Source organism: Streptomyces durocortorensis (assembly GCF_031760065.1).
GTDB lineage: Bacteria > Actinomycetota > Actinomycetes > Streptomycetales > Streptomycetaceae > Streptomyces.
In genome coordinates, this window is record NZ_CP134500.1 from 5,672,182 (window position 1) to 5,787,524 (window position 115,343).

The 115,343-nt window shown below is 71.9% G+C and carries 100 protein-coding genes and 2 pseudogenes (2 of these 102 only partly in view); 74 read left to right on the forward strand and 28 right to left on the reverse strand.

Translation table 11 applies throughout. The features are described from left to right. On the forward strand, nucleotides 1-655 hold the 3' portion of the coding sequence (gene mutM / locus RI138_RS25175) for a bifunctional DNA-formamidopyrimidine glycosylase/DNA-(apurinic or apyrimidinic site) lyase (protein ID WP_311121722.1). Its footprint begins 206 nt before the window's first position; 655 of the gene's 861 nt are visible here — the last part of the coding sequence; its start codon lies off the left edge, out of view; it ends in the stop codon at nucleotides 653-655. Here mutM and RI138_RS25180 read toward each other — a convergent pair. Next, entirely contained in the window at nucleotides 628-1,014 is a 387-nt protein-coding gene (locus tag RI138_RS25180; protein ID WP_311121723.1) for a winged helix-turn-helix transcriptional regulator, read from the reverse strand. The genes mutM and RI138_RS25180 overlap by 28 nt on opposite strands. Before the next feature lie 28 nt (nucleotides 1,015-1,042). Then, entirely contained in the window at nucleotides 1,043-2,011 is a 969-nt protein-coding gene (locus RI138_RS25185; protein WP_311121724.1) for a CAP domain-containing protein, read from the reverse strand. Nucleotides 2,012-2,210: 199 nt separating this feature from the next. Here RI138_RS25185 and RI138_RS25190 point away from each other — a divergent pair, with 199 nt between their 5' ends. From RI138_RS25190 to RI138_RS25205, 4 genes are all read left to right on the forward strand, one after another. Beyond that, nucleotides 2,211-2,492, forward strand: a complete 282-nt coding sequence (locus RI138_RS25190; RefSeq protein ID WP_096626324.1) for an acylphosphatase — start codon at nucleotides 2,211-2,213, stop codon at nucleotides 2,490-2,492. A 438-nt stretch (nucleotides 2,493-2,930) separates the two neighbouring features. Further along, nucleotides 2,931-3,143, forward strand: coding sequence for a hypothetical protein (locus RI138_RS25195; protein ID WP_073213902.1), 213 nt, complete (start codon nucleotides 2,931-2,933; stop codon nucleotides 3,141-3,143). A 260-nt stretch (nucleotides 3,144-3,403) separates the two neighbouring features. Further along, entirely contained in the window at nucleotides 3,404-7,120 is a 3,717-nt protein-coding gene (locus RI138_RS25200; protein ID WP_311121725.1) for a chromosome segregation SMC family protein, read from the forward strand. 204 nt (nucleotides 7,121-7,324) lie between these two features. Continuing rightward, nucleotides 7,325-8,743 carry a sugar porter family MFS transporter gene (locus RI138_RS25205; protein WP_311121726.1) on the forward strand — a complete coding sequence of 473 codons (1,419 nt, stop codon included), beginning with the start codon at nucleotides 7,325-7,327 and terminating at the stop codon, nucleotides 8,741-8,743. A 40-nt stretch (nucleotides 8,744-8,783) separates the two neighbouring features. Here the strand turns inward: RI138_RS25205 and RI138_RS25210 are convergent, their stop codons facing one another. Further along, nucleotides 8,784-9,761, reverse strand: coding sequence for an LLM class flavin-dependent oxidoreductase (locus tag RI138_RS25210; protein WP_311121727.1), 978 nt, complete (start codon nucleotides 9,759-9,761; stop codon nucleotides 8,784-8,786). 267 nt (nucleotides 9,762-10,028) lie between these two features. Here RI138_RS25210 and RI138_RS25215 point away from each other — a divergent pair, with 267 nt between their 5' ends. Then, complete coding sequence (locus RI138_RS25215; protein WP_311121728.1) at nucleotides 10,029-11,051, forward strand: hypothetical protein; 1,023 nt, start codon at nucleotides 10,029-10,031, stop codon at nucleotides 11,049-11,051. A 181-nt stretch (nucleotides 11,052-11,232) separates the two neighbouring features. Next, nucleotides 11,233-12,444: a signal recognition particle-docking protein FtsY gene (gene ftsY, locus RI138_RS25220; protein ID WP_311121729.1), complete on the forward strand. Its 1,212-nt coding sequence runs from the start codon at nucleotides 11,233-11,235 to the stop codon at nucleotides 12,442-12,444. A gap of 84 nt (nucleotides 12,445-12,528) precedes the next feature. Here the strand turns inward: ftsY and RI138_RS25225 are convergent, their stop codons facing one another. After that, nucleotides 12,529-13,176, reverse strand: coding sequence for a bifunctional DNA primase/polymerase (locus RI138_RS25225; RefSeq protein ID WP_311121730.1), 648 nt, complete (start codon nucleotides 13,174-13,176; stop codon nucleotides 12,529-12,531). A gap of 431 nt (nucleotides 13,177-13,607) precedes the next feature. On the opposite strand from RI138_RS25225, the gene nsdA reads away from it, so the two are divergent. The 5 genes from nsdA (at nucleotide 13,608) to ffh (ending at nucleotide 21,308) form a co-directional block, all read left to right on the forward strand. After that, nucleotides 13,608-15,083, forward strand: a complete 1,476-nt coding sequence (gene nsdA, locus RI138_RS25230; protein WP_096626336.1) for a transcriptional repressor NsdA — start codon at nucleotides 13,608-13,610, stop codon at nucleotides 15,081-15,083. Nucleotides 15,084-15,462: 379 nt separating this feature from the next. Continuing rightward, nucleotides 15,463-16,815, forward strand: coding sequence for an ammonium transporter (locus tag RI138_RS25235; RefSeq protein WP_311121731.1), 1,353 nt, complete (start codon nucleotides 15,463-15,465; stop codon nucleotides 16,813-16,815). After that, nucleotides 16,812-17,150, forward strand: coding sequence for a P-II family nitrogen regulator (locus RI138_RS25240; RefSeq protein ID WP_003965965.1), 339 nt, complete (start codon nucleotides 16,812-16,814; stop codon nucleotides 17,148-17,150). Before RI138_RS25235 ends, RI138_RS25240 begins: the two co-directional genes overlap by 4 nt. 29 nt (nucleotides 17,151-17,179) lie before the next feature. Beyond that, nucleotides 17,180-19,639 carry a [protein-PII] uridylyltransferase gene (locus RI138_RS25245; protein ID WP_311121732.1) on the forward strand — a complete coding sequence of 820 codons (2,460 nt, stop codon included), beginning with the start codon at nucleotides 17,180-17,182 and terminating at the stop codon, nucleotides 19,637-19,639. A gap of 121 nt (nucleotides 19,640-19,760) precedes the next feature. Continuing rightward, nucleotides 19,761-21,308, forward strand: a complete 1,548-nt coding sequence (gene ffh / locus RI138_RS25250; protein WP_311121733.1) for a signal recognition particle protein — start codon at nucleotides 19,761-19,763, stop codon at nucleotides 21,306-21,308. 87 nt (nucleotides 21,309-21,395) lie between these two features. Here ffh and RI138_RS25255 read toward each other — a convergent pair whose 3' ends face one another. Then, nucleotides 21,396-22,280: a methyltransferase domain-containing protein gene (locus RI138_RS25255; protein ID WP_311121734.1), complete on the reverse strand. Its 885-nt coding sequence runs from the start codon at nucleotides 22,278-22,280 to the stop codon at nucleotides 21,396-21,398. Nucleotides 22,281-22,734: 454 nt separating this feature from the next. Between RI138_RS25255 and RI138_RS25260 the strand changes: the two genes are divergently transcribed. From RI138_RS25260 to RI138_RS25340, 17 genes and pseudogenes are all read left to right on the forward strand, one after another. Next, complete coding sequence (locus tag RI138_RS25260; RefSeq protein WP_096626346.1) at nucleotides 22,735-23,328, forward strand: hypothetical protein; 594 nt, start codon at nucleotides 22,735-22,737, stop codon at nucleotides 23,326-23,328. Between the two features lie 157 nt (nucleotides 23,329-23,485). Then, nucleotides 23,486-23,926: a 30S ribosomal protein S16 gene (gene rpsP / locus RI138_RS25265; protein WP_018488710.1), complete on the forward strand. Its 441-nt coding sequence runs from the start codon at nucleotides 23,486-23,488 to the stop codon at nucleotides 23,924-23,926. 2 nt (nucleotides 23,927-23,928) lie between these two features. After that, entirely contained in the window at nucleotides 23,929-24,168 is a 240-nt protein-coding gene (locus tag RI138_RS25270; protein ID WP_066978740.1) for an RNA-binding protein, read from the forward strand. Nucleotides 24,169-24,278: 110 nt separating this feature from the next. After that, nucleotides 24,279-24,866: a ribosome maturation factor RimM gene (rimM, locus tag RI138_RS25275; RefSeq protein ID WP_311121735.1), complete on the forward strand. Its 588-nt coding sequence runs from the start codon at nucleotides 24,279-24,281 to the stop codon at nucleotides 24,864-24,866. Next, the gene (trmD, locus tag RI138_RS25280; protein WP_311121736.1) at nucleotides 24,866-25,687 is read left to right on the forward strand and encodes a tRNA (guanosine(37)-N1)-methyltransferase TrmD; all 822 of its coding nucleotides are present in this window, start codon (nucleotides 24,866-24,868) and stop codon (nucleotides 25,685-25,687) included. Before rimM ends, trmD begins: the two co-directional genes overlap by 1 nt. A 131-nt stretch (nucleotides 25,688-25,818) precedes the next feature. Further along, the gene (gene rplS / locus RI138_RS25285) at nucleotides 25,819-26,169 is read left to right on the forward strand and encodes a 50S ribosomal protein L19 (RefSeq protein ID WP_096626352.1); all 351 of its coding nucleotides are present in this window, start codon (nucleotides 25,819-25,821) and stop codon (nucleotides 26,167-26,169) included. 45 nt (nucleotides 26,170-26,214) lie between these two features. Continuing rightward, nucleotides 26,215-26,984 (forward strand): annotated as a pseudogene (lepB, locus tag RI138_RS25290) (signal peptidase I). Then, nucleotides 26,977-28,053, forward strand: coding sequence for a signal peptidase I (gene lepB, locus RI138_RS25295; RefSeq protein ID WP_311121737.1), 1,077 nt, complete (start codon nucleotides 26,977-26,979; stop codon nucleotides 28,051-28,053). Before lepB (RI138_RS25290) ends, lepB (RI138_RS25295) begins: the two are co-directional and overlap by 8 nt. Beyond that, a complete protein-coding gene (lepB, locus tag RI138_RS25300) occupies nucleotides 27,956-28,849 on the forward strand; it encodes a signal peptidase I (protein WP_311123004.1) in 894 nt (297 codons plus the stop codon). The genes lepB (RI138_RS25295) and lepB (RI138_RS25300) overlap by 98 nt, the downstream gene beginning before the upstream one ends. Before the next feature lie 50 nt (nucleotides 28,850-28,899). After that, nucleotides 28,900-29,655 (forward strand): signal peptidase I, encoded by a 756-nt coding sequence (gene lepB, locus RI138_RS25305; protein WP_311121738.1) that lies wholly within the window; start codon nucleotides 28,900-28,902, stop codon nucleotides 29,653-29,655. Further along, complete coding sequence (locus RI138_RS25310; protein WP_311121739.1) at nucleotides 29,652-30,140, forward strand: NUDIX hydrolase; 489 nt, start codon at nucleotides 29,652-29,654, stop codon at nucleotides 30,138-30,140. The genes lepB (RI138_RS25305) and RI138_RS25310 overlap by 4 nt, the downstream gene beginning before the upstream one ends. Before the next feature lie 64 nt (nucleotides 30,141-30,204). After that, entirely contained in the window at nucleotides 30,205-30,513 is a 309-nt protein-coding gene (locus tag RI138_RS25315; protein ID WP_003965949.1) for a DUF2469 domain-containing protein, read from the forward strand. A 164-nt stretch (nucleotides 30,514-30,677) separates the two neighbouring features. Beyond that, complete coding sequence (locus RI138_RS25320; RefSeq protein WP_096626364.1) at nucleotides 30,678-31,037, forward strand: YraN family protein; 360 nt, start codon at nucleotides 30,678-30,680, stop codon at nucleotides 31,035-31,037. After that, on the forward strand, nucleotides 31,037-32,659 hold the full coding sequence (locus RI138_RS25325) for a YifB family Mg chelatase-like AAA ATPase (RefSeq protein WP_311121740.1): 1,623 nt from the start codon (nucleotides 31,037-31,039) through the stop codon (nucleotides 32,657-32,659). Before RI138_RS25320 ends, RI138_RS25325 begins: the two co-directional genes overlap by 1 nt. A gap of 353 nt (nucleotides 32,660-33,012) precedes the next feature. Continuing rightward, entirely contained in the window at nucleotides 33,013-34,125 is a 1,113-nt protein-coding gene (gene dprA / locus RI138_RS25330; RefSeq protein ID WP_398864351.1) for a DNA-processing protein DprA, read from the forward strand. A 254-nt stretch (nucleotides 34,126-34,379) separates the two neighbouring features. Next, complete coding sequence (gene whiG, locus RI138_RS25335) at nucleotides 34,380-35,216, forward strand: RNA polymerase sigma factor WhiG (RefSeq protein ID WP_015611763.1); 837 nt, start codon at nucleotides 34,380-34,382, stop codon at nucleotides 35,214-35,216. Between the two features lie 117 nt (nucleotides 35,217-35,333). Beyond that, entirely contained in the window at nucleotides 35,334-35,891 is a 558-nt protein-coding gene (locus tag RI138_RS25340; protein WP_311123005.1) for a TetR/AcrR family transcriptional regulator, read from the forward strand. Here the strand turns inward: RI138_RS25340 and RI138_RS25345 are convergent. Then, on the reverse strand, nucleotides 35,842-36,573 hold the full coding sequence (locus tag RI138_RS25345; protein ID WP_311121742.1) for a murein hydrolase activator EnvC family protein: 732 nt from the start codon (nucleotides 36,571-36,573) through the stop codon (nucleotides 35,842-35,844). The genes RI138_RS25340 and RI138_RS25345 overlap by 50 nt on opposite strands. Before the next feature lie 277 nt (nucleotides 36,574-36,850). Between RI138_RS25345 and rpsB the strand changes: the two genes are divergently transcribed. From rpsB to RI138_RS25390, 9 genes are all read left to right on the forward strand, one after another. Then, nucleotides 36,851-37,789, forward strand: a complete 939-nt coding sequence (gene rpsB, locus RI138_RS25350; protein WP_311121743.1) for a 30S ribosomal protein S2 — start codon at nucleotides 36,851-36,853, stop codon at nucleotides 37,787-37,789. 99 nt (nucleotides 37,790-37,888) lie between these two features. Next, a complete protein-coding gene (gene tsf / locus RI138_RS25355) occupies nucleotides 37,889-38,725 on the forward strand; it encodes a translation elongation factor Ts (protein WP_096626392.1) in 837 nt (278 codons plus the stop codon). A gap of 161 nt (nucleotides 38,726-38,886) precedes the next feature. Next, nucleotides 38,887-39,663 carry a UMP kinase gene (pyrH, locus tag RI138_RS25360; protein ID WP_311121744.1) on the forward strand — a complete coding sequence of 259 codons (777 nt, stop codon included), beginning with the start codon at nucleotides 38,887-38,889 and terminating at the stop codon, nucleotides 39,661-39,663. A 122-nt stretch (nucleotides 39,664-39,785) separates the two neighbouring features. Beyond that, entirely contained in the window at nucleotides 39,786-40,343 is a 558-nt protein-coding gene (gene frr / locus RI138_RS25365) for a ribosome recycling factor (RefSeq protein WP_073771532.1), read from the forward strand. After that, nucleotides 40,343-41,428: a phosphatidate cytidylyltransferase gene (locus RI138_RS25370; RefSeq protein ID WP_311121745.1), complete on the forward strand. Its 1,086-nt coding sequence runs from the start codon at nucleotides 40,343-40,345 to the stop codon at nucleotides 41,426-41,428. Before frr ends, RI138_RS25370 begins: the two co-directional genes overlap by 1 nt. A gap of 101 nt (nucleotides 41,429-41,529) precedes the next feature. Further along, nucleotides 41,530-42,636 (forward strand): 23S rRNA (adenine(2503)-C(2))-methyltransferase RlmN, encoded by a 1,107-nt coding sequence (gene rlmN, locus RI138_RS25375; protein WP_096626399.1) that lies wholly within the window; start codon nucleotides 41,530-41,532, stop codon nucleotides 42,634-42,636. Between the two features lie 263 nt (nucleotides 42,637-42,899). Next, nucleotides 42,900-43,997: a thiamine ABC transporter substrate-binding protein gene (locus RI138_RS25380; RefSeq protein WP_096626401.1), complete on the forward strand. Its 1,098-nt coding sequence runs from the start codon at nucleotides 42,900-42,902 to the stop codon at nucleotides 43,995-43,997. An 83-nt stretch (nucleotides 43,998-44,080) separates the two neighbouring features. Continuing rightward, nucleotides 44,081-45,715, forward strand: a complete 1,635-nt coding sequence (locus RI138_RS25385; protein ID WP_096626462.1) for an ABC transporter permease — start codon at nucleotides 44,081-44,083, stop codon at nucleotides 45,713-45,715. Between the two features lie 5 nt (nucleotides 45,716-45,720). Beyond that, nucleotides 45,721-46,761, forward strand: a complete 1,041-nt coding sequence (locus RI138_RS25390) for an ABC transporter ATP-binding protein (RefSeq protein WP_311121746.1) — start codon at nucleotides 45,721-45,723, stop codon at nucleotides 46,759-46,761. A 10-nt stretch (nucleotides 46,762-46,771) separates the two neighbouring features. Here RI138_RS25390 and RI138_RS25395 read toward each other — a convergent pair whose 3' ends face one another. Together RI138_RS25395 and RI138_RS25400 are read right to left on the reverse strand one after the other, a co-directional pair. Continuing rightward, on the reverse strand, nucleotides 46,772-47,440 hold the full coding sequence (locus tag RI138_RS25395) for a response regulator transcription factor (protein ID WP_311121747.1): 669 nt from the start codon (nucleotides 47,438-47,440) through the stop codon (nucleotides 46,772-46,774). Further along, nucleotides 47,434-48,705, reverse strand: coding sequence for a sensor histidine kinase (locus RI138_RS25400; RefSeq protein WP_311121748.1), 1,272 nt, complete (start codon nucleotides 48,703-48,705; stop codon nucleotides 47,434-47,436). Before RI138_RS25400 ends, RI138_RS25395 begins: the two co-directional genes overlap by 7 nt. A gap of 142 nt (nucleotides 48,706-48,847) precedes the next feature. Between RI138_RS25400 and RI138_RS25405 the strand changes: the two genes are divergently transcribed. From RI138_RS25405 to RI138_RS25415, 3 genes are all read left to right on the forward strand, one after another. After that, complete coding sequence (locus tag RI138_RS25405; protein ID WP_311121749.1) at nucleotides 48,848-50,047, forward strand: hypothetical protein; 1,200 nt, start codon at nucleotides 48,848-48,850, stop codon at nucleotides 50,045-50,047. Beyond that, on the forward strand, nucleotides 50,044-51,204 hold the full coding sequence (locus tag RI138_RS25410) for a glycosyltransferase family 4 protein (protein WP_311121750.1): 1,161 nt from the start codon (nucleotides 50,044-50,046) through the stop codon (nucleotides 51,202-51,204). Before RI138_RS25405 ends, RI138_RS25410 begins: the two co-directional genes overlap by 4 nt. Before the next feature lie 125 nt (nucleotides 51,205-51,329). Then, entirely contained in the window at nucleotides 51,330-51,785 is a 456-nt protein-coding gene (locus RI138_RS25415) for an SRPBCC family protein (protein WP_311121751.1), read from the forward strand. 21 nt (nucleotides 51,786-51,806) lie between these two features. Here the strand turns inward: RI138_RS25415 and RI138_RS25420 are convergent, their stop codons facing one another. The 4 genes from RI138_RS25420 to RI138_RS25435 all read right to left on the reverse strand — a co-directional run bounded on the left by RI138_RS25420 (nucleotide 51,807) and on the right by RI138_RS25435 (nucleotide 55,773). Beyond that, nucleotides 51,807-52,967: a hypothetical protein gene (locus RI138_RS25420; RefSeq protein ID WP_311121752.1), complete on the reverse strand. Its 1,161-nt coding sequence runs from the start codon at nucleotides 52,965-52,967 to the stop codon at nucleotides 51,807-51,809. After that, nucleotides 52,949-53,686 carry an ABC transporter ATP-binding protein gene (locus RI138_RS25425; protein WP_311121753.1) on the reverse strand — a complete coding sequence of 246 codons (738 nt, stop codon included), beginning with the start codon at nucleotides 53,684-53,686 and terminating at the stop codon, nucleotides 52,949-52,951. The genes RI138_RS25420 and RI138_RS25425 overlap by 19 nt, the downstream gene beginning before the upstream one ends. A gap of 216 nt (nucleotides 53,687-53,902) precedes the next feature. Next, nucleotides 53,903-55,282, reverse strand: coding sequence for an aspartate aminotransferase family protein (locus RI138_RS25430; protein ID WP_096626417.1), 1,380 nt, complete (start codon nucleotides 55,280-55,282; stop codon nucleotides 53,903-53,905). Continuing rightward, a complete protein-coding gene (locus RI138_RS25435) occupies nucleotides 55,267-55,773 on the reverse strand; it encodes an Lrp/AsnC family transcriptional regulator (RefSeq protein ID WP_311121754.1) in 507 nt (168 codons plus the stop codon). Before RI138_RS25435 ends, RI138_RS25430 begins: the two co-directional genes overlap by 16 nt. A gap of 162 nt (nucleotides 55,774-55,935) precedes the next feature. Between RI138_RS25435 and RI138_RS25440 the strand changes: the two genes are divergently transcribed. From RI138_RS25440 to RI138_RS25450, 3 genes are all read left to right on the forward strand, one after another. Beyond that, complete coding sequence (locus tag RI138_RS25440; RefSeq protein WP_311121755.1) at nucleotides 55,936-57,375, forward strand: gamma-aminobutyraldehyde dehydrogenase; 1,440 nt, start codon at nucleotides 55,936-55,938, stop codon at nucleotides 57,373-57,375. A gap of 183 nt (nucleotides 57,376-57,558) precedes the next feature. Beyond that, a complete protein-coding gene (locus tag RI138_RS25445; RefSeq protein WP_311121756.1) occupies nucleotides 57,559-58,722 on the forward strand; it encodes an ABC transporter substrate-binding protein in 1,164 nt (387 codons plus the stop codon). 54 nt (nucleotides 58,723-58,776) lie between these two features. Beyond that, a complete protein-coding gene (locus RI138_RS25450) occupies nucleotides 58,777-59,310 on the forward strand; it encodes a hypothetical protein (protein ID WP_311121757.1) in 534 nt (177 codons plus the stop codon). 249 nt (nucleotides 59,311-59,559) lie between these two features. Here RI138_RS25450 and RI138_RS25455 read toward each other — a convergent pair whose 3' ends face one another. Further along, complete coding sequence (locus tag RI138_RS25455; protein WP_311121758.1) at nucleotides 59,560-60,273, reverse strand: glycerophosphodiester phosphodiesterase; 714 nt, start codon at nucleotides 60,271-60,273, stop codon at nucleotides 59,560-59,562. 22 nt (nucleotides 60,274-60,295) lie between these two features. After that, complete coding sequence (locus RI138_RS25460) at nucleotides 60,296-61,330, reverse strand: adenosine deaminase (protein WP_311121759.1); 1,035 nt, start codon at nucleotides 61,328-61,330, stop codon at nucleotides 60,296-60,298. Nucleotides 61,331-61,451: 121 nt separating this feature from the next. On the opposite strand from RI138_RS25460, the gene RI138_RS25465 reads away from it, so the two are divergent. Continuing rightward, entirely contained in the window at nucleotides 61,452-62,168 is a 717-nt protein-coding gene (locus RI138_RS25465) for a DUF4190 domain-containing protein (RefSeq protein ID WP_311121760.1), read from the forward strand. 243 nt (nucleotides 62,169-62,411) lie between these two features. Here the strand turns inward: RI138_RS25465 and RI138_RS25470 are convergent, their stop codons facing one another. After that, on the reverse strand, nucleotides 62,412-62,969 hold the full coding sequence (locus RI138_RS25470; RefSeq protein ID WP_311121761.1) for an NADAR family protein: 558 nt from the start codon (nucleotides 62,967-62,969) through the stop codon (nucleotides 62,412-62,414). A 207-nt stretch (nucleotides 62,970-63,176) separates the two neighbouring features. Here RI138_RS25470 and RI138_RS25475 point away from each other — a divergent pair, with 207 nt between their 5' ends. The 8 genes from RI138_RS25475 to RI138_RS25510 all read left to right on the forward strand — a co-directional run bounded on the left by RI138_RS25475 (nucleotide 63,177) and on the right by RI138_RS25510 (nucleotide 72,941). Continuing rightward, nucleotides 63,177-64,691, forward strand: coding sequence for a gamma-aminobutyraldehyde dehydrogenase (locus RI138_RS25475; protein ID WP_311121762.1), 1,515 nt, complete (start codon nucleotides 63,177-63,179; stop codon nucleotides 64,689-64,691). A gap of 63 nt (nucleotides 64,692-64,754) precedes the next feature. Then, the gene (locus RI138_RS25480; protein WP_096626436.1) at nucleotides 64,755-66,002 is read left to right on the forward strand and encodes an ABC transporter substrate-binding protein; all 1,248 of its coding nucleotides are present in this window, start codon (nucleotides 64,755-64,757) and stop codon (nucleotides 66,000-66,002) included. A 94-nt stretch (nucleotides 66,003-66,096) separates the two neighbouring features. Further along, complete coding sequence (locus tag RI138_RS25485) at nucleotides 66,097-67,248, forward strand: ABC transporter ATP-binding protein (RefSeq protein ID WP_096626438.1); 1,152 nt, start codon at nucleotides 66,097-66,099, stop codon at nucleotides 67,246-67,248. Next, nucleotides 67,245-68,177 carry an ABC transporter permease gene (locus tag RI138_RS25490; protein ID WP_311121763.1) on the forward strand — a complete coding sequence of 311 codons (933 nt, stop codon included), beginning with the start codon at nucleotides 67,245-67,247 and terminating at the stop codon, nucleotides 68,175-68,177. The genes RI138_RS25485 and RI138_RS25490 overlap by 4 nt, the downstream gene beginning before the upstream one ends. Next, entirely contained in the window at nucleotides 68,177-68,980 is an 804-nt protein-coding gene (locus tag RI138_RS25495) for an ABC transporter permease (RefSeq protein ID WP_311121764.1), read from the forward strand. Before RI138_RS25490 ends, RI138_RS25495 begins: the two co-directional genes overlap by 1 nt. 23 nt (nucleotides 68,981-69,003) lie before the next feature. Next, nucleotides 69,004-70,419, forward strand: a complete 1,416-nt coding sequence (locus tag RI138_RS25500; protein ID WP_311121765.1) for an NAD(P)/FAD-dependent oxidoreductase — start codon at nucleotides 69,004-69,006, stop codon at nucleotides 70,417-70,419. Between the two features lie 133 nt (nucleotides 70,420-70,552). Then, nucleotides 70,553-71,029 (forward strand): hypothetical protein, encoded by a 477-nt coding sequence (locus RI138_RS25505; protein ID WP_311121766.1) that lies wholly within the window; start codon nucleotides 70,553-70,555, stop codon nucleotides 71,027-71,029. A gap of 91 nt (nucleotides 71,030-71,120) precedes the next feature. Beyond that, complete coding sequence (locus RI138_RS25510) at nucleotides 71,121-72,941, forward strand: chitinase (protein ID WP_311121767.1); 1,821 nt, start codon at nucleotides 71,121-71,123, stop codon at nucleotides 72,939-72,941. Between the two features lie 230 nt (nucleotides 72,942-73,171). On the opposite strand, the gene RI138_RS25515 is transcribed toward RI138_RS25510, so the two are convergent. Continuing rightward, complete coding sequence (locus RI138_RS25515; RefSeq protein ID WP_398864354.1) at nucleotides 73,172-73,708, reverse strand: phosphatase PAP2 family protein; 537 nt, start codon at nucleotides 73,706-73,708, stop codon at nucleotides 73,172-73,174. Between the two features lie 424 nt (nucleotides 73,709-74,132). Next, nucleotides 74,133-75,473 carry a 4-aminobutyrate--2-oxoglutarate transaminase gene (gene gabT / locus RI138_RS25520; RefSeq protein WP_311121769.1) on the reverse strand — a complete coding sequence of 447 codons (1,341 nt, stop codon included), beginning with the start codon at nucleotides 75,471-75,473 and terminating at the stop codon, nucleotides 74,133-74,135. Nucleotides 75,474-75,752: 279 nt separating this feature from the next. Here gabT and RI138_RS25525 point away from each other — a divergent pair, with 279 nt between their 5' ends. The 3 genes and pseudogenes from RI138_RS25525 to RI138_RS25535 all read left to right on the forward strand — a co-directional run bounded on the left by RI138_RS25525 (nucleotide 75,753) and on the right by RI138_RS25535 (nucleotide 81,779). After that, nucleotides 75,753-78,212 (forward strand): ATP/GTP-binding protein, encoded by a 2,460-nt coding sequence (locus tag RI138_RS25525; RefSeq protein ID WP_311121770.1) that lies wholly within the window; start codon nucleotides 75,753-75,755, stop codon nucleotides 78,210-78,212. A gap of 171 nt (nucleotides 78,213-78,383) precedes the next feature. Beyond that, nucleotides 78,384-79,943 (forward strand): annotated as a pseudogene (locus RI138_RS25530) (PucR family transcriptional regulator); the annotation flags it as partial. Nucleotides 79,944-80,333: 390 nt separating this feature from the next. Next, nucleotides 80,334-81,779 carry an aldehyde dehydrogenase family protein gene (locus RI138_RS25535; RefSeq protein ID WP_096632868.1) on the forward strand — a complete coding sequence of 482 codons (1,446 nt, stop codon included), beginning with the start codon at nucleotides 80,334-80,336 and terminating at the stop codon, nucleotides 81,777-81,779. A gap of 105 nt (nucleotides 81,780-81,884) precedes the next feature. On the opposite strand, the gene RI138_RS25540 is transcribed toward RI138_RS25535, so the two are convergent. Next, nucleotides 81,885-82,400, reverse strand: a complete 516-nt coding sequence (locus RI138_RS25540; protein ID WP_311121771.1) for a hypothetical protein — start codon at nucleotides 82,398-82,400, stop codon at nucleotides 81,885-81,887. Nucleotides 82,401-82,779: 379 nt separating this feature from the next. On the opposite strand from RI138_RS25540, the gene RI138_RS25545 reads away from it, so the two are divergent. The 8 genes from RI138_RS25545 to RI138_RS25580 all read left to right on the forward strand — a co-directional run bounded on the left by RI138_RS25545 (nucleotide 82,780) and on the right by RI138_RS25580 (nucleotide 93,427). Continuing rightward, nucleotides 82,780-84,735: an acyl-CoA dehydrogenase family protein gene (locus RI138_RS25545; RefSeq protein WP_311121772.1), complete on the forward strand. Its 1,956-nt coding sequence runs from the start codon at nucleotides 82,780-82,782 to the stop codon at nucleotides 84,733-84,735. Nucleotides 84,736-84,829: 94 nt separating this feature from the next. Further along, nucleotides 84,830-86,071 carry a 3-phosphoshikimate 1-carboxyvinyltransferase gene (gene aroA / locus RI138_RS25550; protein ID WP_311121773.1) on the forward strand — a complete coding sequence of 414 codons (1,242 nt, stop codon included), beginning with the start codon at nucleotides 84,830-84,832 and terminating at the stop codon, nucleotides 86,069-86,071. 71 nt (nucleotides 86,072-86,142) lie between these two features. Then, nucleotides 86,143-87,396 carry a 1-deoxy-D-xylulose-5-phosphate reductoisomerase gene (dxr, locus tag RI138_RS25555; RefSeq protein WP_096632878.1) on the forward strand — a complete coding sequence of 418 codons (1,254 nt, stop codon included), beginning with the start codon at nucleotides 86,143-86,145 and terminating at the stop codon, nucleotides 87,394-87,396. Continuing rightward, the gene (locus RI138_RS25560) at nucleotides 87,393-88,703 is read left to right on the forward strand and encodes a M50 family metallopeptidase (RefSeq protein ID WP_096632871.1); all 1,311 of its coding nucleotides are present in this window, start codon (nucleotides 87,393-87,395) and stop codon (nucleotides 88,701-88,703) included. The genes dxr and RI138_RS25560 overlap by 4 nt, the downstream gene beginning before the upstream one ends. Before the next feature lie 195 nt (nucleotides 88,704-88,898). Beyond that, nucleotides 88,899-90,053 carry a flavodoxin-dependent (E)-4-hydroxy-3-methylbut-2-enyl-diphosphate synthase gene (gene ispG / locus RI138_RS25565; RefSeq protein ID WP_096632872.1) on the forward strand — a complete coding sequence of 385 codons (1,155 nt, stop codon included), beginning with the start codon at nucleotides 88,899-88,901 and terminating at the stop codon, nucleotides 90,051-90,053. A 155-nt stretch (nucleotides 90,054-90,208) separates the two neighbouring features. Beyond that, nucleotides 90,209-91,051 carry a GNAT family N-acetyltransferase gene (locus RI138_RS25570; protein ID WP_311123006.1) on the forward strand — a complete coding sequence of 281 codons (843 nt, stop codon included), beginning with the start codon at nucleotides 90,209-90,211 and terminating at the stop codon, nucleotides 91,049-91,051. Nucleotides 91,052-91,087: 36 nt separating this feature from the next. Beyond that, nucleotides 91,088-91,648 (forward strand): GNAT family N-acetyltransferase, encoded by a 561-nt coding sequence (locus RI138_RS25575; protein ID WP_311121774.1) that lies wholly within the window; start codon nucleotides 91,088-91,090, stop codon nucleotides 91,646-91,648. Between the two features lie 75 nt (nucleotides 91,649-91,723). Continuing rightward, nucleotides 91,724-93,427, forward strand: a complete 1,704-nt coding sequence (locus tag RI138_RS25580) for a proline--tRNA ligase (protein ID WP_311121775.1) — start codon at nucleotides 91,724-91,726, stop codon at nucleotides 93,425-93,427. A gap of 60 nt (nucleotides 93,428-93,487) precedes the next feature. Here the strand turns inward: RI138_RS25580 and RI138_RS25585 are convergent, their stop codons facing one another. The 3 genes from RI138_RS25585 to RI138_RS25595 are packed head-to-tail and all read right to left on the reverse strand — an operon-like array spanning nucleotide 93,488 to nucleotide 95,494. Continuing rightward, the gene (locus tag RI138_RS25585) at nucleotides 93,488-94,411 is read right to left on the reverse strand and encodes an aminoglycoside phosphotransferase family protein (RefSeq protein ID WP_311121776.1); all 924 of its coding nucleotides are present in this window, start codon (nucleotides 94,409-94,411) and stop codon (nucleotides 93,488-93,490) included. 31 nt (nucleotides 94,412-94,442) lie between these two features. Further along, entirely contained in the window at nucleotides 94,443-94,961 is a 519-nt protein-coding gene (locus RI138_RS25590) for a ferritin-like domain-containing protein (RefSeq protein WP_311121777.1), read from the reverse strand. Further along, nucleotides 94,958-95,494: a hypothetical protein gene (locus RI138_RS25595; protein ID WP_311121778.1), complete on the reverse strand. Its 537-nt coding sequence runs from the start codon at nucleotides 95,492-95,494 to the stop codon at nucleotides 94,958-94,960. The genes RI138_RS25590 and RI138_RS25595 overlap by 4 nt, the downstream gene beginning before the upstream one ends. Nucleotides 95,495-95,670: 176 nt before the next feature. On the opposite strand from RI138_RS25595, the gene rimP reads away from it, so the two are divergent. From rimP to RI138_RS25645, 10 genes are all read left to right on the forward strand, one after another. Then, a complete protein-coding gene (rimP, locus tag RI138_RS25600; RefSeq protein WP_311121779.1) occupies nucleotides 95,671-96,174 on the forward strand; it encodes a ribosome maturation factor RimP in 504 nt (167 codons plus the stop codon). 2 nt (nucleotides 96,175-96,176) lie between these two features. Further along, a complete protein-coding gene (gene nusA / locus RI138_RS25605) occupies nucleotides 96,177-97,217 on the forward strand; it encodes a transcription termination factor NusA (protein ID WP_096633112.1) in 1,041 nt (346 codons plus the stop codon). A 113-nt stretch (nucleotides 97,218-97,330) separates the two neighbouring features. Further along, complete coding sequence (locus tag RI138_RS25610) at nucleotides 97,331-97,609, forward strand: YlxR family protein (protein WP_179115590.1); 279 nt, start codon at nucleotides 97,331-97,333, stop codon at nucleotides 97,607-97,609. A 147-nt stretch (nucleotides 97,610-97,756) separates the two neighbouring features. Then, nucleotides 97,757-100,888 (forward strand): translation initiation factor IF-2, encoded by a 3,132-nt coding sequence (gene infB / locus RI138_RS25615; protein ID WP_311121780.1) that lies wholly within the window; start codon nucleotides 97,757-97,759, stop codon nucleotides 100,886-100,888. Nucleotides 100,889-101,059: 171 nt separating this feature from the next. Next, a complete protein-coding gene (locus tag RI138_RS25620; RefSeq protein ID WP_073771471.1) occupies nucleotides 101,060-101,353 on the forward strand; it encodes a DUF503 domain-containing protein in 294 nt (97 codons plus the stop codon). A gap of 36 nt (nucleotides 101,354-101,389) precedes the next feature. Beyond that, nucleotides 101,390-101,872 (forward strand): 30S ribosome-binding factor RbfA, encoded by a 483-nt coding sequence (gene rbfA, locus RI138_RS25625; protein WP_311121781.1) that lies wholly within the window; start codon nucleotides 101,390-101,392, stop codon nucleotides 101,870-101,872. Beyond that, complete coding sequence (truB, locus tag RI138_RS25630) at nucleotides 101,869-102,771, forward strand: tRNA pseudouridine(55) synthase TruB (RefSeq protein WP_311121782.1); 903 nt, start codon at nucleotides 101,869-101,871, stop codon at nucleotides 102,769-102,771. Before rbfA ends, truB begins: the two co-directional genes overlap by 4 nt. Before the next feature lie 224 nt (nucleotides 102,772-102,995). Next, entirely contained in the window at nucleotides 102,996-106,610 is a 3,615-nt protein-coding gene (locus RI138_RS25635) for a serine protease (protein ID WP_311121783.1), read from the forward strand. Between the two features lie 43 nt (nucleotides 106,611-106,653). After that, the gene (locus RI138_RS25640) at nucleotides 106,654-107,610 is read left to right on the forward strand and encodes a bifunctional riboflavin kinase/FAD synthetase (RefSeq protein ID WP_311121784.1); all 957 of its coding nucleotides are present in this window, start codon (nucleotides 106,654-106,656) and stop codon (nucleotides 107,608-107,610) included. A 49-nt stretch (nucleotides 107,611-107,659) separates the two neighbouring features. After that, nucleotides 107,660-108,790 (forward strand): XdhC/CoxI family protein, encoded by a 1,131-nt coding sequence (locus RI138_RS25645; protein ID WP_311121785.1) that lies wholly within the window; start codon nucleotides 107,660-107,662, stop codon nucleotides 108,788-108,790. A gap of 26 nt (nucleotides 108,791-108,816) precedes the next feature. Here RI138_RS25645 and RI138_RS25650 read toward each other — a convergent pair whose 3' ends face one another. The 7 genes from RI138_RS25650 to RI138_RS25680 form a co-directional block, all read right to left on the reverse strand. Then, a complete protein-coding gene (locus RI138_RS25650; protein WP_311121786.1) occupies nucleotides 108,817-110,145 on the reverse strand; it encodes an MFS transporter in 1,329 nt (442 codons plus the stop codon). Then, on the reverse strand, nucleotides 110,142-110,765 hold the full coding sequence (locus tag RI138_RS25655; RefSeq protein WP_311121787.1) for an ArsR/SmtB family transcription factor: 624 nt from the start codon (nucleotides 110,763-110,765) through the stop codon (nucleotides 110,142-110,144). Before RI138_RS25655 ends, RI138_RS25650 begins: the two co-directional genes overlap by 4 nt. 99 nt (nucleotides 110,766-110,864) lie before the next feature. Next, the gene (locus RI138_RS25660) at nucleotides 110,865-111,872 is read right to left on the reverse strand and encodes an ABC transporter ATP-binding protein (protein ID WP_311121788.1); all 1,008 of its coding nucleotides are present in this window, start codon (nucleotides 111,870-111,872) and stop codon (nucleotides 110,865-110,867) included. Next, complete coding sequence (locus tag RI138_RS25665) at nucleotides 111,869-113,041, reverse strand: oligopeptide/dipeptide ABC transporter ATP-binding protein (protein ID WP_398863722.1); 1,173 nt, start codon at nucleotides 113,039-113,041, stop codon at nucleotides 111,869-111,871. The genes RI138_RS25660 and RI138_RS25665 overlap by 4 nt, the downstream gene beginning before the upstream one ends. After that, nucleotides 112,987-113,916 carry an ABC transporter permease gene (locus tag RI138_RS25670; RefSeq protein WP_311121790.1) on the reverse strand — a complete coding sequence of 310 codons (930 nt, stop codon included), beginning with the start codon at nucleotides 113,914-113,916 and terminating at the stop codon, nucleotides 112,987-112,989. Before RI138_RS25670 ends, RI138_RS25665 begins: the two co-directional genes overlap by 55 nt. Further along, nucleotides 113,913-115,004 (reverse strand): ABC transporter permease, encoded by a 1,092-nt coding sequence (locus RI138_RS25675; RefSeq protein ID WP_311121791.1) that lies wholly within the window; start codon nucleotides 115,002-115,004, stop codon nucleotides 113,913-113,915. Before RI138_RS25675 ends, RI138_RS25670 begins: the two co-directional genes overlap by 4 nt. Nucleotides 115,005-115,007: 3 nt before the next feature. Further along, on the reverse strand, nucleotides 115,008-115,343 hold the end of the coding sequence (locus RI138_RS25680; RefSeq protein ID WP_311121792.1) for an ABC transporter substrate-binding protein. 1,539 nt of this gene lie beyond the right edge of the window; only the last 336 of its 1,875 coding nucleotides appear in the window; the start codon falls outside the window, past its right edge; its stop codon occupies nucleotides 115,008-115,010.

Sequence of the window (115,343 nt, forward strand, 5' to 3'; positions counted from 1 at the left end):
GGCCGGCGCCTCGCTGCTGGGCCACCTCGGGATGAGCGGGCAGCTGCTGGTGCAGTCCACGGACGCGCCCGACGAGAAGCACCTTCGAATCCGGATGCGGTTCGACGACACCCTCGGCACCGAACTGCGCTTCGTCGACCAGCGCACCTTCGGCGGGCTCTCGCTCCACGCCACCACCCCCGACGGACTGCCCGACACCATCGCGCACATCGCCCGGGACCCGCTCGACCCGCTCTTCGACGACGCGGCCTTCCACAAGGCGCTGCGCCTGCGCCGTACGACCGTCAAGCGCGCGCTGCTCGACCAGTCACTCATCAGCGGTGTCGGCAACATCTACGCGGACGAGGCGCTCTGGCGCGCCAGGCTGCACTACGACCGGCCGACCGCGACCCTGACCCGCCCGAAGTCGGCCGAGCTGCTCGGCCACGCCCGGGACGTCATGAACGCGGCGCTCGCCCAGGGCGGCACCAGCTTCGACAGCCTGTACGTGAACGTGAACGGCGAGTCCGGCTACTTCGACCGGTCGCTCGACGCGTACGGCCGGGAGGGCGAGCCCTGCCACCGCTGCGGCACGCCGATGCGCCGCCGCGCCTGGATGAACCGGTCCAGCTACTACTGCCCGCGCTGTCAGCGGCCGCCGCGCGCCTCGTCGTAACGGGCCCGGGCGCTCAGCACCTCGTCCATCCGGTCCTCGACGACGCGGATGAGGGCGAGCAGCTGTCCGGCGACCTCGCGGCCGAGCGGGGTCAGTTCGTAGTCCACGCGGGGCGGGTTGACCGGCTGGGCTTCCCGCAGGACGAGACCGTCGCGCTCCAGCGCGTGCAGCGTCTGGGCGAGCATCTTCTCGCTCACCCCGTCCACCCGGCGGCGCAGCTCGTTGAACCGGAAGCCGCCCTCGTACAGCGCGCCGAGCGTCAGGGCGCCCCAGCGGCCGGTGACGTCCTCCAGCGTGGAGCGCGAAGGGCACTGCCGGGAGAAGACGTCGAAGGCGAGGCTGTCCGTATCGCTGGCCATATCACCAGCTTACGGGGGTGCCTGTGGGTCAGAAGCCGAAGTTCTGGGTCCACCAGGGGCCGCCGGAGCCCTCGTGCACACCGATGCCGATGGTCTTGTAGTCGCAGTTGAGAATGTTCGCGCGGTGGCCGTCGCTGTTCATCCAGGCATCCATCACGGCCTTCGCGTCCGCCTGGCCGCGGGCGATGTTCTCCGCTGCGAGCCCCTGCACGCCGGCCTGCGCGGCGCGGTCCCAGGGGGTGTCGCCGTCGGGGTCGGTGTGGTCGAAGAAGCCGCGCGCCGCCATGTCCTCGCTGAAGTTCTGGGCGAGTGAGGTCAACGGGGCCCTGGTGGCCAGCGGGGAGCAGCCGACCTTCGCGCGCTCCTGGTTCACCAGGGCCAGCACCTCGGAGCGGGCGGAGGCGTCGGTGGGCGAGGGGGAGGGCTGCCGGCTCGGCGGCGGGGCGGCGGAGGTCTTCGGGGGCGCCGGGGCCCTGCTCGCCGGGGGAGCGCTCTTCTTCGGGGCCGTGGTGGGCGCCTTCGTCTTCTCGGACGGGGCGGCGGACGGCTTCTCGGAGGGGGCCTTGGACGGCGACGCCGACTTCGAGGGCGTCTTCGACGGGCTCGTGGAGGGCGAGGCGGAAGCGCTCTTGGACGGCGTCTTCGACGGGGTCCTGGCGGACGGGGCCTCCGGGCGCTCGCTGCCCCGGCTGGTGGGGGCGGCGGACCGGTCGGCGGGCGCGGTGGAGCTGCCGCCCTGCGTCAGCAGGTCCGGTACGCCGGTGCGCACCTGGTCGGCGGCGGTGACCTCGCCGGAGGTGGTGGTTCCGCCGCCGGGCAGCAGACCCGAGGCGACGGCGACCGCGCCGGCGGCCACGGCGGCCGAGGCGCCGAGGAGGCCGGTGCGCACCGGGACGGAGGACTTCTTCCGGCGGCGCGCGCCCTTGTGCCGGGAAGCGTCCCGGGCCACGGGTTCTTCAGCGGCGGGGCCTGCGGCGGATCGTCGGTGGCGTCCCATGCGCTGTGCCTTCCTGATGCTCCGGACGTCCCTGCGACGCCGTTCGACTGCTCTGGTGATCGAATGCCGGATGATCGACTATTCGTCGACGTCCATCCGATACTCACCCGATCGAGTGAGGCTATTGCGACCGGACTGTAGCCCATGGGTGAAAGGGGGCGGCGTGCTTCGAGAGCAATTGGCCGGTTAGCGTTCGGGCATGGACAAAGATGCGCGCCTCGTCGTCTGGGTACGCGGCCGAGTACAGCAAGTAGGGTTCCGCTGGTTCACCAGGGCAAATGCTTTGGAGATCGGCGGCCTCGTGGGCTTCGCCCTCAATCTCGACGACGGCAGGGTGCAGATCGTGGCCGAGGGGCCACGTGAGAATTGCCACCGTCTGCTGGACTGGCTGCGCTCCGACGACACACCCGGGCGCGTGGACGGCGTCACTGAGATCTGGGACACGCCGCGCGGCGGATACGACGGGTTCGCCATCCGCTGATCCCGTCGCCGGGGGCCCGTCGATCCGCTCGGTGAACGGGGCGCGCCCAACGGTCACCCGCGGTGCCCACCCGGACCCCCGCACCCGAAATGACCTGCGAAGGGACCCGGCGGCGACCGATGGTTGCCAGATATCGAATGTCATGCAAGGCTGCGGCATTGACGAAGATCTGCACGCCCCTCGGGGTCCCGCAGGAGAGTCGCGCCGCATGATCGTCCAGCCGCGCGCCCCCGGGGCACCCGGGTACACAGGGTGTGATCGTGTTGACCGTCAAACTTTTTGGTGAGACGCTGAAAACCCCGCGCACCTGAGCTGTTCGGTAGAGCTGACAATCAGCAGAACCGCAGTAGTGACAGAGCCCTGCCGAGCACCGCGGGTGCGATCCCCTGACGACCCACACCGCATCGGTCGGTCACTCATTGTGGAGGACCATCCATCATGGCAAAGGCGCTTCTCGGTTACGTCGGCGGTTCCGACCCGCGACTCCTCGCCGAGATGCGACGGCTCCAGCAGCGCGTCCAGGACCTGGAATCCGAGCTCACCCGGATCCAGGGCGAGAACGACGCGCTGAACGCCGCCGCCCAGCACCAGGAGTCACTGCTCGACAGCATCGACATCGACGTACCCCAGGGCGAGCCGGCGCTGACCTGACCGCGGTGGCCCTCACGGGGGCCGGTCGGGTCGGCAACGGCTCAGTAGCCTCGGAACACCTCTGATTCGTCCTGCGTCACGGTAGAGCGATGTGCCGCGCAGGACCGTAGCAAGATCCACAGGGACGCTTCGGCGTCCCTTTTTCTTTGCCGGATCCCCTCCGCCCGACCCCGCCCCGGGCGTACCGGCCTTCGCTTACCGTCTGATGTGCCCTGCACCTTCATCAGTGAAACCGAGAGGGAAAGGTAGAGTCCGGCGGCGTGCACCTCAAGGCCCTGACCCTGCGTGGTTTCAAATCGTTCGCGTCCGCCACCACTCTGCGGTTCGAACCGGGGATCACCTGCGTCGTCGGTCCCAATGGATCGGGAAAGTCCAATGTGGTGGACGCGCTCTCCTGGGTCATGGGGGAACAGGGAGCCAAATCCCTGCGCGGCGGCAAGATGGAAGACGTGATCTTCGCCGGTACCACCGGGCGGCCCCCGCTCGGCCGCGCCGAGGTATCGCTGACCATCGACAATTCCGACGGCGCATTGCCCATCGAGTACGCCGAAGTGACGATCACTCGGATCATGTTCCGCAATGGCGGCAGCGAATACCAGATCAACGGCGACACCTGCCGACTGCTGGACATCCAGGAACTCCTCTCCGACTCCGGCATCGGCCGCGAGATGCACGTCATCGTCGGTCAGGGCCAGTTGGACTCCGTCCTGCACGCCGACCCGATGGGCCGCCGGGCCTTCATCGAGGAGGCCGCGGGCGTCCTCAAGCACCGCAAGCGGAAAGAGAAGGCACTGCGGAAGCTGGACGCGATGGGCGCCAACCTGGCCCGCGTCCAGGACCTCACCGACGAACTGCGCCGCCAGCTCAAGCCGCTCGGCCGCCAGGCCGCCGTCGCCCGCCGCGCCGCCGTCATCCAGGCCGACCTGCGCGACGCCCGGCTCCGGCTCCTCGCGGACGACCTGGTGACCCTGCGGGACGCGCTGCGCGACGAGATCGCCGACGAGGCCGAGCTGAAGAAGCGGAAGGACGCGGCGGAGGCCGAACTGAAAGCGGCGCTCGACCGCGAGGCGGAGCTGGAGGGCGAAGTGCGCCGGCTCGCCCCCCGGCTCCAGCGCGCCCAGCAGACCTGGTACGAGCTCTCGCAGCTGGCCGAGCGGGTACGCGGCACGATCTCGCTGGCCGACGCCCGGGTCCGCAGCGCCACCCAGGCCCCCACCGAGGAACGCCGGGGCCGTGACCCCGAGGACCTGGAGCGCGAGGCCGCCCGCATCCGCGAGCAGGAGGCGGAGCTGACGGCGGCCCTGGAGGCGGCCGAACACGCGCTGGAGGACACCGTCGGCCACCGCGCCGACCTGGAACGCGAACTGGCCGCCGAGGAGCGCCGCCTCAAGGACGCGGCCCGCGCCATCGCCGACCGCCGCGAGGGGCTCGCCCGGTTGAACGGCCAGGTCAACGCGGCCCGCAGCCGGGCCGGTTCGGCGCAGGCGGAGATCGACCGCCTGGCCGCATCCCGAGACGAGGCCCAGGAACGGGCACGAGCCGCCCAGCAGGAGTACGAACAGCTCAAGGCCGAGGTCGACGGCCTGGACGCGGACGACGAGGAGCTCGCCGCCCGCCACGAGGCCGCCAAGAAGGACCTGGCCGAGGCCCAGTCCGCCCACAGCACCGCCCGCGAGGAGGCCACCGCCGCCGAGCGCCGGCGGGCGGCGGTCGCGGCCCGGCACGAGGCACTGGCCCTGGGCCTGCGCCGCAAGGACGGTACGGGGGCGCTGCTCGGGGCCCGGGACCGGCTGACCGGCCTCCTCGGCCCGGCCGCCGAACTGCTGACCGTCTCGCCCGGCTACGAGATCCCGGTCGCCGCAGCCCTCGGCGCGGCGGCGGACGCGGTGGCGGTCACGGGCCCGGCCACGGCCGCCGAGGCGATCAGGCTCCTGCGCGAACGGGACGCGGGGCGCGCGGCGATGCTCCTGGGGGACGGGGCCGGGGGCGTCGCGGAAGCCGGGGCCGGGCACGTACCGGGGCAGTCCGGTCCCCCGGGCGCCGAGCCCTCGCACGTACCCGGTGCCGCCCACCCCGCCCCGCTGCCCGCGCAGAGCGGCGCGCCGGGTGGCGGGGGAGGCCGTACGGAGACCGGGGGCAGCGCTCCAAGCCCTACCGGAAGCGTCGCCGCCCCCACCGCCCCCGCCGTCGCCGACCTGGTCTCCGGCCCCGTCGCCCTGGTGAACGCCGTACGCCGCCTCGCACGGGACACCGTCGTCGTCGCCACCCTGGAGGACGCCGAAGCCCTCGTCGCCGCACACCCCGGGCTGACCGCGGTGACCGGTGAAGGGGACGTGCTCTCCGCCCACTTCGCGCACGGCGGTTCCGCCGGGGCGCCCAGCCTCCTGGAGGTGCAGGCCTCCGTGGACGAGGCCGCCGCCGAGCTGGCCGACCTCGCCGTGCGCTGCGAGGAACTGGCCGAGGCCCAGCGGCTGGCGGGGGAGCGGCGCAAGGAGTCGGCCGCGCTCGTCGAGGAGCTGGGGGAGCGCCGTCGGACGGCCGAGCGGGAGAAGTCCGGGGTCGCCCAGCAGCTCGGGCGGCTCGCCGGGCAGGCCCGGGGCGCGGCGGGCGAGGCCGAGCGGATGACCGCGTCCGCGGCCCGCGCCCAGGAGGCCCTGGAGCGGGCGACCGAGGAGGCCGAGGAGCTGGCCGAACGGCTGCTGGTCGCCGAGGAGGCCCCGGTCGAGGAGGAGCCCGACACCTCCGTACGGGACCGGCTCGCCGCCGACGGGGCCAACGCCCGCCAGACCGAGATGGAGGCCCGGCTCCAGGCCCGTACGCACGAGGAGCGGGTCAAGGCGCTGGCCGGGCGCGCCGACTCGCTGGACCGGGCCGCCCGCGCCGAGCGGCAGGCCCGCGCCCGCGCCGAGCAGCGCCGGGCACGCCTGAGGCACGAGGCGGCCGTGGCCTCCGCCGTGGCCTCGGGCGCCCGTCAGCTGCTGGCCCACGTCGAGGTGTCCCTCGTAAGGGCCGACCAGGAACGCACGTCGGCCGAGGCGGCGAAGGGCGAGCGGGAGCGCGAGCTGGCCGCCGAGCGCGACCGCGGCCGGGGGCTGAAGGGCGAGCTGGACAAGCTCACCGACTCGGTCCACCGGGGCGAGGTGCTGGGCGCGGAGAAACGGCTGCGCATCGAGCAGTTGGAGACGAAGGCCCTGGAGGAGCTGGGCGTCGAACCGGCGGGGCTGGTCACCGAGTACGGCCCGGACCAGCCCGTGCCGCCGTCGCCCGCGGCCGAGGGCGAGGAGCTGCCGGAGGACCCGGAGCACCCGCGCAACCTGCCGAAGCCGTATCTCCGGGTCGAGCAGGAGAAGCGGCTGCGGGCGGCCGAACGGGCGTACCAGCAACTCGGGAAGGTGAATCCGCTCGCCCTGGAGGAGTTCTCGGCACTGGAGGAACGGCACAAGTTCCTCTCCGAGCAGCTCGAAGACCTGAAGAAGACCCGGGCCGATCTGCTCCAGGTGATCAAGGAGGTCGACGAGCGGGTGGAGCAGGTGTTCACCGAGGCGTACCGGGACACGGCCCGTGAGTTCGAGGGGGTCTTCGCCAGGCTCTTCCCCGGCGGTGAGGGGCGGCTCGTCCTGACCGACCCGGACAACATGCTGGCCACCGGTGTGGACGTCGAGGCGCGCCCGCCGGGCAAGAAGGTGAAGCGGCTCTCGCTGCTGTCCGGCGGTGAGCGGTCCCTGACGGCCGTGGCGCTGCTGGTCTCGATCTTCAAGGCCCGGCCCAGCCCGTTCTATGTGATGGACGAGGTCGAGGCGGCGCTCGACGACACCAACCTCCAGCGGCTGATCCGGATCATGGAGGAGCTCCAGGAGAGCTCCCAGCTGATCGTGATCACGCACCAGAAGCGGACGATGGAGGTCGCCGACGCGCTCTACGGCGTGTCCATGCAGGGCGACGGGGTCTCGAAGGTCATCAGCCAGCGGCTGCGCTGACTCCCAACCGAATCATCAGAGGTCCAACGCACGTTTTGTGCACTCCTGGGTACACGGGACCAGACCCGCTGTTTGACTTCGCTTCTTGAACGCATAACCTCTCCAAAGTTGATTTCGCCTTCAAGTGGTGGCGGGCCGGATGTTGTGCCCCACTGGGAAGGCTCACCCCCACGTCTGACTTGCGGCCAGGCATCAGGAGTTCACGTGACCAGCACAGCGAACGGACCGGCGTCCGGAGCCCGAGCGGCCCATCCGGACCACCTCGGCCATGTCATCTTCATCACCGCGGCCGCGGCGATGGGCGGCTTCCTCTTCGGCTACGACAGCTCCGTCATCAACGGGGCGGTCGAGGCGGTCCGTGACCGGTACGACGTCGGCTCCGGGACGCTCGCCCAGGTCATCGCGATCGCGCTGATCGGCTGTGCGATCGGCGCCGCGACCGCCGGACGGATCGCGGACCGGATCGGGCGCATCCGCTGCATGCAGATCGCCTCGGTGCTCTTCACGGCCAGCGCGATCGGCTCCGCCCTGCCGTTCACGCTCTGGGACCTGGCGATGTGGCGCATCATCGGTGGCTTCGCCATCGGCATGGCCTCCGTCATCGGCCCGGCCTACATCGCGGAGGTCTCCCCGCCCGCCTACCGGGGCCGCCTCGGCTCCTTCCAGCAGGCCGCGATCGTCATCGGCATCGCCGTCTCCCAGCTGGTCAACTACACCATCCTCCAGGTCGCCGACGGCGACCAGCGCGGCGACATCCTGGGCCTGGAAGCCTGGCAGTGGATGCTCGGCGTAGAGGTGATCCCGGCCATCCTGTACGGGCTGCTCTCGTTCGCCATCCCCGAGTCCCCGCGCTTCCTCATCTCGGTCGGCAAGAAGGCCGAAGCGCGCAAGATCCTCGAAGACGTCGAGGGCAAGAGCATCGACCTCGACGCCCGGGTGGCCGAGATCGAGACGGCCATGCACAGCGAGCACAAGCCGGTCTTCAAGGACCTGCTCGGCAATCGCTTCTTCTTCCTGCCCATCGTCTGGGTCGGCATCGGCCTCTCGATGTTCCAGCAGTTCGTCGGCATCAACGTGGCCTTCTACTACTCGGCGACGCTGTGGCAGTCCGTGGGTGTCGACCCGACCGACTCGTTCTTCTACTCCTTCACCACCTCGATCATCAACATCATCGGCACGGTGATCGCGATGGTGCTGGTGGACCGGGTGGGGCGCAGGCCGCTCGCCCTCGTCGGCTCCATCGGCATGGCGATCGCGCTCGCCGTCGAGGCGTGGGCCTTCTCCGCCGACCTGGTCGACGGCAAGCTGCCCACCACCGAGGGCGCCGTCGCCCTGATCGCCGCCCACACGTTCGTGCTCTTCTTCGCCCTGTCGTGGGGTGTCGTCGTCTGGGTCTTCCTGGGCGAGATGTTCCCGAACCGCCTGCGCGCCGCGGCCCTCGGCGTGGCCGTCTTCGCGCAGTGGATCGCCAACTGGGCGATCACCGCGAGCTTCCCGAGCCTGGCCGACTGGAACCTGTCGGGCACGTACATCATCTACACCTGCTTCGCCGTGCTCTCGATCCCCTTCGTGCTCAAGTTCGTGAAGGAGACCAAGGGCAAGGCGCTGGAGGAGATGGGCTGAATCCCCGCTGCCCGTCTCCTCACCACCGCGCTGCCCCGGCTCACCGAGCCGGGGCAGTCGGCGTTCCCACCGAATCGCAGAACAGCCGCAGACTCCGCCACCCCTCCTCCACAGGCATCCCGCCGCACAGCGGATGCAGCACCAGACTGTCCGCCTCCAGGGCCTTCAGCTCGTCCGGCGTCACCACCCGGTACACCCCCTCCTCGCGCAGCTCCGCCACGGTGGTCGCCGCCGAGCGCACCGCCGAGCGGATGTCCTTGGACTGCCAGGAGGCGTACGTCCGCGCCTCGTGCAGCAGATGCTCGCCGTGCAGCGCCCACGTCCGCTCCGGGTCCTGCGACACGTGCAGCAGCGGCGTACGCTCCGCGGGCATCATGCAGAAGCCCTCCGTCCCGTGCTCGGCGCACTGCTCCCGGTAGTACGCCTCCAGCTCCGGCAGATGCGCGCTCGGGAACAGCGGCAGCCCCAGCCGGGCCGCCCGCCGCGCCGCCGCCCGCGAACTGCCGCCTACCAGCAGCATCGGGTGCGGCCGCGTGTACGGGCGCGGGGTGACGCGTACCGTACGGCTCCGGTACGCGAACGGCTCCCCGGTCCACGCCGCCAGGAGCGTCTCCAGCAGCTCGTCCTGGAGCCTGCCGCGCCGCCCCCACTCGACGCCGGCCCGCTCGTACTCCTCGGGGCGGTAGCCGATCCCCGCCACCGTCACCAGCCGCCCGGCGCTCAGCAGGTCCAGCACCGCGATGTCCTCCGCCAGGCGCAGCGGATCGTGCAGCGGCCCGATGATCGCCGAGACCGTCACCGCGATCCGGCGGGTGGCGCCGAAGACCGCCCCGGCGAACGTGAACGGGGACGGCAGCCAGGAGTTCGCCGCCCCGTGGTGCTCCTCGGTCTGGACCGTGTCGATCCCGTGCTCGTCCGCGTACGCCGCCATCTCCAGGGCGGCGCGGTAGCGGGCCGAGTGCGATACGGGGGTGGCGTCGGGATCTACGAGATTGAACCGGATCACCGTGAAGGCCATGGGCGTCCCTTTCGCCGGGCGGGCAGGCCGCACCATAACTGACGTAGCGTCAGAAGTGTAGGCCGGGGCGCGTCGGCTTCCCCGTCCGCCTGTGCTGGACGCCCCCGGCGGCTGACGGTGACCTCTTCGAATTCCCCGCGTAGCGCCCGCTGATGCCTCACGCCCGGTGGGCCACCCCCGAGTCTCCGCGGCGCTCCCCCGGCAGGAGGAGGGAGATCGTTCCCGTGGCTGACGTCGGGCCGATGCCGTCGATGCGACGTTGAGGACATGACCGCTGATGTACCGAGGGTGAAGACGTCCTGGCGCGCGTGGTGGCAGCAGTGGCCACGCTGGGTGGGCCGGACGGCGGTGTTCTGGGCGGTGGCGTACGCCGGCTTCGGTCTGGTCTGCGCGCTGAACGAGACCCCGGTGTTTCCCGCCGGGGACACTCTGGGGCCCTCCGCGCCGGGCTGGGCGGTCACGGTGGTGGGGGTGCTGGCGGCGCTGACCTGCGCGGTGGTGTCCCGGTACGGGATGCGGCCCACGCTGCGGGTGCTGCTGTGGACGGTGTGCGGGGTGGCCGGGCTCGCCGCGTTCAGCCTGCTGATGGACGTGATCACGCTGATGTTCGGCCAGGGCGTGGACAGTTGGGCCTCGGCCGCGCACCGCGCCCTGTCGGCGGCCGGGGCGCTCCTGCTCGCAGCGACCGCCCGCTCCGATCGACGCCTGCCCGTCGTGACCTCCATCCGGGCGCCTTCTGCGGCGTCCCGGCCGGTCCAGTTCGCCGCCTGGGCCGGCACGGTGGCCTTCCTCCCGTATGCGGTGATGAAGCTGACCTGGGCCTTCGGCGGCACCTTCGCCGGGATGTCCGGTGCCGAGATGCGCGCGATCTCCGAACGCAACGGAGCCTCGGGGATCTGGCTCACTCTGGAGTCCTGGGGCCTGGACGCCACCGTGCTCCTGGCCGCACTCGGCGTCTTCCTGCTGTGGGGCCTGGTCCGTCCCTGGGGTCAGGTGTTCCCGCGCTGGACGCCGTACCTGCGCGGACGTCGCGTGCCGCGCTGGCTCCCACTGGCTCCCGCCCTGATCGGCGCAGCCACCCTCGCCCCTTACGGGGTGCTCGGCCTCAGCTACGTGGCTCTGGCCACGACGGGCGTGGTCACGATACGGCCCGGCGATTTCCACTCGTCGGGCGACGCGCACCTCGTCGGCTGGATCGGGATGGCCGCATTCGCCGTATACGGACTCGCGCTGACGGTGGCCGCCCGCTCGTACTGGTTCCGGACCCGCCGTGTACCCGCCGCACATTGACGCCGGGGGACCGGCTGAGGCCCTGTGCTGACGGGTGCAAGCACCCTCGGCTCCACAGACGGGCGGCCCGGAGACGGCATGCCGGACGGACTCGGGTGGCCCGTGATCGCTCGTACGCGCATCGTCACGGGTTCGCACCTTCTGCGATTCCCCGCTTCTCGTGGCCGATACTGGACCCGTTATGGAAATCCTGATCCTTGCTGTAGTCATCGCCCTGGTCGCGGTCGGCCTGATCAGCGGGCTCGTGGTCAGCAGCCGCAAGAAGAAGCAGCTGCCGCCCCCTCCGCCGAGCACGCCGACCATCACCCCTCCCGCCGAGCCCCACGTCGGCGAGGAGGCCGAGACGCCGCGCGACGAAGCGCGGCGCACCATCGACGAGGTCGGCCTCCCGGAGGCCGCCGCGCCCGTCGAGGAAGCCCCGGTCACCGAGGAGCCCGAGGCCCCCGCGCCGCCCGCGCTGGAGATCCCCGAGCCCACCGAGGGCCGGCTCGTCCGGCTGCGGGCCCGGCTCGCGCGTTCGCAGAACTCGCTGGGCAAGGGGCTCCTCGCCCTGCTGTCCCGGGACAACCTCGACGAGGACACCTGGGAGGAGATCGAGGACACCCTCCTCACCGCCGACGTCGGCGTCGCCCCCACCCAGGAACTGGTCGAGCGGCTCCGCGAGCGCGTCCGGGTGCTCGGCACCCGTACCCCCGAGGATCTGCGTGCCCTGCTCCGCGAAGAGCTGATCACCCTGCTCGGCCCGGACTTCGACCGCGAGGTCAAGACCGAGGGCGGCGCCGAGACCCCCGGCGTCGTCATGGTCGTCGGCGTCAACGGCACCGGCAAGACCACCACCACCGGCAAGCTCGCCCGGGTGCTCGTCGCCGACGGCCGCAGCGTGGTGCTCGGTGCGGCCGACACCTTCCGCGCCGCCGCCGCCGATCAGCTCCAGACCTGGGGCGAGCGCGTCGGAGCCCGTACGGTCCGCGGGCCCGAGGGCGGCGACCCGGCGTCGATCGCCTACGACGCGGTGAAGGAAGGTATCGCCGAGGGCGCCGACGTCGTCCTCATCGACACCGCGGGTCGGCTGCACACCAAGACCGGTCTCATGGACGAGCTGGGCAAGGTCAAGCGCGTCGTGGAGAAGCACGGCCCGCTGGACGAGGTCCTGCTCGTCCTGGACGCCACCACCGGACAGAACGGCCTCGTTCAGGCCCGGGTCTTCGCGGAGGTCGTGGACATCACCGGCATCGTCCTGACCAAGCTCGACGGCACCGCCAAGGGCGGCATCGTCATCGCGGTCCAGCGCGAGCTGGGCGTACCGGTGAAGCTCATCGGGCTCGGCGAGGGCGCGGACGACCTGGCCCCGTTCGAGGCGGGCGCCTTCGTGGACGCGTTGATCGGCGACTGACGCGCGGTCGTGAACCGCTCCGTACGGCGGACGGGCGGCGGCTCCCACGGGGAGCCTGCCGCCCGTCCGCCGTTTCCGCATCCTCTACGAGCGGTGGCAGACGTACGCCAGCGTCCCCAGCAGCAGCCGCGCCTGCGGGGGAGCGGCCGCCGTGTCCAGCACCGGGGGGCGCAGCCAGCGGACCGGGCCGAGGCCGCCGAGGTCGGAGGGCGGGGCGGTGATGTGGGCGCCCGGCCCCAGGGCGCGCAGATCGAGGTCCGCGTCGTCCCAGCCCATCCGGTAGAGCAGCGCGGGCAGTTCCGCGGCGGCCCCGGGGGCGACGAAGAACTGCGCCCGGCGCGTCGGCGTCACCGCGACCGGGCCCAGCGGCAGCCCCATCCGCTCCATCCGTACCAGCGCCCGCCGCCCGGCCTGCTCCGCGACCTCCAGTACGTCGAAGGAGCGGCCCACCGGCAGCAGCATCGCCGCGCCCGGCGTCTCGGCCCAGGCGTCCGCGGCGCGCTCCAGTCCGGTGCCCGCCGGGACCTCCCGGGCGAAGCCCAGCGGGTGGGCGCCGGGCGCCGGGCACACCGGATCGCCGCACGAGCAGGCACCGGCCTCGGCCCGCGCCCCGGGGGCCACGGCCCAGCCCCACAGCCCTGTGTACTCGGCCACCGCCGTGCCCTCGGTACCGCGGCCGCGCCGCCGCGCACCGGATCGCATCTCCCGGATGCCGCCGATCGTGAAGCCCATACCCCCTCCAACGGGTCCGAGTCATCGGTGGTTACGACCCGCGGTGCTCGGGTAGCCCTCCGTCGCTGAAACTCGATCGAGTGGCGTGCGCGGTGGTGCGCAAGGGAGTGCGGCACGGCGTGCGCGCCCCGCGAGTGCTTCCGTCCGCTCGCTCTCGGTCGTGGTCGCTCAAGTCAAGCGCGCCCGGCGGCAGTCGGGTTCATTCGAAGGGGTGGCGAATGGTGGCGTTTCCGCGATCCCCCTCGCGAGAGGGGTGATCGTAGGATTACCGTCGGTACACGAACCCTGGGAGTATGTGCACCCACGGGTATGCCGCGGGCAACCCGATTTACTGTTCGATGTCGTTGGGAACTCCCGCACGGACAGCACTGATGCACGGCATTCTGATAATGGTTCGCGCGATGAGGTTTCGGCGGGATGGGGGCGTTCCAGTGAGTGGCAGCGGCGCAGGCGACACGGAGGCCGGCAAGCGCCCCAACGGGCAGCTGAGTTCATGGTTCGTGCGCAGCGGCTGGTCCAAGGGCGAGCTGGCGCGACAGGTGAACCGGCGGGCGCGCCAGATGGGCGCCCACCACATCAGCACCGACACCTCCCGGGTGCGGCGCTGGCTCGACGGGGAGCAGCCGCGGGAGCCGATTCCGCGCATCCTGTCCGAACTGTTCTCCGAGCGCTTCGGCGCCGTCGTCGCGGTCGAGGAGCTCGGGCTGCGCACCGCGCACCAGTCACCCTCGGTGTCCGGCGTCGACCTGCCCTGGGCCGGCCCCCAGACCGTCGCCCTGCTCAGTGAGTTCTCCCGCAGCGACCTGATGCTCGCCCGCCGCGGCTTCCTCGGCAGCTCGCTCGCGCTGGCCGCGGGCCCCGCGCTCATCGAGCCCATGCAGCGCTGGCTGGTGCCCGTCCCCGCCCCGGGCCCGGGCGAACCGGAATCCCCGGCCGCCGCCCGCCGTCCCTCCCGGCTCTCCCCGCCCGAGCTGGACCTGCTGGAATCGACCACCGCGATGTTCCGGCAGTGGGACGCCCAGTGCGGCGGCGGACTGCGCCGCAAGGCCGTCGTCGGGCAGCTCCACGAGGTCACCGACCTCCTCCAGGAGCCCCAGCCCGGCCCCACCGCCCAGCGGCTCTTCCGCTGCGCCGCCGAACTGGCCGAGCTCGCGGGCTGGATGAGCTACGACGTGGGCCTCCAGCCCACCGCCCAGAAGTACTTCGTGCTCGCCCTGCACGCCGCCAAGGAGGCCGGGGACAAGCCGCTCGGCAGCTACATCCTGTCCAGCATGAGCCGCCAGATGATCCACCTGGGCCGCCCCGACGACGCCCTGGAGCTGATCCACCTCGCGCAGTACGGCAGCCGCGACTGCGCCACCTCCCGTACGCAGGCCATGCTGTATGCGATGGAGGCCCGCGCCTACGCCAACATGGGGCAGCCCAGCAAGTGCAAGCGGGCCGTCCGGATGGCCGAGGACACCTTCCTGGACGCCGGTCTCGACGGCGAGCCCGAGCCCGACTGGATCCGCTTCTTCTCCGAGGCCGAGCTCAACGGGGAGAACGCCCACTCCTACCGTGACCTGGCCTATGTCGCGGGCCGCAGCCCCACCTACGCCTCCCTCGCCGAGCCCGTCATGGAGAAGGCCGTCGAGCTGTTCGGCGAGGACGACGAGCACCAGCGCTCCTACGCGCTCAACCTCATCGGCATGGCCACCGTCCATCTGCTCCAGCGCGAGCCCGAGGAGTCCACCGTGCTCGCCACCCGCGCCCTGAAGATCGCCAAGAAGGTCCGCTCCGAACGGGTCAACACCCGTCTGCGCAAGACCGTCGACACCGCTGCCAGGGACTTCGGCGATGTCGCCGACGTCGCCCGGCTCACCGAGCTGCTCCACGAACAGTTGCCGGAGACCGCCGAAGCGGTCTGACCGGCACCACCGGCCCCGGCCGCGGCGCCCCTTCCGAACAGCCCGACCCGGCTCCCCCATCGCCTGGTCACACGGAGGGGTGCCGTGGCCGGTTTCGTGTTTTTCCGGCCCTTGGGCGTTTCAACCGCACCGTATGCGGCGTGCGCCGCATGGTAGCCAGGGCACCGGGCGCGCCACCCCGGATTCATTCGGCCGTAACACGCGATCCCTCTTCGTCACGCTCGCGAAACATCGTGCGGCATCTCCGGAAACGGTGCTCGGCCAATCTCATGGCGCACAGGGGGTGTCCGGCGGACGCCCTCCGACCGGCCCGCACCTTCCAGTGGTCCCGCAGCATTCCCCCGCACGCCGCGGCCGCACCGACGACGAGGAGACGCCGATGCCCCCAGGCATCACGACGCTTGCCGCAGACGCCCCTGAGCTGTCTGCCGCCAACACCGGGTTCATGCTCATCTGCACGGCCCTGGTGATGCTCATGACCCCCGGCCTGGCCTTCTTCTACGGAGGCATGGTCCGCGTCAAGAGCACCCTCAACATGCTGATGATGAGCTTCATCAGCCTCGGGATCGTCACGATCCTGTGGGTGCTCTACGGATTCAGCCTCGCCTTCGGCTCCGACATCGGCTCGGTCGTCGGATGGAGCTCCGACTACGTAGGCCTGAGCGGCATCGGACTCAACGAGCTGTGGGACGGCACCACCATCCCGGTGTACGTCTTCGCCGCCTTCCAGCTGATGTTCGCCGTCCTCACCCCGGCCCTGATCAGCGGTGCGCTCGCCGACCGCGTGAAGTTCACCGCGTGGGCGCTCTTCATCGTCCTGTGGGTCACCATCGTCTACTTCCCCGTCGCCCACTGGGTCTGGGGCTCGGGCGGCTGGCTCTTCGAGATGGGCGTCATCGACTTCGCCGGCGGCACGGCCGTCCACATCAACGCCGGTGCCGCGGCCCTCGGCGTGATCTTCGTCATCGGCAAGCGCGTCGGCTTCAAGAAGGACCCGATGCGGCCGCACAGCCTGCCGCTCGTCATGCTCGGCGCGGCCCTCCTGTGGTTCGGCTGGTTCGGCTTCAACGCCGGATCCTGGCTCGGCAACGACGACGGCGTCGGCGCGGTCATGTTCCTGAACACCCAGGTCGCCACCGCCGCCGCCGTCCTCGGCTGGCTGATCTACGAGAAGCTGCGCCACGGCTCCTTCACCACGCTGGGCGCCGCCTCCGGCGCGGTCGCGGGCCTCGTCGCCATCACCCCCGCGGGTGGCTCCGTCAGCCCGCTCGGCGCCATCGCGATCGGCGCCATCGCCGGTGTCCTGTGCGCCATGGCGGTCGGCCTGAAGTACAAGTTCGGCTACGACGACTCCCTGGACGTCGTCGGCGTCCACCTCGTCGGCGGCATCATCGGCTCCGTCCTGGTCGGCTTCTTCGCCACCGGCGGTGTCCAGTCCGACGCCAAGGGCCTCTTCTACGGCGGCGGTGTCGAACAGCTCGGCAAGCAGGTCATCGGCGTCGTCGCGGTCCTCGCGTACTCTCTGGTCGTCTCCGGCCTCATCGCCCTGGTGCTCCACAAGACCATCGGGATGCGGGTCTCCGAGGACGACGAGATCTCCGGCATCGACCAGGTCGAGCACGCCGAGACGGCGTACGACTTCAGCGGAGCCGGCGGCGGCACGGTCTCCCGCACCACCGCCCCCGCGACGGACCCGACGGCAGCACCGAAGGCAAAGAAGGTGGACGCATGAAGCTCATCACCGCGGTCGTGAAGCCCCACCGGCTGGACGAGATCAAGGAGGCCCTCCAGGCCTTCGGCGTCCAGGGCCTCACCGTCACCGAAGCCAGCGGTTACGGGCGTCAGCGCGGCCACACCGAGGTCTACCGGGGCGCCGAGTACACCGTCGACCTGGTCCCCAAGATCCGCATCGAGGTCCTTGTCGAGGACGAGGACGCCGAACAGCTCATCGAGGTCGTCGTCAAGGCCGCCCGCACCGGCAAGATCGGAGACGGCAAGGTCTGGAGCGTCCCGGTCGAGACCGCCGTCCGCGTGCGGACCGGCGAACGCGGCCCGGACGCCCTCTGACCGACGGCCCGCAAACGGAAGGCAGCCGGGTGACGAGTACCGAAGTGACCACCGAAACCGAAGGCTCGGGACCCAGCGGCTACGCGGCGGCCCGGCTGCGCCTCCTCCAGCAGGAGGCGCAGTCCGGGCCGCCGCGCCGTGCGGCCCTCGCCCGCCTCACCGACGACTGGCTCACGGGCCTGTTCACCGCGGCCGCCGAACGCGCCGGAGTCCGGGGCGCCGCGCTCGTCGCCGTGGGCGGCTACGGCCGCGGCGAGCTCTCCCCGCGCAGCGACCTCGACCTGCTCCTCCTGCACGACGGCAGCGCCGACGCGGCGGCCCTCGCCGCCCTCGCCGACAGCATCTGGTACCCGGTCTGGGACCTGGGCCTGGCCCTCGACCACTCCGTACGCACCCCCGGCGAGGCCAGGAAGACGGCCGGAGAAGACCTCAAGGTCCAGCTCGGCCTGCTGGACGCCCGCCCGGTCGCGGGCGACCTCGGCCTCGTCGCCTCCCTGCGCACCGCGATCCTCGCCGACTGGCGCAACCAGGCCCCCAAGCGCCTCCCCGCCCTCCACGAGCTCTGCCAGGAACGCGCGGAGCGGGCGGGCGAGCTCCAGTTCCTCCTGGAGCCCGACCTCAAGGAGGCCCGCGGCGGCCTCCGCGACGCCACCGCCCTGCGCGCGGTCGCCGCGTCCTGGCTCGCCGACGCCCCCCGCGAAGGGCTCGACCAGGCCCGCCGGACCCTCCTGGACGCCCGCGACGCCCTCCACCTCACCACCGGGCGCGCCACCGACCGCCTCGCCCTCCAGGAACAGGACCAGGTCGCCGAGGCACTCGGCCTGCTCGACGCCGACACCCTGCTGCGCCAGGTCTACGAGGCCGCGCGGACGGTCTCGTACGCCACCGACGTCACCTGGCGCGAGGTCAACCGGGTCCTGCGCGCCCGCTCGGCCCGTCCCAAGCTCCGTGCCATGCTCAGCGGAGGCCGCGGCTCCAAGGCCGTCCCCGAGCGCGCCCCGCTGGCCGACGGCGTCGTCGAGGCCGACGGCGAGGTGGTCCTCGCCCGCGCCGCCCGCCCCGACCGCGACCCGGTCCTCACCCTGCGCGCCGCGGCGGCGGCCGCCGAGGCCGGTCTGCCGCTCTCCCGCCATCTCGTACGCCACCTGGCGACCACCGCCCAGCCGCTGCCGGTGCCCTGGCCCGCCGAGGCCCGCGAAGAGCTCGTCACTCTGCTCGGCGCGGGGGAGGCCGCCGTCGCCGTCTGGGAGGCGCTCGAAGCGGAAGGGATCATCACCCGGCTGCTGCCCGACTGGGAACGCGTCCACTGCCGTCCCCAGCGCAACCCCGTGCACACCTGGACCGTCGACCGGCACCTGGTGGAGACCGCCGTCCGCGCCGCCTCCCTCACCCGCCGGGTCCACCGCCCCGACCTCCTGCTGGTCGCCGCCCTCCTCCACGACATCGGCAAGGGCTGGCCCGGGGACCACTCGGTGGCCGGGGAGGTCATCGCCCGCGACATGGCCACCCGCATCGGCTTCGACAAGCACGACGTGGGCGTCATCGCCACCCTCGTACGCCACCATCTGCTGCTCGTCGAGACCGCCACCCGGCGCGACCTCGACGACCCCGCCACCGTGCAGTCCGTCGCCGCCGCCGTCTCCGACGCCTCCACCCTGGAGCTGCTGCACGCCCTCACCGAGGCCGACGCGCTCGCCACCGGGCCCGCCGCCTGGTCCACCTGGCGTGCCTCCCTCGTCACCGGCCTCGTCGAACGCGTCGCGGCCGTCCTGGCGGGGGAGTTCCCCGGAGAGCCGGACGAACCCGCGCCCAGCGCCGAGCACGAACGCCTCGCCGTCGAAGCCCTGCGAACCGGCGAACCCGTCCTCGCCCTGCACACCCAGCCCGAGGAGCCCGCCGGGGACGGCGAGGTGGAACCGGTCGGCGTAGAGCTCCTCATCGCCCTGCCCGACCGCCCCGGAGTGCTGCCCGCCGCCGCCGGAGTCCTCGCCCTGCACCGGCTCACCGTGCGCGCCGCCGACCTGCGGGCGGTGGAGCTCCCCAACGAGCTGGGTGAGTCGGCGGACCTGCTGCTGCTCAGCTGGCGGGTCGCGGCCGAGTACGGGTCCCTCCCGCAGGCCGCCCGGCTCCGCGCCGACCTCGTACGAGCCCTGGACGGCTCCCTGGACATCCGGGCCCGGATCGCGGAGCGGGAGGCCGCCTACCCGCGCAGGCGTGGTGTGAAAGCACCGCCGCCCCGGGTGACCGTCGCCGCCGCGGGCTCCCGCCGTGCCACCGTCATCGAGGTCCGCGCCCAGGACGCCCCGGGGCTGCTGCACCGGATCGGCAACGCCCTGGAGGGAAGCGCGGTACAGGTGCGCAGCGCGCATGTCTCCACCCTCGGCGCCAACGCCGTGGACGCCTTCTACGTCACCGGCACCGACGGCGAACCACTGCCTCCGGTCCGGGCCGCCGAGGTGGCCCGGGAGGTCGAGAAGGCCCTCGGCTGACCTGCCCGGCCCCCGCTGTCCGCCTTCGTATCCGGGCGAGGGCTTGGTGTTCTCCGGGGGACGGATACCCTGGAGGGCGATTGACCTGCCCCGCCCCCGACCCTGAGGACCGACGAGCGCCGTGTTCGATACTCTCTCCGACCGCCTTAGCGCGACTTTCAAGAACCTCAGGGGCAAGGGTCGCTTGTCCGAGGCCGACATCGACGCCACGGCACGCGAGATCCGTATCGCCCTGCTGGAAGCCGATGTCGCCCTGCCCGTGGTGCGGGCCTTCATCGGCAAGGTGAAGGAGCGGGCGCGCGGCGCCGAGGTCTCCCAGGCGCTGAACCCCGCCCAGCAGGTCGTCAAGATCGTCAACGAGGAGCTCGTCGCCATCCTCGGCGGTGAGACCCGGCGGCTGCGGTTCGCCAAGACCGCGCCCACCGTGATCATGCTCGCCGGTCTCCAGGGCGCCGGTAAGACGACGCTGGCCGGAAAGCTCGGCCTCTGGCTCAAGGGCCAGGGCCACTCCCCGCTGCTCGTCGCCTGCGACCTCCAGCGCCCCAACGCCGTCAACCAGCTGAGCGTCGTCGCCGAGCGCGCCGGGGTCGCGGTCTACGCCCCCGAGCCGGGCAACGGTGTCGGCGACCCGGTCCAGGTCGCCAAGGACTCCATCGAGTTCGCCCGGGCCAAGGTCCACGACATCGTGATCGTCGACACCGCCGGCCGTCTCGGTATCGACCAGGAGCTGATGCAGCAGGCCGCGGACATCCGCGACGCCGTCAGCCCCGACGAGATCCTCTTCGTCGTCGACGCGATGATCGGTCAGGACGCGGTCAACACCGCGGAGGCCTTCCGCGATGGTGTCGGCTTCGACGGCGTGGTGCTCTCCAAGCTCGACGGCGACGCCCGCGGTGGTGCGGCCCTGTCGATCGCCCACGTCACGGGCAAGCAGGTCATGTTCGCGTCGAACGGCGAGAAGCTGGAGGACTTCGACGCGTTCCACCCGGACCGGATGGCCTCCCGCATCCTCGACATGGGTGACCTGCTCACCCTGATCGAGCAGGCCGAGAAGACGTTCAGCCAGGAAGAGGCCGCCAAAATGGCCTCCAAGCTGTCGTCGAGCAAGGGCAAGGACTTCACGCTCGACGACTTCCTGGCCCAGATGGAGCAGGTCCGCAAGATGGGCTCCATCTCCAAGCTGCTCGGGATGCTGCCCGGCATGGGGCAGATCAAGGACCAGATCAACAACATCGACGAGCGCGACATCGACCGCACCGCCGCGATCATCAAGTCGATGACCCCCAAGGAGCGCGCCGAGCCGACGATCATCAACGGCTCGCGCCGGGCCCGTATCGCCAAGGGTTCGGGTGTCGAGGTCTCCGCGGTCAAGGGCCTGGTGGAGCGCTTCTTCGAGGCCCGCAAGATGATGTCGAAGATGGCCCAGGGCGGCGGCATGCCCGGGATGCCGGGGATGCCCGGCATGGGTGGCGGCCCCGGCCGTCAGAAGAAGCAGGTCAAGCAGGCCAAGGGCAAGCGCAAGAGCGGCAACCCGATGAAGCGCAAGGCCGAGGAGGCCGCCGCCGCGGAGCGCCGCGAGCAGGCGGCCGCCCAGGGCGGCGCGTTCGGCCTGCCCGCCCAGGACAGCAAGAACTTCGAGCTGCCGGACGAGTTCAAGAAGTTCATGTAGGACAAGGCACGGCATGTGTAAGGGGCGCCCTTGAGAGAGGGCGCCCCTTACGTATGTCCTGAAGCCCCATGCCCCGAAGAGGCCCGCTCAGGTCACGCAGACCAGGTAGCGGAACACGTTCGGCATCCACACCGTGCCGTCCGGCCGCCGGTACGGATGCAGGGCCTCCGCGACCTCCTTCTCCACCTGTGAGCGGTCCGTGGCCCGTACGGCGGCGTCGAAGAGACCGGTCGACAGCAGCCCGCGCACCGCGCTGCCCACGTCCGCGTAGCCGAACGGACAGGACACCCGCCCCGAACCGTCCGGTTTCAACCCGGCCCGGGACGCCACCTCCTCCAGATCGTCCCGCAGGGTGGGCCGCCAGCCGCCCGATGCCGTACGCGGCGGGCGCGCGGACTCCGCCAGCCGGGCGGCTACCCGCAGCACCGCCGCCGTGGCACACCGCTCCGGCGGACCCCAGCCCGTCAGCACCACCGTCGCCCCCCGGGCGGCCAGCGGCACGGCCGACTCCAGCGCGGGCACCAGCCCCTCGGAATCGCCCGCGGCGCAGCCGATCGGCTCGAAGACCGTGATCAGGTCGTACGGAGCCCCGTCCGCACCGGATGCCGCGGCTCCGCCGTCCTCCAGCAGCCGGGCCCGACGGCGCGCCGGTTGCGCGGAGTGCGCGGGCGCGTCGTCCCAGCCCGCGCCGGGCAGCAGCCGGGCGCGGGCCAGGGCCAGGCGCTCCCGGTCGGAGTCCACACCCGTGACGTGCGCCCCCCGGGCCGCGGCGACGAGCATCGCGAGGCCGGAGCCGCAGCCGAGCGACAGCATCCGGGTGGCTGCCCCGACTTCCAGCCGGTCGTACACCGCCTCGTACAGCGGTGCCAGCATGCGCTCCTGGATCTCGGCCCAGTCACGTGCGCGGGTACCGGCGTCCGCCGGCGCGGACGGATCCGCGCCCCGGTGGTGCCGGACGAGCGTTGGTGTCATGGAAAGCGCCCCAATCCGCCAAGAGGTCGATCGTGCCCGAATGGACGGCCCCCGCGTGCGTATGTCCGCACCCCCCGTATGCCAGAGAACTGCGCATCCGCCGTTCCGTCCAGGGGTTGTGGAGCAATGTTTGCGTGCTCCGGTCGTGCGCCCCGCCCCCGCGTCCGCTCTCCGAACAGTCTGACCCGACACCCCGCCCCGGGCACGTCGAGCCGCGCGGAAGGTAGTCTCACGGGGCGGATCCGTAAGGGCCGACGTGCGCCGGCACACCGCACAACCGCTGCGCCGGGCGTACGGACGCTACGCACCACCTTGGTGTGAGCTGTGTGTCTTCTCCGCAGTTCTGCGCACGCGCCCTCGTCCGGACGCATCAAGGGCAACTGACTGGTACGTGCAAATTATTTGGGATGCCCCGGAATAGGAACACCGGAGCACTCGGGCTCGTTATCACGACGTGAGCACGACACCACCTGTACTTGCCGCAGAGCTGGCACAGGCGTGGGCCGACATTCAGCGGCACCACCCCGAGCTGCCCGATCTTGCCGCGCCCGAGTCCCTGATCGGAGAGTCCTCGTCCGCCTGTGGCGCCGAGCTCTCCTTCGAACGACTGCTCCACGAGGCAGTCCACGGCATCGCCGCCGCGAGAGGAGTCCGTGACACCTCCCGCGCCGGCCGCTACCACAACAGACGCTTCCTCGCGATCGCCGAGGAGCTGGGCCTCGACCATGCCGAGGAACCCCACCCCAGCAGCGGATTCTCGCTGGTCACGCTGAATCCGGAAGCCAAGCGCCGGTATCGTCCGACCACCGAACGGCTACAGCGCGCCCTCAAGGCGCACACGGTCGCCACCGCCGCCGACACCAAGCGCTCCTTCCGCGGACCTGCCGCCCGGCACGGTTCCTCCGGGGGCGGTGTGCGGGTCAAGGCCGTCTGCGACTGCGGACGCAACGTCCGGGTCGTCCCGTCGGTCCTGGCACAGGCGCCGATCGTCTGCGGTGGCTGCGGAAAGCCGTTCCGGATCCCGGAAGCGGCGGTCGCGGTGGGGTGAGCCTTCGTGGTGTGGCACAATGGCTAGCTGTACTCGACAGTCGCATAGGACCCCTCTCTCCTCCGGCTGACGCGTCCATCGGGCACCCGAGTACCGCAACCCCACGTGGCATCTTCGTTGTGCCCAACCACGTCATAGACCAGGAGACACCACTTCCGTGGCAGTCAAGATCAAGCTGAAGCGTCTGGGCAAGATCCGTTCGCCTCACTACCGCATCGTCGTCGCCGACTCCCGTACCCGCCGTGACGGCCGGGCCATCGAGGAGATCGGCCTGTACCACCCGGTGCAGAACCCCTCGCGCATCGAGGTCAACTCGGAGCGCGCGCAGTACTGGCTGTCCGTCGGCGCCCAGCCGACCGAGCCGGTCCTCGCGATCCTGAAGCTCACCGGTGACTGGCAGGCCCACAAGGGTCTCCCGGCCCCCGCGCCGCTGCTTCAGCCGGAGCCCAAGGCTGACAAGCGCGCACTGTTCGAGGCGCTGTCCGCGGACGGCGACGAGGCCAAGGGTGAGGCCATCACCCCCAAGGCCAAGAAGTCCGACAAGAAGGCGGACGAGGCGGCTGACGCTGCTGCGTCCACCGAGTCCACCGAGGCCTGAGCATGCTCGAGGAGGCTCTCGAGCACCTCGTGAAGGGCATCGTCGACAACCCCGACGACGTGCAGGTGGCCTCGCGCACCCTGCGCCGCGGGCGCGTGCTGGAGGTTCGGGTTCACCCCGAGGACCTCGGCAAGGTGATCGGCCGCAACGGCCGCACCGCTCGCGCCCTGCGTACGGTCGTGGGTGCCATCGGCGGCCGTGGGATCCGCGTCGACCTCGTCGATGTGGACCAGGTTCGCTGAGAGAAGTTGAACACCGGCCAGGGCCGGGGAGGGCCTTCGGGCCGTCCCCGGCCTTTGTCGTCGGCCACCCGGGGCGCCCAGGCGTCCGTCCCCACCAATCGGAGAACAGCGTGCAGTTGGTAGTCGCGCGGATCGGCCGCGCCCACGGCATCAAGGGCGAGGTCACCGTCGAGGTACGAACGGACGAGCCGGAACTGCGGCTCGGGCCCGGCGCCGTCCTGGCCACCGAACCGGCGGCGACGGGCCCGCTGACGGTCGAGTCCGGCCGGGTCCACAGCGGCAGGCTGCTGCTGCGCTTCGAGGGCGTGCGCGACCGCACCGCCGCCGAGGCACTGCGCAACACCCTGCTGATCGCCGAGGTGGACCCGGAAGAACTTCCCGAGGACGAGGACGAGTTCTACGACCACCAGCTGATCGACCTCGACGTGGTGCTCGCCGACGGCACCGAGATCGGCCGGATCACCGAGATCTCCCACCTGCCCTCGCAGGACCTCTTCATCGTGGAGCGCCCCGACGGCAGCGAGGTGATGATCCCCTTCGTGGAGGAGATCGTCGCCGGGATCGACCTGGAGGAGCAGCGCGCGGTCATCACCCCGCCGCCCGGCCTGATCGACGCGAGCGAGGCCGTGGTGGCCTCCTCCCGCGACGAGGAGGAGGCCCCCGGGGACGCGGGCGAGGCGCCGAAGGGCGAAGCCTGATGCGGCTCGACGTCGTCACGATCTTCCCGGAGTACCTGGACCCGCTGAACGTCTCCCTCGTCGGCAAGGCCCGCGCCCGTGGCGTACTGGACGTCCATGTGCACGACCTGCGGGAGTGGACGTACGACCGGCACAACACGGTCGACGACACCCCCTACGGCGGCGGCCCCGGCATGGTCATGAAGACCGAGCCCTGGGGCGAGGCGCTGGACCAGACACTCGCCGACGGCTACGAGTCCGGGGCGCACTCCCCGGTGCTCGTCGTGCCCACGCCCAGCGGCCGCCCGTTCACGCAGGAGCTGGCCGTCGAGCTCTCCGCGCAGCCCTGGCTGGTCTTCACCCCGGCCCGCTACGAGGGCATCGACCGCCGCGTGATCGACGAGTACGCCTCCCGGCTGAGGGTCGTCGAGGTCTCCATCGGGGACTACGTGCTGGCGGGCGGGGAAGCGGCCGTCCTGGTGATCACGGAGGCCGTCGCCCGGCTGCTGCCCGGCGTCCTCGGCAACGCCGAGTCCCATCGGGACGACTCCTTCGCCCCGGGCGCGATGGCGAACCTGCTGGAGGGCCCCGTCTACACCAAGCCGCCCGAGTGGCGCGGCCGGTCCATCCCGGACGTCCTGCTCAGCGGCCACCACGGGAAGATCGCGCGCTGGCGCCGTGACCAGGCCTTCGCCCGCACCGCACTGAACCGGCCGGACCTGATCGAGCGGTGCGAGGCGAGCGCCTTCGACAAGAAGGACCGCGAGATCCTGTCCATCCTGGGCTTCGCGCCGGAGCCCGGCGGCCGATTTTGGCGCAGGCCCTCCGACGTGGAACAATAGGCCGCTGCTGTCCGTCCGGTGTGCGCCCCTGCCACAGGGGGAAAGACGCCCGCCCGACGTGATCAGCACCCCGAACTCTTCAACGACCTTCCCGTCGATGACCTGTGGCATCGGCGAAGAAAGCAGAAACCATGGCTTCCCTGCTCGATGGCGTCAACGCCGCCTCCCTCCGTACGGACGTCCCGGCGTTCCGCCCCGGTGACACCGTCAACGTCCACGTGCGCGTGATCGAGGGCAACCGCTCCCGTATCCAGCAGTTCAAGGGTGTTGTCATCCGCCGCCAGGGCTCGGGCGTCAGCGAGACCTTCACGGTCCGCAAGGTCTCCTTCAGCGTCGGCGTCGAGCGCACCTTCCCGGTGCACAGCCCGATCTTCGAGAAGATCGAGCTCGTCACCCGCGGTGACGTCCGCCGCGCCAAGCTGTACTTCCTCCGTGAGCTCCGCGGCAAGGCCGCGAAGATCAAGGAGAAGCGCGACAACTGAGCTGAGTCCCGCGTCCCCAGGGCGGCCGGATAAGCTTCGGCCGCGATGGACACGCAAGCACAGCACTCGAAGCGCGACCGCTCCCGGAACCCGATGCGGGTCCTGGGGAGCGGTCGCGCTTCTCGCGTACCCGGGACCGTATCGTCGCCGTGGTCTCCTGGCGGCGGGTGCTCGCCGGGGCGGTCGCGGGCGCCCTCGCCCTGCTGTTGTTCAGCGCCTATGTGGTCCAGCCCTTCCTGATCCCCAGCGGCTCGATGGAGCCCACGCTCCAGGTCGGTGACCGGGTCCTCGTCAACAAGCTGGCGTACCGTTTCGGCGCCGAGCCCCGGCGTGGCGACGTGGTGGTGTTCGACGGGACCGGCTCCTTCGTAAGGGAAGACCTCGACGCGAACCCGGTGGCCGGGCTGCTGCGCGGTGCGGCGGCGTCCCTGGGCCTCGCGGAGCCCGCCGACACCGACTTCGTGAAGCGGGTGGTGGGCGTGGGCGGTGACCGTGTCGTCTGCTGCGACGCGGGGGGGAGGGTCCAGGTGAACGACGTCGCCGTGGACGAGCCGTATCTGTACCCCGGTGACACCGCGTCCCGGGTGCCGTTCGACATCGTCGTGCCCACGGGGACCCTGTGGATGATGGGCGACCACCGCAGCCGCTCCAGCGACTCCCGGGACCACCTCGGATCGCCCGGCGGCGGGATGGTCCCCGTCGAGCGTGTCATCGGCCGGGTGGACTGGCTGGGCTGGCCGCCGGCCCGGATCGGCCCGCTGGAGGGGACCGGCGCCTTCGGGGGCGTACGGAAGCCCGGCGGGGCGCATGGGTAACCGCGGGCGCCCGCGCGGCGCTCATGACCCCGACGCGTCCCTGCCGACCGGCAGCAGGCCCACCGGACCGCGCTCGCTGCCCAACCGGGCGGAGCGCCGCAGGCTCGCCAGGAAGGTCCGGCGCAAGCGCCGCAGGTCCGCGGTGAAGGAGATACCCGTCCTCGTCGTCGTGGCGCTGCTCATCGCGCTCGTCCTGAAGACCTTCCTGGTCCAGGCGTTCGTCATCCCGTCCGGATCGATGGAGCAGACCATCCGGATCGGCGACCGGGTGCTGGTGGACAAACTGACCCCGTGGTTCGGGTCGAAGCCGCAGCGCGGTGACGTCGTGGTGTTCAAGGACCCCGGCGGCTGGCTCCAGCAGGAGAACCCCGGGCAGCAGAAGGACCCGCCGATCGGCGTCAAGCAGGTCACCGAGCTGCTGACCTTCATCGGGCTGCTGCCGTCCGACGACGAGCAGGACCTGATCAAGCGCGTCATCGCGGTCGGCGGCGACACCGTGAAGTGCTGCGGCGAGGACGGCCGGGTCACCGTCAACGGCGTACCCCTGGCGGAGACGTATCTCCACCCCGACGACCGCCCGTCGGCCATCCAGTTCGAGGTGGAGGTCCCCCCGGGGCGGCTCTTCGTCATGGGCGACCACCGGTCCGACTCCGCCGACTCCCGCTTCCACCTCGACGAGCCCGACCGGGGCACGGTCTCCGAGGAGGAGGTCGTGGGGCGGGCCGTCGTGATCGCCTGGCCCTTCGGGCACTGGAGCACGCTCGAACAACGCGACGCCTTCAGGGCGGTCCCGGACGCGCGCGGCTCCGGGGCGGCTGTGTCGGCCCCGTCGAATAGTGTGGCACCTCCGGATCGATACGGAATGGTCCGGCTCCCGACCCCTGCGGAACTCCCGCTCGTTATGGGAGTGGTGGGCCTGCACCGGATCGGGCGCGGGCAGTGGCACGTATTGAGGAGTGGATGTGGGGGATTTGGCGGTCGGCGCACGATCCGGACACGACGAACCCGAGGACCGGCCGGGGCGCGACGAGTCCCCCGCTGCAGGAGGGGCGGACGGGGCGACGGGTGAGTCCGGCCCGGCGGACAGCGGTGGTGCCGCACCCAAGAAGCACCGTTCCTTCTGGGTCGAGCTGCCGCTGCTGGTCGGTATCGCCCTGGTTCTGGCGCTGCTGATCAAGACGTTCCTGGTCCAGGCGTTCTCGATCCCCTCGGACTCGATGCAGAACACCCTGCAGCGGGGCGACCGGGTGCTGGTCGACAAGCTGACCCCCTGGTTCGGCTCCGAGCCGGAGCGCGGCGAGGTCGTGGTCTTCCACGACCCGGGCGGCTGGCTGGAGGACACCGAGACCCCGGACCCCAACGTGGCGCAGAAGTTCCTGAGCTTCATCGGCCTGATGCCGTCCGCCGAGGAGAAGGACCTGATCAAGCGGGTCATCGCGGTCGGCGGCGACACCGTGGAGTGCAAGGAGAACGGGCCGGTCACGGTCAACGGCAAGGCGCTCGACGAGAAGTCGTTCATCTTCCCGGGCAACACCCCGTGCAACGACAGGCCCTTCGGCCCGATCAAGGTGGAGGAGGGCCGGATCTTCGTCATGGGCGACCACCGGCAGAACTCCCTGGACTCCCGCTACCACCAAGAGCTCCCGGGCCAGGGCACCGTCTCCAACGACGAGGTCGTCGGCCGCGCCGTGGTCATCGCCTGGCCCCTGGGCCGCTGGGCGACCCTGCCCATCCCCGACACCTTCGACCAGCCCGGTCTGAACGCGGCCGCCGCGATGGCCCCGGCGGCACTGGGCGTAGCCGGAGCGGTGCCCCTCGTGTTGTGGCGGCGCAGGAGGCTGACCGGCGGGCGTACCGCCGGGTAGGGTGCCGACTCGGATCAGCGATTGTCGATCTCCGACGGGGGAGCGCTGGGATGAGCGGTACAGGACGCAACAACGACGGCCGCGGCCGGGCCGGCACCATGGTGTCGGGCTTGGCGGTGGCCGTCGGCTGTGTGCTCTTCCTCGGCGGTTTCGTCTGGGCCGCGGTGGTCTACCAGCCCTATACGGTCCCGACCGCCTCGATGTCCCCCACGGTCAAGCCCGGCGACCGGGTGCTCGCCGAGCGGATAGAGGGCGCCGATGTCCGGCGCGGTGACGTGGTGGTCTTCACCGACGAGGTCTGGGGGGCCGCCCCCATGGTGAAGCGCGTCGTCGGCGTCGGCGGCGACAAGGTGGTCTGCTGCGACAAGGAGGGGCGGCTCACCGTCAACGGCACCCCCGTCGACGAGCCCTATCTCAGCCGGGGCCCGGCCGCCCCGGGCAAGCAGGCGCCCGCCTCACCCCAGGACTTCACCGCCGAGGTGCCCCGGGGCCAGATCTTTCTGCTGGGCGACGAACGGGCCACCTCCCTGGATTCCCGGGTCCATCTGGAGGACGCGGGTCAGGGTTCGGTGCCGCTGAGCGCCGTACGGGCCCGGGTGGACGCCGTGGCCTGGCCGATGAACGGCATGATCGGCCGCCCCGCGTCCTTCGCGGCGCTGCCCGGCGGGGTCTCCGCCGAGGGCCCGCTGCCGCTCCAGCTGGGCGCGACCGCGGTCGGGGCCGCGCTGATCCTGGGCGGAGCGGTGTACGGGCCGTTGGCCGCCCGTCTCGCCCGCCGCAGGCCGCCCGTGGGAGGGGCCCGGTGACCTCCGAGGCCCGCAAGGTCGCCCGGGTGGTCCTCCTGGACCCCGACGACCGCGTACTGCTGCTCCACGGGCACGAGCCGGACGACCCGGCCGACACCTGGTGGTTCACCCCGGGCGGCGGTCTGGAGGGCGACGAGACCCGGGAGCAGGCGGCCCGCCGCGAGCTGGCCGAGGAGACCGGTATCACGGACATCGAGCTGGGCCCGCTGATCTGGACCCGGACCTGCTCCTTCCCGTTCGCCGGACGGCGGTGGGACCAGGACGAGTGGTACTACCTGGCCCGTACGGTGCAGACCGCCACGGCCCCGCAGGGCTTCACGGACCTGGAGCTGCGCAGCGTCGCCGGTCTGAGGTGGTGGACCTCCGCCGAACTGCTCGCGACGCGTGAGACGGTGTACCCGACCAGACTCGCCGAGCTGCTGCTCACGCTCCTCGACGAGGGTCCTCCACGTGATCCGTTGGTTCTGGCCCCCGAAATCGTCTAATCGTCCAGGGGCGTCCGAGGCTGACGCACAATGGGGGAACGCACGGCTGAAGGGGAAACATGCCATGAGCGCCGAGGACCTCGAAAAGTACGAGACCGAGATGGAGCTGAAGCTCTACCGGGAGTACCGCGATGTCGTCGGTCTGTTCAAATATGTGATCGAGACCGAACGGCGCTTCTACCTCACCAACGACTACGAGATGCAGGTGCACTCCGTCCAGGGTGAGGTTTTCTTCGAGGTGTCCATGGCGGACGCCTGGGTCTGGGACATGTACCGGCCCGCGAGATTCGTCAAGCAGGTCCGCGTGCTGACCTTCAAGGACGTCAATATCGAAGAGCTCAACAAGAGCGATCTGGAACTTCCGGGAGGCTGACCCCGCGCGGCCCGCAACCAGGGGCCGCCGGTACGTGCGAGACGTGGGACGAAGACCCGGTCACCCGTGTGGGTGACCGGGTTTTCCACATCCGCAGGGTTATCCACCAAGATCCACATTTTCTGGCGTGCCGGGTCAGAGTCGGTGCCGGAGGTGGTGCCGATATGAACGCACGGGGGGCACTCGGGCGGTACGGCGAGGATCTGGCGGCACGGCTGCTGACCGGAGCCGGGATGACCGTGGTGGAGCGCAACTGGCGCTGTCGTGCCGGAGAGATCGACATCGTGGCCAGGGACGGAGACGCTCTGGTCTTCTGCGAGGTGAAAACCCGCAGGTCGGAAGCTTTTGAACATCCCATGGCGGCGGTCGGCCCGGAGAAGGCGGACCGGCTGCGGCGGCTCGCCGAGATCTGGCTCGACCGGCACGGCGGGGCCCCGCCCGGCGGGGTGCGCATCGATCTGGTCGGGGTGATCGTGCCCAGGCGTGGCGCCCCGGTCACCGAGCACGCGCGGGGGGTCTCCTGATGGGCTACGCACGAGCGTGTTCCGTGGCGCTGGTCGGCGTCGAGGGAGTGGTGGTCGAGGTCCAGGCCGACCTGGAGCCCGGGGTCGCGGCGTTCACCCTGGTAGGGCTGCCGGACAAGAGCCTGGTGGAGAGCCGGGACCGAGTGCGGGCCGCCGTGGTCAATTCCGGCGCCGAGTGGCCGCAGAAGAAGCTCACGGTCGGACTCTCCCCGGCCTCGGTCCCCAAGAGCGGCTCGGGCTTCGACCTCGCCGTCGCCTGTGCGGTGCTCGGCGCGGCGGAACGGATCGACCCCGCCTCCATCGCCGATGTGGTGATGATCGGCGAGCTGGGCCTGGACGGCCGCGTGCGCCCCGTACGCGGTGTGCTCCCCGCCGTTCTCGCGGCAGCGGAGGCGGGTTACGAACAGGTCGTCGTCCCCGAGCAGACGGCCGGGGAGGCGGCGCTGGTGCCGGGGGTCTCGGTCCTCGGCGTCCGGAGCCTGCGCCAGCTCATCGCCGTCCTCTGCGACGAACCGGTGCCCGAGGAGCCCGTCGCCGACCAGGGACGCCCCGACGCCATGCTCGCTGGTCTCATGATCCCCGGCACCGGCCTCGGTACGGGGCTCGCCCCGGCCGCCATGAGGGGCGAGGGACACCGGCCGGACCTGGCGGATGTCGCGGGCCAGCCCCGCCCCCGTCAGGCTCTGGAGGTGGCGGCGGCCGGAGGACACCATCTGCTCTTCTCGGGACCGCCCGGCGCGGGCAAGACCATGCTGGCCGAACGGCTGTCGGCGGTCCTGCCGCCGCTGACCCGGCAGGAATCCCTCGAAGTGACGGCGGTCCACTCCGTGGCGGGCATCCTCCCCCCGGGTGAACCGCTCGTCTCCCGGGCGCCCTACTGCGCCCCGCACCACTCGGCGACCATGCAGTCCCTGGTCGGCGGGGGCAACGGGATGCCGAGGCCCGGAGCGGTCTCGCTGGCCCACCGAGGGGTGCTGTTCCTCGACGAGGCTCCCGAGTTCCCGGGCAAGGCCCTGGACGCACTGCGCCAGCCCTTGGAGTCGGGCCATGTCGTGGTCGCGCGGGCGGCCGGGGTGGTGCGGCTGCCCGCCAGGTTCCTGATGGTCCTGGCGGCGAACCCGTGCCCCTGCGGCCGCCACACGCTGACCGGCGCGGGCTGCGAGTGTCCGCCCTCCGTGGTCCGCCGCTACCAGGCACGCCTGTCCGGGCCGCTGCTGGACCGGGTGGACCTGCGGGTCGAGGTGGAGCCGGTCGACCGCGCCGGCCTCCTCGGGCAGGGCGGCCGGGGCGAATCGACGGCCACGGTCGCCGCCCGGGTGCGGGCGGCGAGGACGCGCGCGGCCGAGCGGCTGGCCGGCACCCCGTGGACCACGAACAGCGAGGTCCCCGGCCATGAGCTGAGGACCCGGCTGCTGGCGGCCCCGGGGGCGCTGGCAGCGGCGGAACGGGACCTGGAATGCGGCATCCTCACGGCCCGGGGCCTGGACCGGGTGCTGAGGGTCGCCTGGACGGTGGCGGACCTGCGGGGCGCCGACCGCCCGGACGCCTCCGACGTGGCGGTGGCCCTGGAGCTGCGGACGGGCATCCAGCGCGGGGTACCGATGGGGGCGGGTGAGCGGTGAGCGGACTGACGGGGGAGCGCCGGGATACGGGCGGGGACGGGGGATGCGGGATGCCTGGCCAGCGGGAGGAGGAACGGGTGCGGGAGTACGCGCGGCAGCCCGGTTGGGGAGAGGTTCGGGCAGGGGCAGGGGCCCGGGACGGGGAGTGCGACAGGGAGGCGTATGGGGATCGGGAGCCCGATCGGAGCGGGGCTCGGGCGCGGGGGTCTGACCGCGAAGGAAGCCGGGTGCGGGATCGGGAGCCCAACCAGGAAGCCTATGGGGATCGGGAGCCCGACAGAGGTGGCGCTCGGGCGGGAGAGCTGGAGCCGGAGCCTGATCTGGAGCGGGTGGCGCGGGCTGCGTTGACGCGGGTGCTGGAGCCGGGGGACGAGCGTGCCGGGCGGTGGCTCCGGGAGACCGGACCTGTCGAGCTGATGCGTCGGCTCACCGTTGAGGACGGTTCCGCCGAGGGGCTGCCCGGGATGACCGCTCTGCGGCTCGGCGGCTACCGGCTGCGCGCGGCCGCCGCCGAGCCGGAGCGGGACCTGGCGGCGGTGGCCGCGGTGGGCGGACGCTTCGTCTGCCCGGGGGACCGGGAGTGGCCGAGCCAGCTCGACGACCTGGGCGACGGTCGGCCCGTCGGGCTCTGGGTGCGAGGGCGGCCGGACCTGCGGCTGTGGTCCCTGCGGTCGGTCGCGGTGGTCGGTGCGCGGGCGTGCACCCCGTACGGGGCCCGCATGGCGGCGACCCTCGGCTCCGGGCTGGCGGAGCGGGGCTGGGTCGTGGTGTCGGGCGCGGCGTTCGGCGTGGACGGAGCGGCGCACCGCGGGGCGCTGGCCGCGGGCGGGGCGACGACGGCGGTGCTGGCCTGCGGGGTGGACGTGCCCTACCCGCGCGGGCACGCCGAGTTGCTCGGGCGGCTGGCCCGACAGGGGCTCATCGTGGCCGAGTTGCCCCCGTCCGCTCACCCCACCCGCAGCCGGTTCATCCTGCGCAACCGCGTCATCGCCGCCTTGACCAGGGGAACGGTCGTGGTCGAGGCGGAGTACCGCAGTGGCTCGCTGGTGACCGCCCGTCAGGCACAGCGGCTCGGCCGTTTCGCGATGGGGGTGCCCGGCCCGGCCACCAGCGGACTGTCGGCCGGGGTCCACGAGTTGCTGCGCGGGGAGGGCGTGCTGGTCACCGACGCGGCCGAAGTCGTCGAACTGGTGGGTGACATCGGCGATCTCGCGCCGTGCAGGCGCGGCCCGGTCCTGCCCCGGGACCGGCTGGACGCGGTCGCCGCGCGGGTCCTCGACGCCCTTCCGTACCACGGCGTCACCCACCCCCGTGACCTCGCCCGCAGCGCGGGGATCTCCGCCGACGAAACGCTCGGGCGGCTGTACGAACTGCACTCACTGGGGTTCGTCGAACGCGAGGGCGACGGCTGGCGATTGACGAACCCGTCGGCACGCAACGACGACGCGCGGCGAGGCGGTACTTGACCTGGAGCATTCGGGTGAAAAGGTAAGGCCGATGACCCCGCACGATCGATCGGTGACCTGCTCAGGGCCGGTGCCCATGGCGACTGCACCGCCCCCGGGCAGGCGCGGACAGCGTGAACGGCAGAACGCAATCACGCGTCATGGAACTGTCGTCCTGCGCGGACTGCGACGCCGCAGTCACGCTACGCTCACAAGGATTCCGCCCCAGACAAAAGTCCCCCAGCACTTCACGGCAGAACGGCTCAAGGCACCACATGCCCCAGCACACCTCCGGGTCTGACCGCGCGGCAGTACCACCCGTTGCGCGTGGCACTGTGCGCCCTCCCGCCCCCTCCTCGCTCGACGAACTGTGGCGTTCGTACAAGACCACGGGCGACGAGCGGCTGCGGGAGCAGTTGATCCTGCACTACTCGCCGCTCGTCAAGTACGTCGCGGGCCGGGTGAGCGTGGGGCTGCCGTCCAATGTCGAGCAGGCCGACTTCGTCTCCTCCGGAGTCTTCGGACTGATCGACGCCATCGAGAAGTTCGACATCGAGCGGGCCATCAAGTTCGAGACGTACGCGATCACCAGGATTCGCGGCGCGATGATCGATGAACTGCGGGCCCTGGACTGGATCCCCCGGTCCGTCCGGCAGAAGGCGCGCAACGTGGAGCGCGCCTACGCCACGCTGGAGGCGCAGCTGAGGCGTACGCCCTCGGAGGCCGAGGTCGCCTCGGAGATGGGCATCGCACTGGAGGAACTGCACGCTGTTTTCAGCCAGTTGTCCCTGGCGAACGTGGTCGCGCTGGAGGAGTTGCTGCACGTCGGCGGGGAGGGCGGCGACCGGCTGAGCCTGATGGACACCCTGGAGGACACCGCCGCCGACAATCCGGTGGAGGTCGCCGAGGACCGCGAGCTGAGACGGCTGCTCGCACGCGCGATCAACACCCTCCCCGACCGGGAGAAGACCGTGGTGACCCTCTACTACTACGAGGGCCTGACTCTCGCGGAGATCGGCAACGTCCTCGGGGTGACGGAGAGCCGTGTCAGCCAGATCCACACCAAGTCCGTCCTCCAGCTCCGGGCGAAACTGGCCGACGCGGGCCGCTGACGCTCCCTCCCCGGCCTTCTTCCCGATCCCTCCCGGCCACTCGGTCAGAGGCCGTGCCCTTCCCTCGGACCCCTGCCGCCGTAGAGTGGATGCGTGCCCAGGATTCGAGCGGCCTCCGTGGCCGAGCACCGGACCATGCAGCGCGGCGCCCTCCTGGACGCCGCGCGCTCCCTGCTGTCCGAGGGCGGTACGGAGGCGCTGACCTTCCCCGCACTCGCCGAGCGCACGGGCCTCGCCCGGTCCTCCGTGTACGAGTACTTCCGCTCCCGAGCCGCGGTCGTCGAGGAGCTGTGCGCCGTCGACTTCCCCGTCTGGGCGGCCGAGGTCGAGAACGCCATGCAGCGCGCCGAGACGCCCGAGGCGAAGATCGAGGCGTATGTGCGCCGGCAGCTGGACCTCGTCGGCGACCGCCGTCACCGCGCCGTCGTCGCGATCTCCGCGAGCGAGCTCGACGCCGGTGCCCGGGAGAAGATCCGGGCCGCGCACGGTGCGCTGATCGCCATGATCGTCGAGGCCCTCGGCGACCTCGGTCACACCGAGCCGAGGCTGGCCGCCATGCTCCTCCAGGGCTCGGTGGACGCCGCCGTGCGCCGTATCGAGCTCGGTGTCGCGGAGGAGCCGGGCGTCATCGCCGACACCGCCGTCGCGATGGTCCTGCGTGGTGTGCGCGGCTGACCCGGCCCCGCACCCCGCGGAACGCCCTCGCGCTTCCCGGCTCCGGCACCCCGAACACCGGCAGCAGTCGCGAAGGGCCTCTCCGCAGTAGTGAGGGCGGCAGCAGTGAGAGCGGGTCCAGGTAGGCGTCCCCGCGTCGCAGCCCCCAGTGCAGGCAGCCCGCCGCGCAGTGGAAGGGCCCTTCCTCCAGCGCTCCGACCGGCTGTCCGGCCCGCACGCTCGCGCCCTCCTCGACCAGCGCCCGCACCGGCTCGTACGTCGTGCGCAGCGGAGGCGACCCGCTGCCGCCCACCTCGATGGCCAGCACCCCGCGTCCCGCCACCCGCCCCGCGAACGACACCCGGCCCCCGGCAGCCGCCAGCACCGGGGCGCCCGGCCCCGCCGCGAGGTCGACGCCGCGATGGCCGGGCCCGTAGGGGCCGGTGGGCGGCTGCCACCCCCGTAACACCGTGGGTCTCCCCGTCAGCGGCCAGCTCCGGTCGCCGCCATCGGCGTCAGGGTCGGCATCGGCATCTGCGCCCGCCCCTGCCAGAGACGCCTCGGCCCCGGTCGGCATGACGGCTCTGCCCGGCGTGCTGCTCCCGGCCGGGAGCAGCACGTACAGCAGGAACACCGGCAGGAGCGGGAACAGGAGCAGGGCGCGGAGAGCGGGGGAGCGGCGTCGGCCGGGGTGGGTGCACATGTCCGCCACCATCGCCCGGAGGCCGGGATTCCGGTGATCATGGACCGTTCCTGTGGACTACTCGCCGGTTGTGGACATCGCCGTCACCCGGCACCCGGCGGGTCCCGTACACTTCTTACGGCGATCCGGGTCACCGGGTCGACTTCGCACGCCCCGCCACCTCCCTCTTCGAGGAGGTGGCCGCGCTCCTCGGTCCCTCGTGGCACGGCGCGTCGGGGCGTCAGGCGCGACAGCAATCCTGCGGTCGCGACAACCGAGCACCTCAAGGAGTACGGCCATGGCCGTCGTCACGATGCGGGAGCTGCTGGAAAGCGGCGTCCACTTCGGTCACCAGACCCGTCGCTGGAACCCGAAGATGAAGCGCTTCATCTTCACCGAGCGCAACGGCATCTACATCATCGACCTGCTCCAGTCGCTGTCGTACATCGACCGCGCCTACGAGTTCGTCAAGGAGACCGTCGCCCACGGCGGCTCCATCATGTTCGTGGGTACGAAGAAGCAGGCCCAGGAGGCCATCGCCGAGCAGGCGACGCGCGTCGGCATGCCGTACGTCAACCAGCGTTGGCTCGGTGGCATGCTCACCAACTTCTCCACCGTCTACAAGCGCCTTCAGCGTCTGAAGGAGCTTGAGCTCATCGACTTCGAGGACGTGGCCGCCTCCGGCCTCACCAAGAAGGAGCTCCTGGTCCTCTCGCGCGAGAAGGCCAAGCTGGAGAAGACCCTCGGTGGTATCCGCGAGATGCAGAAGGTGCCCAGCGCCGTCTGGATCGTCGACACCAAGAAGGAGCACATCGCCGTCGGTGAGGCGCGCAAGCTCCACATCCCGGTCGTCGCGATCCTCGACACCAACTGCGACCCCGACGAGGTCGACTACAAGATTCCGGGCAACGACGACGCGATCCGCTCCGTCACCCTGCTCACCCGCGTGATCGCCGACGCCGTCGCCGAGGGCCTCATCGCCCGCTCCGGCGCCGCCACCGGCGACTCGAAGCCGGGCGAGAAGGCCGCCGGCGAGCCGCTGGCCGAGTGGGAGCGCGACCTGCTGGAGGGCGACAAGAAGGACGAGACCGCGGCTGCCGCCGAGCAGGCCGACGAGACCGCGGCTGCCGCCGAGGTCCAGTCCTCCGCCGAGACCGAGAAGGTCGCCGACGCCGAGAAGCCGGCCGAGGCCGTCGCCGAGGCCGAGGCTCCGGCCGCGGACGCCGAGCAGGCCTGACACCCGTCACGGCTACTGACGGCGGGGGCTGACGCCACAAGCGTCGCCCCCGCCGTTCACCCGTAGATCTTTCAGACTTCGAGAGAGACATACAGACTCATGGCGAACTACACCGCCGCTGACGTCAAGAAGCTCCGCGAGCTCACCGGCGCCGGCATGATGGACTGCAAGAAGGCGCTCGACGAGGCCGACGGCAACGTCGACAAGGCCGTCGAGGCGCTCCGTATCAAGGGCCAGAAGGGCGTCGCCAAGCGCGAGGGCCGCTCTGCCGAGAACGGTGCCGTCGTCTCCCTCATCTCCGAGGACCAGACGTCCGGCGTTCTCCTGGAGCTGAAGTGCGAGACGGACTTCGTCGCCAAGGGTGAGAAGTTCCAGGCCGTCGCCAACACCCTCGCCGCCCACGTCGCCGCGACCTCCCCGGCCGACCTCCAGGCGCTGCTCGCCTCCGAGATCGAGGCCGGCAAGACCGTCCAGGCGTACGTCGACGAGGCCAACGCCAACCTTGGCGAGAAGATCGTCCTGGACCGCTTCGCGCAGTTCACCGGCGAGTACGTCTCCGTGTACATGCACCGCACCATGCCCGACCTGCCCCCGCAGATCGGTGTTCTGGTCGAGCTGGACAAGGCCGACGCCGAGCTGGCCAAGGGCATCGCGCAGCACATCGCCGCCTTCGCCCCGAAGTACCTGTCCCGCGAGGACGTCCCGGCCGAGGTCGTCGAGGCCGAGCGCCGCGTCGCCGAGGAGACCACCCGCGCCGAGGGCAAGCCCGAGGCCGCGCTCCCGAAGATCGTCGAGGGTCGCGTCAACGGTTTCTTCAAGGAGGCCACCCTCCTCGGCCAGCCGTACGCGCTGGACGCCAAGAAGTCCGTCCAGAAGGTCCTGGACGAGGCCGGAGTCACCCTGAAGCGCTTCTCGCGCATCAAGGTCGGCATCTGAGTCCGTCCGGGCGAACAGCACCGGACCCGATAGGGTCTGGTGCAGTCGACGGCCGCACCCACGCCGGACGACCGCAGATCTGACGAGGAGGCCATTGCCGCTGTAGGGACACCAGACCCACCGGCAATGGCCTTCTTCGTATGTGCACGAGGAGAATTTCCATGGACAAGGGCGCGGACGCCATTCAGGCTGACGAGAAGCGCGACGACGACAAGGGTTCCGGGCGCTTCATGCTGAAGCTCTCCGGTGAGGCATTCGCCGGTGGCGGCGGCCTCGGCGTCGACCCCGACGTCGTGCACACCATCGCCCGCGAGATCGCCGCCGTCGTACGCGACGGCGCCCAGATCGCGGTGGTCATCGGGGGAGGCAACTTCTTCCGTGGTGCCGAGCTCCAGCAGCGCGGCATGGACCGGGCCCGGTCCGACTACATGGGCATGCTCGGCACCGTCATGAACTGCCTGGCGCTCCAGGACTTCCTGGAGAAGGAAGGCATCGACTCGCGCGTCCAGACGGCCATCACCATGGGCCAGGTCGCCGAGCCGTACATCCCGCTCCGTGCCGTACGGCACCTGGAGAAGGGGCGCGTCGTCATCTTCGGTGCCGGTATGGGCATGCCGTACTTCTCCACCGACACCACCGCCGCCCAGCGTGCCCTGGAGATCGACGCCGAGGCGCTGCTCATGGGGAAGAACGGTGTGGACGGTGTCTACGACTCCGACCCGAAGACCAACCCCGCCGCGGTGAAGTTCGACGCGCTGGAGTACGGCGAGGTGATCTCCCGCGATCTGAAGGTCGCCGACGCCACCGCCATCACGCTCTGCCGTGACAACCAGCTCCCGATCCTCGTCTTCGAGCTGACCGCCGAGGGCAATATCGCTCGTGCGGTCAAGGGTGAGAAGATCGGCACGCTCGTGAGCGACGCGAGCACCCGGGCCTGACGGCCCCCCAGGATGGACAACGGCCTGCCGGTCGGACACCGCGCAGGTGAGGACGCGACGCAGGACCCGCAGGGCCCGACGATGACGATGCCGGGCCCACCCAAGACACGCAGGAGCACGTGGTGATCGAAGAAATCCTCCTTGAGGCCGAGGAGAAGATGGAGAAGGCCGTCGTCGTCGCGAAAGAGGACTTCGCCGCGATCCGTACCGGCCGTGCGCACCCGGCGATGTTCAACAAGATCGTCGCCGACTACTACGGCGCGCTGACCCCGATCAACCAGCTGGCCTCGTTCTCGGTTCCCGAACCGCGGATGGCCGTCGTGACGCCGTTCGACAAGACGGCGCTGCGCAACATCGAGCAGGCGATCCGCGACTCCGACCTCGGCGTCAACCCGAGCAACGACGGCAACATCATCCGGGTGACCTTCCCCGAGCTCACCCAGGACCGCCGCAAGGAGTACATCAAGGTCGCCAAGAGCAAGGCCGAGGACTCCAAGATCTCGATCCGCTCCATCCGACGCAAGGCCAAGGAAGCCCTCGACAAGCTCGTCAAGGACAAGGAGTCCGGCGAGGACGAGGTGCGCCGCGCCGAGAAGGAGCTCGACGACACCACCGCGAAGTACGTCGCGCAGGTGGACGAGCTGCTCAAGCACAAGGAAGCCGAGCTGCTCGAAGTCTGATGAACGACTCTTCCTGGGGCGCCCCGCAAGGAGCGGGTTACTGGGGCACGCCCGAGATGAGGGCTGCCCCGGCGGGTCCTGCCCACGATGTGCATGACGCCCAGCAGACTCGGCCCATGCCCAACGTGCCGGACGTTCCCGACGCAGGTAGAGACGCAGCCGACCGCGCCGACCGGGACAGGGATGCCGCTCACGTCAGCGGCCCCCTGTTCCGTGACGAGATGCCGCAGGAGCCCATGTCCACCCCGCTGCCGCCCCCGCCGCAGAAGAAGCGCGCGGGGCGTGATCTGCGCGCCGCCATAGGAGTGGGCGTGGGTCTCGGTGCCGTCATCGTCGCCTCGCTGTTCATCGTGAAGGCCGTCTTCATCGGCGTGATAGCGGTCGCCGTCGTCGTCGGCCTCTGGGAGCTCACCTCCCGTCTCCAGGAGCGCAAAGGCATCAAGGCGCCCCTGGTTCCGCTGGCCGTCGGCGGCGCCGCGATGGTCATCGCCGGTTATGTCCGGGGCCCTGAGGGGGCCTGGGTCGCCATGGCCCTCACCGCCCTCGCGGTGCTGGTCTGGCGGATGACCGAACCGCCGGAGGGATATCTCAAGGACGTCACCGCCGGGGTCTTCGCGGCGTTCTACGTCCCCTTCCTGGCCACCTTCGTCGCCCTGCTGCTGACGGCGGACGACGGGCCGTGGCGGGTCCTCACCTTCCTCGTCCTCACCGTGGTCAGCGACACCGGGGCGTACGCCGTCGGCTGGCGCTTCGGCAAGCACAAGCTCGCCCCCCGCATCAGCCCCGGCAAGACCCGCGAGGGCCTGCTCGGCGCGGTCGCCTTCGCGATGGCCGCCGGTGCGCTGTGCATGGAGTTCCTGATCGACGGCGGCGCCTGGTGGCAGGGGCTGCTGCTCGGCCTCGCGGTCGCGGCCAGCGCCACCCTCGGTGACCTGGGCGAATCCATGATCAAGCGGGACCTCGGCATCAAGGACATGGGTACCCTGCTCCCCGGCCACGGCGGCATCATGGACCGGCTGGACTCGCTGCTGCCCACCGCGCCGGTGGTGTGGCTGCTGATGGTGCTGTTCGTCGGCTCCGGCTGAGCCACCGCACACCCCGTCCCACCTGCAATTCTTTACGGTGAGGGCTCGTTGTCCACAGGGCGGCGGGCCCTCACCCGTCTGTCTGCGACACTGGATGAACCATGCCTAAGCCCGGAGAACTCACTTTCGTCGCGCCCCGCGGAGCCAAGAAGCCCCCGCGGCACCTCGCCGACCTCACGCCCGCCGAGCGCAAGGAAGCGGTCGCCGAGACCGGCGAGAAGCCGTTCCGCGCCCAGCAGCTCTCGCAGCACTACTTCGCGCGGTATGCGCACGACCCGGCCCAGTGGACCAACATTCCCGCCGGGTCCCGGGAGAAGCTCGCCGAGGCGCTGTTCCCCGAGCTGATGTCCGTGGTCCGCCACATCAGCTGCGACGACGACACCACCCGCAAGACCCTGTGGAAGCTGCACGACGGCACGCTCGTCGAGTCCGTCCTGATGCGCTACCCGGAGCGCGTCACGATGTGCATCTCCTCGCAGGCGGGCTGCGGGATGAACTGCCCCTTCTGCGCCACCGGGCAGGCCGGGCTCGACCGCAATCTGTCCACCGCCGAGATCGTGCACCAGATCGTCGACGGCATGCGCGCCCTGCGCGACGGCGAGGTGCCGGGCGGCCCCGCCCGGCTGTCCAACATCGTCTTCATGGGCATGGGCGAGCCGCTCGCCAACTACAAGCGGGTCGTCGGTGCCATCCGCCGGCTCACCGACCCCGAGCCGGACGGCCTCGGCCTCTCGCAGCGCGGGATCACCGTCTCCACCGTGGGCCTCGTCCCGGCGATGCTGCGCTTCGCCGACGAGGGCTTCAAGTGCCGCCTGGCCGTCTCGCTGCACGCCCCGGACGACGAGCTGCGCGACACCCTGGTCCCCGTCAACACCCGGTGGAAGGTCCGCGAGGTCCTGGACGCCGCGTGGGAGTACGCGGAGAAGTCGGGCCGCCGCATCTCCATCGAGTACGCCCTGATCCGGGACATCAACGACCAGGCCTGGCGCGGTGACCTGCTCGGCAGGCTCCTCAAGGGCAAGCGGGTCCACGTCAACCTCATCCCGCTCAACCCCACGCCCGGCTCCAAGTGGACCGCCTCGCGCCCCGAGGACGAGAAGGCGTTCGTCGAGGCCATCGCGGCCCACGGTGTGCCCGTCACCGTCCGGGACACCCGGGGCCAGGAGATCGACGGGGCCTGCGGGCAGCTGGCGGCCTCCGAGCGCTGACAGCGGCCACCTCTCCGGGGCCGGACGAAACCGCCGGTGTAGCCTGGGCCCGCAATCAACTGCATATTCCGACAGGGGAGCGCCACAGCGCTGAGAGTGCGGCACCAAGGACAGGTTGGCCGCAGACCCTCTGAACCTCGCCCGGGTCATTCCGGGTAGGAAGTTCGGACCTTACTCAAGCTGTTGCGCCCTGCCCGCTTCCGGTTACGGCTCCGGCGGCGGGCGGGGCCGCGTCTCTTCCTGGTCACCTCCAGGAGGACCACATGAACACCACCACGAAGTACGCGGCGACCGCGCTCGCCGCCGCGCTCGGCGTCACCGTGCTCGCGGGCTGCGGCAGCGACGACGGTACGGCGGGCTCCGGCGCCTCCAAGGGCAGCGGTTCCAAGACCGTGACCCTGGTCAGCCATGACTCCTTCACCGTCTCGGACGAGGTGCTGAAGGCGTTCACCAAGGAGACCGGCTACACCGTCGAGATCCTCAAGAGCGGCGACGCAGGGGCCGCGCTCAACCAGGAGATCCTGACCAAGGGCTCCCCGCGCGGTGACGTCTTCTTCGGAGTCGACAACACCCTGCTCTCCCGCGCCCTCGACAACGGTCTCTTCACCGCGTATGAGGCCAAGGGCCTGGACCGGGTCGCCAAGGGCACCCAGCAGGACGAGAAGCACCGGGTGACGCCGGTTGATACCGGTGACATCTGCGTCAACTATGACAAGCAGTACTTCACGGACAAGAAGCTCGCGCCGCCGGAGACCTTCGAGGACCTGCTGAAGCCCGCGTACAAGAACCTCCTGGTGACCGAGAACGCGGCCAGTTCCTCGCCCGGTCTCGGCTTCCTCCTCGGCACCATCGCCAGCCAGGGCGAGGACGGCTATGAGGCGTACTGGAAGAAGCTCAAGGCCAACGGCGTCAAGGTCGTCGACGGCTGGGAGCAGGCGTACAACGAGGAGTTCTCCGGCTCCGCGGGCGGCAAGAAGACCAAGGCGGACCGGCCGCTCGTCGTCTCCTACGCCTCCAGCCCGCCCGTCGAGGTCCTCTACGCCGACCCGCAGCCGAAGGAGGCCCCCACCGGGGTCGCGACCGGCACCTGCTTCCGGCAGACCGAGTACGCCGGGCTGCTGACCGGGGCGAAGAACGAGGAGGGCGGCAAGGCGCTGCTGGACTTCATGATCAGCAAGACGTTCCAGGAGGACATGCCGCTGAACATGTTCGTGAACCCCGTCGTGACGGACGCGGAGCTGCCCGAGCTGTTCACGGAGTTCGGCGAGACCGTCGAAGCGCCCCCCACCGTCACGCCCGAGAAGATCGCCGCCAACCGTGAGCAGTGGATCAAGTCGTGGCAGTCGCTCGTCCTGAGGTAGGGCCCGAAGCGGAGCCCGAAGCGGAAGCCGCGCCGCCCGGCCGTGGGTCCGGGCGGCGCGGTGCCGCGGTGCGGCTCGGCCTGATGGCCGTGCCCGTCGCGTTCTTCGCCGTCTTCTTCGCCTACCCCGTGTCCGCGATCGTCGGCCGCGGGGTGAAGACGGACGGCGTCTGGCAGTTCGGGCGGATCGGTGAGGTGCTGGCCCGCCCGGACATCCTCGACGTCCTCTGGTTCACCACCTGGCAGGCCCTCGCCTCGACCGCGCTCACGCTGCTGATCGCCCTGCCCGGGGCGTATGTCTTCGCCCGCTTCGACTTCCCGGGCAAACAGGTGCTGCGGGCGGTCGTCACCGTGCCGTTCGTGCTGCCGACCGTCGTCGTCGGCACCGCCTTCCTGGCGCTGCTGGGGCGCGGTGGGCTCCTCGACGAGCTGTGGGGCCTCCGCCTCGACACCACCGTATGGGCGATCCTGCTCGCCCACGTCTTCTTCAACTACGCCGTGGTCGTCCGGACGGTCGGCGGGCTCTGGTCCCAGCTGGACCCGCGTCAGGAGGAGGCCGCCCGGGTGCTCGGTGCGGGACGGTTCGCCGCCTTCCGCCGGGTGACCCTGCCCGCACTCGCCCCCGCCGTCGCCGCCGCCGCGCTGATGGTCTTCCTCTTCACGTTCACCTCCTTCGGCGTCGTGCAGATCCTCGGCGGACCGGCGTACTCCACCCTGGAGGTGGAGATCTACCGGCAGACCGCGCAACTGCTCGACCTGCCGACCGCCGCCGTGCTGACCATGGTCCAGTTCGTGGCCGTCGGCGCGATCCTCGCCGTGCACGCCGTGACCGTACGCCGCCGGGAGCGGGCGCTGAAGCTCGTCGACCCGGCGCAGACGTCCCGCAGGCCGCGCGGCGCCGGACAGTGGGCGCTGCTCGGCGGCGTCCTGCTCACCGCACTGCTGCTGATCCTGATGCCGCTCGGAGTGCTGGTGGAGCGTTCCTTCGACGGAGCGGACGGAGCCGACGGGCCGGGCGGTTACGGCTTCGGCTACTACCGGGCCCTCCAGTCGGCCGGGTCGGGCGGCTCCTCCACCTTCCTGGTGCCGCCGCTGGAGGCCGTCGGGAACTCCCTGCGGTACGCGCTCGTCGCCACGCTCATCGCCCTCGTCGTCGGCGGGCTCGCGGCCGCGGCCCTGACCCGCCGGGCGGGACGGCTCGTGCGGGGCTTCGACGCGCTGCTGATGCTGCCCCTGGGAGTCTCCGCCGTCACCGTCGGTTTCGGCTTCCTCATCACCCTCGACAAGCCGCCGCTCGACCTGCGAACCTCCTGGATCCTGGTCCCGCTGGCCCAGGCGCTGGTCGGTGTCCCCTTCGTCGTACGGACCATGCTGCCCGTGCTGCGCGCGGTCGACGACCGGCTGCGGGAGGCCGCCGCCGTGCTCGGGGCCTCGCCGCTGCGGGCGTGGCGTGAGGTCGATCTGCCGCTGGTGCGGCGGGCGCTCCTGGTCGCGGCGGGGTTCGCGTTCGCCGTGTCGCTCGGGGAGTTCGGCGCCACCGTCTTCATCGCGCGGCCGGACAACCCGACCCTGCCGGTCGCCGTGGCCCGGCTGCTGGGCCGGTCCGGGGAGCTCAACTACGGGCAGGCGATGGCCCTCAGCACGATTCTGATGCTGGTGTGCGCGGTGTCGCTGCTGCTCCTCGAACGCATCCGCACCGACCGATCCGGGGAGTTCTGAACGACATGCTGAGCTTGCAGGCGGCCACCGTACGGTTCGGGAAGCGGGCCGCGCTCGACGCCGTCGACCTGGAGGTCGCCGACCACCGGATCGTCTGCGTCCTCGGGCCCAGCGGCAGCGGGAAGTCCACCCTGCTGCGCGCCGTCGCCGGGCTTCAGCCCATGGACGGCGGACGGGTGCTGCTGGCCGGGCAGGACCAGGCGGGCGTCCCGGTGCACCGGCGCGGCCTCGGCCTGATGTTCCAGGACCACCAGCTCTTCCCGCACCGGGACGTCGGCGCCAACGTCGCCTTCGGGCTGCGCATGCACGGCACCGGGCGTGCCGAGTCCGAGCGCCGGGTCCGGGAGCTGCTGGAGATGGTGGGCCTGCCGGGAGCCGAACGCCGCGCGGTCGCCGCGCTCTCCGGCGGCGAGCAGCAGCGTGTCGCCCTGGCCCGGGCGCTGGCCCCGCGCCCCAGGCTCCTGATGCTGGACGAGCCGCTCGGCCAGCTCGACCGCAGCCTGCGCGAACGGCTCGTCGTCGAACTGCGCACCTTGTTCAGGGAGCTGGGTACGACGGTGCTCGCCGTCACCCATGACCAGGGCGAGGCGTTCGCGCTCGCCGACCGGGTCGTCGTGATGCGGGACGGCAGGATCGCCCAGGAGGGCAGCCCGCTGGAGGTCTGGCAGCGTCCCGCCTCCGCGTTCGTCGCCCGCTTCCTCGGCTTCGACAACGTCACCGCGGCCACGGTCACCGGACAGGCCGCCGCCACCGTCTGGGGCAAGGTCCCGGTGCCCGAGGGTTCCCCGCAGGGCGAGGCCGATCTGCTGGTCCGCCCCGCCGGGGTCCTGATCGGCGCCCCCGATGAGGGCCTGCGCTGCACGGTCGGCGTCCGTACCTTCCGCGGCAACCATGTGACCGTGCGCCTGACGCCCGAGAACGCGCCGGTGCTGGAGGCCGAATGCGCCCTGCGCGACACCCCGGACGAGGGTGCGGTCGTGGGCGTCCGCTTCGACGCGGCGGAGACGGTGGTGCTGGCGGATTCCGGGCAGCCGTCAGGGGCGTGAGGGGCGGCCGTCAGGAGCCGCAGGTCCCCGCCACCACCAGCCCCAGCTCGTACGCCAGGATCACCGCCTGCGCCCGGTCCCGCAGCCCCATCTTCGCGAACAGCCGGTTGATGTGGGTCTTCACCGTGTGATCGGTGATGGTCAGCCGGTCCGCGATGTCCGCGTTGGACAGGCCCTGGGCGATCAGGACGAGTACCTCGGCCTCGCGCGCGGTCAGCCCCTCGACGGAGCGCGGCGGGCGAGCGCCGGCCCGCTGCCGGGTGAACTCGGAGATGAGCCGCCCGGTGATCTCGGGGGCCAGCAGGGCGTGCCCGTCGGCCACCACCCGGACCGCGTGGAGCAGTTCGGGAAAGGTCGCGTCCTTCAGGAGGAAGCCGCTGGCCCCGGCGGTGAGCGCGTCGTACACGTACTCGTCCAGGCCGAAGGTCGTGAGCATCAGCGCCCTCGTCGCCCCGCCGGACGCGGCGACGATCTCCCGGGCCGCGTCGATGCCGCCGAGCCGGGGCATCCGGATGTCCAGCAGCGCCACGTCGGGCCGCAGTGCGGCGGCGGCGCGGATCGCCTGCTCGCCGTCCTCCGCCTCCCCGACCACCTCGATGTCGTCCTGGGTGTCCAGCAGGCTGGAGAACGCCGTCCGTACGACCGCCTGGTCGTCGGCCACCAGTACCCGGATCACCACGGAAGTTCCGCCTCCACCAGAAAGCCACCGGCCGCACCTCGGCCGGTGGTGAGTCTGCCACCGAGCAGGGTGGCCCGTTCGGCCATCCCCACCAGGCCGTGTCCCGCGCGGTCGGGGGTGTCGCCGGACGCGCCGGGCCCCGGCCCGTCGTCGGATGCTCGGACCGTCAACAGGCCCGGCCGGTAGTTCAGTTCCACGACCGTGCGGGCGCCCGGGGCGTGCCGCCGGGCGTTGGTCAGGGCCTCCTGGACGATCCGGTACGCCGACAGCTCCCAGGACGCGGGCAGGGGGACGCGTTCGCCGGTGACGCGCAGTTCGGCCGTACCGCCCGCCGCCCGGTGCTGGTCGAGCAGATCGTCGAGACCGGCCAGCGACGGCTGCGGGGCGGTGAGCGGGACCGGTTCGGCGCCCTCGCCCGTCCGCAGCACCCCGAGCAGCCGCCGCAGCTCCGCCATCGAGGAGCGTGCCGTGCCCGCGATCTCCTGGAAGGCGTCCCGTGCCGGGGGCGAGAGATCGGGTGTCGTGTACGTGGCGCTCTCGGCCCGCACCGCGATCACCGAGACCGAGTGCGCGATCATGTCATGCAACTCCCTTGCTATCGCAGCCCGTTCCGCCTCGGCCGCCTGCCGCCGCTCCATCGCCAGCAGCCGGGACTGGGCGGCGGCCCGCGTGTGCCGGCTCTCCTCGCGCGCCCGCACCGCGTCCCCCGTGCTCACCGCACCGAGGATCATCACCGTCAGCACCAGTGTCTCGGCGTAGAGGCCGAGGCTGAAGCGGTCGGTGCCCTGGAGCGCGGGCAGCCCGGGGGAGCCGTCCCGCGCCCACCGGTCGATGTGCACCAGGTTGACGGTCAGCGCCGTCAGCGAACCGGCCAGCACGAGGACCGCCGGATGCTGCACCCGGTGCCGCCCCAGGGTGTAGCAGCCGATCAGGGCCCCGGCGATGGTCGCGTACGCCATGTTGCCGTCGGTGGCGAAGCTGAGCAGGGCCGCACCCACGGTCAGGAACCCCACGGCGGGCCACGCCGCCCGCAGCGCGAGCGAGGCCGTGCAGGCCAGCACCCCGAACGCCGTGACCGCCGAACCCGGCACGACGGCCAGCTCCACGACCGCGAAGAGCGTCAGCGCCGCCCCGGTCAGCCAGGCGTACGAGGGTGCCGCCGCCCAGCGCCGCAGCCGTTGCCGTACGCCGTCGGCCGGCGGCGGAGCGGTCGCCGTGGCGGCGGTGGCGGCGGCCGGGCGGTCCGGCGTGATGGTGCGCGTCATACGGCGATTCTTCGTCACCGCCGGGGGCGGACGCATCGGAGCACGGGTGGAGTTCGGTGTGCCGTGTCATGCCACGGGTTGATCCGGAGGACCGGAGGGTGGTGTGACGATCGGTGAGCGGCCCGTTCCTAGCCTCGGATCCATGGCCACCATCGCGTCCTTCACCCCTTCTGACCAGCACCGAAAGCGTCCACCGCTGCCCGGCGGCACCGCCTGGTGGGTGTTCTGCGCGGCCACTGCCTCGGCGCTCGCCGTCTTCTCCTCGCTCGGCCCGCACCGCGTCTGGGGAACCGCCGCCGCACTCGGCTACACGGCCGCCGCGCTGCTCGCCGTACGCGGGCGGAGCCCCCGTACGGCCGGTGCGGTCGCCGTCACCGGGGCGGTGCTGCTGCCCCTGCTGGTATTGCTCGCCGTGGACCGGGCGCAGTTGGAGGTGCGGGTGGTGGCACGCTCGGCCGGGCTGCTGCTCACCGACGGGACGCCGTACCTCCGACATCCCCTGGTGCCCGCGGACTTCAACCCGTACCTCCCGGGCATGGCGGTCTTCGGGCTGCCGGAGGCCGTCGCCGGACCAGGGCCGCTCACCGACCCCCGGCTGTGGATGGGAACGGCGTTCCTGGGGGCGCTCGCGCTCGCCCTCCCGGCGGGTTCCCGGCGCGAGCCGCTGCGCTGGATCGCCGCCTGCCCGCTGGTGGCCCTGCCGCTCGCGGTCGGGGGCGTCGATCTGCCCGTGGCCGGACTGATGTGCCTCGGGCTCGCGTTGGCCGGGCGGGGGAGAGCGGACGCGGCCGGACTGGCGCTCGGTCTGGCCGCCGCCCTCAAGTGGACGGCCTGGCCCGCGATTCCGGTGGCCCTCGCACTGCTGGCCGCGGCCTCCCGGGGCGAGGGCCGCCCGGGAAACCGCACCGCCCCGCGCTGCGGGCTCGTCGCCCTCCTCACCACGGCCGCACTGGTCCTGCCCGTCGCCCTGCGCGACCCGGGTGCCTTCCGCGCCCATGTCGTCGACTTCCCGCTCGGGATGACCGACGCGGTCTCCTCCGCCGCCAGCCCGCTCCCCGGCCACCTGATCGCCGCCCATGTCCCCGGCGGCAGGACCCTGGCGCTGCTCCTGCTCGGGGCGAGCGCTCTCCTCCTGGCCCTCTCCCTGCTCGTCCGGCCCCCGGAGACGGCGACAGCCGCGGCGGGGAGGCTCGCGCTCGGGCTGCTCCTGGCCATCGCGTTCATGCCCGCGACCCGGTTCGGCTACCTGGTGCACCCGCTGGTCCTCGCGGCGTGGGCGGCCGCCCGGCACGCACCCGTCCACCCCCTTCTCGTACGGGTACAGAAGCAGGCCTCCCGATGACGCGTCGCCGCACCCTCGTGGTCACCAACGACTTCCCGCCGCGCCAGGGCGGTATCGAGACCTTCGTCCACGCCATGACCAGCCGGTTCCCCGCGGACTCCGTCGTCGTGTACACCTCCGCCGAACCGGGGGCGGCCGCCCACGACGCCGGTCTGCCGTACCCCGTGATCCGCGACCCCGCCCGGATGCTGCTGCCGACCCCGCGCGTCACCGCCCGCGCCGCGGACCTCGCCCGCCGCCACGGCTGCGACAGTGTCTGGTTCGGGGCCGCCGCACCGCTAGGGCTGATGGCGGACCGGCTGCGGCGGGAGGCCGGGGTGCGGCGGGCCGTCGCCACGACGCACGGGCACGAGGTGTGGTGGGCCCGCACTCCCGGTGCCCGGGCGCTGCTCGGGCGGATCGGCGAGCGGACCGACGCGGTGACCTACCTCGGCGCGGCCACCCGCGCGCCCATCGCCGCCGCGCTCGGCCCGGCCGCCGCCCGCCGCATGGTGCGCCTGGCGCCCGGGGTGGACGCGGCGGCGTTCCGGGTACGGCCCGGGGCGCGGGAGGCCCCGGGGGCTCCGGCCCGCGGGGTCCGGCAACGGTACGGGCTCGGCTCGCGGCCGGTGATCCTGTGTGCGGCGCGGCTCGTCCCGCGCAAGGGCCAGGACACCCTGATCCGTGCCCTGCCCGCCGTGCGGCGCGCGGTGCCCGGTGCCGTACTCCTGCTGACCGGGGACGGGCCGTACGCCCGCACCCTGCGCCGGCTCGCGGCGGACACCGGGGTCGCGGACGCGGTGGTCCTGGCGGGCGGGCAGCCCCACACGGCCATGCCCGGGCACTACGCGGCCGCCGACGTCTTCGCCATGCCGTGCCGCACCCGCAGGCGCGGCCTGGAGGTGGAGGGGCTCGGCATCGTCTTCCTGGAGGCCGCCGCCGCCGGGCTGCCGGTCCTCGTCGGCGACTCCGGCGGCGCGCCCGACACCGTACGGGACGGGGAGACCGGTCATGTGGTCGACGGGCGGGACGTGGCCGCCGTCGCGGACCGGCTCGTCGCGCTGCTGCTCGACCGGGCGGCGGCCACGGAGATGGGGGAGAAGGGCCGGGCCTGGGTGCGCGAGGCGTGGGGGTGGGAGAGCGCGTACGACACCCTCGCGGGGCTGCTGCGGCCCTGACCCTCCGCAGTGTCGTCCGCTCTCGGCCGTACGCCGCGACAGCGCGCCCCCGGCCCGGCAAGCTGGAGGTCCGGACCCCGTACGCCGCACGCCGTACGGCACCGACGTCGACAAGGACCGTGACCATGACCGGCGCCACCCGCGAGGGCATCGACCTCACCCGCGTCCTGCACGCCCCGCAGCAGCGGGTCTTCGCGGCCTGGACGTCACCGGAGGACTTCGCCGCCTGGTACGGGGGAGAGGCGGAGGTCCCCCTGGACCGGGTGGCGATGGACGTGCGGCCCGGTGGCTCGTGGAGCCTGGTCATCGTGATGCCGGGCGTCGAGATGCCGTTCCGCGGGGTCTACCGCGAGGTCAGCGAGCCCGACGGACTGGTCTTCACACTGAAGGACGGCTCAGCCCCCGAGGACTCCGAGGGCGAGGTCGTGACGGTCACCTTCAGCGACCTCGGCGGCGGCCGGACCGAGCTGGCCTTCCAGCAGCGCGGCGGCCACCTCACCCCCGAGCAGTACGCGGCAGCCGAGGACGGCTGGGAGGCCTTCTTCGACGCCCTCGCCGACCGCCTCGCCACCCACCCCTGAGCCCGTCGGCCCCAAGGGCGCTCACTTCGCCAGCGGAAGCGCCGCCAGCTGGGCGATCACCCAGGTCAGCGGGGCGAACAGCGCCAGCAGAGCCCCCGCCCGCAGGGCCGTCGCCGACCGCAGCGTCGAGGCCGGGGCGCCCATCCTCAGCAGCGCCTGCGCGGTGTGCGCGCGGGCGTGCTTGGCCTCCAGGGCGGTCGTCAGCAGCGTCGCCGTCGTACAGCCGAGGACCAGCACCGCGCCGAGTGCCGTGAGCGGGCCGTAGGGGCGTTCGTCGCCCCCGTACAGCGCGGCCGCGGCGATCGCCGCGGCCAGCACCGCGCAGACGACTCCGAGCGGGCGGCCGATCCGGCGCGCCTCGTCCATCAGGACCCGCCCCGCCAGCAGCCGCACGGCACCGGGGCGCACCGCTTGGAGCGCCTTGCCGCACAGATGGGTCAGCCCCGGTCCGGCCATGGCCAGGCCGATCGCGGTGAGCGTCCACCCGATGAGCACCGCCACCGGGGTGGCGTCGAAACGGCCGGGCAGCGGGAACGGGTTTCCCGCCGCCTCCCGTGACGCGTACGCCTCGACCGCGAGCCCGGCGGCCGTCAGCGCCACGCCCCAGGGCAGCCCGGTCGGGGCGGGCGCGGGAGCGGGCAGTTCCTCGGAACCGAAGGTGTCCCGCGCCGGGTCGGGCCGGGACCGCAGCGCCAGCGCGCTCGCCGTCGCCGAGGCGAGCGGTACGAGGGCCAGCAGCATCAGCGCGGCGGCCGGCGGCAGCGGGGTGCCCGCCCCGAGGAACTCCGCAGCACCGCCGTCGAACGGCATCCCGGTCAGATCGCCGCGCAGATGCAGGAAGAACAGCAGGGCCGCCATCGAGCCCAGCGTGGTGGAGACGGCGGTGGAGACCGCTGCCAGCACCGAGAGCCGCACCGGTCCGAGGCCCACCGAGGAGAGGCCCGGCCGGGGCCGGGTGCTCGGGTCCGTACGGGCCACCGCCACGGCGAACTGCACGGTCGCGGCCAGCGGGACGAAGCACCACAGCAGCCGCAGCACCGAACCGGAGGACGCGGGGTGGGCCGAGGCGTATCCGAGGGCGGCCAGGAGGAGGAAGCCGACGCCCGCCGACGCGGCGGCGACCAGCAGCCGCCGGACCAGGACGAGGGGGTGGGAACCGCGGGCTAGACGGAGAGCGAGCACGCCGCGCGGCCCTCCGCTTCCGGTTCCGCGGGCAGGGAGACGGTGGCCACGCGGCGGCCGTCCAGCAGCGGGACGTTCCGGTCGGCGAGGGCGGCGACCTCGGCGTCATGGGTGGCCAGGATGACGGTGATGCCGTGCGAGCGGGCCGCGGTGGTCAGGGTGCGCAGGACCTGGGTGCGGTCGGCGCGGTGCAGCGTCGCGGTCGGCTCGTCGGCGAAGATCACGGTCGGTGAGGCGCACAGGGCACGGGCCACCGAGATCCGCTGGCGCTGTGCCTGGAGCAGGGCGTGCGGCCGCTCCCTGGCGAAGGCGGCGATGTCGAGGCGCTCCAGCCACTCGGTGGCGGCCTTCCTCGCACCGCGGTGCGAGGTTCCGCGCAGCAGCAGCGGCAGGGCGGTGTTCTCCCAGACGGTCAGCTCCGGGACCAGTTCCGGATCGGCGGCGATCCAGCCGAAGCGTTCCCGCCGCAGCCGCTCGCGGACCCGTGGAGTCATGGTGTGGACGGGGACGCTGTTGAACCAGACCTCGCCCTGGTCGGGCACGAGCCGGCCCGACAGGCAGTGCAGCAGGGTGGTCTTCCCGCTGCCGCGCGGGCCGGTCACGGCCAGGATCTCGGCGTCCCGGACACCGATGGAGACACCGCCCAGACCGGGCGAGCCGTTGTGGGAGTGGTGCAGGGAACGCGCCCAGATCACGTCGTTGTCCGGCGGGGCCACCATGGCGTACACCTCGGTTCAGGTCGGATTTCCTGTTCCCCCGTACGGGGGAACGAAGACGCGGCCGATCGGTCACTCGGCACCGTAGATAGTCGGACCGGCGTGGGCGCACAGCACGCGGCCCGGATACGCCCCTTCTCACTCGAACGGGCGTATCCGGGCCGATGAACCGTATGAAATGACCCCTGGATGATGATCATCCAGGGGTCATGGCAGGGGTCAGAGCTTCGTCCAGGCCTCCGTCAGCACGGCCCGCAGGATGCCCTCGATCTCGTCGAACGTCGACTGGTCGGAGATCAGCGGCGGGGCGAGCTGGACGACCGGGTCGCCGCGGTCGTCGGCCCGGCAGTACAGCCCGTTCTCGTACAGCGCCTTGGAGAGGAAGCCGTACAGGACGCGCTCGGTCTCCTCGTCGGTGAACGTCTCCTTGGTGGCCTTGTCCTTCACCAGCTCGATGCCGTAGAAGTACCCGTTGCCGCGGACGTCGCCGACGATCGGCAGGTCGTGCAGCTTCTGGAGCGTCGTCAGGAAGGCGTTCTCGTTGTCGAGGACGTGCTGGTTGAGGTTCTCGCGCTCGAAGATGTCGAGGTTGGCGAGGCCCACCGCGGCGGAGACCGGGTGACCGCCGAAGGTGTAGCCGTGCAGGAAGGTGTTGCCGCCCTGGTAGAACGGCTCCGCGATCCTGTCCGAGACGATGCAGGCGCCGATCGGGGAGTAGCCCGAGGTCATGCCCTTCGCGCAGGTGATCATGTCCGGTACGTAGCCGAACTTGTCGCAGGCGAAGATCGTGCCGAGGCGGCCGAAGGCGCAGATGACCTCGTCGGACACGAGCAGCACGTCGTACCGGTCGCAGATCTCGCGGACCCGCTGGAAGTAGCCGGGCGGCGGGGGGAAACAGCCACCGGCGTTCTGCACGGGCTCCAGGAAGACGGCCGCGACGGTCTCCGGGCCCTCGAAGAGGATCTCCTGCTCGATCTGGTCGGCGGCCCAGCGGCCGAAGGCCTCGGGGTCGTCGCCGAAGAGCGGGGCGCGGTAGATGTTGGTGTTCGGCACCTTGTGCGCGCCGGGGACCAGCGGCTCGAAGGGGGCCTTCAGGGCCGGGAGACCGGTGATGGACAGGGCGCCCTGCGGGGTGCCGTGGTAGGCGACGGCGCGCGAGATGACCTTGTACTTGGTCGGCTGGCCCTTGAGCTTGAAGTACTGCTTGGCCAGCTTCCAGGCCGTCTCGACGGCCTCGCCGCCACCGGTGGTGAAGAAGACCTTGTTGAGGTCGCCCGGGGCGTAGTCGGCGAGGCGCTCGGCCAGCTCGACCGCCTTGGGGTGGGCGTAGGACCACACCGGGAAGAAGCCCAGCTCCTGGCCCTGCTTGTACGCCGTCTCGGCGAGCTCGTGACGACCGTGACCGGCGTTGACCACGAACAGGCCGGAGAGACCGTCCAGGTAGCGCTTGCCCTTGTCGTCGAAGATGTACGTTCCCTCGCCACGCACGATGGTGGGAACGGGCGCGTTCTCGTAGTCCGACATGCGGGTGAAGTGCATCCACAGGTGGTCGTACGCGGTTCGGCTGAGGTCCTTGCTCACGGCTATCGGGTTCCCCACATATAGGTCTGCTTCTTGAGCTTGAGGTAAACAAAGCTCTCGGTGGAGCGCACGCCGGGAAGGGTCCGGATGCGTTTGTTGATCGTCTCCAGCAGGTGGTCGTCGTCCTCGCAGACGATCTCCACCATCAGGTCGAAGGAGCCCGCGGTCATGACCACGTACTCGCATTCGGCCATGGCCGACAGGGCCTCGGCCACCGGGTCGAGGTCGCCCTCGATATTGATGCCGACCATCGCCTGCCGCCGGAGTCCCACGGTGAGCGGGTCCGTGACGGCGACGATCTGCATCACGCCTTGGTCGAGCAGCTTCTGGACGCGCTGGCGCACAGCCGCTTCGGAGAGGCCGACGGCCTTGCCGATCGCGGCGTACGGACGGCGTCCGTCCTCCTGGAGCTGCTCGATGATTGCGAGGGAGACGGCATCGACCGCTGGCGGTGATCCGTTCCCGTTCCTGGAGTCTGCGCTGCGACTGGCCACAGACCCACTGTGCACCGCTCCTCGTCCGTCTCGCAACCCCAGATCGATGAAATTCGTTGTTCAGGTGCTCAGATCTCACTGAATCCGAAGTTTGGGGTGGGCGGGTATGTCGAAAGCGTCGCCGAAGCGATTAGGGTGGACGTCTCACCCATCGGACAGCCGACAGGAGGGGTGGTTGTGACCACCGAGGTGCGCCGTCTGCGCAACTACATCAACGGAGAGTTCCGGGACGCCGCGGACGGGCGGACCATCGATGTGGTCAGCCCGGTGACGGAAGAGGTCTACGCGACCTCGCCGCTCTCCGGCCAGGCCGATGTCGATGCCGCCATGGAAGCCGCCGCGGCCGCGTTCCCGGCCTGGCGCGACACGACGCCCGCCGAGCGTCAGAAGGCGCTGCTGAAGATCGCGGACGCCTTCGAGGAGCGGGCCGAGGACCTGATCGCCGCCGAGTCGGAGAACACCGGCAAGCCGCTGGGCCTCACACGCAGCGAAGAGATCCCGCCGATGGTGGACCAGATCCGCTTCTTCGCGGGTGCCGCCCGGCTCCTTGAGGGCCGCTCGGCCGGCGAGTACATGGAGGGCCTGACCTCCATCATCCGCCGCGAGCCGGTCGGTGTCTGCGCCCAGGTCGCGCCGTGGAACTACCCGATGATGATGGCCGTGTGGAAGTTCGCCCCGGCCCTCGCCGCGGGCAACACGGTCGTCATCAAGCCGTCTGACACCACCCCGGCGTCGACGGTCCTGATGGCCGAGATCATCGGGCAGATCCTCCCCAAGGGCGTCTTCAACGTCCTGTGCGGCGACCGGGACACCGGCCGCGCCATGGTCGAGCACCCGACCCCGGCGATGGCCTCCATCACCGGTTCCGTACGGGCGGGCATGCAGGTCGCCGAGTCCGCGGCCAAGGACGTCAAGCGGGTCCACCTGGAGCTCGGCGGCAAGGCGCCCGTCGTGGTCTTCGAGGACACCGACATCGCGGGCGCCGTCGCGGGCATCTCCGAGGCGGGCTTCTTCAACGCGGGCCAGGACTGTACGGCCGCCACCCGCGTGCTGGTCCACGAGTCCATCCACGACGAGTTCGTCACGGCGCTCGCCAAGGCCGCCGCCGACACGAAGACCGGGCAGCCGGACGACGAGGACGTGGCGTACGGCCCGCTCAACAACGCCAACCAGCTGAAGCAGGTCAGCGGCTTCATCGAGCGGCTCCCCGCCCACGCCAAGGTCGAGGCGGGCGGCCACCGGGTCGGCGACAAGGGCTACTTCTACGCCCCGACCGTCGTCTCCGGCCTCAAGCAGGACGACGAGATCATCCAGAACGAGGTCTTCGGCCCCGTCATCACCGTCCAGTCCTTCACCGACGAGAAGCAGGCCGTCGAGTACGCCAACGGCGTCGAGTACGCGCTCGCCTCCTCCGTGTGGACCAAGGACCACGCCCGCGCCATGCGGCTGTCCAAGAACCTCGACTTCGGCTGCGTGTGGATCAACACCCACATCCCGCTGGTCGCCGAGATGCCGCACGGCGGGTTCAAGAAGTCCGGCTACGGCAAGGACCTCTCCGCGTACGGCTTCGAGGACTACACGCGCATCAAGCACGTGATGACGTCCATCGAGGGCTGACCGACCTCTCCGGCTGTACGAGGACGGCCCCGGGCTCCCCGCCCGGGGCCGTTCCCGTGCGCGCGGCGCCCCGCCCTGTACAGGGTGTGCGGAACAGGCCCGCCCCGCTGGACGGTTGGTCCATTGCCCGCCCCGCCGCCCGACCGGCATCCTGCGCGGGTGCGAGCGATCAGGAACAACCCCATGTCCCGTCGTTCCCTGCTGCGCGCCCTCGGGGCGTCGGCGGCCGGGACCGCCCTGGCCGGCTGCGGGGTCCCCGCCGCCTTCGTCGAGCCGGGCGACCGGGCCGGGCACGACAGCTCGGAGACCGACCCCACCCTGCACTTCGCCAACTGGCCGCTCTACATCGACACCGACGACGAGGACGAGTCGAAGAGGCCCACCCTGGACGCCTTCACGGAGCGGACCGGGATCTCCGTCGCGTACACCGAGGAGATCAACGACAACGACGAGTTCTTCGGGAAGATCAGCCCCGCGCTGATGAACCGCCAGCAGACCGGCCGGGACCTCATCGTCATCAGCGACTGGATGGCCGCCCGCTTCGTCCGGCTCGGCTGGGTCCAGGAGATGGACCGGGCGAGGCAGCCCAACGTCGCCAAGTACCTCGACCCGCAGCTGCGGACCCCCGCCTTCGACGAGGGGCGCCGCCACAGCGTCCCCTGGCAGTCCGGGATCACCGGCATCGCCTACAACCGCAGGAAGCTCGGCCGTGAGATCCGGTCCACCGGCGACCTGTGGGCGGACGACCTGCGCGGCCGGGTCACCCTGCTCTCCGGGCTCGACGAGTCGTTCGCGCTGCTGATGCAGGGCAACGGCGTCGACATCACCCGGTGGACCGCCGACGACTTCCACGAGATCTGCGAGCAGACGCGGAAGCGGGTCCGCTCCCAGCACATCCGCCGCTTCACCGGTAACGACTACATCAAGGACCTCGCCACCGGCGACGTGCTCGCCTGCCAGGCGTACTCCGGCGACGTCATCCAGCTCCAGGCCGACAACCCGGACATCGAGTTCGTCGTCCCCGAGGAAGGCGCCGAACTGTGGGCGGAGTCCCTGATGATCCCCAACCTCGCCCGCCACAAGCGCAACGCGGAGCGGCTGGTGGACCACTACTACGACCCCGAGGTCGCCGCCGAACTGGCCACCTGGGTCAACTACGTCTGCCCCGTCCCCGCCGCCCGCGACGTCCTGGCCTCGGCCAAGGACGAGGAGACCGCCGCACTCGCCGAGGACCCGCTGATCTTCCCCGACGACGCGATGCGGAAGCGGCTCGCCATCGCGCGCGACATCACCTCCGAGGAACGGATGGACTTCGCCAGGAAGTGGAACACCATCGTCGGCTTGTGAAGCCCTAGCAGGGGTGCCGTAAAGAGGCGGTAAATGCGGGCGTACGCTGCGGATATGAGCGAGCGACACGCCCTCACGCGGCGTATACGCAGGTGGTTGGTGTTCTTCATGGTGTGCCTGGTGCTGAGCGGGCTCACGGCCTTCCCGCTCGTCACCGAACTCCGCTGGGCCGAGGACCTGCTGAGCGCCTCGGCCTCCCCGGTCCCCGAGCACCTTCCCGGCCTGATGGAGTGGATCACCCGGGTCCGCGAAGGGCTCGACACCGTCGACCGCGACCAGCCCTTCATGCTGTACGGCACCGACTGGCTGGCCTTCGCCCACCTGGTCATCGCGGTCGCCTTCTACGGCCCCTACCGCGACCCGGTCCGCAACATCTGGGTCATCGAGTTCGGCATGATCGCCTGCGCCGGGATCATCCCGCTCGCCCTGATCTGCGGCCCGATCCGCGGCATCCCGTTCTGGTGGAGCGTGATCGACATGTCCTTCGGGGTCTTCGGCGTCATCCCGCTGCTGATCGTCCGCCGCATGATCAAGCGCCTCGAAGGGCTGGAGCAGGCGGCCCCCGAACCCCTTCCGGCGGCCGCCTGAGTCAGGGCTTCCGGGCCACCCCGAACCGGGCGACCTCCGGCCCCCGCGGGTTCGTACGCCGGCGGGAGCAGGAGGCAGCCCGGTGCCGGGGGCCGGGAACCGGTCCACGCCCGAGGAACCGCGCGTCGTGCCCGATGCCGGAACGCATCCGGGCGGGGGCTTCCCGCGGGCGGCGGTCCATCACGTCCGCTCCTCGGTACAGGGGCCCGGCGGCGGGCGGTACGGGGCCCTCCGCCACGCCGGACCGGTTCAAGAGCCGCCGCGCCCGGGCGAGACGGCCAGCAGGCCGTGCAGGGCGTCGATCCGGTTGGTGGTGATCGAGTCGACGCCCCGCTCGATCAGCCGGCGCATGGTGCGCTTCGTGTCGGCCGTCCAGGCGGAGACCAGCAGCCCGTCCCGGTGCGCCCGGTCCGTCAGCTCCCGGCTCACCAGGCCGAACCGGTAGTTCAGCCAGCGCGGCTTCACCGCGGCCAGCAGCTCCGGGCGCGGCGGGGCCAACGTCGTCCAGGTCAGGGCGATCTCGGCGGAGGGGTCGGCGGCCCGCACTCGCAGCATCGCGTCCGCGCTCGCGCAGTAGTAGGCCCGCTCGCCCGCCCCGCACTCCCGGACCGTTCCGACGACCTTCTTCACCGAGGCGTCCGTGGAGCCGGGCAGGTCCACCATCACCCGGTGCGCCCCGACGGCGAGCAGCGCCTCGCGGAGCGTGGGCACCCCGCCGCCGGTCAGCTCCTTCAACTCCGTGTGGTCCAGCCGGTCCAGGCGCAGGTCATGGCCCCACAGCCGCTCCAGCGTCGCGTCGTGCAGCAGGACGGGCACGCCGTCACGGGTGACCCGCACATCGATCTCGACCGCGTCCGCCCCCCGGTCGAGGGCGGAGCGGATCGAGGGCAGGGTGTTCTCGCGGGCGCGGTACGGGTCGCCGCGGTGCGCGACGGCGGTGACGCGGGAGACGGTGTCGGCCATGGGTCCATTGTGACGACCGGGGTCAGCGGCCGGGGGCCCGGAGCCAGTTCGCCGTGTACGTGTCGATCTCCTCGGCCAGCTTCCGCTTGCCCGCCGGGTCGAGGAACGAGGCCTCCACGGCGTTCTTCGCGAGGTCCGCGATCCCGCGCTCGTCGAGCTCCAGCAGCCGGGCGGCCACCGCGTACTCGTTGTTGAGGTCGGTGCCGAACATCGGCGGGTCGTCGCTGTTGACGGTGACCAGGACGCCCGCCTGCACCATCTCCCGGATGGGGTGGAGTTCGATGTCGGTGACCGCGCGGGTGGCGATGTTCGACGTCGGGCAGACCTCCAGCGCGATGCGGTGCTCGGCGAGGTGCTCCAGCAGCTCGGGGTCCTGTACGGAGCTGGTGCCGTGCCCGATGCGCTCGGCGCGCAGCGCGGTCAACGCGTCCCAGACAGTCCCCGGCCCGGTGGTCTCCCCGGCGTGCGGGACCGAGTGCAGGCCCTCGGCGATGGCCCGGTCGAAGTAGGGCTTGAACTGGGGGCGGTCCACCCCGATCTCCGGGCCGCCGAGCCCGAAGGAGACGAGCCCGTCCGGCCGCCGCTCCACCGCGAGCCGCGTGGTCTCCTCGGCCGCCTGGAGCCCGGCCTCGCCCGGGATGTCGAAGCACCAGCGGAGCACGACGCCCAGCTCGGCCTCGGCCGCCTTGCGGGCGTCCTCCAGGGCCTCCATGAAGCCGACCTCGGGGATGCCCCGGCGGGTCGAGCTGAAGGGGGTCACGGTCAGCTCCGCGTACCGGATGTTCTGCCGGGCCATGTCCCGTGCCACCTCGAAGGTGAGCAACCGGACGTCCTCGGGGGTGCGGATCAGGTCGACCACCGAGAGGTACACCTCGATGAAGTGCGCGAAGTCGGTGAAGGTGAAGTAGTCGGCCAGCGCCTCCGGGTCCGTGGGGACCTTGGAGTCCGGGTGGTGGGAGGCCAGCTCGGCGACGATGCGGGGCGAGGCCGAACCGACGTGGTGGACGTGCAGTTCGGCCTTGGGCAGCCCGGCGATGAAGGGGTGCGGATCGGTCATCGGAAATCTCCCGGTTCGTCGTGACGTCGGCCGGGCGCACCGGCTGCACCGATCATCGTAGGCGGGGTCCGGGACCGGAGAGCCGGGCCGTAGCATGCAGGGACCACGATGGGGGAGGCCCATGTCAGACAACACAGAGCAGCCCGCGGGCGGGGCCGCACCGCGCGATCCGTGGGCGCCGCCGGACAGCAGGGTGGAGCTGAACAAGCAGGGCCCGAACACTCCGCCGCCCGCGGTCCACGACCAGCAGACGGTGACGTCGATGCCGAGCGCCGGACCGGCCGCCGGGGAGAGCACCGGGCCGATACCGACGCCCGGCGGCTTCGGCCCGGCGCCCTCCGTACCGCCACCGCCGATCGGGCCGAACGGCCCCGGCCCCGGTCCCGGTCCAGGCCATGCGACGCCGCCCACGGCCGGGCACTACGGCTACCCGGCGCCGCCCGCGCAGCCCTACGGCGGCTATCCGGGCCACGGGGCCTACGGCGCCGGTCCGGCCGGCTGGGCACCCGCGCCCTCGAACGGGCTCGGTACGGCCGCCATGGTGCTCGGCATCGTCTCGGTGGTCGGCTTCTGCCTCTACGGCATCAACATCATCCTCGGCATCCTCGCCCTGATCTTCGGCATCATCGGCCTCGGCCGGGCCAAGCGCGGCGAGGCCACCAACCGGGGTATGGCGATCGCGGGGATCATCCTCGGCTCCATCGGCATGGTCCTGGGCTCCGTGATCCTCGGGGTCATCATCTGGGCCGGTGTGAACGCCGAGTCCGACGACGGCTCCGACGAGGACACCTACGACGACCCGTTCGCCACGTCGCTGGTCGTCGAGGGCCGCAGCTGAGGCCCTGCGCGGTAACCGCAGCCCGGGGCGCGGAAGATCCTCTTCCCGCGCCCCGGGCGGCCTCGCGCTCCCGGGCGTCGGCCCAGGACCTCCGGGCGCCGGCCCGTAGCTCTCGGCCGTCGGCCTGGAACTCTGACGGTTGTCCCGTTAGTTCTCGGGCGCCGGCTCGGGACCCGCGGGCGTCGCGCCGGGGCCCTCGGGCGCCGGCCCGAACCCCCGGGCATCGCCCCGACCCCTTCGCCGTCAGCCCACAACCCCCGCGCGCAGCGCCGCCCGCGCCTCCATCAGTGCGAAGCCCAGCAGATTCAGCCCCCGCCACTGCTGCGGCCGCTCCACCCGCTCGTCGTCCGCGGCCAGCCCGACGCCCCAGATCCGGTCCAGCGGGGACGCCTCCACCAGCACCCGGTCGCCCGTGCCGAGGAGATAGCCGCCCAGCTCCGGGTCCTGCCCGAACTTGTGGGTGCTGCCCGCCACCACCAGGGCGAACCGCTCCCGTATCCACACGTCCTCGTCGAAGCCGCGCACCAGCCGCCCCGCCTTCTTGGCCGCCGCCGGGCTCTTCGCGGACACCGCCGCCCGCTCCGCCTCGGCGTCGCCGAAGATCCGCGCCTTCCCGGCCATCATCCAGTGCTCGGCGCTCGCGTACGTCACCCCGTCCACGGTGAACGGCGACGGCCACCACTGACTGAGGCAACTGGCCCCCAGCCGCCCGTCCGGGCGCGGCCGGTGGCCCCAGAACGGCAGATACTTCACCCGCTTGCCCCGCGCCACGTCCGCCAGAAGCTCATCGATCGGTCCCATGGCATGTGAGTGTGGCATCCGCCACTGACACTCCGTACGGGGATTTCCGTACCGACACGACACATGGTCGACAGATTCCGTCGCGTAACCAAAAGGCAACAACGGAATCACTTGTTGGGCTTGGGCCCCTCTGTCAGGATCGGCACTCAATTCACGAAGAAGCTACGCCGACCCCGCCCAGCGGGCACAGCGGCGGAGGAGAGCGTCATGAGCAAGGGCTTCGAAGTTCAGGACCGCTTCGCGGAAGGTGCGCAGTACATCGGCGGCAAGCTGCTCCCCGGCACGTCCGGCCGCCACCACGAGGTGGTGAACCCCGCGACCGGCGAGAGCGTGCTCCGCTACGAGCTCGCGGGCACCGAGGACGTGGACGCGGCGGTCGCCGCCGCCCGGGCCGCCTTCCCCGGCTGGTCGGGCGCGACCCCCGGCGAACGCTCCGAGGCGATGCACCGGTTCGCCGCCGTACTCGCCGAGCAGGCCGACGACTTCGCGTACGCCGAGTCCCTCCAGTGCGGCAAGCCGGTCAAACTCTCCACCGAGTTCGACGTTCCCGGCACCGTCGACAACGCCGCCTTCTTCGCCGGGGCCGCCCGCCACCTGGAGGGCAAGGCCGCGGCCGAGTACGACGGCGACCACACCTCGTACGTACGGCGTGAGGCCATCGGGGTCGTCGGCTCCATCGCCCCCTGGAACTACCCCCTCCAGATGGCCGCCTGGAAGGTCCTCCCGGCCGTCGCCGCGGGCAACACCATCGTCCTCAAGCCCGCCGAACTCACCCCGCTGACCTCGCTGATGTTCGCCCAGGCGGCCACCGAGGCGGGCATCCCCGACGGCGTCATCAACATCGTCACGGGTACGGGCAAGGACGCGGGCGAGCACCTCGTCGGCCACCCCGACGTCGTGATGACCTCCTTCACCGGCTCCACCGCCGTCGGCAAGCGGGTCGCGGAGATCGCCACCGCCACCGTCAAGCGCCTCCATCTGGAGCTCGGCGGCAAGGCCCCCTTCGTGGTCTTCGACGACGCCGACCTGGAGGCCGCCGTCCACGGCGCGGTCGCCGGCTCGCTCATCAACACCGGCCAGGACTGCACGGCCGCCACCCGCGCCTACGTCCAGCGCCCGCTCTACGACGCCTTCGTCCGGGACGTCGCCGCCCTCATGGAGACCGTCCGGCTCGGCGACCCCTTCGACGCGTCGACGGACCTCGGCCCCCTCATCAGCCACGCCCAGCGCGACCGCGTCGCCGCCTTCGTCGAGCGGGCCCGCGGCTACGCCCGGGTCGTCACCGGCGGCGAGGCTCCCGGCGGCGACCTCGCCGAAGGCGCGTACTACCGGCCGACCCTCATCGCGGACGCCGCCCAGGACAGCGAGGTCGTCCAGTCGGAGATCTTCGGCCCGGTCCTGGTCGTCCTGCCCTTCGACACCGACGACGAGGGCATCGCGCTCGCCAACGACACCCCCTACGGACTGGCCGCCTCCGCCTGGACCCGCGACCTGTACCGCGCGAACCGCGCCACCCGCGAGATCCAGGCGGGCTGTGTGTGGGTGAACGACCACATCCCGATCCTCTCCGAGATGCCGCACGGCGGATACAAGGCCAGCGGCTTCGGCAAGGACATGTCGGCGTACTCCTTCGAGGAGTACACGCAGGTCAAGCACGTCATGTACGACAACACCGCGGTCGCCCGCAAGGACTGGCACCGCACGATCTTCGGGGACCGATAGCAGCTGCCGCACCAGCAGGGCCGAGCGGCCCTGGCGGCCTTCCACCCGAAAGGGCAAACGCGTATGGAGAGTTACGAGCCCGAGCGCCTCTCGTCCGCCCAGCTGGCGGCCATGAGGCGTTCCCTCACCAACGGCAGGGGCGCCCTCACCCGCCGTTCCCTGCTGCGCGCCTCCGGCATGGGCGCCCTCGCGCTGGGCGGCATAGCCACCCTCGGCGCGTGCGGCATCCCGCCCGCCGGACGCGCCGAGGGCGCCGCGGCCGCCGACGACCATTCGGCGAAGGAGAAGGTGCTGAACTTCTCCAACTGGACCGAGTACATGGACGTCGGCGAGGACGAGAAGAGCCGCCCCACCCTCGCGGCGTTCACCGAGCGGACCGGGATCAGGGTCAAGTACACCGAGGACATCAACGACAACGTCGAGTTCTTCGGGAAGATCAAGCCGCAGCTGGCGGCCGGGCAGGACACCGGGCGCGACCTCATCTGCGTCACCGACTGGCTCGCCGCCCGCATCATCCGGCTCGGCTGGGCCCAGAAGCTCGACCCGTCGAACCTCCCGCACGCCTTCGCCAACGTCTCCGCCCAGTTCCGCAGCCCCGACTGGGACCCCGGCCGGGCCTACTCCTACCCCTGGACCGGCATCCCGACGGTGATCGCGTACAACGCGAAGGCGACCGGCGGCCGCAAGGTCGACTCCGTCACCCAGCTGCTCGACGACCCGAAGCTCAAGGGCCGCGTCTCCTTCCTCTCCGAGATGCGCGACACCATCGGCATGACCCTCCTCGACCAGGGCAAGGACCCGGGGAAGTTCACCGACGCCGACTTCGACGGCGCGATCGGCCGCCTCCAGAAGGCCGTCGACAAGCGGCAGATCCGCCGCTTCACCGGCAACGACTACACCGCCGACCTCAGCAAGGGCGACATCGCCGCCTGCATCGGCTGGGCCGGGGACATCATCCAGCTCCAGGCCGACAACCCGGACATCAAGTTCGCCATCCCGGCCGCCGGATACATCACCTCCAGCGACAGCCTCCTGGTCCCCGCCCAGGCCCGGCACAAGACCAACGCCGAGAAGCTCATCGACTACTACTACGAGCCGCCGGTCGCCGCCCAGCTCGCCGCGTACATCAACTACGTCTGCCCGGTCGACGGCGTACGCGAGGAACTGGCGAAGATCGACGAGTCGATGGCCTCCAACACCCTGATCCTCCCCGACAAGGAGATGGCGGCGAAGTCCCGCTCCTTCCGCTCCCTGAGCACGGAGGAAGAGACGGCGTACGAAGAGAAGTTCGCCAAACTCATCGGCGTCTGACCAGGCACCTCACCGGTGGCCCAGGCACCTCACCGGTAACCCGACCCGGTCACCCCTTCCCCGTACCCCCCCGAACACACTGGGACTGCGACCCATGACACAGCAGCAGACCGCGGGCGGCGATGTCCGCCTCGCCGGGATCAGCAAGACCTACGGCTCCTTCACGGCCGTGCACCCGCTCGACCTGACCGTCCCCCAGGGCTCCTTCTTCGCCCTGCTCGGCGCGTCCGGCTGCGGCAAGACCACCACCCTGCGGATGATCGCGGGCCTGGAGGAGGCCACCACCGGTACGGTCTTCCTCGGGGACGAGGACATCACCGACCTGCCCCCGTACAAGCGGCCCGTCAACACCGTCTTCCAGAGCTACGCGCTCTTCCCGCACCTGGACATCACCGAGAACATCGCCTTCGGCCTGCGCCGGCGCGGCATCAAGTCGGTGAAGAAGCAGGTCGACGAGATGCTGGAGCTGGTCGAGCTCGGCGACTTCGCCCGCCGCAAACCGCACCAGCTCTCCGGCGGCCAGCAGCAGCGCGTCGCCGTGGCCCGCGCCCTCATCAACCACCCGCAGGTCCTGCTGCTCGACGAACCGCTCGGCGCCCTCGACCTCAAGCTGCGCCGCCAGATGCAGCTGGAGCTCAAGCGCATCCAGACCGAGGTCGGCATCACCTTCGTCCACGTCACCCACGACCAGGAGGAGGCCATGACCATGGCCGACACCGTCGCGGTGATGAACGGAGGCCGCGTCGAACAGCTCGGCGCCCCCGCCGACCTCTACGAGAACCCGCGCACCACGTTCGTCGCCAACTTCCTGGGCACCTCCAACCTCATCGAGGGCGAGATCGTTTCCACCGGCGACGATCTCGTCGTGGCGGCGGGCGGCGGCAAGCTCACCCTGCCCCGCGAACGGTGTTCGGCCCCCACCACCAGCGGCGGCCGCCTCCTGCTCGGCATCCGGCCCGAGAAGATATCCCTGGCCCACGCGGACGACGCCGATGACATCGCCGCGGGCCGCAACCGTGTCACCGGACGCATCACGGACTCCAGCTTCATCGGCGTCTCCACCCAGTACGTGGTCGAGAGCCCGGCCGGAACGGCCCTCCAGGTGTACGAGCAGAACGTCGACAGGCGCGCCGGACTCCTCCCCGGCGCCGAGGTCGTCCTGCACTGGAACCCCGCCCACACCTTCGGCCTCGACGCCGCCCAGGACATCGACGCGGGCGCGACGAGTGTGGAGGACGCGGAGTGAGCGTCACCGAGGCGCCGCCCGCGCCCCCTTCACACCCCGAGGAGCCCAAGCTCCGCAAGCCCTCCACCCGCAAACGGCTGATCCCTTACTGGCTGCTGCTTCCCGGCATCCTCTGGCTGGTCGTCTTCTTCGCGCTGCCGCTCGTCTACCAGGCCTCCACCTCCGTACAGACCGGCTCCCTGGAGGAGGGCTTCGAGGTCACCTGGCACTTCCAGACGTACGTGGACGCGCTGCGCGACTACTACCCGCAGTTCATCCGGTCCCTGCTCTACGCGGGCACCGCCACGATCCTCTGCCTGCTGCTGGGCTACCCGCTCGCCTACCTCATCGCCTTCAAGGCGGGCCGCTGGCGCAACCTGGTGCTGGTGCTGGTCATCGCCCCGTTCTTCACCAGCTTCCTCATCCGTACGCTGGCCTGGAAGACGATCCTGGCCGACGGCGGCGCGGTCGTGGACGTGCTCAACACCCTGCACGTCCTGGACGTCACCAGCTGGCTCGGCTGGACCGAGTCCAACCGGGTCCTCGCCACGCCGATGGCCGTCGTCTGCGGCCTCACGTACAACTTCCTGCCGTTCATGATCCTGCCGCTCTACACCTCGCTGGAGCGGATCGACGGCCGGCTGCACGAGGCGGCGGGCGACCTCTACGCCACCCCCGCCACCACCTTCCGCAAGGTGACGTTCCCGCTCTCCATGCCGGGCGTCGTCGCCGGGACCCTGCTGACCTTCATCCCGGCCAGCGGCGACTACGTCAACGCCGAGCTGCTGGGATCCACGGACACCAAGATGGTCGGCAGCGTCATCCAGAGCCAGTTCCTGCGGGTCCTGGACTATCCGACGGCCGCCGCGCTCTCGTTCATCCTCATGGCGGTCGTCCTGCTGATGGTCACCTTCTACATCCGCCGCTCCGGGACGGAGGACCTGGTCTGATGCCCGCACTGCGCTGGATACGCCGGAACCTGGTCGTCATCGCGGGTCTGCTGACCCTCGCGTACATGATCCTTCCGAACATCGTCGTGATGGTGTTCTCGTTCAACAAGCCGAACGGGCGCTTCAACTACTCCTGGCAGCGGTTCTCGCTGGACGCCTGGAAGGACCCCTGCGGCGTCGCCGACCTCTGCGGCTCGCTCTCGCTCTCCCTCCAGATAGCCTTCTGGGCGACCCTGGGGGCCACCGCGCTCGGCACGATGGTCGCCTTCGCGCTGGTCCGCTACCGCTTCCGGGCGCGCGGCGCGATCAGCTCGCTGATCTTCCTGCCGATGGCGATGCCCGAGGTCGTCATGGCCGCCTCCCTGCTCACGCTCTTCCTGAACATGGGCGCCCAGCTCGGCTTCTGGACCGTGCTGATCGCCCACATCATGTTCTGCCTCAGCTTCGTGGTGACGGCCGTCAAGGCGCGCGTGATGTCGATGGACCCGAGGCTGGAGGAAGCCGCCCGCGACCTGTACGCGGGCCCTGTGCAGACCTTCGTACGGGTGACCCTTCCCATCGCCGCCCCGGGGATCGCGGCGGGAGCCCTGCTCGCCTTCGCGCTCTCGTTCGACGATTTCATCATCACGAATTTCAACGCGGGCTCCAGCGTCACCTTCCCCATGTTCGTCTGGGGATCGGCACAGCGCGGCACACCCGTGCAGATCAATGTCATCGGCACCGCCATGTTCATCATTGCGGTACTGATGGTTCTCGTCGGCCAGCTCATCGCGAACCGGCGAAAGAGCAACGCTCGATCCTGAAAGTCCTGAAGGAGTTGGAAACCATGGCCCCAGCTGCCATGCGTATTGCTGCACAATCGCTCTCCGGTGCCAAGCCGGTCTCCTACTGGCTCGACGACCCGGCCAGGCCCGACGCGCTCCCCGCCCTCACCGGCGACGAGCACACCGACCTCCTGGTCATCGGCGGCGGCTACAGCGGCCTGTGGACCGCGCTCATCGCCAAGGAGCGCGACCCCGAGCGGGACGTCGTCCTCATCGAGGGGCACGAGGTGGGCTGGGCCGCCTCGGGCCGCAACGGCGGCTTCTGCGCCGCCTCCCTCACCCACGGCCTGGCCAACGGCGTCGAGCGCTGGCCCGACGAGATCGCGAAGCTGGAGGAGCTGGGGGAGCGGAACCTCGACGCCATCGAGGCCGCCGTCACCCGCTACGGGATCGACTGCGAGTTCGAGCGGACCGGCGAGATCGATGTCGCCACCGAGCCCCACCAGCTCGAAGAGCTGCGGGAATGGCACGAGGAGATCCTGCGGCTCGGCATCACCGGGGTGGACTTCCTGGACCGTGAGGCCCTGCGCGCCGAGGTCGACTCGCCCACGTTCCTCGGCGGCCTCTGGGACCGCCGGGGCGTGGCGATGCTGCACCCGGCCAAGCTCGCCTGGGGCCTGAAGCGGGCCTGCCTGGAGCTGGGCGTACGGATCTACGAGCACACCCGGGGTCTCGACCTCGTGCGCTCCGGCCCCGGGATGGCGGTGCGCACGCCGTACGGGCGGGTCCTCGCCCGCCGGGTCGCGCTCGGTACCAACATCTTCCCCTCACTCGTCAAGCGGGTCCGCCCGTACACCGTGCCGGTCTACGACTACGCGCTGATGACCGAGCCGCTCACGCCCGAACAGCTCGAATCCATCGGCTGGAAGGGGCGCCAGGGACTCGGCGACAGCGCCAATCAGTTCCATTACTTCCGGCTTTCCGCGGACAATCGGATCCTGTGGGGCGGATACGATGCGATCTATCCGTACGGGGGAAAGCTGAGCGCCGATCTCGACCAGCGTCCGGAGACGTTCCTGAAACTCGCAGGACAGTTTTTCGACTGTTTTCCCCAGCTTTCCGGACTGGGTTTCTCCCACGCCTGGGGCGGTGCGATCGACACCTGCTCCCGGTTCACCGCGTTCTTCGGAACGGCTCATCAGGGGCGGGTCGCCTACGCCGCCGGATTCACCGGTCTCGGTGTCGGCTCCACCCGTTTCGGGGCGGACGTGATGCTGGATCTGCTCGCGGGCCAGGAGACCGAGCGGACCCGCCTCGAAATGGTCCGTTCCAAGCCGATGCCGTTCCCGCCCGAGCCGTTCGCCTGGGCCGGGATCGAGATCACCAAGCGCTCCCTCGCCCGCGCCGACAGTAACGGCGGACACCGCAATCTGTGGTTGAAGACCATGGACAAGCTGGGCCTCGGCTTCGACAGCTGACAGTCAGCCCAACAGTGTGACCCACGTCACCGCTGCTGGTGGCCCAACCCGCGTCATAGTCGGCGCCCAACCCTCTCTCGCACGTGAGCACCGGCGGAACCCCGCCGGTGCTCACGTCAACGGGAGGCAGGTCATGACGGGACCGGAGACGAAAGCCGCGGTCGAGTGGCTCACATCGGTGGCGCCGGATCCCGGCGCCTGCCGGTGGGAATGGGCGCGCAACCCGCAGGGGGTCGTGCTCCTTCCCGCCGGCCGGCGCTGGGACGTTCTGATCCTCCCCGGCGGGCTGGGCTGTCCGACGCTCGACATCCTCACCCGTCTCATCGACCGCCCGGGCCCCGTCCTCGCCGACTTCGGTGAGGCCCGACTGGGCTTCTTCGTGCCGCCGGGCACCGTCTCCCGCTGGATCGGCACCGGGATCAGGGGCTGCGGTCAGGGCACCTGGATCGTCGTCCCCTACCCGGGGCGGGCCGCCGGGGGTGTGCGCTGGCTGATCCCGCCGGACGGCTCGGGCACCCTCACCGACGCCGGGCTGCTGGAGCTGGCGATGCACGAGGCGGCGGGCGCCGCCGCCCGGGACGCCCGCGGGAAACACCGCCCGGAGGGCTGAGAAAGGCCGCCAGAGGTCTTGACAACCCCATTGGTCTGGACCATGTTGTGCGCACGCCACTCCCCGAATTCCCCCCTGCGCGGAGGCTGTTGTGGAACGCACCGGACCAACCGTCAGACTTTCCCGGCTTCTGGCCGTCGGCTCGGCCGCTCTGCTCGCTGCCGGTGCCCTGGTCGCCTCGGCCCCGGCGGCAGGCGCGGCCGATGCGGACCTGGTGCGCAACGGCGGCTTCGAAGCGGGACTCGACGGCTGGAGCTGTACGGCCTCCAGCGGCTCGGTCGTCGCCACCCCCACGCACAGCGGCACCGCGGCGCTCAAGGCGACCCCGGTCGGCGGTGACCACGCGAAGTGCTCGCAGAAGATCACGGTCAAGCCCGACTCCACGTACACGCTGAGCGCCTGGGTGCAGGGCGGGTACGTCCACCTCGGCGCATCCGGCACCGGCACGACCGACGTCACCACCTGGACGCAGTCCCCCGGGACGTGGGAGCGGCTCACCACCGGCTTCACCACCGGCCCCGCCACCACCTCCGTGACCGTCTACACCCACGGCTGGTACGGCACCCCGGCCTACTACGCCGACGACCTCACCCTCATCGGCCCCGGCGGCGACCCCGTCCAGATCCCCGCCGTGCCCGGGGGCCTGAAGCCGACGGCGACCACGGCCTCCTCGGTCTCCCTCTCCTGGAACGCCGTCTCCGGCGCGAGCGGCTACAACGTCTACCGGGGCGGTACGAAGGTCGACTCGGTCACCGCGACCTCCGCCACCGTGACGGGCCTGGCAGCCTCCACCGCGTACAGCTTCCAGGTCGCGGCCACCAACGAGGCCGGTGAGTCCGCGAAGTCGGCGGCGGTCAGCGCGACCACCGCGGAGAGCGGAGACGGCGGGGCCGAGCTCCCGGCCCGCGCACTCGTCGGCTATCTGCACTCCAGCTTCGCCAACGGCTCCGGCTACACGCGGATGGCGGACGTGCCCGACTCCTGGGACGTCATCAACCTCGCCTTCGGCGAGCCCACCTCCGTCACCTCCGGCGACATCCGCTTCGCGCTCTGCCCGGTCGCGGAGTGCCCGAACGTCGAGTCCGAGGCGGAGTTCAAGGCCGCGATCAAGGCCAAGCAGGCCGCGGGCAAGAAGGTGCTGATCTCCATCGGCGGCCAGAACGGCCAGGTGCAGCTCGCCTCCACCGCGGCCCGCGACGCCTTCGTCACCTCGGTCTCCAAGATCATCGACACCTACGGCCTGGACGGCCTGGACATCGACTTCGAGGGCCACTCCCTCTCGCTGAACACGGGCGACACCGACTTCCGCAGCCCCACCTCACCGGTGATCGTCAACCTGATCTCCGCCGTCAAGACCCTCAAGGCGAAGTACGGCTCCGACTTCGTCCTCACGATGGCCCCCGAGACCTTCTTCGTACAGCTGGGCTACCAGTTCTACGGCTCCGGTCCCTGGGGCGGCCAGGACCCGCGCGCCGGCGCCTACCTCCCGGTCATCCACGCCCTGCGCGACGACCTGACCCTGCTCCACGTCCAGGACTACAACTCCGGCCCGATCATGGGACTCGACGATCAGTACCACACGATGGGCGGCGCGGACTTCCACATCGCGATGACCGACATGCTGCTCGCGGGCTTCCCGGTGGCGGGAGACCAGAGCAAGGTCTTCCCGGGCCTGCGCCCCGACCAGGTCGCCATCGGCCTTCCGGCCTCCACCCACGCGGGCAACGGCCACACCGCGCCGGCCGAGGTCAACAAGGCGCTCAACTGCCTGATCAAGAAGACCGACTGCGGCTCCTACCAGACCCACGGCACCTGGTCCGACCTGCGCGGCCTCATGACCTGGTCCATCAACTGGGACCGCTTCAACAACGAGGAGTTCTCCCGGAACTTCGACTCCTACTTCGGCGACTGACCCATCCGGGAGCGGACCTGAGGCCGTCCCCCACCGAACCGATGCCCGTCGCCGGGGTGAAGAGGACTGCGGCGACGGGCATCACCCATGCCGCCCTCCGGGCTCTCCTGGAGTGGGCGCGAGGCCGGAGGCAGTGCCCGGAGCAGTGCCCGCCGACGGACCGCTGGGCATCCACTTCGCGATGATCAGCCACGACAGCCCGGAGCTCACCGAGTGGCTCACGGCGCTTTTCACCGCCGCCGAGCGACCCACCACAGGGGCGCGAGCAGCAGCGGCCCCAGGCACCAACTGGCCAGCACATCCAACGGCCAGTGGTAACCGTGCAGCACCAGACCGAAGCCCGTCGCCGCGGTCAGCAGCACCGCGGCGAGGGGCGGGAGCCAGGCCCGCAGCCACGACGGGCGGGGCAGCGCCAGGAGCAGCAGGGCCGAGGCCCCGTACGCCACGGCCGCCGTCGCCGTATGCCCGGACGGGTAGTAGTTGACCGCCTCGGTCAGGGGCCCCTGCCGGGCGGTGGCCACCTTCAGCGGAATCACCAGCGCGGGTACCGCCGCCATGGTGAGGGCCGCGTACACGGGCAGCCGCCGGGCGCCGCGCCACAGTGCGTACGCGATCGCGCAGACGAGCACGGGAAGCGCGACCGGCATACCGCCCAGGTCGGAGAAGAGCTGGGTCAGCCGGGCCGGGCCGCGTCCGAACAGCTCGCCGCCGAGCCGCTCGTCCAGCCGGAAGAGGGGGCCCTCGGCCGCGACCTGCCAGGTGATCAGGGCGAAGAGCACCGCGAGGGAGCAGAGGACACCGGAAACGAGAGGTGCCGGCCACCCGGGAACAGGGGGGGTTGTTCCGGGATGGCCGGCGGGATCGGTTCGCCGCGCGCCCCGGGGGGTGTGGGGCGGGCGGCCGTCCGACCGGTGAGGAGTCCCGGAGCCGGAGGCTCCGGTGGCGTGCGCGGAGGCACGCCCGGGACGGTGCTGGGGAAGCCCCGGCCCGGAACCGCCCGCGGTCTCCCGCGGGCGATGTGTTTCTCTCATCTGCACAAACCGTACGGCAGGGGAGGCGCGGCCGAAAGCCGCCGCCGCGACCCGTCATCGCCCCCGCACACGTTCTTCACAGGCCCTCACCCGGATGCGGGAGCGACGCGTCGAAACGGCCCGCCGCCCGCATCCCGGTTCGATGGAATCTTCGATGGATTCAGAGGGTGCCGAACGCCTGCTCGATGAGGTCGAGGCCCTCGTTCAGCAGGTCCTCGCCGATCACCAGCGGCGGCAGGAAGCGCAGGACGTTGCCGTAGGTGCCGCAGGTGAGGACGAGCAGCCCCTCGGCGTGACAGGCCTTCGCGAGCGCGCCCGCCGCCTCCGGGTTCGGGTCCTTCGTGCCGGACTTCACCAGCTCGATCGCGATCATGGCGCCGCGGCCGCGGATGTCGCCGATGATGTCGCCGTTGGGCAGCTTGGCCCGCATCTCGGCGAGGCGGCCCTTCATGACCTCCTCGATCCGCTTGGCCTTCGCGTTGAGGTCCAGCTCGCGCATGGTCTCGATGGACCCGAGCGCACCGGCGCAGGCGACCGGGTTGCCGCCGTACGTACCGCCCAGGCCACCGGCGTGCGCGGCGTCCATGATCTCGGCGCGGCCGGTCACGGCGGACAGCGGCAGACCGCCCGCGATGCCCTTGGCGGTGGTGATCAGGTCCGGGACGATGCCCTCGTCCTCGCAGGCGAACCACTGGCCGGTACGGCAGAAGCCGGACTGGATCTCGTCCGCGACGAAGACGATGCCGTTGTCCTTGGCGAACTGCGCGATCGCCGGGAGGAAGCCCTTGGCCGGCTCGATGAAGCCGCCCTCGCCGAGCACCGGCTCGATGATGATCGCGGCGACGTTCTCCGCACCGATCTGCTTGGTGATCTCGTCGATCGCCTGGGCCGACGCCTCGGCACCGGCGTTCTCGGCGCCGGTCGGCCAGCGGTAGCCGTAGGCGACCGGGACACGGTAGACCTCGGGCGCGAACGGGCCGAAGCCCTGCTTGTACGGCATGTTCTTCGCCGTCAGCGCCATCGTGAGGTTGGTCCGGCCGTGGTAGCCGTGGTCGAAGACGACGACGGCGGTGCGCTTGGTGTAGGCGCGGGCGATCTTCACCGCGTTCTCGACGGCCTCGGCGCCCGAGTTGAACAGCGCCGACTTCTTCGCGTGGTCGCCCGGCGTCAGCTCGGCCAGCTGCTCGCAGACCTCGACGTACCCCTCGTACGGCGTGACCATGAAACAGGTGTGGGTGAAGTCCGCGAGCTGCGCGGAGGCGCGGCGCACGACGGCCTCGGCGGAGGCGCCCACGGAGGTCACGGCGATCCCGGACCCGAAGTCGATCAGCCGGTTGCCGTCCACGTCCTCGATGATCCCGCCGCCCGCACGGGCGGTGAACACCGGCAGGGTGGAGCCCACACCTGCGGCGACGGCCGCGGTACGGCGAGCCTGAAGCTCGGCCGACTTCGGGCCGGGGATGGCAGTGACGACGCGGCGCTCCTGCGGGATTGCGGTCATGAGGGGCTCCTGGGGGTGTTTCGGACGCTCTTCTTTCTGCAGGCTAGGGGCGGGGGAGGGGTGCGGGCATGCTCCGATCGGGAGTGGTGGGGGCGTGTCGTTGTCCTTGGCGGACAGGTGGCGAACAGGTGGCGGAGGGGCCCCTGCCGGGCCGGTGCGGCAGGGGTCCTGGGCGATCCCGGACGGTCACTATCCGGGCGCGTTGCTGAACTCACCGTGTGCGCGCACTAGATTGACCGGGGCAGCGGACGGACCGGCAGGTCAAGGGGGCAGTGGTTCATGGACGACGACACGCGGGGCGTACGGGGCACGAGCGCGGACAGGGTCCCCGGACCGGCCGTCCCGCCACCGCCCACGGCCCCGCCCCGGGTACCTCCCCCCGCCGCAGCGCCCGCGCCCTCCGTATCCGGCCTCGGTGCTCCGGCCCCGTACCCGGCCCCGCCGACCGGACGAGCGCCGGCTCCGCCCCCCACCGCAACCCCGGTCGAGCAGCCGTCCCCCGAGGCCCCGGTCGACGCCTGGCTGCGCACTCCCCGCCCGCCCCAGGGGCCCGGCGTCTGGCGGTTCGGATACACCCCGCCCCCGCCCGAGGAGGCCGAGGGCGTATCCGACCGGTCGCTGCTGGTCGGCGCCCTGATCTCGCTGCTCTCCGCACTGCTGCTGTGGTCGCTGTGGCGCAACGGCTACCTCCCCTACCGCCTCGTCCCGCTGAAGCTCTTCACCCCAGGGGAATGGTGGAACCCGGGAACGTCCGGCGGCCCCCGCACCATCGAGGGCAGTGACGCCCTCACGGTGTACGAGGCGATCCTGTTCGGGCTGCTGGCCTACGGCTGCGGCCGCATCGGCAACTTCTCCGAGCTCTTCCGCCGCCATGTCGCGGGCCGGGGGCAGCCCTTCCTCGCCGTCGCCGCCGCTGTCGCCGCAGGGTTCACGCAGCTCCTCGTCTGGAAGGAGACCCTGCCGGTCGTCCGCCCGGTCCTCGTCCTGGTCGCCTCCGTCGCGGGCGGCGAGATCTACCAGAGCCAGACCGTCGTCAACGTGATCTACGGACTCATCGCCGCCGCCGTGCTCTGGCCCTTCGCCCGCCTCGGCCGCTGGCGCGAACTGATCGCCGCCCGCCGGGTCAGCCCCGCCCCCGCCCCCGGCAGCCCGCCCGCCCCCGCCACGGCCGCCTCCCCCGACCAGTGGCCCGAGCTGCGCGCAGCGGGCTGGACCGACGCGGCGGACACCCTCACCGCCGAGGTTCGCACCGGCCGCATGAACGACGTGGACGTGGCCCGGCTCCGCCACGCGTGGACGCTCGCCACCCGGCGGCCCGACCGGCTCGCCCCCTTCGCCGAGGCCGTCCTGCGTACCGGGGGAGCCGCTGCCCTGCACCCTTCGGGCCACCGAGACCTGCCCCGCCGCACCGCCCGCCACGACGTCCTCACCGGACAGGTCAGGATCGGCCGGTGCGCCCAGGACCAGCACAACCCCTACGTCCGCCGGGGTACGGGCCTCGCCCTGGACCCCACACTGCTGGGCACCTCACTGCTCGCCGTGGGCCCGCCGGGGGCGGGGAAGTCCGCGCGTCTGATCCGGCCGGTCGTCGAAGCCCTCGCGCTGCGCGCGCTCGCCGGGCAGGCCGCGGTCCTCGCCGTCGGCGCGGCGGGTGCGCCGCTGGGCCCGGACGAGGCCTTCGACGTCGTCGTACGCGTCGGCAACCCTGCCTCCGCCCATGACCTCGACCTGTACGGGGGGACCACCGACCCCGACGAGGCCGCAGCCGTCCTGGCGGAGGGGCTCGTCGGTGATGTCGGCAGCCTCGACAGCCGCCGCTCCGCCACTGTCCTCGCCCAGCTCCTCGGTCCCTACCGGGCAGCCCACGACCACTTCCCCTCCGTGCCCGAGCTGCGTGAGCTCCTCGACGGCACCCCGGCCGCGATCGCCGGGCTCCGCGCCGCCCTGGAAGCCGCCGGGCACCACGCGATGCTTCGCGAGCTGGACGCCCGGGCCCGGCAGGCGGGCGGCCCCGGCGACCCCGCGCCGGTCCTCGCCGACCGGGTCGCCCTGCTCGACCGTCCCGCGTTCGCCGGATTCTTCGCCACCGGACCGGACGCCCGCCCCTTCGCCCTGCGCTCTCTCGGTCAGCACCCGCTCCGGGTCCGCATCGACCTGCCGGAGCGCGGCCACGCGGAGGCGTCCCGACTGCTCACCCGACTCCTCCTCGCCCAGTTCACCGCGATCACCGCGGCGCGCACCGACACCGCGCTCTTCGCCTGCCTCGTCCTGGACGACGCCACTCACGCGGTGACCGCCGAGACCGTCCGGGGCATCCGCCGCCTCCGCTCGGTCAACGCGGGAGCCGTACTCGCCCTGCGTACCGTGGACGACGTGCCCGAGGCCCTGCACACCCCGCTGCTCGGCGCGGTCGGCTGCACGGCGGCCTTCTCCGGCATCACCACCTGGGACGGCAAGCGCTTCGCCGAGGCCTGGGGCAAGGAGTGGGTCGAGACCCGCGAGGTCGCCCAGCACACCGTCTTCGCCGACCAGCCCTTCACCCGCGCCCTGCACGCCCTGCGCAAGCTCGTCACCGGCAAGGCCGTGACCACGGACGCGGTGACCGTACGGCAGGTGGAGCGGGAGCGGTGGTCGGCCTCCGAGCTCGCTTACTCCGTCCCGGCCGGGCACGCGGTCATCCGGCTGGCCACCGTCGAAGGCGAGCATGCGCCGCCGCTCCTCGTGCAGCTGGACGCCTGACTTCCCCTACCGGCCAGTAGGGGACTCACCCCCCCTGAGAGCGGTTAACCGGCACCCTGCCGCCCTGGCAGAATCAGAGGCAGCCGTTCATACGGGACGGCGAAATCGACGGCATCCGCCAAGCGATGGCGGTCCGCCGAACTTGTCCCCGACCCCGAGGGTTCCCGGCCCATGCCCCCCACGCTCGCCTCGCTCGTCCAGCACTCGGCGCTCAAGCTCACCGTGCGGGCGGGCGCGGACCGGCTCGACACCGCCGTGCGCTGGGCCCACGCCAGCGAGCTCGCCGACCCCGTGCCCTACATGGACGGCGGCGAACTGCTCCTCGTCACCGCCACCAACCTCGACGCCGAGAACGCCGAGTCCATGCGGCGGTACGTGCGGCGGCTCGCCGGGGCCGGGGTCGCCGGGCTCGGGTTCGCCGTCGGGGTCAACTACGACGACATCCCGGCCGCTCTCGTCGACGCCGCCGAGGAAGCGGGCCTTCCGCTCCTCGAAGTCCCCCGCCGCACCCCGTTCCTCGCCATCAGCAAGGCCGTCTCCGCCGCCATCGCCGCCGACCAGTACCGCGCGGTCACCGCGGGGTTCGAGGCCCAGCGCGAGTTGACGAAGGCCGCGCTCGCCGGGGACGGCCCCGCCGACCTGCTCGCCCGGCTCGCCGCCCATATCAACGGCTGGGCCGCCCTGTACGACACCTCCGGCGCGGTGCTGGCCGCCGCCCCCGACTGGGCCGCCCGCCGCGCCGCCCGGCTCACCCCGGACGTCCAGCGACTGCGCGACCGGCCCGCCCCCGCCAGCGTCGTCGTCGGCGACAGTGAGGACCGGGTCGAGCTCCAGTCGCTCGGCACCGGCCGCCGGGCCCGCGGCGCGCTGGCCGTCGGTACGGGAGCGGCCCTGGGTACCGCCGAGCGGTACGCCGTGCACTCCGCCGTCGCCCTGCTCACCCTCACCACCGCCCGCTCCCGCTCCCTCCAGGGCGCCGAACAGCGCCTGGGCGCCGCGGTCCTGCGGATGCTGCTCGCCGGGCAGCCCGACCACGCGCGGGCGGTCGCCGGAGACCTCTACGGCGGCCTGCTGGACGCGCCCTTCCGGCTGCTCATCGCCGAGGCCCCCGCGCCGGCCGGACCCGACCTGCTCACCGAGACGATGGAGGCCGCCGCCGCCCGTTCCGGCGAGGCGCTGCTCCTGGTTCCCGAGGGTGAGCGCGTGGTCGTGCTCGCCGCGGACGGCGGGGCCGCCGTCGCCGCCTGCGCGTCCTACGCCGAGGCCCAGGACGAACGTGCGCCGCGCGAAGGAGGCGCCGAGGACAGCGAGGTCGTGGTCGGCCTCTCCGCCCCCGCCGGCCCGGTCGCCGTCTCCGCCGCGTACAAGCAGGCCGAGCAGGCCTTGTCCGTCGCCCGCCGCCGGGGCAGGGCGCTGGTCGAGCACGAGGAGCTGGCGGCCGGTTCGGTGCTCCCCCTGCTCGCCGACGACGCGGTACGGGCCTTCGCCGACGGCATGCTCCGCGCGCTCCACGAGCACGACGCCAAGGGCCGCGGCGACCTCGTGGCCTCCCTGCGCGCCTGGCTCTCCCGGCACGGGCAGTGGGACGCCGCCGCCGCCGACCTGGGCGTGCACCGGCACACCCTGCGCTACCGGATGCGCCGCGTGGAGGAGATCCTGGGCCGCTCGCTGGACGACCCGGACGTCCGCATGGAGCTGTGGCTCGCACTCAAGGCGACGGCGGCGACGGGAGCGGAGGGGACGGCCGCAGCGACGGGAGCAACGGCAGCGACGGCAGCGACGGGTCCAATGGCGACGGCAACCGCGACCGCTGAGACTGCTGAGGCCACCAGGACCACCAGGGCCACCGGGACCGCCGGGATTCCCGGGCCGCCCGAGCCCGCCGAGCCCGCCGAGCCCGCCGGGGAATGAGCGGAACGGCCCCGACCGGCCGCCCCCGTCCCACCACGCACCAGCCGCCCCACCCGCCACCCGCTCCGCCAATTCGGAGCACCCGACACCCGCTCCGCTCCACGCCGGACAAACGCCCTCAGCCCCCTGCCGCCCTACCGTGGGACCACAGCGGTGAGCCTTCCGGGCGCCCGCCACCCCCGTCACGACCTCCGAAGGGCCGGAACCTCCATGACTTCCACCCACGCCTTCTGGCTGGCCGGCCGCCAGGCCACCGGTGCGGACAGCTTCGACGTCACCAACCCGTACGACGGACGTCTCGTCGGCACCGTCAGCGTGCCGACCGACGCCCAGGTCGAGGAGGCCGTCGCCGCCGCGCACGCCGTGCGCGACGAGTTCGCCGCGACCCCGGCGCACGTACGGGCCGCGGCCCTCGACCACGTCGTACGGCGGCTGACGGAGCGTACCGAGGAGATCGCCCAGCTGATCTCGGCGGAGAACGGCAAGCCGATCAAGTGGGCCCGCGGCGAGGTCGGCCGGGCCGTGTCCGTGTTCCGGTTCGCGGCCGAGGAGGCCCGCCGGTTCAACGGCGGCGAGGCCCAGCGGCTCGACACCGACCTCGGCGGCACCGGCCGGCTCGGGCTGGTCCGGCGCTTCCCGCGCGGGGCCGTCCTCGGCATCGCGCCCTTCAACTTCCCGCTGAACCTCAGCGCCCACAAGGTCGCCCCGGCCATCGCCGTCGGCGCTCCGATCATCCTCAAGCCCGCCCCGGCCACCCCGATCTCCGCCCTGATCCTCGGTGAGCTGCTGGCCGAGACGGACCTCCCGGCCGGTTCCTGGTCCGTCCTGACGGTCCCGAACGACAAGATGCCCGCCCTGGTCCAGGACGAGCGGCTGCCGGTCATCTCCTTCACCGGCTCCGGCCCCGTCGGCTACGCGATCATGGAGTCGGTGCCCCGCAAGCACTGCACCCTGGAGCTCGGCGGCAACGGCGCGGCGGTCGTCCTCGGCGACTACGCCTCCGACGAGGACCTCGACTGGGCCGCGACCCGGATCGCCACCTTCTCCAACTACCAGGGCGGCCAGTCCTGCATCTCGGTGCAGCGCGTCATCGCCGACGCCTCGGTCTACGACCGGCTCGTCCCGAAGATCGTCGCCGCCGTCGAGGCGCTGGTGACCGGCGACCCGGCCGACGCCACCACCGACGTGGGCCCGCTCGTCAGCGAGGACGCGGCCAAGCGCGTCGAGTCCTGGGTCGACGAGGCCGTCCAGGGCGGCGCCGAGCTGCTCACCGGCGGCAAGCGCGACGGGGCCACCTACGCCCCGACCGTGCTCGCCGGTCTCCCCGACGACGTGACGCTCTCCTGCGAAGAGGTCTTCGGGCCGGTCATGTCCCTCCAGAAGGTCGACGGCGAGGGCGAGGCGTTCGCCGCCGTCAACTCCTCCAAGTACGGCCTCCAGGCCGGGGTCTTCACCCACGACCTCCAGACCGCCTTCCGCGCCCACCGCGCCCTGGAGGTCGGCGGCGTGATCATCGGCGACGTCCCCTCGTACCGCGCCGACCAGATGCCGTACGGCGGCGCCAAGCAGTCCGGCGTCGGCCGCGAGGGCGTGCGCTACGCCATGGACGACTACACCTACGAGCGCGTCCTGGTCCTCACCGGCCTCGCCCTGTAACACCCCCGGACGGTCCCGCCCGCGCCCCGCCCGGACAGCGAGCGCGGGCGGGGCCCGCCGACCACACCCCTGCGGACGCCGCGGCCGCACTCCGCACGGACCGGGTCAGGACTTGCGGATGGTCATGGTGTTGTCGTTGGAGGGATATCCGTACTTGTACTGCTGGCAGTCGACGGACTTGGACCGGCTGTGCACGGTCCACCCGGCCGGCACCTCGAACAGGCCGCAGATGGTCTTGGTGGTGCCCTTCGGGAGACCGGCGAGATTCACCAGCCCGACCCGGTTGTGGTAATCGCTGGTGCCGCGGCTCCGGTTGCAGTCGGAGACCGACGAGTACCTGGTGATGTGGAACCCGGACGGGATCGGGCTGTAGGTGCACGCCGACACGGTTCCGCCGGCGGCCACGTCGCTGGTGTCCGTGATCCGCTTCGTGTTGTACATGCCCCCGCCGGTCGAGCCGCACCGGGAACTGTCCCAGTACTTCACCTCGACCCACCCCACGGGCGTGCTCGTCCAGCCGCACACGTCCTTCGGTGTCGCGGCGCCGGCCGTGCCCGAGGCCATCAGCCCACCCAGCAGCGATGCGGTCAGCGCAACTCCCACACGTCTGTACCAGTTCATCCTCATACCCCCAGGTATCGGACCTCGTGCCCTTCGTGGCTGCGCAGGAGTCTGTCACTTCTGACATGCACCTGGCCAGGAGTGCTGCTTATCGGCTGGTCCGGCGCGATCGTCAACGGGGTGCCCTTGCTCCAGGTGGTGACGATGCCTTGCCCGACCCGGGTGCGCGTACGAAGTGGTCGATGCCCGGATCAGCGGGCCCCGAGTCCCCGGACCGCGCCCCGACGCTCCTGGCGCCCGGCCCGCTCGGCTGAAGGAGGCCGGTGTCCCGCCTCGTGCGCGGGGGCTGGTGCGGGTGCCGATCAGCGGGTACACGGGTTACATACGGACCAGAAGCAGCCCAGTAGCAGCAGCGACGAGCGGCGAGGTGAGGTCCCTCATGTCCGCACCACACAACACACCCCAGGTCCCCAAGGCCCCCAAGGTCACCGAACGCGAAGCGCGGCGGGTCGCCGAGGCCGCCCGTGAGCAGGACTGGCGCAAGCCCAGCTTCGCCAAGGAGCTGTTCCTGGGGCGGCTCAGGCTCGACCTGATCCACCCGCATCCCATGCCGCCGCCCGACGACATCAGGCGCGGCGAGGAGTTCCTGGCGCGGCTGCGGGCGTTCTGCGAGACGAAGGTCGACAGCGCCCGGATCGAGCGCGATGCGAAGATCCCCGACGAGGTGATCGACGGACTCAAGCGGCTCGGCGCCCTCGGGATGAAGATCGAGACCAAGTACGGCGGCCTCGGCCTCACCCAGGTGTACTACAACAAGGCGCTCGCTCTCGTCGGCTCCGCCAGCCCCGCGATCGGCGCCCTGCTCTCCGCGCATCAGTCGATCGGCGTACCGCAGCCGCTGAAGATCTTCGGCACCCAGGAGCAGAAGGACGTCTTCCTGCCCCGGCTGGCCACCACCGACATCTCCGCCTTCCTCCTCACCGAGCCCGACGTCGGCTCCGACCCCGCCCGCCTCGCCACCTCCGCCGTGCCCGACGGGCCCGACTACCTCCTCGACGGCGTGAAGCTGTGGACCACCAACGGCGTCGTCGCCGACCTGCTCGTCGTCATGGCCCGGGTCCCCGCGTCCGAGGGCCACCCCGGAGGCATCACCGCCTTCGTCGTCGAGGCGGACGCCCCCGGCGTCACCGTGGAGCACCGCAACGCCTTCATGGGGCTGCGCGGCATCGAGAACGGCGTCACCCGCTTCCACCAGGTGCGGGTGCCCGGCGCGCACCGGATCGGGCCCGAGGGCGCCGGGCTGAAGATCGCCCTCACCACCCTCAACACCGGCCGCCTCTCGCTGCCCGCGATGTGCGTCGGCGTGGGCAAGTGGTCGCTGAAGATCGCCCGCGAATGGTCCGCCGTACGGGAGCAGTGGGGCCGGCCCGTCGCCCAGCACGAGGCGGTCGGCAAGAAGATCTCGTTCATCGCGGCCACCACCTTCGCCCTGGAGGCCATCGTCGACCTCTCCTCGCAGATGGCCGACGAGGACCGCAACGACATCCGTATCGAGGCCGCCCTCGCCAAGCTGTACGGCTCCGAGACGGGCTGGCTGATCGCCGACGAACTGGTCCAGATCCGCGGCGGCCGAGGCTTCGAGACCGCCGAGTCCCTGGCCGCCCGTGGGGAGCGGGCCGTTCCGGCCGAGCAGATGCTCCGGGACATGCGCATCAACCGGATCTTCGAGGGCTCCACCGAGATCATGCATCTGCTGATCGCCCGCGAGGCCGTCGACGCCCACCTCAAGGTCGCGGGCGACATCATCGACCCCGACAAGCCGCTCTCCGCCAAGGCGAGGGCGGGCGCGAACGCCGCCGGGTTCTACGCCCGCTGGCTGCCCAAGCTGGTCGCCGGACCGGGCCAGCTCCCGCGTACGTACGCCGACTTCCACCCCGCGGGGCACCGCGACCTCTCCGGCCACCTCCGGTACGTCGAGCGCTCCTCCCGCAAGCTTGCCCGCTCCACCTTCTACGCCATGTCCCGCTGGCAGGGCCGGATGGAGACCAAGCAGGGCTTCCTCGGCCGGATCGTCGACATCGGCGCCGAACTCTTCGCCATGAGCGCCGCCTGTGTCCGCGCCGAGCATCTGCGCGGTGCGGGCGAGCACGGCCGCGAGGCTTACCAGCTCGCGGACGCCTTCTGCGAGCAGGCCCGCATCCGGGTGGAGGAGCTGTTCACCCGCCTGTGGTCCAACACCGACGACCTCGACCGGCGCGTGGTCGACGGTGTCCTGTCCGGTATGTACACCTGGCTGGAGGAGGGCGTCGTCGACCCCAGCGGCGAAGGCCCCTGGATCGCGGATGCCACACCCGGCCCCTCCGTCCGGGAGAACCAGCACCGCCCGGTGCGCTGAGGCCTGTCCCCCGAGGCCGACCGGGGTGCGTCCACCCCGTCCACACACCGGACGCACCCCCTCGCCCCGCCCGCCGCCCGGCAGGATGGGCGCCGTGACCCTCATCGACCTTCCCGGCTCCAAGTCCGTCACCGCCCGCGCCCTCTTCCTGGCCGCCGCGGCCGACGGCACCACTACTCTCCTGCGCCCGTTGCACTCGGACGACACCGAGGGGTTCGCCGAAGGCCTCCGGAGCCTCGGGTACCGGGTCACCCAGGAGGCCGACCGCTGGCACATCGAGGGCCGCCCGGCCGGGCCCGCCGCCCCCGAGGCCGACGTCTACTGCCGTGACGGCGCGACCACCGCCCGCTTCCTGCCCGCCCTCGTCGCGGCCGCCGCCTCCGGCACGTACCGCTTCGACGCCTCCGCCCAGATGCGCCGCCGCCCGCTGGCCCCGCTCACCCGGGCCCTCACCGGCCTCGGTGTCGACCTGCGCCACGAGGGAGCCGAGGGGCACCACCCGCTGACCGTCCGGGCCACCGGCATCACGGGCGGCGAACTCACCCTGGACGCGGGGGAGTCGTCCCAGTACCTCACCGCCCTGCTGATGCTCGGACCGCTCACCGCGAAGGGGCTGCGGATCAAGGTGACCGAGCTGGTCTCCGCCCCCTACGTCGAGATCACCCTCGCGATGATGCGGAGCTTCGGCGTGGACGTGCTGCGCGAGGGCGACACCTTCACCGTCCTGCCCGGCCGCTACCGGGCCACCTCCTACGCCGTCGAGCCCGACGCCTCCACCGCGAGCTACTTCTTCGCCGCGGCCGCCCTCACCGGCCGCGAGGTCACCGTCCCCGGCCTCGGCGCCGGCGCGCTCCAGGGCGACCTGCGCTTCGTCGACGTCCTGCGCGCGATGGGCGCCGAAGTGGCGGTCGGCGCCGACGCCACCACCGTCCGCTCCACCGGCCCGCTGCGCGGGCTCACCGTCAACATGCGCGACATCTCCGACACCATGCCCACCCTCGCCGCCATCGCGCCCCACGCGGACGGGCCCGTACGGATCGAGGACGTCGCCAACACCCGGGTCAAGGAGTGCGACCGGCTGGAGGCGTGCGCCGAGAACCTGCGCCGCATGGGCATCACCGTGCACACCGGCCCCGACTGGATCGAGATCCACCCCGGTATGCCGAAGCCCGCCGGGATCGCGACCCACGGCGACCACCGCATCGCCATGTCCTTCGCCGTCGCCGGACTGCGCACCCCCGGTCTGACGTACGACGACCCCGGCTGCGTACGCAAGACCTTCCCGCGCTTCCACGAGGTGTTCGCGGACTTCGCGAACGCCCTCGAAGGGCGCTGAAAGGCGCCGACCGCGCGCCCCACCGGGACGCGCTGTCCGCGCACACAGCGGGAGCGGCAACAATGGGAGGCATGAGCGACAGCCCCGCACCCCTCGCCGATCCGCATCTCGTCTTCGATGCCGCGGACGGCCGCCGGGATCTTGTGATCCTCGGCTCCACCGGGTCCATCGGCACTCAGGCCATCGACCTGGTCCTGCGCAACCCCGACCGCTTCCGGGTCACCGCGCTCTCGGCCGCAGGCGGCCGGGTCGCCCTGCTGGCCGAGCAGGCCCGCCTGCTGCGGGTGGACACGGTCGCGGTCGCCGCCGAGGACGCGGTCCCCGCCCTGCGCGAGGCGCTGCGGGAACAGTACGGGGCCGGCGAGCCGCTGCCCGAGATCCTGGCCGGACCTGACGCGGCCACCACCCTCGCCGCGAGCGCCTGCCACACCGTGCTCAACGGCATCACCGGCTCCATCGGGCTCGCCCCGACCCTGGCCGCCCTGAAGGCGGGCCGCACGCTCGCCCTCGCCAACAAGGAGTCGCTGATCGTCGGCGGCCCGCTGGTGAAGGCGCTCGCCGCCCCCGGCCAGATCATCCCGGTCGACTCCGAGCACGCTGCCCTCTTCCAGGCGCTGGCCGCGGGCACCCGCGCCGACGTCCGCAGGCTCGTCGTCACCGCCTCCGGCGGACCCTTCCGGGGCCGTACGCGCGAGGAGCTGGCCGACGTCACCCGGGAGCAGGCCCTCGCCCATCCCACCTGGGCGATGGGCCCGGTCATCACGATCAACTCCGCGACCCTGGTCAACAAGGGTCTTGAGGTCATCGAGGCGCACCTCCTCTACGACATCCCCTTCGACCGGATCGAGGTCGTGGTCCACCCGCAGTCCTACGTCCACTCCATGGTCGAGTTCAGCGACGGCTCCACGCTCGCCCAGGCCACCCCGCCCGACATGCGCGGACCCATCGCCATCGGCCTCGGCTGGCCCGAGCGCATCCCGGACGCCGCCCCCGCCTTCGACTGGACGAAGGCCTCCAGCTGGGAGTTCTTCCCGCTGGACACCGAGGCCTTCCCGTCCGTCGGTCTCGCCCGGCACGTCGGCGGGCTCGGCGGCACCGCGCCCGCCGTTTTCAACGCGGCGAACGAGGAGTGCGTCGACGCTTTCCTCGCCGGACAGCTGCCCTTCAACGGAATCATGGATACGGTCACCGCTGTGGTGTCCGAACACGGCACCCCCGCCCCGGGAACCTCGCTCAGCGTCGCGGACGTCCTCGAAGCGGAAACGTGGGCCCGCGCACGGGCCCGGGAACTCTCGGCGAAAGCGACAGCGGAGGCGCGCGCATGAGTCTGACCTCGATCCTGCTGACGGTCCTGGGGATCGCCGTCTTCGTCGTGGGCCTGCTCTTCTCCATCGCCTGGCACGAGCTGGGCCACCTCTCCACGGCCAAGATGTTCGGCATCCGGGTCCCGCAGTACATGGTCGGATTCGGCCCGACCCTCTGGTCGAAGAAGAAGGGCGACACCGAGTACGGCATCAAGGCCATCCCGGCGGGCGGCTACATCCGCATGATCGGGATGTTCCCGCCCGGCGCCGACGGCCGCCTTGAGGCCCGCTCCACCTCACCGTGGCGCGGCATGATCGAGGACGCCCGCTCCGCCGCGTACGAGGAGCTCGAACCGGGCGACGAGAAGCGGCTCTTCTACACGCGCAAGCCGTGGAAGCGCGTCATCGTGATGTTCGCCGGGCCGTTCATGAACCTGGTCCTCGCGGTCGCGATCTTCATGGGCGTCGCGATGACCTTCGGCTTCCAGACCCAGACCACCGAGGTCGCGGGCGTCCAGCAGTGCGTCATCTCGCAGAGCGACAAGCGCGACACCTGCAAGGACAGCGACCCGGTCTCCCCGGCCAAGGCCGCGGGCCTGAAGGAGGGCGACAAGATCGTCGCCTTCGACGGGCAGCGGGTCGACGACTGGGCGACGCTCTCGGACCGCATCCGCGGGACCATCGGCCCCGCCACGATCACCGTCGAGCGCGGCGGCCAGGAGGTCACCCTCAACGCCGTCCTGCGCGAGAACGCCGTCGCGAAGAAGGACGCCGATGGCGAGGTCATCCCCGACCAGTACATCAAGGCGGGCTACCTGGGCTTCGCCGCCCAGACCGAGATCGTGCCGCTCTCCTTCGGCGACTCCGTCGTCCGTATGGGCGACATGATCGAGAACGGCGTCGACGCGATCATCGCCCTGCCCTCCAAGATCCCGGCCCTGTGGGACGCCGCCTTCAGCGACGGCCAGCGCGCCGACGACTCACCGGTCGGCGTGGTGGGCGCGGCCCGGATCGGCGGCGAGGTGATGAACCTCGACATCCCGGCCCAGAACCAGGTCGCGATGATGCTGTTCCTGCTGGCGGGCTTCAACCTGTCGCTGTTCCTGTTCAACATGTTGCCGCTGCTCCCACTGGACGGCGGGCATATCGCGGGCGCCCTGTGGGAGTCGTTGCGGCGCAATGTGGCCAGGGTCTTCCGGCGCCCGGACCCGGGTCCGTTCGACGTGGCCAAGCTGATGCCGGTCGCCTACGTGGTCGCCGGACTCTTCATCTGCTTCACGCTGCTGGTCCTGGTGGCCGACATCGTGAACCCGGTCAGGATCAGCTGACCGCCCCGGTGGAGATCAGCTGATCGTCCCATTCGCCCCACAGGTGACGGCCGGGCACACATGTCGTGTCCGGCCGCTCACGAAGGGGTGGACATGTCGACATGGTGCGTGTGCCCGGGCTCCGGTGCCGTAACCTCGAAGGCTGGAGCCCGCCGAAATCGGGACCTTGATCCACACCTTGGGGATGCACAGCGCATGACTGCGATTTCTCTCGGAATGCCGGCCGTTCCGACCAAGCTCGCCGACCGAAGGGTCAGCCGACAGATCCAGGTCGGCTCGGTCGCGGTCGGCGGTGACGCGCCCGTCTCGGTGCAGTCGATGACGACGACGCGCACCTCGGACATCGGCGCCACGCTCCAGCAGATCGCCGAGCTGACGGCGTCCGGCTGCCAGATCGTGCGCGTGGCCTGCCCCACGCAGGACGACGCCGACGCCCTCGCCACGATCGCGAAGAAGTCCCAGATCCCGGTGATCGCGGACATCCACTTCCAGCCGAAGTACGTCTTCGCGGCCATTGACGCGGGCTGCGCGGCGGTCCGGGTGAACCCGGGCAACATCAAGCAGTTCGACGACAAGGTCAAGGAGATCGCGAAGGCGGCGGGCGAGACCCGCACGCCGATCCGGATCGGCGTCAACGCCGGCTCCCTGGACGCGCGGCTCCTGAAGAAGTACGGCAAGGCCACGCCCGAGGCCCTCGTCGAGTCGGCCCTCTGGGAGGCGTCCCTCTTCGAGGAGCACGGCTTCGGCGACATCAAGATCTCGGTCAAGCACAACGACCCGGTCGTGATGGTCAACGCCTACCGCCAGCTCGCCGCCCAGAGCGACTACCCCCTGCACCTCGGCGTCACCGAGGCCGGGCCGGCGTTCCAGGGCACCATCAAGTCGGCCGTCGCGTTCGGCGCGCTGCTCTCCGAGGGCATCGGCGACACCATCCGCGTCTCCCTCTCGGCCCCGCCGGCCGAGGAGGTCAAGGTCGGACTCCAGATCCTGGAGGCGCTGAACCTGAAGCAGCGCCGCCTGGAGATCGTCTCCTGCCCCTCCTGCGGCCGCGCCCAGGTCGACGTCTACAAGCTCGCCGACCAGGTCAGCGCCGGGCTCGACGGCATGGAGGTCCCGCTCCGCGTCGCGGTGATGGGCTGCGTCGTCAACGGCCCCGGCGAGGCCCGCGAGGCCGACCTCGGCGTCGCCTCCGGCAACGGCAAGGGCCAGATCTTCGTCAAGGGCGAGGTCATCAAGACCGTCCCCGAGTCGAAGATCGTCGAGACCCTGATCGAAGAGGCCATGAAGATCGCCGAGCAGATGGAGAAGGACGGCATCCCGTCCGGCGAACCCGAGGTCTCCATCAGCTGACCTCGGCTTTCCCTCGTCCTCACCGCCCCGCCGGGCCCCGCGCCCGGCGGGGCGGCGGTGTGGTGAGAGGCCCTCTCGCGGACCCGGGCGGCGTTCAAGGGGCTTGTTGGGTACAGTGCGGAAATCAGCAGACCGCATGGTGAGGCCCCCTCGTGTTGACGCAGACCACCACCCGGGTCCTCGAACCCAGCGACCTCGGCGCAGCGCTCGCCATCCTGGAGAGCGAGCCCGTGGCCAACGCCTTTGTGACGTCCCGCGTCCAGGTCGCGGGGCTAGACGCCTGGCGCCTCGGCGGGGAGATGTGGGGCTGGTACGCCGACGGCAGGCTCCGCTCCCTGTGCTACTCCGGCGCCAACCTCGTCCCCATCTGCGCCGGACCCGAGGCCGTCCGGGCCTTCGCCGACCGGGCCCGCCGGGCCGGGCGCCGCTGCTCCTCCATCGTCGGACCCGCCGAACCCACCGCCCTGCTGTGGCGGCACCTCGAACCGAGCTGGGGCCCCGCCCGCGAGGTCCGCGCCAACCAGCCGCTCATGGTCACCGAAAGCCCTTCCGCCGACATCACCCCCGACCCGCTCGTCCGCCGCATCCGCAAGGACGAGACGGAGGTCCTCATGCCGGCCTGCGTCGCCATGTTCACCGAGGAGGTCGGCATCTCGCCGCTCGCCGGGGACGGCGGACTCCTCTACCAGGCCCGCGTCGCCGAACTCGTCGGCGCCGGACGCTCCTTCGCCCGCATCGACGACGGCAAGGTCGTCTTCAAGGCGGAGATCGGCGCCGCCACCCCCCAGGCCTGCCAGATCCAGGGTGTCTGGGTCGCCCCGGAACACCGGGGCAAGGGCCTCTCCGAGACCGGCATGGCCGCCGTCCTGCGCTACGCCCTGGCCGACGTCGCCCCCGTCGTCAGCCTGTACGTGAACGACTACAACACCCCCGCCCGCAGGGCCTACCGCCGCGTCGGCTTCCGTGAGACCGGCGCGTTCATGAGCGTCCTGTTCTGATCCGCCGGACAACCCCTGGGCCAGTAGGGTTCCCGCATGGCAGTCCCCGGAGAAGGCTCCGCAGCACCCGACGTCGAGATCGGCCCCGTCGACCTGGCCGCCCGTGTCGACGAAGCCCTGCTCGTCCAGGCGGCCGCCTTCGGGCTCACCCAGGACGAGATCGACGTACGCCGCCACATCGTCCTCAGGCACCTGGAGCACCCCCACGCCCGCGCCCTCGGCGCCCTCACCCCCGAGGGACGGCTCGTCGGCTTCGTCTACGGGCTGCCCAACGACCGCGCCCAGTGGTGGTCCACCGTCGTCGAGCCCTATCTGCGGGCCACCGGCTCCGACGGCTGGCTCGACGACTCCTTCGTCATCACCGAGCTGCACGTCCACCCCGGCCATCAGCAGCGCGGTATCGGCCGCACGCTGATCACCACGATCACCGACGCCGTGGACCACCCCCGGTCGATCCTCTCCGCCATCGACAAGGACAGCCCGGCCCGTGCCCTGTACCGCGCCCTCGGCTACCGCGACCTGGCCCGCCAGGTGGTCTTCCCGAGCGCCCCGCAGCCGTACGCGGTCATGGGCGCCCCCCTGCCGCTGTTGCGGTAGGGCGTTATGGATTTCCGCCTGCCCGCACCGCCCGGTTAACCTCGGGCTCACCACCCTTGCGAGCAGGAGTTCACCATGGCCCAGGTCCAGCGCATGTCCCGATTGATGATCAAGACACTGCGCGACGACCCGGCGGACGCCGAGACGCTCAGCCACAAGCTGCTGGTCCGCGCCGGGTACGTGCGCCGCAACGCGGCCGGCATCTGGACCTGGCTGCCGCTCGGCAAGAAGGTCCTGGACAACATCTCGAACGTGGTCCGCGAGGAGATGGACGCCATCGGCGCCCAGGAAGTCCTGCTGCCCGCCCTGCTGCCCAAGGAGCCCTACGAGGCGTCGGGCCGCTGGGAGGAGTACGGCGACCTCCTCTTCCGCCTCAAGGACCGCAAGGGCGGCGACTACCTCCTCGGCCCGACCCACGAGGAGATCTTCACGCAGACGGTCAAGGACCAGTGCACGTCCTACAAGGACCTGCCGGTGATGCTCTACCAGATCCAGACGAAGTACCGCGACGAGGCCCGCCCCCGCTCCGGCGTGCTCCGCGGCCGCGAGTTCCAGATGAAGGACTCGTACAGCTTCGACACCACCGACGAGGGCCTCGCGCACTCCTACGCGCTGCACCGGGCCGCGTACATCAAGATCTTCGAGCGCCTGGGTCTGGACCACCGCATCGTCTCGGCCGTCTCCGGCGCCATGGGCGGCTCCGCCTCCGAGGAGTTCCTCGCCCCCGCGGCCGCCGGTGAGGACACCTTCGCGGACTGCCCGAACTGCGACTACGCCGCCAACACCGAGGCCGTGACCTTCGCGCTCGCCCCGGTCGACGGCTCGGCGCACGGCGCGGTCGAGGAGCTGGACACCCCCGACACCCCGACCATCGAGACCCTCGCCGAGCACCTGGGCGTCCCCGCCTCGGCCACCCTGAAGAACCTGCTGGTCAAGGTGGACGGCGAGATCGTCGCCGTCGGCGTCCCCGGCCACCGCGAGGTCGACCTCGGCAAGCTCGGCGAGCACCTGGCGCCCGCCGTCGTCGAGCTGGTCACCGCCGAGGACTTCGTCGGCCGCGACGACCTCGTACGCGGCTACGTCGGCCCCCAGGGCCTGGAGAAGGTCCGCTACCTCGCGGACCCCCGCGTCGCCCCCGGCACCGCCTGGATCACCGGCGCCAACGAGGAGGGCAAGCACGCCAGGAACGTCGTCGCGGGCCGTGACTTCGAGGTCGACGAGTATCTGGACGTCGTCGTGGTCGAGGAGGGCGACCCCTGCCCCGCCTGCGGCACCGGCCTCACCCTGGACCGCGCCATCGAGATCGGCCACATCTTCCAGCTGGGCCGCAAGTACGCCGACACCTTCCAGCTCGACGTGCTCGGCCAGCAGGGCAAGCCCGTCCGCGTCACGATGGGCTCGTACGGCATCGGCGTCTCCCGTGCCGTGGCCGCCCTCACCGAGCAGACCGCCGACGACAAGGGCCTGTGCTGGCCCCGCGAGATCGCCCCGGCCGACGTCCACGTCGTGGCCGCGGGCAAGGCCCTCCAGACGGAACTGGCCCTGGAGGTCTCGGAGAAGCTCAACGCGGCGGGCCTGCGCGTCCTGGTCGACGACCGCCCCGGTGTCTCGCCCGGCGTGAAGTTCACCGACTCCGAGCTCATCGGCGTGCCCAAGATCCTCGTCGCGGGCCGCCGCTCGGCCGACGGCGTCCTGGAGCTGAAGGACCGTCGCACCGGCGAGCGCGAGGAGCTGACGGTGGACGAGGCGATCGCCCGCCTCACCGCCGACCTCGGCTGAGCACACACGAAGAAGGCCCCCGCGCACCGTGCGCGGGGGCCTTCGCCGTAGGGGGAGGGGCTACAGCCAGCCCGCGAACTCCAGGGTCAGTTCGCCGATCTGCCGCCGCCCCTCGGCCAGCGCCCGGGTTCCCGACTCCACCGCCCGGAACAGCGTCCAGCCGTGCAGCCGGGCCTGCTCCACCTCCAGCGACTCCGCCAGCTTCTTGACCCGCCGCCGCGCTGTCGCCGGGCCGCCGGGAGAGGCGATCAGATCCTCCACCCGGTCCCGCACCAGCCGCGCCAGGTCATAGGCGCGCTCGCCCACCAACGGCTCCGGACCCACCGTCAGCCACGGCGCACGCTCCCCGGCCAGGACCTTGCTCTGCCGGAAGTTGCCGTGCAGCAGCAGGAGTTCGGGGGACGCCCCGACCAGCTCGGCCCGCGCCGCGAGCGCCGCGCCGACCAGCGGGGCCAGCTCCGGATCGGCCTCGGCGGCCGCCCGCATCCCGGCGCTCTGGCGCACGGTCCGCTCGGCCACGCTCTCGAAGGAATGCCCTGCCGGGGGCTCCACCCACAGCCGCCGCAGCGTGCCCGCCGCCTCCAGCTGGGCCTTCGCCTCCGGCAGCGAACGCAGTGACACCTCGTGGTGCAGCCGCTCCAGCAGCAGCGCGCCGTGTGCGTCGAGTGCTCCGGCCGGGGCGTCCAGCAGCCGCACCGCACCCCAGCCGCCCCAGTGCTCCAGCGCCGCCCGCTCCAGCTCCGGCCCGGCGACCGGAGGGGCCAGCTTCAGCGCGGCCGCGGTCCCGTCGGCGCGGTGCACCAGGACCACCAGGGAGCTGCGCCCGCCCGGGGCGGCCACCCGTTCGACGGTGAGGTCCCCTCCGGCGGTGTCCAGCACCCGTTCGGCCAGTGCGGGGAGCCGGTTCAGCCAGTCGGCCGTCGCCTCGTCCCCGTACATCTCGCCGAGCGCGCGCACCAGGCGCTGCGGCGGTTCAAAACCCATACGTCGTGTGTTCCCTTTCCGGTCCTTCGGATCAGCGCGTCCCGTCCGCGCCCGCGGCCTCCACCGGGCCCGTCGCGGCCGGATCCGCACCGGCGGCCCGCTCGGCGAGCCCCGGAAAGGCTACGTTGCCGCCCCGCCAGCGGGCCGACCGCACCGCGGCCTCGCGGAGCGCGCCCGCGGCCTCCTTGCGCAGCGGGCCCTCGGAAGCCCGTACGAGATCGGCGTAGACGCCTGCGACCCGGTCCTCCAGCACCGCGGCGAGCCGCTCCGCCGCCGGGGCGTCAGCGACCGCGAACGGCAGAGCGTACGCGGCCTCGGCCGCCACCGGCGTACCGCCCAGGTCCCGCACGGTGCGGGACAGTGCGTCCCGGCGCGCGCGGTGCCCGTCGTACGCCGCGTCCGCCTCCGAGCGCCGCTTCCCGTCGAGGAGGCCGCCCAGCGTGCTGTAGCCGTAGACGGAGGCGTGCTCGGCGGCCAGGGCCGCCTGGGCGGCGGTCAGCTCGGGGGAGGCGGAGTCGCCCTTCGACGGCCGGGCGGTACGGGTGCTCATGCGGCGGTCTCCTTGCCCAGCTCGGTCAGCAGATACGCGTGTGCCGCGGCGGCCGCCGCCACCGAGGCCAGCAGCCGGGCCAGCTCCGGCTCCGCGGTGAGCAGGGCCTCGGTGTGCGCGTCGGCCCTGCGGCGTTCGGCGGCGGCCAGCTCCTTCACCGCTGTCCCGGGGTCGGTGGACACCGGGCCGGGGGCGGGCGGAGCGGCCTCGTCCGGCGCGCCTTTCGCGCGCGGTGGGGCCAGCGCCTTCCCGTGCTCCCGTACGGCCGCCCGCAGGGGCGCCAGGCCCGCCGCGGTCGCCGGATGGGCCTCGGCCACCAGGTCGTAGTGGGCGATCAGTCGTGCGCCGTCGCGCACCGCCTTCTCGCGCAGGGCCCGCTCGGCCCGGACCGCGTCGGCCCGGGCGCCGGAGCGCGTGGGCCTCCTGCCGTCCGCCGCCTCACCGTCGCCCCCGCAGCCGGTCAGCACCGCACCCAGGGCGAGAGCTCCCGTGGCGGTGAGCGCCCCCCTGCGCGTCGTCCCCGTGCGCTGCACGTTTCTCCTTCGAGCCTGGACCGGTCCTGACAGGATCTGTCCTGATGTGATCACCGCAGGCGAGCGTACCCGCGCCGACGGGGCAGGCGGACGGCAACACCCCTGGCGACCGGATACCCTTTGACCTGACGCACGACGATCCCCACAACAGCACACGCGGCCGAGGAGTCACCCGGATGAGCACCACCCAGAGCGAGAGGCTGCGCGGGCTGCTTGAACCGCTCGTCAGCGCGCAGCAGCTGGACCTCGAAGAGATCGAGGTGTCCCGGGCGGGCCGCCGCGGAGTGCTCCGGATCATCGTGGACTCCGAGGAGGGCGTGGAGCTGGACGCCTGCGCGGAGCTGAGCCGCGCGATCTCCCAGAAGCTGGACGAGACCGACGCGATGGGCGAGGGCGAGTACGTCCTCGAAGTCAGCTCCCCCGGCGCGGACCGCCCGCTGACCGAGCACCGCCACTACGTACGCGCCACCGGCCGGCTGGCCCGGTTCCAGCTGGCCGCCGACGGCTCCGGCGAGCTGGTCGCCCGCATCCTCGCCGTGGACGAGGACGGGCTCGACCTCGAAGTGCCCGGGGTCAAGGGCCGCAAGCCCACGTCCCGCCGCCTCGCCTTCGACGAGATCGCCAAGGCGCGCGTGGAGATCGAATTCAACCGCAAGGACAAGAAGGAAGAGGAGGCGTAGCCGTGGACATCGATGTGAAGCTTCTGAAGGGCTTGGCGCAGGACAAGGAGATCCCCTTCGACGTGCTCGTCGGGGCGATCGAGTCGGCCCTCCTCATCGCGTACCACCGCACCGACGGCAGCCACCGCCGGGCGCGCGTGAAGATCGACGAGCGCGGCCATGTGACGGTGTGGGCCAAGGAGGACCCGGCCGACCTCGAAGAGGGCCAGGAGCCCAAGGAGTTCGACGACACCCCCTCCGGTTTCGGCCGGATCGCGGCGACCACCGCCAAGCAGGTCATCCTCCAGCGGCTGCGCGACGCGGAGGACGACCGGACCTTCGGGGAGTACGCGGGCCACGAGGGCGACGTCGTCACCGGCGTCGTCCAGCAGGGCAAGGACCCCAAGAACGTCCTGGTCGACATCGGCAAGCTGGAAGCCATCCTTCCGGTGCAGGAGCAGGTCCCGGGCGAGGAGTACACCCACGGTCTGCGCCTGCGTACGTATGTCGTACGGGTCGCCAAGGGCGTGCGCGGTCCGTCGGTGACGCTCTCGCGCACCCACCCCAACCTGGTGAAGAAGCTCTTCGCGCTGGAGGTCCCCGAGATCGCCGACGGCTCCGTCGAGATCTCGGCGATCGCCCGCGAGGCAGGCCACCGCACCAAGATCGCGGTCCGCTCCACCCGTTCGGGCCTGAACGCCAAGGGCGCCTGCATCGGCCCGATGGGCGGCCGGGTGCGCAACGTCATGGCCGAGCTGCACGGCGAGAAGATCGACATCGTGGACTGGTCGGACGACCCGGCCGAGATGGTCGCCAACGCCCTGTCGCCCGCCCGGGTGAGCAAGGTCGAGGTCGTCGACCTCGGCGCCCGCTCCGCCCGGGTCACCGTGCCGGACTACCAGCTGTCGCTGGCCATCGGCAAGGAGGGCCAGAACGCCCGCCTCGCCGCCCGCCTCACCGGCTGGCGCATCGACATCCGGCCCGACACCGAGACCGACGCCGAGCGCGAGACCGCCGACCGCGAGCGGGCCGATCGGGCCCGGGAGCGCTCGGAAAGGCGTTGACCCGGAGCGGGTCCAGGGAATAGATCTGGGCCGTAGGGCGCTGAGATCACGACAACATCCGTTCGATTTTTGCCCCAAAGGGGTGAGGTCGGTACGGGGAGGTAGACTTAAACGTGTCTGGCCGGACGCAAGCCCGCGCTTGCCCCGAGCGAACCTGTGTGGGATGCCGGGAGCGAGCGGCCAAGAGCGAGCTGCTGCGCATCGTGGTGGACGAGGGCGCCTGCGCCCCTGATCCACGCGGTACGCTGCCCGGCCGGGGTGCTTATGTGCACCCCACCTCTGTCTGTCTCGACCTGGCGGTTCGCCGCCGGGCATTCCCCCGGGCCTTCAAGGCCAAGGGGCCGTTCGACACCGCGGCACTCACGCGGTTCGTCGAGCGGGTGACACCGTAAGAAGTGAACGGCACGGGACCCCGTGCGGTCAGGTACCTCGCGAGTTGGAAGTAGGTCGAGATTGCGATGAGCACTCGATGAGTACGCGATGAGTACGCCCATGAAGTAGCGACGGTCCGGCGGTAACCCGGACCTAAAAGGAGCGATGTGGCTAAGGTCCGGGTATACGAACTCGCCAAGGAGTTCGGCGTCGAGAGCAAGGTCGTCATGGCCAAGCTCCAAGAACTCGGTGAATTCGTCCGTTCGGCGTCCTCGACGATCGAGGCGCCGGTTGTACGTAAGTTGACCGACGCACTGCAGGGGCCCGGCGGCAACGCCGGCAAGTCCGCTGCCAAGCCTGGCGCGCCCCGTAAGGCGACGCCCGCGAAGCCCGCAGCGCCCTCCCCGGCCGCTGCGGCACGTCCCGCTGCCCCGAAGCCCGGCGCACCGGCTCCCAAGCCGGCCGCGGCCGAGACCCCGAGCAGCACCCCGGCAGCGCCTTCCGCGCCGTCGGCGGGCCCCCGTCCGGGCCCGAAGCCCGCGCCGGCCAAGCCGGCCCCGGTGACCCCGGTCCCGGCCGCCGAGTTCTCGGCCCCGGCTCCGGCTCAGCCGGCCGCCCCCCAGCAGCCCCAGGCCCCGCGTCCCGCGGGTGCCACCCCGGGGCCGCGCCCGGCCCGTCCGGCCCCGGCCGGCGGTCAGCGCGACGGCGGAGCCCGCGACGGCGGTCAGCGTGACGGCGGCCGTGGCGGCGAGCGTGGCGGCGACCGCCCCGCACGTCCCGCGGGCCAGGGCGCCCCGCGCCCCGGCGGCGCCCGTCCGGCCGGTCCCCGTCCGGGCAACAACCCCTTCACCTCCGGCGGCTCCACCGGCATGGCGCGCCCCGGCGCGCCCCGTCCCGGCGGTGCCCCGCGCCCCGGCGGCGGCCAGGAGCGCCCCGGCGCCCCGCGCCCCCAGGGCAGCGGCCCCGGCGGCGCCCCGCGTCCGCAGGGTGGTCAGGGACAGGGCGGTGCCCGTCCCACTCCGGGCGGCATGCCCCGTCCGCAGGCTCCGCGTCCCGGCGGCGGTCCCGCCGGTAACCGCCCCAACCCCGGCATGATGCCGCAGCGTCCCGCTGCGGGCCCGCGTCCCGGTGGTGGCCCCGGCGGTGGCCGTGGTCCCGGCGGCGGCGGTCGTCCCGGTGGCGGCGGCGGTCGTCCCGGCGGTGGCGGTGGCGGCTTCGCCGGCCGTCCCGGTGGCGGCGGTGGCGGCGGCTTCGCCGGTCGTCCGGCCGGTCCCGGCGGTGGCGGCGGTGCCGGTCGTCCCGGCGGTGGCGGCGGCTTCGGGGGTCGTCCCGGCTTCGGCGGTCGTCCGGGTGGTCCCGGTGGCCGTGGTGGCACGCAGGGTGCGTTCGGCCGTCCCGGCGGTCCGGCGCGTCGTGGCCGTAAGTCGAAGCGGCAGAGGCGCCAGGAGTACGAGGCCATGCAGGCCCCGTCCGTCGGCGGCGTCATGCTGCCCCGCGGCAACGGACAGGCCGTCCGGCTGTCGCGCGGTGCCTCCCTCACCGACTTCGCGGAGAAGATCAACGCCAACCCGGCGTCGCTCGTCGCCGTGATGATGAACCTCGGCGAGATGGTCACCGCCACGCAGTCCGTTTCCGACGAGACGCTCCGGCTTCTCGCCGAGGAGATGAACTACGTCCTGGAGATCGTCAGCCCGGAGGAGGAGGACCGCGAGCTGCTCGAGTCCTTCGACATCGAGTTCGGCGAGGACGAGGGCGGCGAAGAGGCCCTGGTCTCCCGTCCGCCGGTCGTGACCGTCATGGGTCACGTCGACCACGGTAAGACCCGACTCCTGGACGCGATCCGCAAGACCAACGTGGTCGCGGGCGAGGCCGGTGGCATCACCCAGCACATCGGTGCCTACCAGGTCTCCTCCGAGGTCAACGGCGAGGACCGCAAGATCACCTTCATCGACACCCCGGGTCACGAGGCGTTCACCGCCATGCGTGCCCGTGGTGCGAAGTCGACCGACATCGCGATCCTCGTGGTGGCGGCCAACGACGGTGTGATGCCCCAGACGATCGAGGCGCTGAACCACGCCAAGGCGGCCGAGGTGCCGATCGTGGTCGCGGTCAACAAGATCGACGTCGAGGGCGCCGACCCGACCAAGGTGCGCGGTCAGCTCACCGAGTTCGGTCTGGTGGCCGAGGAGTACGGCGGCGACACCATGTTCGTCGACATCTCCGCCAAGCAGGGCCTCAACATCGAGTCCCTCCTGGAGGCCGTCGTCCTCACCGCCGACGCCTCGCTCGACCTGCGGGCCAACCCGGAGCAGGACGCGCAGGGCATCGCGATCGAGTCCCACCTCGACCGCGGCCGCGGTGCCGTCTCGACCGTCCTGGTCCAGCGCGGAACGCTGCGCATCGGTGACACGGTGGTCGTGGGCGACGCGTACGGCCGGGTCCGGGCGATGCTCGACGACAACGGTCAGAACGTCCAGGAAGCGGGTCCGTCGACCCCCGTCCTGGTGCTCGGTCTCACCAACGTCCCGGGTGCCGGCGACAACCTCCTGGTGGTCGACGAGGACCGTACGGCCCGTCAGATCGCCGAGAAGCGTGCCGCCCGTGAGCGCAACGCCAACTTCGCCCGTAAGGGTGTCCGGTTCTCCCTGGAGAACCTGGACGAGGCGCTCAAGGCCGGTCTGGTCCAGGAGCTCAACCTCATCATCAAGGGCGACGCGTCCGGTTCGGTGGAGGCTCTCGAGTCCTCGCTGCTCCAGCTCGACGTCGGTGAAGAGGTCGACATCCGGATCCTGCACCGCGGTGTGGGTGCGGTCACCGAGTCGGACATCAACCTGGCGACCGGCTCCGACGCCATCGTGATCGGCTTCAACGTGCGCGCCGCAGGGCGTGCCGAGCAGATGGCCGAGCGCGAGGGCGTGGACGTCCGGTACTACTCGGTCATCTACCAGGCGATCGAAGAGATCGAAGCGGCCCTCAAGGGCCTGCTCAAGCCGGAGTACGAAGAGGTCGAGCTCGGCACGGCGGAGATCCGCGAGATCTTCCGCTCGTCCAAGCTGGGCAACATCGCCGGTGTGCTGGTCCGCTCCGGCGAGGTCAAGCGCAACACCAAGGCGCGCCTGCTGCGCGATGGCAAGGTCATCGCGGAGAACCTCAACATCTCCGGTCTGCGCCGCTTCAAGGACGACGTCACCGAGATCCGCGAAGGCTTCGAGGGCGGTATCAACCTCGGAAACTTCAACGACATCAAGATCGACGACGTCATCGCGACGTACGAGATGCGCGAGAAGCCGCGGGGCTGATCCGCAGAGGGAAGGGTCCCGGGCCTCGCCCCGGGCCCCTTCCACCACGGTCGGAGCCGGTCGACGGGTCGTATTTCCGTCGATCGGCTCCGGCCGTTCCGGTACGGTTCTGGTGTCCCCGGCAAGCTCTGGCGGGGCACGAACCCGAACCGGCGGGACATCCGGACACACATGTATGTGGGGACCCTGTCCTTCGATCTGCTCCTCGGCGACGTACGGTCGTTGAAGGAGAAGCGTTCCGTCGTCCGCCCGATCGTGGCCGAGCTCCAGCGCAAGTACGCGGTGAGCGCGGCCGAGACCGGCGGACAGAATCTCCATCGCAGGGCCGAGATCGGCCTTGCCGTGGTCTCCGGGGACACCGGACACCTCACGGACGTACTGGACCGGTGCGAGCGGCTGGTCGCCGCGCGTCCCGAGGTGGAGCTGCTGTCGGTGAGACGGCGGCTGCACAGTGACGAAGACTGACAGTCGAGTGAAATCAGAAGGAAGAGTGACGGACCGGTGACCGACAACGCGCGGGCCCGCAAGCTGGCCGATCGCATCCAGGTCGTGGTCGCGGAGACCCTGGACCGGCGAATCAAGGATCCGCGGCTGGGATTCGTGACGATCACGGACGCCCGGGTCACCGGAGACCTGCGGGAGGCCACGGTCTTCTACACGGTCTACGGCGACGACGAAGAGCGCGCGGCCTCCGCCGCGGCGCTGGAGAGCGCCAAGGGCGTCCTCCGCTCCGAGGTCGGCCGGCAGACCGGGGTCCGCTTCACGCCGACCCTGGCCTTCGTGCCGGACGCCCTCCCGGACAACGCCCGCACCATCGAGGACCTCCTCGACAAGGCGCGGGCCAGGGACGCGGAGGTGCGCCAGGTGTCCACGGGTGCGAGTTACGCCGGCGACGCCGATCCGTACCGCAAGCCCGAGGACGAGGACGACGAGGCAGAGACCTCCGGCTCCGCCGACAAGAACGAGGGCCCGACCTCCGCATGACCGAGCAGCAGACCACCACGCCGGACGGCCTTGTCATCGTCGACAAGCCGTCCGGCTTCACTTCGCACGATGTCGTCGCCAAGATGCGCGGCATCGCCCGCACCCGCCGCGTCGGCCACGCGGGCACGCTCGACCCGATGGCGACCGGAGTCCTCGTGCTCGGCGTCCAGCGGGCCACCAAGCTGCTCGGCCACCTCGCGCTGACCGAGAAGGAGTACCTGGGCACGATCAGGCTCGGCCAGGACACCGTCACCGACGACGCCGAGGGCGAGATCACCTCCTCCACCGACGCGTCCGGCGTGACCCGGGAGGGGATCGACGCCGGAGTGGCGGCCCTGACCGGCGCGATCATGCAGGTCCCGTCCAAGGTCAGCGCCATCAAGATCGACGGCAAGCGGTCCTACGCGCGGGTGCGCGGCGGTGAGGAGTTCGAGATCCCGGCCCGCCCGGTGACCGTCTCCTCCTTCCGCGTCTACGACGTCCGCGAGGCCGTCGCCGAGGACGGCACCCCCGTCCTGGACCTGGTCGTCTCCGTGGTCTGCTCCTCGGGGACGTACATCCGCGCCCTCGCCCGGGACCTGGGCGCCGGACTCGGCGTCGGCGGACACCTCACCGCGCTGCGCCGCACCCGGGTCGGCCCGTACGGACTGGACGCCGCCCGGACGCTGGACCAGCACCAGGAGGAGCTGACGGTGATGCCGGTCGCCGAGGCGGCCGCCGCCGCGTTCCCCCGCTGGGACGTGGACGAGAAGCGCGCCAAGCTGCTCCTGAACGGGGTACGGCTGGACATGCCCACGTACCCGCCGGGGCCGGTCGCGGTGTTCGGACCGGACGGGGCGTTCCTGGTGCTCGTGGAGGAGGAGAAGGGCAAGGCCAAGAGCCTCGCCGTCTTCGCCTGACCCGGCTCTCGTACGTCATGCGTCTCTCGTACGTCATGTGTGGAGCGGGCACCCACCCCCCACCCGGTGCCCGCTCCACGTTCCCCCCCGGCACCATCCCTGCTCCCGGGGGGACACGCTTATTCACCCCATTGGACGGGCGCTCGGAGTGAATGCCGGGGGCGCGGGGGGCGCTTTCCCCGTCCTCGTTCCTGCCGAGATCACCGGCGTCCTAACGTCGGACCATGGGCAGCGGGGACCGGTCGAAGCTGGTAAGAATCTGCGATCAGGCCGGCCGGCCGCGAGGAGCGGGATTCGTCGCGGACGACCGAGGCACCGTCGTCACCGCCCATCAGGCCGTCGCCTCCCCGGCGCCCTTCCTCCTCCACGGCACCGACGGCCGCACCTGCACCGTCGGCCCCGACGACATCACCGCACTGCCCGCCCTGGGCCTGGCCCTGCTGCGCACCGGTGGTCCCGACGCGCTCGACGCGGAACCCCTGCCCATCGCCGTGCGGGACCGGGCCGAGCCCGGCGGCTATGTGGACATCGCCGCCCACGGACGGCGTGAGGCCCGGGTCCTCGGCACCACCCCCGCCACCTACACCGCCCCGGACGGCGCGCACCCGGTGGCCGCCGCCCTGGAGCTGGCGCTCGGCACCGACGGCCGTGACGCCCTGCGCTCCGGGGGCGCGGCCATCGGGGGGCCGGTGACCGACCCGGTCACCGGCGTGGTCCTCGGCGTCCTGTGCACAGCCCTGGCCACCCCGCACGAGGCGGCCGGGCTCGCCCTGCCGATCGCCCGGGGCGCCGACGGCACGCTGGACGCCCTGCTGCGCCGCAACGCCCTCGCCGCCCCCGGCTACGGCCCCGACCTCAACCTCGCCGGTGCCCTCCAGCTCACCGCCACATCGGTCGGCTCGGCGGACGGCCCGAAGGCCCGCACCGCCCCGGTCGAGCGCGACGACGTCAGCGCGGAGTTCACCGCCTTCGAAGCCGGTACGGGCCTGGTGCTGGGCCTCGTCGGCGCGCCCGGCACCGGCCGCACCACCGAGCTGGCCGCCCTCGCCGCCCGCCGCGCCGAGGGCCGGGCGCCCGCCCCCACGCTCTGGCTCCGCGGCGCGGACCTGCTGGCCGACGACAGCTCGATCGCCGACGCCGCGCGCCGCACGCTCGCCCGCGCCGCCCGCATCGTCACCGCCGCCGGGGCCCGCGGCGACATGGCCACGGCCACCCCGGAGCGCATCGCCCGCCTGGCCGCCGACGCGGGCCACCCGCTCCTCGTGGTCCTGGACGGCCCCGAGGAGATGCCACCGCTGCTGGCCCACCACCTCGCCGACTGGACGGCCGGCACCGCCGCCTGGCTCCGGGAGCACCGGGTCCGCCTCGTCGTCGCCTGCCGCCCCGAACACTGGGAGACCGCGGGCGCCCTCTACCCGCCGGGGGCCCTGCACCGCCCCCGCCGCCCCGCCCGCAGACTGCCGCCCGCCCTCCGTCTCGGCGACCTCACCCCTGACCAGGCCGACAAGGCCAAGGAGCGCTACGGCATCCCGCCGACCGCCCTCGCCCCCGGCCACGACCGGCACCCGCTCACCCTGCGGCTGCTCGCCGAGGTCCGCGCCGCGCTGCCCCCCGGCGTCCCCGGCCGCCCCGACACCGAGGACGTCTTCGGCGCGCACCTCGACCTGATGTGCGTGCGCATCGCGGTCCGGATCGCGGCCGCCGCCGACGAGCACCCCCGGGGCACCGCCGTGCGCCGCCTGGCGGCCCGGGTGGCGGGCCAGGCCCACGAGGCGGCCCGCCGCTGCCTGGGACCGGGCCAGGGCGAGCTGGACCGGGCCGCCTTCGAGGAGATCTTCCCCTGGCGCACCGGCTGGGCCTCCGCCGTGCTCACCGAAGGTCTCCTCGTCCCCGCGGGCGCGGGCTACCGCTTCGCCCACGAGGAGCTCGGCGACTGGGTCCAGGGCGCCCACCTCGACCTGGACGCGGCCCTGCGGTCCCTGGTGCACCGCTGGCACCGGGGGAGCGGCGGGCGGGAGGGAGCCCCGCGGCGCGGGAGCGGCGGCCTGGACGGGGACCCGTACCGGGAGAGCGTCGGGGCGGACCCGGGGGCGGGCCCCGACACCGGCCGTGAGCCCCGCAGCCTTCCCGTGCCCCGGCACCGGATCGGGCCGGTCATCCAGGCCATGGTGCTCCTCGGCCGGCGCCAGGGCACGGCCGCGCTGGCGCACCGGATGGCCGACCTCATCGAGGCGCTGGACCGGCTGTGGACCGACGACGGGCCCCGGGACGAGGACGCTGCCTGGTGGGCGGCCCACCTGCTCGGCGGCAGTCTGCTCAGGGTGCCCGACGCCCGCCCGTATCTCGGCGTTCTGCGGGTTCTCGCCGGGCGCATCACCCGGCGCTCCGCGGCCCGAGGATCGGAAGGCCCAGGTGCGTACGGGGAGTTCGGGCCCTGGTTCTGGCGGCGGCTGCGGCTGCCCGAGGAGGACCGGATCGACTTGCTCCGCCGCCTCGTGCCCGCCGACGGGGTTCCCCGCACCGACGGCGACGAACGGTATCTCGACGCCGTGGCCCGGCGCCTCACGCTCGACGCGCCCGCCGTGCAGCCGCTGCTGTGCCGCTGGTTCACCGACGAACGCCCGCTGATGGTGGGCCCCGACGCGCCGCCGGACGTGCCGCTGCGTCCCACGGTCGCCGACGCCGCGCAGGCCCTGCTGTACGCCCGTCGGGATCTCGCCGTCGACGAGCTGACGGACGCGCTGATCGCCACCCCGCACCAGCGGGCGGGCGAGCTGCTCGCCGCCCTCGCGGAGGACGAGCCCACCGCGCTCTGCCGGGCCGTGGAGCGCTGGGCCCGCGACGAGGACCGCCCGGCCCGCCGCTCCGCCGCCGCCCGGTACGCCGGACTGCTCCAGCAGCGGGTCACCGCCGAGGGCGACCTGGCCCTGCTCCGCTCCGCCGCCGAGATCCTGCTCGCCCGCCCGGAGGACGGCGACCTGCACGCGGCCGCCCTCACCCTCCTCGTCCGGGACCCCGGGACCAGGAACCGCCACCTACCGGCGGCCCTGCGCGTGTTCGCCGCCGGGGACCCCCGGCTCCCCGTCGAGCTGCTCGCCGAGGTCTTCCCGGCCCACCCCGAGCCGGTCCTCGCCGCGCTCCGCGCCCGCCTGGCCCGCCCCGGCGACGGCGGGGGAGCGGTGCTGCGGGCCCTGGCCGGGCTCGACACGCCCGCCCTCGCGCTGCACGTGGCCGGGCTCGTACGGGAGTACATCGACGCCCACCCCGAGGACGGTACGCACACGGCGGAGTACGTGGACCTCCGGCTGGAGCACGGCCCGGCCGCCCGCGCCCTGCTGCTGCCGCTGGTGACCGGGCTGCTGCGGGACCGCCCCGCGCCGCCGCCGGTGCGCGCCGCGCTCGCCCGGGTGCTCGCCGGGTCCGGGAGCACCGCGTCCCGGCCGCTGCGGGCCGAGCTTCTGGAGGTCCTGCTGGAGTTCGAGCAGGTCACCGGCCGGGACCCGGATGTGCTGGAGGCCCTGCTCCGGGCCGCCGCCGACGGCTCGGGGCACCGCCCGGAGATCCGTACGAGAGCACTCGTCCACCGCACCGGGATGCTGCTCGTCCGTACCCCCGAGGGCGCCGCCCGCTTCGACCGCGGCCTGGTCGAAGCGGCCCGGGACGTGCCCGGGTTCGCCGCCCTCGTCACGCGCTGGCTGGCCGACGCCCCTCAGGAGTGGGCGGCGGTCGTGGGACCGAGCGCCCGGCGCACGGTGGAGGCGTTGGAGACATCACGTCCGTCGATGCCGATGCCGATGCAGGCGGCGGGACGTGAGCATGGCAGTCTTAGACCTGCGTAATCGACAGACACACGTACACAGGTTCGGGCGAGGAGCGGTCACAGTGCAGCGCTGGCGTGGCTTGGAGGACATCCCCCAGGACTGGGGACGCAGCGTCGTCACCATCGGCTCCTACGACGGCGTGCACCGCGGACACCAGCTGATCATCGGCCGGGCCGTCGAGCGCGCCCGTGAGCTGGGCATCCCGTCGGTCGTCGTGACCTTCGACCCGCACCCCAGCGAGGTCGTCCGCCCCGGCAGCCACCCGCCGCTGCTCGCCCCGCACCACCGCCGCGCCGAACTGATGGCGGAGCTGGGCGTGGACGCGGTGCTGATCCTGCCGTTCACCACCGAGTTCTCCAAGCTGTCGCCCGCCGACTTCATCGCGAAGGTGCTGGTCGACCGGCTCCACGCGAAGACCGTCATCGAGGGCCCGAACTTCCGCTTCGGCCACCGGGCCGCCGGGAACGTCGCCTTCCTGACCGAGCTGGGCGCCACCTACGACTACACCGTCGAGGTCATCGACCTGTACGTCACCGGCGAGGCGGGCGGCGGACAGCCCTTCTCCTCCACCCTCACCCGCCGGCTGATCGCCGAGGGCGACGTCACCGGAGCCGCCGAGATCCTGGGCCGCCCGCACCGGGTCGAGGGCATCGTGGTGCGCGGTGCGCAGCGCGGCCGCGAGCTGGGCTTCCCCACGGCCAACGTCGAGACCCTGCCGCACACCGCGATCCCCGCCGACGGCGTCTACGCGGGCTGGCTGGAGGTGGACGGCGAGTCGATGCCCGCCGCGATCTCGGTTGGCACGAATCCGCAGTTCGACGGCACCGAGCGGACCGTCGAGGCGTACGCCATCGACCGCGTCGACCTCGACCTGTACGGGCTGCACGTGGCCGTCGACTTCCTCGCGTACGTACGCGGCATGCTGAAGTTCGACTCGATCGACGAGCTGCTGGTGGCGATGGCCGCCGACGTGAAGCGTTCCAGCGAGCTGACCGCCGCCTACGCCCGCACGCACTGACGCCGTCCCTCCCCGTGCGGTCCGCCCGCGGACGGCGGATGCTGACAGGGTGCGCGACATCCTGCCCGACCTCCGTGCCCGGTGCGCCGACGGCGTCCCCTTCGCCCTGGCGACCGTCGTCGCCGTGCACGGCAGCGCACCCCGCGACCCGGGTGCGGTGCTGGCGGTCGACGCGGCGGGCACCGTGGTCGGCAGCGTCTCCGGGGGCTGCGTCGAGGGAGATGTGTACGAGGTGGCCCGCGAGGTGCTCGCCGGGGCGGGGCCGCGCGTGGTGTCGTACGGGATCAGCGACGACGAGGCGTTCGGCGTCGGGCTGACGTGCGGCGGCACGATCGAGGTGCTGGTACGCGCCTACGCGACCGCCGCCGAACGGACCGGCCTCTCGGCCGTCCTGGACCTGATCGCCGCCGATCTGCCGGTCGCCGAGGCCACGGTCCTGTCCGGGCAGGCGGAGACCGGGGCCCGCCTGGTCGTCCGCCCCTCGGGCCAGGGGCCCGCGACCGCACCCCTCGGCACGCTCGGCACCGAGGGGCTGGACGCGGCCGTCACCGACGACGCCCGCGGGCTGCTGGCCCAGGGACTCACCGGCATCCAGTGGTACGGGGCGCACGGCCAGCGCCGGATGCAGGAGGTCGCCGTCTTCGTCCGGACGTACGCCCCACCGCCCCGCATGCTCGTCTTCGGCGCCATCGACCACGCGGCGGCCACCGCCCGCATCGGCTCCTTCCTCGGCTACCGGGTCACCGTCTGCGACGCCCGCCCCGCCTTCGCCACCCGGGAGCGCTTCCCCACCGCCGACGCGGTCGTGTGCGCCTGGCCGCACACCTACCTTGAGTCCACCGAGGTCGACGCCCGCACCGTGATCTGCGTGCTCACCCACGACCCCAAGTTCGACGTCCCCCTGCTCACCACGGCCCTGCGCACGCCCGCCGCGTACATCGGGGTGATGGGCAGCCGCCGCACCCACCGCGACCGCCTGGCCCGGCTGCGCGCGGCGGGCGTGGACGAGGCCCACCTCGCGCGCCTCGCCTCCCCCGTGGGCCTCGACCTCGGAGCCCGTACGCCGGAGGAGACGGCGGTCTCCATCGCCGCCGAGATCATCCAGCACCGCTGGGGCGGCACGGGCCGCCCGCTCGGCGAGCTGTCGGGGGCGATCCACCACAGGGGGCCGGGGTGCTGACAGGGAACCCCGGGCCGACGGGGGCGTCAGGGTCCGGCCTTCGTACCGTCCGCCACGGGATGCTCCCCGGCACGCGGCCGCGGGACACGCCGTCCACCCGGGCGGTCCATCTCGCGCCACTCAGGCCGCAGCCCGGCCAGATGGGTGGTGAGGAAGTACGCCGCCCCGCAGGCGAGCAGCACCGGCGTGAGCCCGACGGCGGTCACCGCCGCACCGGCGACCAGCCCGCCGAGCGGGATACCGGACCAGGACAGCGAGTTGCTGAGCGCCTTGACCCGGCCCAGCATCCGGCGCGGCACCCGTTCGACGAGGACGGCCCCCACCACGGGGTTGATGAACCCGGCCCCGAACCCGCTGACGGCGAAGACGGCCAGCACCGCCCCCAGTGGGGCGTCGGCGGCGAGGACCAGGAATCTCGGCGCCCCGGCCAGCAGGAATCCGCCGAGGAACACCACCCTGCGCCGCAGCCGGTGCGCGGCCATCGCGGCGATCAGGCTCCCGGCGACCGCGGCGGCTCCCATCACACTGCCGATCAGGCCGATCGACGTCGGGCCGTTCCCGGACTCCCTGGCCCAGACGGGCAGCAGCAGGGTGGCCATCGCCGCGTCCAGGAAGTTGGTGATCGCGACCATGACGATGACGGCGAGCAGTAACGGCTCGCCCCGCAGGAAGGCGAAGCCCTCGCCGAACCGGCGCCAATAGCCCGGTTCCGTCCCGTTGGCCGTTGCTGAGGTATCCACGGCCGGACGCCCCATACCGCGAGGCAGCACGACGGCGACGATCACCGAGCCGAGGGCGAAGCAGCCCGCGTTGAGGACCAGGCCGGGCAAGGGGCCGAGCAGCGCCACCAGGGCGCCGCCCGCCACCGGGCCGACGGTGGAGGCCAGCCGCTCGACCACACCGGACAGTCCGGTGGCCCGCTCCAGCGGTATCCCGCCGCGCTCGGCCGCTTCCGGCACCATGACTTCCTTGGCCAGATCGCCCGGGCCACGGGCCGCGCCGATCACCGCGACCAGGCCCAGCAGGACCGGGAAGGACAGCAGGTCCAGGGCGTGGAGCAGGGGGATCGACGCGGCGGCGGCCGCGCTGGCCAGATCCGTGGTCCAGGAGACGGCCCGCGGGCCGATCCGGTCCACCAGGGGGCCGCTGAACGCCTTGACCAGCACGTAGGGCGTCATCTCGCAGAAGGCGACAAGACCGGTCCGGGTCGCGCTGCCGGTCGTGACGAGCACGAACCAGGGCAGGGCCACCAAGGAGATCCGCGTACCGGTCAGGGACACGGCGACGGCCGCGAGCACCCCGCCCAGCGGCCGTAAGGACCGCTTGCCGGAAACGGTCGGCGCTTTCGGTGTCACGGTGTCTCCGCAGACGTGTCCAGCTCGGGCAGGATGTGCGTGATGACGCCGACCCGCTCGGCACCCTCGGGGGCACTCGCGGCCGCCTCGGGGGTGTCCCGCCGGTAGCGCGAGATGACGTCCGTCAACTCCCGGTACAGGGCGGCGGTTTCCTCGGGGGTGAGCCGCAGGGCCCAGTCGCTCATGTCGAAGGTGTTCCGCCAGGCGCGGGGCATCGTCCCGAGCCCGCTCAGGGTCTGCTGCGTGCGCAGGGTGTAGATGGCGGCGACGGACTGCTGGTAGGCCAGTGCGGCCTCCGGCTCCTGCTCGGCCAGCCCCGGATCGTTGAACCAGGTCGTCCGGTGCACCGAGCGCCACCAGCGCTCACGCGCGTTGCCGCGTTCCGTGTCCTCCTCGACGAAGCCCGCCGCGCCGAGTTGACGCAGGTGGTAACTGGCCGTCCCGGAGTTCACCCCCAGTCGTTCCGCGAGGCGGGTGGCCGTCGACGGGCCGTACTTCCGCAGCAGTCCGACCAGCTGCACGCGTACCGGATGTGCCAGGGCACGCAGCCCCTTGGCGTCCAGAACGACGGATTCCTCATCGGCGGCAGTGCTGTCCGGCCTCTCCAGCGCATCTGTCATACGGCACAGCGTAGACCGCAAAGAGTTCTTCGCGAAGGGTCGTTCGCGAAGAACTCTTTGCCGTTGTGCGGCAGTTGATGGTGACGGGTGAAAAACTCGCTACGTCCCCTGGCCGCACGCCGTCGCCCAGTGGCACGCCACCTGCGTGTCCGCCCCGCCGTTCAGCACCGGCAGGTCCACCGTGCGGCAGGCCTCCGCCACCCCGGCGCGCTCCGCATCGCCCGAGGCGAGCACCTGGCACCGGACGTGGAAACGGCAGCCGGAGGGCACCTTCGAGGGGTCCGGCGGCTCGCCGGCCAGCACCACCGGTTCGCCCTCCGCCTCGGGCAGGACCGACAACAAGGCCTGGGTGTACGGGTGCTGAGGGGCGGTGAGCAGCTGCTCGACCGGGCCCGTCTCGACGATCCGGCCCAGATACATCACCGCCACCCGGTCCGCGATGTTCCAGGCGAGCCCCAGGTCGTGCGTGACCACCAGCGCCGAGAGCCCCAGCTCGTCCCGGAGCCGCAGCAGGAGCGCCAGGATCTCGCCCCGGACCGACGCGTCCAGCGAGGCCACCGGCTCGTCGGCCACGATCAGCTCCGGTTCCAGCACCAGCGCCCCGGCGATCACGACGCGCTGGCGCTGACCGCCCGACAGCTCGTGCGGAAAGCGCAGGAAGAACCGCTCCGGAGGCCGCAGCCCCGCCCGGGACAGGGCTTCCTGGACGGCGGCCCGCTCGTCCCCCGCGTACCCGTGGATGCGCAGCCCCTCGGCCACCGCGTCGTACACCGTGTGCCGGGGGTTGAGCGAGCCACTGGGGTCCTGGAGGACCAGCTGCACGCGTTTGCGGTACGCCTTCAGCGCGCGGCCCGTGTAGTCGAGGGGGGCGCCGCCGAAGGTGACCCGGCCCGCGGTCGGCGGGACCAGGCCGAGCAGGGACCGGGCCAGCGTCGTCTTGCCGCAGCCGGACTCGCCGACCAGGGCGACGATCTCGCCGGGCCGGATGTCGAGGTCGACGCCGTCGACGGCCCGGGCGGTGGCGGCCCCGCGCCGGCCGGGGAAGGCGACCTTCAGGGCCTCGGCGCTGAGCAGGGGAGCGGTGGCGACCGGAGGGGCGGTGCTCATGTCGTACTCCTCGTGTCGTCGGCCCTGGTTGTTCCGTCGGCTCCGGGGGAGGCCTGGGAGGCCGGAGGGGGTGCGGTGGGGGTGTCGTCCACCCGCACGCAGGCCGCCCGGCGGTCACCCCCCGCCTCCCGCAGCTCCTGGTCCTCCGTCGCGCAGGTGTCCAGCGGCACCGGACAGCGGGGGTGGAACGTACAGCCGCCCGGCAGCGCCGCCGGATCCGGCGGATCGCCCGGCAGCCCGCGCGGGGCGCGCCGGGAGGAGAGGTCCCCGATCCTGGGGAAGGCGGCGGAGAGCGCCTTGCCGTACGGGTGGCGGGCGTCCGTGTACACCTGCCGGGCGGGGCCCTCCTCGACGACCCGGCCCGCGTACATCACCGAGAGCCGGTCGCAGGTGTCCGCTAGCACCGCGAGGTCGTGGCTGATCATGATGAGCCCGACCTTCTGGTCCGTGACCAGCTGCTGGATCAGGCGCAGGATCTGCGCCTGGATCATCACGTCCAGCGCGGTCGTCGGCTCGTCCGCCACGATCAGGCGCGGATCGCAGGCCAGCGCCATCGCGATCATCACGCGCTGACGCTGCCCCCCGGACAGCTCGTGGGGGTACGCCTGGGCCCGGGCCGCGGGCAGACCCACCTGTTCCAGCAGCTCACCGGCGCGCCTGCGGGCGGCGGCCGGGGTGGCCTTGCTGTGCAGCAGGATCGGCTCGGCGATCTGGTCGCCCACCCGGTGCACCGCGTTCAGTGAGTGCATCGCGCCCTGGAAGACGATCGACGCGCCCGCCCAGCGGACCGCCCGCAGCCGCCCCCACTTCATGGTCAGGACGTCCTCGCCGTCCAGCAGGATCTCGCCGGTCAGCCTGGCCGTCGCGGGCAGCAGCCGCAGCAGCGCGAGGGCCAGCGTCGACTTCCCGCAGCCGGACTCCCCGGCGATGCCGAGCTTCTGCCCGGCCTCCACCCGCAGATCGACACCCCGTACGGCGGGGACGGCGTCGCTGCCGCTGCCGTAGGTGACGGTGAGGTCCCGCAGCTCCAGGAGCGGGGGATCGCCGACCGGCTTCGACAGGCCGGGCGAGGCGGACGGGTCCGGATTCGGAGTGGTCGTCGTGGTCGTGGCCGTCAACGGGGCACCCCCAGCTTCGGGTTGAGCACGGACTCGATGGCGCGGCCGCACAGCGTGAAGGCGAGGGCGACGACGGCGATGGCGAGTCCGGGCGGAGCGAGATACCACCAGTTGCCGGAGCTGACCGCTCCCGCCTCGCGGGCGTCCTGGAGCAGCCCGCCCCAGGAGACGATCGTGGGATCGCTGAGCCCGAGGAAGGCGAGGGTCGCCTCGGTGAGGATGGCGGTGGAGATGACGAGTGTGGTCTGGGCGAGCACCAGCGGCATGACGTTGGGCAGGACATGACGCGACATGATGTGGCCGTGCCCGCCGCCGAGCGCCCGCGAGCGTTCGATGTACGGGCGGGATTCGACGGAGAGCGTCTGGGCCCGGACCAGACGGGCGGTCGTCGGCCAGGTCGTCACACCGATCGCAAGGATCGTCGTCCAGATCGACCGGGACAGGACCGTGGCCAGCGCGATGGCCAGCACCAGGGTCGGCATCACCAGGAACCAGTCGGTGATCCGCATGGCGACAGTGGCGTACCAGCCCTTGAAGTGGCCGGCGGTGATCCCGATCAGGGTGCCGATCGCCACGGAGAGGAACGCGGCCAGCAGTCCGACGGTCAGCGAGACCCGGGTCCCCCAGAGCATCAGGGCCAGCAGGCTGCGCCCGAACTGGTCCGTCCCGAGGGGGAATTCGCCGCTCGGTGCCTCCATCGGGCCGCCGGGCGCGCCGGTCACGCTCCTGGAGTCGGCGCCCACCAGCAGGGGAGCGGCCAGCGCCAGCAGGGCGATGACCACGAGCACGCCGAGGCCGACGAGCCCGGCCCGGTGCGCGCGGTACTGCCGCCAGAAGCGGAGGGCGGCCTGCCGCCGCCGGGCCCGGGCGAGCGCGCGCGGGCCCGCCACCGGCACGGCTTCGGGTTCGTCGGTCGAGACAGTCATCGGCCCACCCGGGGATCGAGCAGCGGATAGATCACATCGGCCAGCGTGTTCATGAGGATCACCGCGGCGGCGAATACGAAGAACAGCGCCTGCACCAACGGCAGGTCGGGCACGCTCAGCGCCTGGTAGAAGAGCCCGCCGAGCCCCGGCCAGGAGAACACCGTCTCCACCAGGATCGCCCCCGCCACCGTCGTACCGAGGTTCACGAAGAGCAGGGTCACGGTCGGCAGCATCGCGTTCGGCACGGCATGCCTGCGGCGTACGAGATCGTCGCGCAGCCCCTTGGCACGGGCGGTGGTCAGATAGTCGCTGCCCATCTCGTCCAGCAGCGAGGAGCGCATCACCAGCAGGGTGCGCGCGTACTCCACGGCGACCAGGGTGAGGACCGGCAGCACCATGTGGTGCGCGATATCCAGCACCCGGTCGAAGCCCTCGGTGTTGCCGGACTCCATGCCTCCGGTCGGGAAGAGCCCGGGGACCGGGCCGATGCCCACCGACAGCGTGATGATGAGGAGCAGCCCGAGCCAGAACGAGGGCACCGAGTACAGCGTCAGGGCGAAGGCGGTGTTGGCCCGGTCCCCGGCGCTGCCGTTGCGCCAGGCGGACCGGGCGCCCAGCCAGATGCCGAGCAGGGTGTAGATCGCGAAGGCGGTGCCGGTGAGCAGCAGGGTGGCGGGCAGCGCCTCGGTGATCTTGTCGATGACGGGGGCACGGAACTGGTACGACGTACCGAAGTCGCCGGTCAGCGCCTTGCCGCAGTACTGCGTGAACTGCTGCCACAGCGGCAGGTCGAGGCCGAACTCGCGGCGCATCGACGCGATCTGTTCCGTCGACACCTGACGGCCGCCGGTCATCTGCTTGACCGGGTCGCCGGGGATCAGCCGGAAGAGGAAGAAGCTGGTGACGAGGACGGCGAAGAGGGAGACGGCCGCACCGGCCAGCTTGCCCGCCGCGTAGCGGGCGTAGGCGGCGGTCGTACGGGAACGTGGGCCGCGGGCCGACGGCCCGGCCGGAGCCGGGCCGTCGGATTCCGTGCTCTCCACGCCCGCCGCGCCCTGGCGCAGCGCGGGAGTGCTTTCTGTGCTCATGGACTATTCACGGTCTTCCGCGGTGGAGCGGCGACGCATGGCGAACAGGAGTCCGCCACCGGCGAGGACGACGACGGCGATCCCGACCCCGACGAGCACCCCGGTGGAGCTGCCACCGGAGTCGGAGGACGACGAGGAGGCCCCGGCGGCCGGGACGGCCGACCACCAGCTCCAGTAGCCGTCCTGGCCGTAGATGTTGCCCGCGTCCGACGGCATGGTGGTGATGGACTTGATGTGGTCGGTGCGGTACGCCTCGACGGCATTCGGGTACGCCATGACGTTCATGTACCCGGTGTCGTACAGCCGCGACTCCAGTTGCTTGACCAGATCCGCCCGCTT

Bases quoted from the DNA above. Each gene is read 5' to 3' on its own strand.
- RI138_RS25410 (WP_311121750.1), top strand. From the start codon at position 50,044: ATGACGCGTCGCCGCACCCTCGTGGTCACCAACGACTTCCCGCCGCGC.
- RI138_RS25585 (WP_311121776.1), bottom strand. From the start codon at position 94,411: ATGGGTTTTGAACCGCCGCAGCGCCTGGTGCGCGCGCTCGGCGAGATG.
- RI138_RS25560 (WP_096632871.1), top strand. From the start codon at position 87,393: ATGAGTCTGACCTCGATCCTGCTGACGGTCCTGGGGATCGCCGTCTTC.
- rpsB (WP_311121743.1), top strand. From the start codon at position 36,851: ATGGCCGTCGTCACGATGCGGGAGCTGCTGGAAAGCGGCGTCCACTTC.
- RI138_RS25320 (WP_096626364.1), top strand. From the start codon at position 30,678: ATGAACGCACGGGGGGCACTCGGGCGGTACGGCGAGGATCTGGCGGCA.
- RI138_RS25475 (WP_311121762.1), top strand. From the start codon at position 63,177: ATGAGCAAGGGCTTCGAAGTTCAGGACCGCTTCGCGGAAGGTGCGCAG.
- RI138_RS25190 (WP_096626324.1), top strand. From the start codon at position 2,211: ATGGACAAAGATGCGCGCCTCGTCGTCTGGGTACGCGGCCGAGTACAG.
- RI138_RS25535 (WP_096632868.1), top strand. From the start codon at position 80,334: ATGACTTCCACCCACGCCTTCTGGCTGGCCGGCCGCCAGGCCACCGGT.
- trmD (WP_311121736.1), top strand. From the start codon at position 24,866: ATGCGGCTCGACGTCGTCACGATCTTCCCGGAGTACCTGGACCCGCTG.
- RI138_RS25445 (WP_311121756.1), top strand. From the start codon at position 57,559: ATGTCCCGTCGTTCCCTGCTGCGCGCCCTCGGGGCGTCGGCGGCCGGG.
- RI138_RS25425 (WP_311121753.1), bottom strand. From the start codon at position 53,686: ATGGTGGCCCCGCCGGACAACGACGTGATCTGGGCGCGTTCCCTGCAC.
- RI138_RS25255 (WP_311121734.1), bottom strand. From the start codon at position 22,280: ATGACACCAACGCTCGTCCGGCACCACCGGGGCGCGGATCCGTCCGCG.
- RI138_RS25580 (WP_311121775.1), top strand. From the start codon at position 91,724: ATGGCCCAGGTCCAGCGCATGTCCCGATTGATGATCAAGACACTGCGC.
- RI138_RS25455 (WP_311121758.1), bottom strand. From the start codon at position 60,273: ATGGCCGACACCGTCTCCCGCGTCACCGCCGTCGCGCACCGCGGCGAC.
- RI138_RS25635 (WP_311121783.1), top strand. From the start codon at position 102,996: ATGGGCAGCGGGGACCGGTCGAAGCTGGTAAGAATCTGCGATCAGGCC.
- RI138_RS25185 (WP_311121724.1), bottom strand. From the start codon at position 2,011: ATGGGACGCCACCGACGATCCGCCGCAGGCCCCGCCGCTGAAGAACCC.
- RI138_RS25345 (WP_311121742.1), bottom strand. From the start codon at position 36,573: ATGTGCACCCACCCCGGCCGACGCCGCTCCCCCGCTCTCCGCGCCCTG.
- rimP (WP_311121779.1), top strand. From the start codon at position 95,671: ATGAGCACCACCCAGAGCGAGAGGCTGCGCGGGCTGCTTGAACCGCTC.
- RI138_RS25575 (WP_311121774.1), top strand. From the start codon at position 91,088: ATGGCAGTCCCCGGAGAAGGCTCCGCAGCACCCGACGTCGAGATCGGC.
- truB (WP_311121782.1), top strand. From the start codon at position 101,869: ATGACCGAGCAGCAGACCACCACGCCGGACGGCCTTGTCATCGTCGAC.
- RI138_RS25480 (WP_096626436.1), top strand. From the start codon at position 64,755: ATGGAGAGTTACGAGCCCGAGCGCCTCTCGTCCGCCCAGCTGGCGGCC.
- RI138_RS25525 (WP_311121770.1), top strand. From the start codon at position 75,753: ATGGACGACGACACGCGGGGCGTACGGGGCACGAGCGCGGACAGGGTC.
- RI138_RS25385 (WP_096626462.1), top strand. From the start codon at position 44,081: ATGGCCGTGCCCGTCGCGTTCTTCGCCGTCTTCTTCGCCTACCCCGTG.
- RI138_RS25465 (WP_311121760.1), top strand. From the start codon at position 61,452: ATGTCAGACAACACAGAGCAGCCCGCGGGCGGGGCCGCACCGCGCGAT.
- lepB (WP_311121737.1), top strand. From the start codon at position 26,977: ATGGGTAACCGCGGGCGCCCGCGCGGCGCTCATGACCCCGACGCGTCC.
- RI138_RS25270 (WP_066978740.1), top strand. From the start codon at position 23,929: ATGCTCGAGGAGGCTCTCGAGCACCTCGTGAAGGGCATCGTCGACAAC.
- rlmN (WP_096626399.1), top strand. From the start codon at position 41,530: ATGCCTAAGCCCGGAGAACTCACTTTCGTCGCGCCCCGCGGAGCCAAG.
- RI138_RS25210 (WP_311121727.1), bottom strand. From the start codon at position 9,761: ATGGCCTTCACGGTGATCCGGTTCAATCTCGTAGATCCCGACGCCACC.
- pyrH (WP_311121744.1), top strand. From the start codon at position 38,887: ATGGACAAGGGCGCGGACGCCATTCAGGCTGACGAGAAGCGCGACGAC.
- RI138_RS25460 (WP_311121759.1), bottom strand. From the start codon at position 61,330: ATGACCGATCCGCACCCCTTCATCGCCGGGCTGCCCAAGGCCGAACTG.
- RI138_RS25380 (WP_096626401.1), top strand. From the start codon at position 42,900: ATGAACACCACCACGAAGTACGCGGCGACCGCGCTCGCCGCCGCGCTC.
- RI138_RS25225 (WP_311121730.1), bottom strand. From the start codon at position 13,176: ATGGGCTTCACGATCGGCGGCATCCGGGAGATGCGATCCGGTGCGCGG.
- RI138_RS25325 (WP_311121740.1), top strand. From the start codon at position 31,037: ATGGGCTACGCACGAGCGTGTTCCGTGGCGCTGGTCGGCGTCGAGGGA.
- RI138_RS25590 (WP_311121777.1), bottom strand. From the start codon at position 94,961: ATGAGCACCCGTACCGCCCGGCCGTCGAAGGGCGACTCCGCCTCCCCC.
- RI138_RS25235 (WP_311121731.1), top strand. From the start codon at position 15,463: ATGCCCCCAGGCATCACGACGCTTGCCGCAGACGCCCCTGAGCTGTCT.
- RI138_RS25195 (WP_073213902.1), top strand. From the start codon at position 2,931: ATGGCAAAGGCGCTTCTCGGTTACGTCGGCGGTTCCGACCCGCGACTC.
- RI138_RS25400 (WP_311121748.1), bottom strand. From the start codon at position 48,705: ATGACGCGCACCATCACGCCGGACCGCCCGGCCGCCGCCACCGCCGCC.
- RI138_RS25500 (WP_311121765.1), top strand. From the start codon at position 69,004: ATGGCCCCAGCTGCCATGCGTATTGCTGCACAATCGCTCTCCGGTGCC.
- RI138_RS25370 (WP_311121745.1), top strand. From the start codon at position 40,343: ATGAACGACTCTTCCTGGGGCGCCCCGCAAGGAGCGGGTTACTGGGGC.
- ftsY (WP_311121729.1), top strand. From the start codon at position 11,233: ATGGAAATCCTGATCCTTGCTGTAGTCATCGCCCTGGTCGCGGTCGGC.
- lepB (WP_311121738.1), top strand. From the start codon at position 28,900: ATGAGCGGTACAGGACGCAACAACGACGGCCGCGGCCGGGCCGGCACC.
- RI138_RS25450 (WP_311121757.1), top strand. From the start codon at position 58,777: ATGAGCGAGCGACACGCCCTCACGCGGCGTATACGCAGGTGGTTGGTG.
- RI138_RS25545 (WP_311121772.1), top strand. From the start codon at position 82,780: ATGTCCGCACCACACAACACACCCCAGGTCCCCAAGGCCCCCAAGGTC.
- RI138_RS25240 (WP_003965965.1), top strand. From the start codon at position 16,812: ATGAAGCTCATCACCGCGGTCGTGAAGCCCCACCGGCTGGACGAGATC.
- RI138_RS25675 (WP_311121791.1), bottom strand. From the start codon at position 115,004: ATGAGCACAGAAAGCACTCCCGCGCTGCGCCAGGGCGCGGCGGGCGTG.
- whiG (WP_015611763.1), top strand. From the start codon at position 34,380: ATGCCCCAGCACACCTCCGGGTCTGACCGCGCGGCAGTACCACCCGTT.
- RI138_RS25505 (WP_311121766.1), top strand. From the start codon at position 70,553: ATGACGGGACCGGAGACGAAAGCCGCGGTCGAGTGGCTCACATCGGTG.
- RI138_RS25670 (WP_311121790.1), bottom strand. From the start codon at position 113,916: ATGACTGTCTCGACCGACGAACCCGAAGCCGTGCCGGTGGCGGGCCCG.
- RI138_RS25415 (WP_311121751.1), top strand. From the start codon at position 51,330: ATGACCGGCGCCACCCGCGAGGGCATCGACCTCACCCGCGTCCTGCAC.
- gabT (WP_311121769.1), bottom strand. From the start codon at position 75,473: ATGACCGCAATCCCGCAGGAGCGCCGCGTCGTCACTGCCATCCCCGGC.
- RI138_RS25315 (WP_003965949.1), top strand. From the start codon at position 30,205: ATGAGCGCCGAGGACCTCGAAAAGTACGAGACCGAGATGGAGCTGAAG.
- RI138_RS25215 (WP_311121728.1), top strand. From the start codon at position 10,029: ATGACCGCTGATGTACCGAGGGTGAAGACGTCCTGGCGCGCGTGGTGG.
- RI138_RS25470 (WP_311121761.1), bottom strand. From the start codon at position 62,969: ATGGGACCGATCGATGAGCTTCTGGCGGACGTGGCGCGGGGCAAGCGG.
- RI138_RS25660 (WP_311121788.1), bottom strand. From the start codon at position 111,872: ATGAGCACCGCCCCTCCGGTCGCCACCGCTCCCCTGCTCAGCGCCGAG.
- ispG (WP_096632872.1), top strand. From the start codon at position 88,899: ATGACTGCGATTTCTCTCGGAATGCCGGCCGTTCCGACCAAGCTCGCC.
- RI138_RS25620 (WP_073771471.1), top strand. From the start codon at position 101,060: ATGTATGTGGGGACCCTGTCCTTCGATCTGCTCCTCGGCGACGTACGG.
- RI138_RS25180 (WP_311121723.1), bottom strand. From the start codon at position 1,014: ATGGCCAGCGATACGGACAGCCTCGCCTTCGACGTCTTCTCCCGGCAG.
- tsf (WP_096626392.1), top strand. From the start codon at position 37,889: ATGGCGAACTACACCGCCGCTGACGTCAAGAAGCTCCGCGAGCTCACC.
- RI138_RS25655 (WP_311121787.1), bottom strand. From the start codon at position 110,765: ATGACAGATGCGCTGGAGAGGCCGGACAGCACTGCCGCCGATGAGGAA.
- RI138_RS25485 (WP_096626438.1), top strand. From the start codon at position 66,097: ATGACACAGCAGCAGACCGCGGGCGGCGATGTCCGCCTCGCCGGGATC.
- RI138_RS25390 (WP_311121746.1), top strand. From the start codon at position 45,721: ATGCTGAGCTTGCAGGCGGCCACCGTACGGTTCGGGAAGCGGGCCGCG.
- RI138_RS25495 (WP_311121764.1), top strand. From the start codon at position 68,177: ATGCCCGCACTGCGCTGGATACGCCGGAACCTGGTCGTCATCGCGGGT.
- RI138_RS25540 (WP_311121771.1), bottom strand. From the start codon at position 82,400: ATGAACTGGTACAGACGTGTGGGAGTTGCGCTGACCGCATCGCTGCTG.
- RI138_RS25405 (WP_311121749.1), top strand. From the start codon at position 48,848: ATGGCCACCATCGCGTCCTTCACCCCTTCTGACCAGCACCGAAAGCGT.
- rplS (WP_096626352.1), top strand. From the start codon at position 25,819: ATGGCTTCCCTGCTCGATGGCGTCAACGCCGCCTCCCTCCGTACGGAC.
- dxr (WP_096632878.1), top strand. From the start codon at position 86,143: ATGAGCGACAGCCCCGCACCCCTCGCCGATCCGCATCTCGTCTTCGAT.